The organism is Ruegeria sp. SCSIO 43209 (assembly GCF_019904295.1).
Classification (GTDB): Bacteria; Pseudomonadota; Alphaproteobacteria; order Rhodobacterales; family Rhodobacteraceae; genus Ruegeria.
Genome location: NZ_CP065359.1, coordinates 1639730 through 1754518 on the forward strand (window position 1 = coordinate 1639730; position 114789 = coordinate 1754518).

Below are 114789 nucleotides of genomic sequence, written 5' to 3' on the forward strand. Positions count from 1 at the left end.
CCGAGGAAGAAGATCATTCTGACCCTTCGGTGTTCCCCCTGGCCATACCCCTGATCGCGGGCCCTGGATCGATCGCAACAATCATTCTTTTGGCCGGACAAAACCCGGGCGTCCCTGGGATCGCAGCGGCCTGCGCTGTTATGCTTGCCGTCATGTTGGTTGTATTTGTGTTCTTTCTGGCCGGAGGCATGATCGCCCGTATTCTAGGTAAGACCGGGCTGAACGTGCTGACACGGCTGCTGGGTATGCTGCTGGCTGCACTGTCGGTTCAGTTCATTCTTGATGGCCTCAAAGCCTTTGGTTTCGCCGCATGAAACACCATATTGGTATGAGACAACTGATTTCGGGTGATTGAATGGACGGCTACGATATTGGGCGATTGACCTATCTGGTTTTGCTGGGTGCTGCCCTGTTGATGTGGTTTATCACTCAGAACCGTCAGTCGTTGGGAAAAACCATGCAGCAGGTCGCGGCATGGGTGTTTATCTTTATCGGTGTCATTGCCGTTGTCGGATTGTGGGATGACATCCGTTCAACCGTCAGCCCGACCCCGCAACTGACCGTAACTGATCAGCGGATTGAAGTGCCCCGCTCTTATGATGGACACTACTATTTACCAATGCTGGTGAATGGCACAGCGGTGACCTTTCTGGTCGATACCGGGGCCAGCAATATCGTCATCAGCCCGAAAGATGCCGAACGAATTGGAATCGATACGGATCAATTGAACTATCTCGGCCGCGCCTCGACGGCCAATGGCATTGTGCGTACAGCGCCGGTTCGGCTGGACAGCCTGTCTTTGGGCCCCATCACCGATCGCGATATCCCGGCCTCGGTCAATGAAGGCGATCTGGGTCAATCCTTGCTAGGGATGGCGTATCTGCACCGCTTTTCGAACATCCAGTTCGCAGATGGGCGTCTAATCCTGTCGCGTTGACCGCATTCCCCAATTGAGAACAAAATGAGAACATGCTAATTTGATCAGCATGTCCACCAATCTTCTTGGCCGCAAGCCCGCGCGCACCCCACCCGGGGTGGCCCTGCACCCACAGATCAGTCTGCAACTGGCCCGTGTACACGAAGCCTGCGGCCCTGCCCGGCGTAGCTTTGCTCTGTGGGTGGCGGGGCAGACTCAAGGGCCAGTGATGTGGATTGCCCCGGCTTGGGAGGTGGCGCAGCTGCATCCCGAGGGCATGCTGCCTTTTGCCGATCCGTCCCGGTTTCTGCTGATCCACCCTGACAAACCTGAAGACCTGTTGTGGTGCATGGAAGAAGCCTTGCGCAGCGGTGCCGCCCCGTTGGTCATTGGCGATTTGCCCGGCCCGCCGGGTCTGACCCCGGTCCGGCGAATGCATCTGGCTGCCGAACAGGGCGGCATATCGGGACAGGCTCCGCTGGGGCTATTGCTGACGCCTGACGATGGTGGCGCACAGGGGATTGAGACGCGCTGGCATATGGTGCCCACCTATCGGCACGAGGCCTGCAGTTGGTGTCTGACCCGCCGCCGCGCCCGCGCCCTGCCCCCGGCCAGTTGGCACGTGACGCGGGCTGCTCCTCATTCCGGACTGCAGTTAAAGCAGATCAAATCCGAAGACGCCCCGATGATCACATAACTTGTGACTGGCCAAAACCGGACTTGCCCCCTAGCGTGCCGGCATGACACACCCGATCCATGACAGCCGATATTCGTGGCTTCGCCTGCTGATCACCCTGGCCATCGCAACCGTGGTCAATGTGGGCATGTGGGCTGTGATCGTCGTCATGCCCGCCATCGAGGCCGAGTTTGGCGCGGACCGAGCCGCAGCGTCGATGCCCTATACGCTCGCCATGATCGGCTTTGCCTTCGGCAACATGTGGCTGGGCAAGCTGGTGGACCGACTGGGCGTGACAATGGCGTTGATCGGCGCCGCTGTGCTGAGCGCGGTAAGCTATCTGCTGGCAACCCTTGCGCCGAATATCGCGCTGCTGTCGGTTGCGCATCTTCTGCTGGGGCTCGGTACGTCAATCGGATTTGGACCACTGATCGCCGATATCTCGCATTGGTTCATGCGCAGGCGAGGGATTGCTGTGGCACTGGTGGCCAGTGGCAACTACCTGTCTGGCGCGATATGGCCCACGCTGCTGTCGGGCATTCTGCAGCGCGACGGGTGGCAGCAGGTTTATCTGAGTCTCGCCGTCATCACCCTGGTCGCCGTCATTCCTCTGTCCCTGCTTTTGCGCAGACAGGTCCCCGTCGAGGCGCACGGCACGGCAGCAGCGGCAGCACAGGTCAAAGCACAAAGCGTCGGCTTTTCACCCCGCGCCCTGCAGTACATCCTTGGGCTGGCTGGCATCGGCTGCTGCGTGGCCATGTCGATGCCCCAGGTCCATATTGTCTCCTATTGTGTGGGCTTGGGCTATGGCCCAGCCGTTGGGGCCGAGATGCTGTCTCTGATGCTGTTGGGCGGCGTGGTTAGCCGCATCATCTCGGGGCTTGTCGCGGACCGGTTGGGAGGGCTTTCAACACTGCTGATTGGCTCGGTCCTGCAATGTATCGCTCTGTTCCTGTTTCTCCCTTATGATGGGATGGTTTCGCTTTATGTCGTCAGCATGCTATTCGGGCTGGCCCAGGGTGGTATCGTCCCCAGCTACGCGCTGATTGTACGTGAATATATGCCCCCGCAAGAGGCCGGTGCGCGCGTGGGTTTTGTTATGATGATGACTATCCTCGGCATGGCTCTGGGTGGTTGGATGTCGGGCTGGATCTATGACGTTACTGGCAGTTATCAGCTTGCTTTCATCAATGGCATCCTTTGGAACGGGCTGAACATCGCAATCGTGCTGATGCTCATGAAACGCTCGCGCCCGCGCGGTCGCACGGCGATGGCATGAGGAACCTTACCCGACGCAGCCTGATTGCAAGCCTTTGCGCGTTACCAATGGCACGGGCAGCGATGGCCGCCCTCACCCCATATGCGCTGGCAGCATCGCGCAGTTCCGTTGGCTTCACCTATGATTTGTCCGGCGCGCTTCAGACGGGCACGATGCCAGTACAGTCGGCCCAAATTCTTATTGATACCAATCGCTTGCAAAACAGCCGGGTCGATGTCGTGCTGGACGTGGCCCGGGCACGGACGAACCTACCATTTGCCCGAGGTCCGATGTTGGGAAAGAGTGTGTTGAACGCTGCCCAATACCCCACCATCCGTTTCATCACGACCAAGATTCAGTTGGGACCCACTGGCCGTATCTCGGAAGGTGCAACCGTGACCGGCGATCTGACAGTGCGCGGTATCACGCGTCCGGTGACTTTGAGCGCCAACCTGTATCGGAGACCGGGAAGCGCGGTGGATGATTTGGACACCCTGTCCATCCGGCTAGAGGGGGCGATCAATCGAAATGAGTTTGGCGCGTCTGGATATCCTGATCTTGTACAACCCACGATCGGCCTGGACATCCACGCCGAAATCATCCGGCAGGATTAACCACAAAAAGGCAAAAAACGACGTCAGGGCGTCGATTAGGCGCGCGCATTTCGTGGCGACAAGGTCAAGTTGCACCTATCATGCGTACGATCATTTCATTTGCCGCCCTCTTTCTTTCGGTCATTCTGCTGCAGCTCTCAACGGGTGGTGTTGGTCCGTTGGATGCAATCTCGGGGCTGACGCTTGATTTTTCGACCGAACAGATCGGACTGCTGGGGTCATCGCACTTTATTGGGTTCTTTGTTGGTTGCTGGTGGGCTCCGCGGCTTATGGGCAGCGTCGGGCACTCGCGCGCATTTGCGGTCTGCACCGCTTTGGGCGCGATGGGGTTGCTGGGGCATACGCTGACTGAAAACCCTTATGTCTGGGCCGCGCTGCGTATCGCGTCGGGCACCTGTGTCGCCGGTTGTTACACCGTGATCGAGGCTTGGCTGAACGCCAAGGTCACCAACGAAACCCGTGGCCGCGCGATGGGCACCTACCGTATCGCCGATATGGGGGCCTCGCTTTGTGCACAGCTTATCATTGCTGTTCTGCCACCCGCCTCTTACGTTTCATACAACCTGCTTGCGATCCTATGCTGTGCATCGATCTTGCCGCTGGCCCTAACTCGCGCCAGCCAACCCAAGACACCGGACACCCCGCGCCTGCGCCCCAAGCTGGCCTGGCACAGCTCACCACTGGCTGTGGCGGGCGTTATCGTGGCTGCGCTCAGTTCGGCATCATTGCGCATGGTCGGCCCGGTATACGGTCAGGAGGTCGGATTGGGCGTAGATCAGATTGCCTTCTTTCTGGCCTCTTTCGTTCTGGGCGGCGCACTGGCCCAGTACCCCTTGGGTTGGCTCGCAGACAAGTATGATCGACGCTGGGTGCTGATCTGGCTATCCGTGGCAGCGGTGCTAAGCTGCGGTGTCACGATGTTGGCTAGCGGAACTGGAACGGTCGGCGTTATGCTGGCCGCCGGGTTCTTTGGCCTGACCACGTTTCCGATTTTCTCGGTTTCCTCGGCCCATGCGAATGATTTTGCCACGACCGAACAACGCGTTGAATTGGCAGCGGCCTTGATGTTCTGGTACGCGCTGGGGGCGATTGCATCGCCCTACATCTCATCCACGTTGATCCAGCAATTCGGCCCTGGAGCCCTGTTTGCTTTTGTTGCATTGGGTCATGTGTTTCTTATTGTCTTTGGCCTCGCCCGTATGCGTTCGCGCCCGACGCCCGAGAAACGGACGAATTATGTCTATGCACCGCGCACATCCTTTACCATCGGCAGGCTGCTCAAGGGTTCTCGCGAAAAGCAATGAAAAAGGGCTGGGAAATCCCGGCCCTTCTGTTTTACTGCTGGACCGCTGGCCCGTGGTCCTCGACCGCGTCGACCATCTCATCTGGGTCCCCGGTGCTCTCAAGGGCACCGTTCACGACACCACCGACACCGTTCTCCATGGACAAGCCAAGCTCTTCGCCCAGTTTCTTGAGCGCTGGCATCTGCACGGCCATTCCCATGATCGAATCCAACGCCTGATTGACAACCGGCTTTTCACCGCTTGAAACACCACCACCATTGGCAGCTCCGATCCCACCAACCTGATGGATTTTGATCGAGTCGATTTTTTCGGCCGGTTTGACCATTTCCGAGATGATCGAGGGCATGGTTTCAATGCGGGTCAAGTCGACCTTCATCCGGATCTGCTCAGGTGACAGGGCATTGTCGGCCTCTACGATCGCACGCTTACCTTCCGCCTCGGCCAGCATGTCGTTCTTCTTGGCCTCGGCGCGAATGTTCAGCGCGTCTGCTTCGGCCTGCGCTTCCTCGCGGCGGGCTTCGGCGCGGTCTGCGGCGGCCTCTTTCTCGGCCTGCGCTGACAAACGGATCGCGGTGGCCTGGCGTTCGGCCTCACGGGTGGCTTCAATCAGAACAATCTGCTTCTGACGCTCGGCCTCGGCCACTTCGCGCGCCGTAGCCACGGCTTCGGTTGCTTTGGTCGCCTCGGCTCGAGCCAGATCGGCGGATGCGCGCGCGCGGCTTTCCTCTTCGGATTTCTGCGCGATGATGATCTGGCGTTCCTGTTCCGCGACTTCGATCTCACGCTCTTTGGCGATCTCGGCATCGCGGATCTTGCGCTCGCGCTCAATCTCGGCGGAACGAATGGCCTCTTCACGGGCAATCCGGGCGCGTTCGGTTTCGCGTACCGAGTCTTCAGTTCGCGCAGCGATCTCCGCCTCTTGCGCCACACGAAGAGTTTCCACCTTCTGCGCCTGCTCGATGCGCGCCTGCTGTTCGTCCTGTTCGATCAGCAACTTCTGACGCTCCGCTTCCATCGCCGCACGACGCACCTCAACCTCGGCCTCGGCGTCGATCTGCGCGCGTTCTTTCTTGGATATGGCAATCACCTCGGCCAGCTTGCGCATACCCACGGCGTTAAAGGCGTTGTTTTCGTCGAGCGCTTCAAACGGCGTCTGGTCGAGCGCAGTCAGTGAGACCGATTCTAGCGACAAACCGTTCTTCAGCAAGTCTTCGGACACCGCATTCTGCACTTCCTGCACAAAGTCGGCGCGGTTTTCATGAAGACCATCCATGGTCATCTGAGCGGCCACGGCACGCAGACCGTCGATCAGCTTGCCTTCGATCATCTCACGCAGTTGCTCGACGTCAAAGGTGCGATCACCCAGCGTTTGCGCGGCGCGTGCGATGCCCTCTTCAGTCGCCATCACCGAGACGTAGAATTCGACACCCACGTCGACACGCATCCGGTCTTTGGTGATGAGCGCGGCCTCACCGCTGCGCTGCACCTCAAGGCGCAGAGTCTTCATGTTGACCGGGCTGACTTCGTGCAGCAACGGTACGATGATGACGCCGCCATCCATAATGACCTTTTTGCCACCCGCGCCGGTTTTCACCAGGCTGATCTCGCGCGTGGCGCGTCGATAAAGGCGGCCAAGTACAAGGCCTATGAACAAGAGTACGGCTAAAATAGTCACAACTGTAACGGCCAGGAATGATAGTTCCATGCAATATCCTCCGGATTGGGGTTAAGATTTTTTGGTTAAACTGACATGCGAACCAGAACGAACCGGTCGCGCCGTCGATCACGCAGAACAAGGACTTCTGTTCCCTGCTCCAGCGCATCTTTGTCCTGCAACGGCTCTGCGCGAAGGTAGTGCGTGTTGCCAAAGCGATCCATAACGCGGACTTCGGCTGGACGGCCTCGCGATGCGACACCCTGAGTGATCACGCCACGGCGGCGGGCCAGCATCCGTTCCGACATCGCTTCGGTTTCGGTTTTGGGCAGGAGGCGAGCGATGACACCACCAAAGCCACGTGCGAACCATAGGCCGAATACTCCGGCCGGAATCGCGGCCAACCATGCAGGTAAGTCAAAGCCCAGCAGATCACGCAGCGCCAGTTGCAGGCCTATGCCACTCAGGCCGAAACCAGCCAGCAGCACAACGAGCCAGATCATGAATGGCATCTTGCCAATGCCCAACCAGCCAAACGGGCCGACGGGCGTAGCCGCAGGCACATCGGTTTCAATTTCGGCCAGTTCCAAGTCACTCAGATCGATGTCGGCGTCGATATCCAGATCAAAGTCGACGACGTCCAGATCGGGCGCGTCGACCATGTCCAGATCAACCTCGCCCTCGCCTGCCAGAAGACTTCCCCCGAAAACCAATGCGATCAGTTCAAGGCCCAGAAGACCGAACAGAAGCGCAAGCGCCAAGGTAAAGGGCACAAATGCGCCCTCTAGTAAAAAGTCAAACATCAGCAGATTGCCCTCGTTATTGTATACTTTTGTATACATTTTAAATGGGAAGTCTTTGCTACAATTTCAAGAGGTTGTGATTCTGTGTTTCAACCTGAGGTTATTTACATCCAAATGTCAGGTACAATCTGCAACCATGACATTAAGCTCAATTTCTTTCGCCCGTGCGAAACGTATCACCTGTTCACACCTGCTGGAGTAATTCTCTAATCGGTGGGCTTTGGCGGTGGTGCCGGGATCATTTCATCCAGGATTGATCCCGCCTCATATCCCAGCAGGTCAACCCGCATCCGTTCCGGGTCTCCGAACACCCATGCACCAACATGCCTCTGCATTCGAACGTATCCGGCGTATCCAGCCAACGCGTCGTTCCCATGAGCGTTCTCAGCGAACAGAACCTGCCCGGCAGCAACCTTTTCCGGCATCACGCGCTGTAGGTACAGTAGCACGACATTGACGTCTTTGACGCTGGAGCCGCCGTGATGCACGACATACATCTTGGTCCACTCCTCTTCGCTTATGGCTGCGCGTGCGTCGGACACGGCGGAATGAAGTGCGTTCAACTCCGCACGTGCAGATTTCTCCATATTCTCTGCCCAGATGGGCCGCATGTCGTTGATCACCTGCGAAACCGCTTCACGTGTGATCTGATCCTTGTCGAGTGCACCTTGAGCAAATGCCCGGGCTGTTTCGAGCATTTTGCGCTGGCTCGCCAAGTCGCCCTCGGTCATGCCCAGTCCGCCCAATGTCGCAAGAAATACATCTATCTCATTGATGATAATTGAAAACTCCGCCTTCCAGCGCTCATCATCGGTATTTTCATCAGGCCATGGAGTCACCGCCCCGATCAATCCCAACACAACATGCGACGTGGACTTCAGATGCTGATAGGTTGGCGCATCCCTTGGATAGCTTGCCTCTCCGTCTTCGGTCATGACCGTGACATCACGTGCGATAATCATGACGGGCCGGGTTTCAGCCGTCAGCGCATCCTGGCCACGGTGAAAGATCGAGAGCATAGCGTGATCAAAAGCATGCACCGGATCATCTGTGGCGCTCTGATCGGCGATGGCGCTGGCGGTAAATACAATAGCTGCAACGGCGGCACAACAGCCCATCCATAAACTCTGCATAATGAAATTCCCCCTAAGCTGGGTTCTCCTGATCATCATACACCATTGGTACGCACGGGGCGAAATCGCTGACGAACGCGACACAAACTCCCGGGAATGCACGAAGTCGCGTAGTAATACCCGTTAAATTCAAGCGGGTATGAATGCGGGCTTTTGCTTACTGGCCACATAAGGTAGACGGGCGCGCAGACAGATACGTGGAAGCGCATTATGGCCCGAATTCTCATCACCTCGGCGATCCCTTACATCAACGGGATCAAACATCTCGGCAACCTGATCGGCTCGCAATTGCCTGCCGATCTGTACGCTCGCTATCAGCGCGGCCGGGGCAATGAGGTCATGTTCCTGTGTGCAACCGACGAGCACGGCACCCCGGCCGAGCTGGCCGCCGCCAAAGCGGGCAAACCTGTGGCTGAATATTGCGCTGACATGTACGCAGTACAGGCCGATATCGCCAAGCGCTTTGGCCTGAGCTTTGATCACTTTGGCCGCTCGTCCAGCGATCAGAACCGTAAACTGACCCAGCATTTCGCTGGCAAACTGGATGAGGCCGGGTTGATCCGGGAAGTCAGCGAAAAGCAGGTTTATTCCAACGCCGATGGCCGTTTTCTGCCCGACCGCTATATTGAAGGCACCTGCCCCAATTGCGGCTATGATCGCGCACGTGGCGACCAGTGCGAGAACTGCACCAAACAACTGGACCCGACCGACCTGATTGAGCCTCGCAGCGCGATCAGCGGCTCGACCGATCTTGAGGTGCGTGAGACCAAGCATCTGTATTTGCGTCAATCCGCAATGAAAGATCAGTTGGACGCGTGGATCGACAGCAAGACAGACTGGCCGATCCTGACAACCTCGATCGCCAAGAAATGGTTGCATGATGGCGACGGCCTGCAGGATCGCGGCATTACCCGCGATCTGGATTGGGGTGTACCAGTCAAGAAAGGTGATCAAGATTGGCCCGGCATGGAAGGCAAAGTCTTCTATGTCTGGTTCGATGCCCCCATTGAGTACATCGCCTGCGCCAAGGAATGGGCCGACGCCAATGGTGAGTCTGATGCCGATTGGGAACGTTGGTGGCGCACCGACAAAGGCGCAGAAGATGTGCGTTACGTTCAGTTCATGGGCAAGGACAATGTGCCCTTCCACACCCTGTCTTTCCCGGCCACCATTCTGGGATCGGGCGAGCCCTGGAAGATGGTCGACCATCTGAAATCATTCAACTACCTGAACTATGACGGTGGCCAATTCTCGACCTCGCAGGGCCGTGGAGTGTTCATGGATCAGGCGCTGGACATTCTGCCCGCCGACTACTGGCGCTGGTGGCTGTTGAGCCATGCGCCAGAAAGCAGCGACAGCGAGTTCACATGGGAGAACTTCCAGCAGTCGGTGAACAAAGATCTTGCGGATGTTCTGGGTAACTTTGTCAGCCGGATCACTAAGTTCTGTCGCTCGAAATTCGGTGAAGCAGCGCCCGAAGGTGGTGCGTATGGCGAACGTGAACAGACCCTGATTGCTGAGCTTACTAGACGAGTACGTGCCTACGAAGGCCACATGGAAGCGATGGAAGTGCGCAAATCCGCGCAAGAGCTGCGAGCGATCTGGGTCGCGGGCAACGAGTATCTGCAGGCTGCCGCACCATGGTCTACCATTAAGGAAGATCCTACGCAGGCTGCGGCGCAGGTGCGGCTGGGGCTGAACCTGATCCGCCTCTATGCAGTTCTGAGCGCGCCGTTCATTCCCGATGCGTCTGCAAAAATGCTTAGTGCGATGAACACACTCGATACCAGCTGGCCCGAAGATATCGATGCCGCGCTGCGCGCCCTGCCCGCTGGCCATGAATTTTCGGTTCCCGACGTGCTGTTTGCCAAAATCACGGACGAACAGCGCGAAGACTGGCAGAATCGGTTTGCGGGAACGCGTGAATAACAACAAAATTCGATTTATGAATGCCGCAGCGGAGCCCTGAAGCCTCTCCGCTGCTGGTTTTTGGCAGAGAAAATTCGCCCGCCCCAATTGTCATCGGGCAGATAAACGCCTGCGGATGCAGGCTAAGTCTGCAGATTGGAAAGAAATTTCGGGTCGATTCTTGCCAACGCACTACCTCAACACGCTTGAGAAACTGCGTCAAACCCGCCATCCTGCCTATAAAATCAATCGACTCATCCGGGGGTTTCTGTTGCCCGGTTGTGCAATCTTTACTTTGAACGAGGCGCCAACATGTCCCTTGCATTTAAGAAGCCAGCACTCCGCCCACGCGGCTATTTCAGGGCACTCGGCGTTTCTGCCGCTTTGTTTGCATGTTCCAGCCTGCCCCAGATAGCGGTCGCGCAGGATCAGGGCGATGCCCCTGCGCCCAAGGTGTCGATCGCCGCAGCTTATACCGAAGAGATCACCGATCAGGCCACCTTCATTGGACGGGCCGAGGCAATCGACAAAGTCGATATTATCGCGCGCGTCAGTGGTTTCCTGGACAGCCAGAACGTCGACGATGGCTCTCCGGTGAATGAGGATGACCTGCTGTTCACGATCGAACCGGATCTTTACGAAGCCACGCTTGAGGCACGTAAAGCCGATCTGGATCGGGCGCAGGCAAACCTTGAACTGGCCAAAGTCGATCTCGCCCGCAAGGAAGAGCTGTACAAGCGCGACGCTACACCGGAATCAGAACGTGACATTGCCCGAGCCAATGAACTGGTCGCCGAGGCCGAGGTCAAAGCCGCCAATGCAGCGATCCAACAGGCCGAGCTTGATCTGAGCTACACACAGATCCACGCCCCGTTTTCGGGCCGCATCGGCCGCGTGGAAACCAGTGTCGGTGATGTTGTGGGCCCCAACAATCCGCCGCTTGTCACCCTGGTCAGCGAAGCCCCCATCTATGTGAATTTTTCGTTGAATGAGAAGCAGTTCACGTCGGTTCTTGAACAATTTGGCGAAGACCCGGCCACGCTAGCTGAAAGCAGCCAAAGCCCGAATGTTCATGTGACTCTGCCGAACGGTACTGAGCTGGATGAAACCGGCGAAATCATTTTTGTCGACAACCGCATTGATCCGCTGACCGGCGCCATTACGATCACGGCTCAATTCGACAATGCCAAGCGTCTGCTCGTTGATGGTGCCTTCGTGAACGTTCAGATCGAAGCGCTTGAGCCGACGCTGCAGGTATTGATCCCTCAAGCAGCGCTGCAGCGTGATCAGCGCGGCGAATTCGTTCTGGTCGTCAATGACAAGCAGATGGTTGAACAACGCTATATCACAACCGGAGATACCGTGGATTCGGCGATTATCGTCACAGATGGCCTGCGCGAAGGCGAAAGCGTCATCGTCGAAGGCCTGCAACGCGTGCGCCCCGGCGTCGCCGTTGATGCAGTCGTTGCGTCCGAGCAGCCGGAGAATAACTGATGTTCTCAGCCCTGTTTATCAGCCGGCCCAAGCTGGCGCTTGTCATTTCGCTGGTCCTGACCATTTTGGGCGGGATCGGTTATCTGGTTCTGCCGGTTGCGCAGTTTCCCGATATCACGCCGCCGGTGGTCAGCGTAACGGCCACCTATACAGGTGCAAATGCCGAAACCGTGGAAAACACCGTGGCCGCCCCGATCGAGGCGCAGGTCAACGGTGTGGACGACATGATCTACATGACGTCGACCTCATCGGATAACGGCTCGTATTCGTTGAACGTTACGTTCGAGGTGGGCACCGACCCCGATATCGCCTCGGTCAACGTACAGAACCGTGTGGCACAGGCGATGGCATCGCTGCCGTCCGAAGTGACTTCATCCGGTGTTGTCACGCAAAAAGCGTCAACCAACATGTTGTTGCTGGTCACGCTGACCTCGCCCAATGGCACATATGACAGTGTGTTCCTGTCGAACTATGCCTCAATCAACTTGAAAGACGCTCTGGCGCGGGTTCAGGGCGTGGGTAAAGCGGATGTTCTGACCAATCTGGAATACGCCATGCGGATCTGGATGGATCCGGACAAGATGGCCGCGCTGTCAATCACTCCGGGTGATGTGATCAATGCCATCCGCGAACAGAATATCGAGGTCTCTGCGGGCTCAATCGGGTCGCCTCCTGTGCCTGAAGGACAAACCTTTCAGTACACGATCAAGACCAAAGGCCGCCTGACCTCGGCCGATGAATTCGGAGATATTGTAATCCGTACAGGCGAAGCCGGTGCGATTGTGCGCGTCAAAGACATTGCGCGCGTCGAGTTAGGGGCGCAGTTCTATTCCGCCTCGGGCTATTTCGAAAGCGTTCCTGCGACCGTTATCGGCATCTATCAGGCCCCCGGCGCAAATGCCCTTGCGGTGTCCGAACGTGTTGAGGCCGAACTTGAGCGCCTGTCACGGTCCTTTCCCACAGATGTCGAATACGATGTTCCATTCAATACGACGGATTTCGTGGAACAGTCGCTCAATGACGTGGTCTCGACCCTCATCCTGACATTCATATTGGTGATCACAGTTGTGTTCATCTTCCTTGGCAGCTGGCGGGCGACGATCATTCCTGCAGTGGCAATTCCGGTCTCATTGATCGGGACATTTGCATTCTTGCTGGCCTTTGGCATGTCGCTGAACACAATCTCTCTGTTCGCGCTCGTGCTGGCCATCGGGATCGTTGTGGATGACGCCATCGTTGTGGTGGAAAACGTCGAGCGTATCATCGCCGACGAAGGCCTATCCCCCGCCGAAGCGACCCGCAAAGCCATGGGCCAGATCACCGGCCCCGTGATCGCAACCACGTTGGTACTGCTGGCCGTGTTCGTGCCGGTGACGTTCATGCCCGGCATATCCGGGCGATTGTATTCGCAGTTTGCCGTCACGATCTCGACCGCTGTTGTGATCTCGTCGATCAACGCTCTGACGCTTTCACCGGCCCTTTGCGGGTTGGTGCTGCGGGCGCGTTCAGGACCGCCCAAGGGGCTGTTGGCCGTGTTCGAGGGATTTATCGGCGGCATGCGCAGCGGCTATGTCGCCATTGTGCGGAAGCTACTGATCCTGCCGGTCATTTCGCTTGGGATCATCGCGGCCTTCGCGGCAGGCACCGGGACCATTATGGGCAACACGTCCAAAGGGTTCATTCCGCTGGAAGACAACGGATATCTGTTCGTCGATATCCAGCTTCCCGATGCGGCGACGCTTGAACGGACCGAGGCGGTTTCTGCGCGGATCGATGAACAGATTCAACAGATCTCCGGCGTATCCAGTACCGTTCTGGTCAATGGGTTCTCGCTGTTGAACGGGACCACTACCAATGGCGCAGCCATCTTTGTCAACCTGACCAACTGGGAAGAGCGGCAGGAACCCGAGCTCAGCGCGGATGCGATCCTGAACCAGGTTCTGGCAATTGCATATGGTGAATCTGCGGCGTCAATTGTTGCGTTCAACCCGCCACCCATTCAGGGCCTTGGTATGTCTGCAGGGGTTGAAATGGAAGTGCAGCAGACCGGTGGCGGCTCGCCGCAGGATCTGGCCTCGGCCGTTGGGTCGTATGTCTATGCCGCAAACCAGCGTCCTGAGATCGCGCAGGCCTACACCACTTTCCGCGCGAACGTGCCGCAATTGTTTGTCGATCTGGATCGGGAAAAGGCCAAAACCCTGCAAGTCTCGGTGGCCGAGATTTTCCAGACCATGCAGGCGCAGCTTGGCTCGTATTACGTGAATGACTTCAACCTGTTTGGTCGTGTCTATCGCGTAATGATCCAGGCCGAAGGGTCATACCGGAATAAGGTCGATGATATCTCAGAGCTTTATGTACGTTCCACCAAAGGTGAGATGGTACCGCTTGGCACGCTGATCGATATCGAGAACGTGCTGGGTCCTGTCCTGCTGAAGCGGCATAACCTGTTCCGCTCGGCCACTGTGACAGCGGTTCCGGCACCGGGGCTCTCCACCGGGGACGCCATCAATGTCATGACCGAGGAGTCGGCGACCGCCCTGCCCCCCGGCTATGCCTATGAATGGACCGGAACGGCGCAGCAGCAGCTGGCCTCGGGCGGCCTGGTCGTGGTGATCCTTGGGTTGGCGATCCTGTTTGGGTACCTGTTCCTTGTCGGCCAATATGAAAGTTGGACGATGCCCGTTTCGATCCTAATGTCGGTGACCGTGGCCTTGTTCGGTGCCGTCGCAGCGGTGGCAATCGTTGGCAGCGACATCAACCTCTACACGCAGATCGGGATGATCATGCTTGTCGGGCTTGCGTCAAAGAACGGGATTCTGATCGTCGAATTCGCGATGGAGCAAAGGGCCAAGGGGCTGTCAATCAAGGAGGCCGCGGCCGAAGCCGCATATCAGCGTTTCCGCGCTGTGATGATGACCGCCCTGTCCTTCCTTTTGGGCGTGGTTCCCCTGCTGGCCGCGAACGGGGCCGGAGCTGCCAGCCAGAAGGCCATCGGCGTTGCCGTGTTCGGCGGTATGCTGGCAGCCACTCTGTTCGGGGTCATTCTGGTTCCCGTCCTCTACGCTGTGATGCAGAGCCTGCGCGAGTGGGTCAAAGGCAGCAAGAACGACCCGGAACCGTCAGAAGAAGCCGCGTAAGACCCGCATTGAAATCGAAATACGCCCCGCACATCTGCGGGGCGTTTCTTTTTTTGCACGGATCAACCGATCCGCGCGCTAGTCAGTTAACAGTTTGGCCATCCAGTCGTCTATCCGGCCGATCTGCTCGAGGCTGAGCCTTAGACCCAGCTTATTGCGCCGCCACACGACATCCTGAGCGGTGCGCGCGTATTCCTTGTCCATCAGCCAAACCAGTTCGGCCTCGGTCAACGTCGCGCCGAAATCGTCACCCAGATCGCTCTGATCTTTTGCCGGACCCAGAAGGTCCCAGGTCTCGGTGCCATAGGCCCGGATCAATCGACGGGCCCAAAAATCGGTCAGGAACGGGTACTCCGCCATCAGTTTCCCGATCAAATCCTGCACGCCGTCGACCGGAAAATCCCCGCCGGGCAATGGGACGCCTGCGGTCCATGGTCCGCCAAGATCCGGGAAATGCTCTCCAATCTTCTCCAGCGCGCTTTCCGCGAGGCGTCTGTAGGTGGTGATTTTACCACCAAAGACATTCAACACCGGAGCCCCGCTCTCGGCGTCAACTTTCAGCGTGTAATCGCGGGTAGCCGCCGTGGCACTGCTTGCGCCGTCATCATATAGCGGACGGACGCCTGAATAGGTCCAGACAATATCTTCACGGGTAACGGGCTTCGCGAAGTAATTCGATGCGAAAGCGCACAGATACTCCTGCTCGGCCTCGGTACAAACCGGAGGCTCGGAGGGGTCAGAATGATCCTGATCCGTGGTTCCGATCAAGGTAAAATCCTGCTCGTACGGGATCGCAAAGATGATGCGCCCGTCTTCGCCCTGAAAGAAATAGCACTTGTCATGGTCAAACAGCTTGGGTGTCACGATATGGCTGCCACGCACCAGACGGACGCCTTCTCGGGAATTGACCCGGATCTTGGTCTGGATGATGTCACCTACCCAAGGTCCGCCCGCATTGATCAACATCTTCGCAAGGACGGTTTCGGTCTTGCCGCTATCCCGATCCCGGATCGTGACTTGCCACACTTGATCGATCCGCTCAGCCGAAAGAACCTCGGTCCTGACCATGATCTTGGCCCCGCGTGCCTCGGCATCGCGGGCGTTCAGGACCACCAGCCGCGAATCCTCGACCCAGCAGTCCGAGTATTCATAGGCGGTTTCAAATTTGTCTTGCAGCGGAGCCCCCTCGGGTGCCGCGCGCAGGTTCAGCGAACGTGTGCCCGGCAGGATTTTACGACCGCCCAGATTGTCGTACAGAAACAGGCCAAGCCGGATCAGCCAGGCCGGACGCCGCCCGCGCATCCAAGGCATCACAGTACTAAGCAACCGTGAGGTCGGTGTTTCAGAGTCAAAACGCATATCAGCGTGATAAGGCAGAACGAAACGCATGGGCCAGCTGATATGGGGCATCGCGCGCAGTAAGGTCTCGCGTTCGACCAGCGCTTCACGCACCAAACGAAATTCAAAAAATTCCAGGTACCGTAGCCCGCCATGAAACAGTTTGGTCGAGGCTGACGACGTCGCCGAGGCCAGATCGTTCATTTCAGCCAAGGTGACCGATAGGCCCCGACCTGCCGCATCACGTGCGATACCGCACCCATTTATACCCCCGCCGATCACAAAAAGATCGGTAACTTGGCTGCTGTCCGATGACATATCCAATTGATTCCCCAACGTGGCAGTTTCAAGCGCATTAGCAGCATGATGGTTCGTATCGTCAACTTTATTTTTCGATAATGTTCGTTTTAGCTGAAACAACGAATATTAATAAATGCAACTAACGAATTCCCTTGCTTAACCGCAAAATTAGAACAAAAACGAAAACTCCGGAACTCAGGACCGCCCATGTCACTATCATTTCGCCAATCGGACATTCTTTTAGTCGCCGAGCAAGAGGGCCGCGTTACTGTCGAAGGGCTGGCCGAGCGTTTTCACGTGACGGTCCAGACCATTCGCCGTGACCTGACTGAACTGTCAGAAGCTGGTAAGTTGGATCGGGTTCACGGGGGTGCCGTTCTGCGTTCTGGCGTGTCTAATATTGGATACGAAGACCGGCGCGCCCTGAACCATGAAGCCAAGACACGCATCGCTGAACGCTGCGCGGCCGACATCCCCGAGGGCAGCTCGATCTTTATGAACATAGGCACCTCGACTGAGGCCGTTGCCCGCCAATTGCTGAAACACAAAAACCTAATGGTCGTGACCAACAATATGAACGTTGCCAATATACTGGCCGATAACCCCGATTGCCAGATCGTCGTTGCAGGCGGTGTGCTGCGCAGATCAGATAGTGGGTTGGTCGGGAATCTTGCGGTCTCGACCATCCGCCAGTTCAAATTCGATCACGCGATTATCGGCTGTTCCGCATTGGATGCGGATGGGGATCTAATGGATTTCGATCTCCAAGAAGTACTGGTCAGTCAAACTATCATTGAACAAGCCCGGCAGATCAGCCTAGTTGCGGATGCTTCAAAGTTTCAGCGCACCGCGCCCGCACGCATCGCCTCATTATCCGATGTTGATATGGTTTATACTGATCTACCGCTGCCCGGCGACCTCCATCAGAAGTGCATAGACTGGAACACCAAAATTATTGAATGCTGATGCATCCTTCCGATCAGCCAGAAAGTGATTGATTAGCTGGACAACAGCGCCCGAGGATGGAACAGTTTCCAACAACAGGAGGCGCGAGCATGGGACTTTTGGGGCAGCCGCTGGGCTACTATGACTATCTGACATTTGTTGCACTTATCTTGCTGCTGGCAGCGGTGATGGCGTTGTTTCTATTCATAATGGGTCTGCCCGGACGTATCGCGATCAAACGCAATCACCCCCATGCCGAAGCGGTCAAGATCATGGGATGGATGGGATTTTTGGCGATTGTCCCTTGGGTGCATGCCTTTATCTGGGCGTTTCACGACGGCGTCACCGTCGACATGCGCCGCGGCCCTGATGAAGAACGCAAGGCCATAAGGGATGAAATCAAGCGTCTGGGAGGCACCGTCAAACCGGAATACCAGGACCCACTTGATACCGACGAAACAAAGCAAGCCTAAGGCCAAAGGAATTCAGCACTCATGTTCGTCGCCCTAGGCATCACGCTTTTCTACATTATTTTTGTCTGGTTCATCTTCTTCAAGGTGCAATGGCTGAAATTCAACATCATGTGGGGGATCGTCTCATTCTGGGTCGGCGCTCATCTGCTGCTGATCTTTTTGGTCGCGCTGCGCTTCTTTCAGCCCTTTTCCGTCGACAGCCACGTCGTGCGCTCCACCATCCAGATCGTCCCGCGTCTGACTCAGCCCACAATCCTGTCCGAGGTTTTGGTCGAGCCCAACACCTGGGTCACTAAGGGCGATCCGCTGTATAAGTTCGACGACACGGTGTTTTCGCTGGCCGTGGACAAGGCGAATGCACAGCTGGTGGCGGCGCAGCAAAACGCAAAGATCCTTGAACAGGACGTTATCGCGGCGGGAGAAGCAGTCGAACGCGCGAACGCGCAGCTGGCCTATGCGCTGACCGAACAAGCGCGATACGAGAACCTCGTTCCCGCCGGGGGCGCCCGCCAGGATGAACTAGACCGCTGGAACGAACAGGTCGCGGAAGATCAGGCGAAGATTAAGGAAGCTCAGGCCAATCTTGAAAAGGCCAACCTTGCGCTGGATTCACAGATCGACGGGGTGAATACTGGCATTCTTGAGGCTGAGGCACAGTTGGCCGAAGCCGAGTATTTTCTGGACAACACAACGATCTATGCCCCCGAAAATGGCATGATCGTTTCGCAACAAGCGCGCCCGGGTATGGTTGTGGGGGAAATTCGTCTGGGTGCCATTGCCAGCTTTGTAACCGAAGACAGCCCCTATATTCTGGCCACGTTCCGCCAGCAGAACCTGAAGTTCGTCGAAGTCGGCCAACCGGTTGAAGTCGCTCTGGACCTCTATCCTGGTGAGATTCTGACCGGAAAAGTCGAAGCCATCTGGTGGGCGACACGTCAGGGTCAATACCTGCCCTCAGGCCGCCTGCCCGGTTTTGAATTGCCGAAACTGCCCGGTCGGATCGCTGTTCAAATATCGGTCGAAGTGCCCGAGGGGCACACTTTTCCTGCCGGTGGTCATGCCGCCGTGGCAATTTACACCGGCATGGGCAAGAGCTTTGAGTTTCTGAGGCGCATCAATATCCGCCTCTATTCCTTCGCCAACTTCATCCGGCCACTGGATATCTGAGGATGCGTACGATGACACTCCGCCGGTTGTTGGGCACCGCCCTTTGCGCCGCCACCCTCACCGCCTGTACGCCGGTGGGGCCTGATTTCGTGCGTCCGAACTCTCCGGTCGTGAAGCAATGGATAGAGGTCAACAGCCCCAGCACGGGCCAGAGCGGCCTGACCTCACGCAGCGCTCCCGTTGTGCGCTGGTGGGAAACGTTCAATGATCCGACACTGAACAAACTGATCGCCGAAGCCTATGCGCAGAACCTGACCTTACAGGTCGCAGGCGCACGCGTGCTACAGGCCCGCGCGCAGCTTGGTATCGCATTTGGAGAGCTTTACCCGCAATCGCAGGCCGTGGGCGGTTCGCTCCAACGCCGACAGATCAGCGACAATCTTGGGCCGATTTCGGACATCCGGCGGATTATTCCCTTGGACACCGAATTCTCGACTTCGCAAGTTGGGTTTGATGCGCAATGGGAACTGGACGTATGGGGCCAGCAACGTCGCGGCGTACAGGCCGCGCGATCGAACCTGGCACTGCAGGTTGCTAATTATGACGACGCACTGGTCACGCTGACCGGGGACGTAGCGGCGCTTTATATCAACATCCGTTCGTTGCAAGAGGCTCTGCGCATCGCGCGGGAAAACATCACGATTCAGCAGGCATCGGCAGACCTCACTCAGCTGCGCTTTAACAACGGCGTTACAACCGAGTTGGATGTGCAGGAATCGACTGCCCTGCTCAACAACACCAAGGCACTCGTGCCCGAGTTGGAAAGCGATATCCAACAAGCCAAGAACGCACTGGCGGTTCTGTTAGGAAAAACGCCGTCTCAGATGGCGGGCTTGATCGGAAACTCGGGTCGCATTCCAACAGGGCGCAGCAACGTGGCCGTTGGTGTGCCCGCCGAATTGCTGCGGCGACGGCCTGACGTCCGCGCCGCCGAATTGGCGGCAGCCACCCAATCGGCGCAGGTGGGGATCGCGCTGGCTGATCTCTATCCACAATTCATCCTGTCCGGATCGATCGGATTGCAGGCCTCGGGTGGGCGCGATCTGTTCAGCACCAACAGCGCCACAGGATTGGCTAGCGCAGGCGTAGTCTGGAACGTCCTGAATTACGGCCGCATCAAGAACAATGTCCGCGCGCAGGATGCCGCCTATCAAGCGTTGATCGCCAACTATCAGAATACCGTTCTGACCGCGTATTCCGAGGTCGAAAGCGCGATGGTTGCTTACGCGCAGGCGCGCAAACAGGTCACCTTTTATCAGCGCAGCGTCGAAGCTTCGCGCAAGGCGGCTGAAATCGCGGTCGATCAGTACCGAGACGGCATCGCCAGCTATTCGCGTATCCTGAACACGCAGACCGCGCTATTACGATCGCAGGCGAACCTGATCGAGGCCCGGCAAGAGGTCTCTTCGAATCTGGTCGCGATCTACAAAGGTCTGGGTGGTGGTTGGCAGATTCGGCAGAATCAGGAATTCCTACCCGAGACGGTGCTGGCCGAGATGGCCTATCGCACCGATTGGGGTGATCTGTTGGAGAAAACGCCAACACGCGCCAGCTTGAACTAAGGCCTATTTCGTCAACCCGCGCAGGCCACCCGAGATCAGGATGTTAACTTCGTAGAGGATACGTGGCGCGGCCAACCCGCCGGGGCTGGCTAGATAGTTGGGGCTCCATTCCGGATCGAATTTCTGCTTGAAGGCGCGCAGGCCTTCGAAGTGGTAGAATTGTTCGCCATGTTCATAAACGAACCCACCGATCCGATTCCAAAGCGAGGCCAACTGCCGGTTTTCGATCCCTGAAAATGGCGCTGCGCCCAGTGAGAACCAGTGGAATCCCTGCTCGGACCCCCAGACCATCATCTCAGCAAACAGCGCATCCATGACAAAGCTTGGGCTGTCCGGTTCATAACGCATCAAATCCAGAGACAGTTCGGATTTGTTTCCGCCTTGAAACAGGTTCGCAAAGGCCATGATCTTGCCCGTCTCATCCCGCAGAACCGCATGGTCGAAATAAGAAAGGTAGGCATCATCAAAGCCGCCCAAGGCAAAACCCTTTTCCTCACCTGCCTTTTGCGCCAACCAATCGTCCGAGATCTGACGAAGTTCGGGCAACACCGGTGCAAGCTGTTCTTTGGGGATAATTTCGAACTTGTACCCCTCACGCTCAGCCCTGTTCTTCGCCTGCCGGAACCGTTTGCGCGATTTTCCGTCCAGCGAGAAATTCTGCAGCGGTACGCGGGCCACTTCTCCGATCTTCAGGATCGACAGGCCCAGGTCCAGGAATGTCGGCAGATATTTGGTCGATACACTGTAAAACGCACAAAGCTTGCCTTCGCGATCGGCCATTTCTCGCAATTGCCAGATCAGTTGCTGCCCCGCTTGCTCATCACCCACAGGCTCTCCTTTGGTGATCAGCGCATTGCCAGTATCGGCATAGGCAAGGAATGCGGTTTCGTCAGGCGAGATCAGGAATTGCTTATCACCCGTCAGTGAAATCTGAGATTCGGTGTCTTCGCTCTCCATCACGAGACGTTCGACAACTTCGGGGATTTCAGTCCTAACCGGCGCGGGGATTTCACGGCCGAACAGCGAGTTCACCGCCACGATGCCAACGATCACGGCCACCACGAGGCTGGACCGCAGGAATCGCGAGGCATCTCCACTCCAGGCAAAGTCCCACCACAGCGCGTTTTGATATTCGACATGGGAATAAGCGAACAATCCAATCCAGAAAATCACCGCCAGCAACGCGACGACGCTGACCAGCCAAGGGATATTTAGCCGAAAGATAGATGCACCGCTTACCCGGTAAAACGCACCCCGAAACATCGCCAAAAGGCCAATCGTGAACAGCAATGAAAGGGCTTCATGCGTATCAAGCCCTTTGGCGAGCGAGGCGAAGAAACCCGCCACCATCAAAAGCATGGCAACAACCCATGCCCGATAGAGCTTGCGGAATAGGCCACGTGAGACAAGTAGCAGTAGGACACCCACGGCGCTGCCTGCAAGATGAGATGCCTCGACAAATGACAAAGGCAAAACCTCTCGCAGTACGCCAAGGTTCTGCGTACTGGAAGGCAAAGCCCCTGAAACCAACAGGATAACTCCTGCCACAGCCGCGACGCCGGCAGCCACCATCGGGACAATGGGGCGAATTGCGCGATAGACCCAAGTGACCGCGCCCCCGATGCGATGGCGCTGTGTCAGCACCGACGCGACCGCGATCGACAGGCTGGCGATGGCAAACGGAAGGAACGTATAGACCAGTCGGTAGAGCAGAAGCGCAGCGATCACATCAGACCGGCCCGACGCCCCTAGACCAGCGATCAGAGTGGCTTCGAACACACCGATTCCACCCGGTGCATGGCTAAGGATACCCACCGCTATAGCGCCTATATAGACCGCGAAGAAATACGGGTAGCCAACCCCCAGATCGTCCGGCATGAGCACATACAGCGCCATTGAAGCGCCGAACAGATCGCCTACCGCCGCGACTGTCAGCAAACTTGCCAGCTTGCCGCCCGGCAGGTTGAACCCAAACCCACCATAGGCCAATCGCCGCCCTCCGCTTGAAAGCCAGACAAACAAGACCGCAAGCCCCGCCAACATGCTCAGACCGATCACAGTCTCCGTCGTTTCACTGATCGGCAGGACCTTGGAAATGCCATCCGGGTGTATTGTAAGCAACAGGCCCAAAAGCAGGATCAGTCCCATCCAGAACGCCACCCAAGAGGTCGCGATCACCCCGGCCACGCGGCCAAGATCAAGCCCCAGCGACGCATAGATACGGTATCGGATCGCGGTGCCGGTGATATAGGAGAATCCCAGGCAGTTCGATACCGCATAGCCGCTTGCACCGGCCATCCCCGCAACGGGCAGAGGCACTTTTCCATCGGCGACGCTCTGCACGGCAAGCACATCGTAGAACGAAAGCGACAGAAAACTGAAAGCCGTCCAGCACATCGCAAAAAACATGAATTTCCATGGTTTCGCTGCGATATCGCTTTGGATATCTGACCATTTAACATGCGCAGAGAGGTCATGCAGAACCGCAAGCGCGATTCCTGTAATCAGCAACGGAACCGCAATCTTGACCAGCGGCTTTTCCAACAGCCCCGTCACATACTCGGCCAGACGTACGGCGCGTGTCTCTTCCGTTGTCGGCTGTGTCGTCATTCCGTTCGCCCCTGCCCCGCGATCCTCAGATCAGTGTCAATTCAAAGCTTTGCACGAATTTTCCATCCGGCAAAGGGCCTAGGCCAACGCGTCACGAGCGTCCCTTGCGTGTCGAAAGCAACAGATTGGTCTCAGATCGTGTAACGCCCTCCATCCGACGGATCTGGAACAGGACTTCATCAAGCTCATCCAGTGTATCAGTTCCGATCTCTGCGATCAGATCCCAACTTCCATTAGTTGAGTGCACCGCCCGAACCTGACGCATCGCAGCGATCCGCGATCTGATCCGCTCGGTCCCGCGGCCTGCGATCTCAAGCATCATCAATCCACGAACAGGGCTTTCCGATACGCCCTGCCGTGTCACAACGGTAAAGCCGACGATTTCGCCAGACTGCTGAAGCCGCTTTAGTCGGCTGCGCACGGTTGTTCGGGTCACCCCGAGCAGTTCAGCCAGTTCCGACAACGATGCCCGAGCGTCCCTGTGCAGTGCGTTCAATAAGCGATTGTCCAGTTCGTCCATGCGTGATTACCAAATCGGAATTAGCCAATTCACTTTGACCAATTTGATCTCTTTTCTCAACTCATATCGTATCGATAGATAGACTTATGAGCAAAATGAACATCATTCTCGCCGGAGCGCCGATGGATGCCGGCAAACACCGCCAAGGCTGTCGGATGGGTCCAGATGCCTATCGGGTCGCGGGTCTCGCCCAAGCGCTGTCAGATCTCGGGCATTCTGTGTCGGACATCGGTGACACGCGACCAGATGCCGTCGACATTTCGGAAGACACCCATCTGTTCTCTTTACCGGAATGCGTGGGCTGGACACAGGCGCTAAGCCGCACGGCACAAGAGGCCGCGCTTGAAGGCCTTCCTATTTTCATGGGCGGTGATCACGCCCTGTCGATGGGCACGGTGGCAGGAATGGCGGCACATGCAGACCGTATCGGGCGCCCTCTTTTCGTGCTCTGGCTGGATGCACATAGCGATTTTCATACGCCCAGCAGCACGGCCAGCGGCAATTTGCATGGAACGCCGGTCGCTTATTTCACTGGCCAGTCAGGCTTTGACGCCTTTCCACCGCTGATATCGCCGATCCCAACGGATCGCGTCGGTATGATCGGTCTGCGCTCGGTCGATCCCGCCGAACGTGCGGCATTGGAAAAAGATCACGCGATGCTCGCCGATATGCGCAGCATCGACGAGCACGGTATCAAGACACCCCTACTGGCCTTCCTTGACAAAGTACGCGCAGCAAACGGCATCCTGCATGTCTCGCTGGATGTGGACTTCCTTGATCCCTCGATTGCGCCTGCGGTTGGAACCACTGTCCCAGGTGGCGCAACCGAGCGCGAGGCGCATCTGGTCATGGAATTGTTGCATGAAAGCGGTCTCGTTTGTTCGCTGGACCTCGTCGAGCTGAACCCGTTCCTGGATGAGCGCGGCCGAACCGCAAAACTGATGGTCGATCTTGCAGCCTCGCTGATGGGTCGTCGCATCTTCGATCGCCCAACCCGGAGCTTCTGATGATTTCTCTTCAATCTCCTTCAGCTGTCGTGATGGTGCGCCCGCACGCATTTGCGTCGAATCCTGAAACCCGCGACGACAATGCATTTCAAACACTGGCAAATCGATCTGCTGCAGCGACGTCTGCTGCCGCGCGGGATGAGCATGACAAAGCAGTAGAACAGCTTCGCGCTGCTGGTGTGACCGTTCATGTGTTTGACGACGAAGGCGAACGTGACACACCCGACAGCGTGTTCCCAAACAACTGGTTTTCGACCCATCCAGGCGGTCATGTCGCTGTTTATCCGATGTTCGTTCCATCGCGCAGACGCGAAAGACGCTCAGATGTAATTGAGTTACTGAAGCGGGAATATCGAGTGCAAGACGTCATCGACTATTCCGGCCTCGAACAGGACGACCTCGCGCTTGAGGGCACTGGCGCAATGGTTCTGGATCACGTGGGCCGTATTGCCTACACTGTTCGATCCAACCGCGCCGATCCGGTGTTGTTGGAGCGTTTCTGTACGCATTTCAACTATGAGCCGATTGCCTTTGATGCAAAGGACGCTGAAGGCCGTGATGTCTATCACACCAATGTCCTGATGGGGATCGGGACGCACTACGCGCTGATTTGTTTGGACATGATTTCCGACCCGGAACGCCGCGCAACAGTTCGGGCACGGCTGGAAGAATCTGGGCGGACTGTCATCGATCTGTCCCATGAGCAGATTGCAGATTTTGCAGGAAACGCGATTGAGCTTTGTGGCAATGATGGTCTTGTCCTGGCGTTGTCCAGCCGAGCGCTACAGGCTCTTACACCTGCTCAAGTCGCGATCATCCAAGCCAGTGCAACTCCACTGCCGCTCTCGGTTCCCACAATTGAAACAGCCGGTGGATCCGTACGTTGTATGATCGCTGGTATCCATCTTTCCCGCCGATAGGAGTCTTTGATGCAACCTTCTGATAAGGCCCTCGTGCCATTTGTATCCGTCGACAACATGATGCGTCTGGTCCATCACATCGGGGTCGAACAGATGATCACGCAGATTGCCGCGCAGATCGAATCCGATTTTAAACGCTGGGAGAGCTTTGACAAAACGCCCCGCATCCCGGCCCATTCACCACATGGGGTGATCGAACTGATGCCAACCTCGGATGGTGAGGCATACGGGTTCAAATACGTCAATGGGCATCCCAAGAACACGTCTGAGGGCCTGCAGACCGTGACCGCGTTTGGCCTGCTGGCTGATGTCTATACCGGTTACCCGACATTGTTGACCGAAATGACGATGTTGACTGCTTTGCGGACAGCGGCAACCTCTGCGCTGGTCGGCAAATACCTCGCGCCCAAATCCGCGACGACGATGGCGATGATTGGAAACGGCGCGCAATCCGAGTTCCAGTGCCTCGCCTTCAAAGCCATGTGCGGCATCGATACGGTCCGGCTCTACGACACAGACCCGAACGCGACGGCGAAATGTGCAGCCAATCTGCAGGGCAAAGGGCTGACGGTCGTGCCCTGCAAAACGCCGGAGGACGCAATCGAAGGCGCTCAGATCATAACGACCTGCACCGCTGACAAGAAATACGCCACCATCCTGACCGACAACATGGTCGGCCCCGGTGTGCACATCAACGCCATTGGCGGTGATTGCCCCGGCAAAACCGAACTGCACCGCGATATCCTTCTGCGCTCGAATATCTTTGTAGAATACCCCGAGCAAACGCGGATCGAAGGTGAAATTCAAGCTCTGGAGAATGATCACCCTGTCACCGAGATGTGGGAAGTTATGACCGGACAAGCCACAGGGCGCACCGATGATCGACAGATCACGTTGTTCGACAGTGTCGGCTTCGCGATCGAGGACTTCTCGGCACTACGTTACATCAAAAGCGCGATTGAAGGCACTGATTTCTATGAGGCATTGGATATGCTGGCAGACCCTGACGACCCGCGGGATCTGTTCGGGATGTTGATGCGGGCAGGATAAAGAACCCGCACTTCTAAAACTGTGCCCCGGCCTTTGGCCGGGGCTTTTTCTTATCCCGCAAGCGATGGCAGGTAGAGAACAATCCCTGGAAAGGCCACCAGCAGTGCGATGGTCAGAGCATCGGCAATGAAGAACGGCGTTACACCTTTGAAGACATCCTGAACACTAAGATCGGGCCTCACGCCTGCGACAACAAAACAGTTTAGACCAATAGGAGGTGTGATCAGGCAGAACTCGGCCATTTTGACCACCAAGATACCAAACCAGATCGCACACATCGGCCCGGACATACCAAAGGCGCTGTCTGCTGCGCTGACGGCCTCGCCTCCATTCAGGGCCATAACGGCGGGATACACAACCGGAAGTGTCAAAAGCAACATACCGATCGCATCCATGAACATGCCCAGCACTGCGTAGGCCAGCAGGATGCAAATGAGGATCAACATAGGCGACATTTCGAGCGAAGTGATCCAGTCGGAAAACGCCCCCGGCAGATCTGCGAAACCAAGAAAGCGCACGTAGATCAAAACACCCCAAATAATCGCGAAAATCATGGCGGTCAGTTTGGCGGTTTCAAGCAAGGCCGATTTGAATTCAGGCCAGCGCATGCCGTGGATCAGGGCAAAGCAGAACACGATGAAGGCCCCGATGGCCCCGCCCTCGGTCGGGGTGCCCCAAGCCTTGTCGCCGAAGGGGTTATAGACAAAGCAGATTATGATGAGGATCACCGCCACAATGGGCAGTGCGCCCGGAAGTGCAGCAAATCGTTGTTTCCAGGTAAACCCGGTGACCGGCGGTCCGACGGACTTGAAGATCACGGCGATACCGACGATCAGCAAGCCATAGATCACCGCCGAAAACGCACCGGGGATGAAGCCTGCGAGCAGCAGTTTTCCCACATCCTGCTCGACAATGATGGCGTAAATCACAAGGATCGCAGATGGGGGGATTAGCGAGGCCAAGGTCCCGCCAGCGGCAACCACACCGGCGGCGAAACGTTTATTATACCCGACGGCCAGCATTTCAGGGATGGCGATGCGCGCAAAGACGGCTGATGTGGCGACCGATGCACCTGATACGGCGGCGAAACCGGCGGTCGCAAAAATCGTTGAAACGGCCAACCCGCCAGGCACCCATGCCACCCAGCGTTTTGCCGCCTCAAACAAGGCGCGGGTCAGGCCAGCGTAGTAGGCTAGATAGCCGATCAGGATGAATGTTGGGATCAGGCTCAGCGTATGAGACGCCACCTTGGAATGTGGCACCTGGCCAGCCGTTTTGACGGCCACCGTCAGTGCCTTACCAAACCGCTCGGGATCATACCCAAACTTCGCCCAGAATATCCAAACAAGGCCAACCAACCCTGCCAGACCTGCAGCAAATGCCACCCGCATGCCAGTGACGACAAGAACCAACAGTCCGGCAGTGACCCAAAGGCCGATATCAATCGTGTCCATGGGTCAGTTACGTCCTTCGAATTGTTCGGCCTCGGCTGCAGCCTGTGCGGCGGCATCCTGTATCAGCGGTACGGCCACCGGTGCCTCGAGCCCCAGCATGAAGGCGCGTCCATAGCCCCAGACCTGCAAGATTAGCCGGGCGCACAGCACCGAAAAAGCAACGGGCGCCAGCAGCTTGGCTGGCCAAATAGGAATCCCGATATCAATCGAGCTGTCGCGACTCCACATCGGAGCGCCGAAGTCAAAGGACCGGTCAAAGTGTGACCAACTTCCCCAAACCAGCGCCAGCATCAGCAGCAGAATCAACAGAACCGAGATCAGCTCGAACAACCACAGCGCCCGCCCTTTCAAGCGCGAGATAACGATATCCATTCGGATATGCCCGCCATCGCGCTGCACAAACGAAATACCCAGAAACGCGATCAGGGGCATCGCCTGTTCAATCCAGTCAACATATCCGGGCAAAGGCGCGTTTAATGCGTTTCGGCCGCTGACTGACACAACAGCCAGCACCATCAGCCCGAAAACCGCGAATCCGCTGATCAGCGCCATAAAACGCTCTAGACGTAACAAACGGTGATCCAACCGGCTTAGAAGACTGCCATCCTCAAGCACCGTGGCATGTCCTGCCATCTCAGCATTCCTTTGATTGAAGGAGATGCCGGGTGCCTAATGACACCCGGCTGTGGCGATCAGTTACCGCCGCGCTGCTGTTGCAGTGTCGATTGCACAAGATCATAAAGATCCTGCGCAGGCAGACCCTGGGCGGTCATGTCTTCGATCCACTTCGCGCGAATCGGATCAGCGGCTTTGGCGCGAAACTCCTCAAGCACGGCATCGTCAATCTCGACCTTTTCAACGCCTTTCTCTGCCAGCACGCCATCCCACTTTTCAAGCAGTCCACCGTAGTTGGCCAGATAGTGATCGATAGCCTCATTAATCGAGCCGTCCAGCGCTTCGCGATGTTCGGCTGGCAGCGCTTCATAGGCGTCGATATTCACCACCACCGGACAGTTTACCGTTCCGGGATTCAGATTGGCCGTCCACCAGTCAGCTTCGTTGATTGTCCCGAACGACAGATGCGCATGCTGAGCGAAGGCCACGGTATCGACCACGCCAGATTCCATCGCATTGTAGGCTTCGGTCGCAGGCACGGACGTAGGTACGCCACCAACTGCTTCAAATGCTTGCCCCAAACCGCCAGTTGCGCGTACGCGCATACCGTCGAACTCGGCAAGCTCATCACGAGGGTTACCGGTACCAACAAGATTATATTGAGGCATCGGTGAAGTCATGATGATGCGCGCGTTCCACTGCGCCATCTCGTCCTTGACTGCTGGATGATCGTAGACTGCGTGGCTGACGGCCACCTCTTCATCCAATGTGTTTACGCCAAGGAAGGGCAGTTCCAAAACGGTGATCGCGCGGTTCTTATCGCGGTGATAGCCCGCACAGAACTGCGCCATCTCGAACGCGCCAATCTCGATTCCATCCAGGTTTTCCTTGGGCTTCGACAATCCGCCATAGCTAACATTGATGGTGAAATCGCCGCCGGTTTTTTCGTTCACCAGTTCAGCCAGTTTCTCAACATGCTCGGTAAATGCGCGGCGCTTACCCCAGACCGAGGCATTCCATTCGGTCGCGGCTGCTTCGGTGACAAACGCCACACTCAGGGCGGCAAAAGCCGCACCGCTCAACATCTTTTTCATAGTGGTATCTCCCTTAGTTGCGCCCCCTATCGGGATGCTTGTTTGTGAAGCTAGCGCCAAGTCTAGAAGCTGCCAACCCCTGCGAGGAGAAGTGGTGTTATCGCCACCAGACTTCGAGATTAAAGTGAAGCTATCGGCCAAAGCCCCAGACACATGCCAATGAGCACTTAGGTCATTACAGCTATCTTACTGATTTAACGTGTATATTACGCACAATTTCAAAATTATTTACAATGTTAGTGCCGAAAATGAAATTTCTTTACAAAGAAATCCAAGGATTATGGCAATTTATTTATTTCTTTTCTGATCCCCGTATTATTCAACTTGGGGAGGAACCGGATCGACATTGCCTAATCGGCTGGCAAAATCGGTCCCATGTAATCCAGTCCAGAGGGAGGAGCCTCAAAGATGACTACCGCTGCCCAGGCAGATGCCAAGACATATCCGCCATCCGCAGAAACTGTCGCCCGTGCGCATGTCGACGCCGACAAATACGCAGATATGTACGCTGCGTCGATCAACAACCCCGAAGCATTCTGGGATGAGCAAGGCAAGCGCGTTGACTGGATCAAGCCTTATACTCAGGTCAAAGACGTCAGCTATGATTTTGGTTCGGTTGGTATCAACTGGTATGCGGACGGCACGCTAAACGTCTCGGCCAACTGTCTTGACCGTCATTTGAATACGCGCGGCGATCAGACAGCGATCATCTGGGAACCGGATGATCCAAACGACGAAGCTCAGCACATTACCTACGCCGAATTGCACCGTCGCACCTGTCGCATGGCCAATATTCTCGAGTCGATGGGCGTGCGCAAAGGTGACCGCGTTGTGATTTATCTGCCGATGATCCCTGAAGCAGCCTATGCGATGCTGGCTTGTGCACGGATCGGAGCAATCCATTCGATTGTATTTGCTGGGTTTTCACCCGATGCGTTGGCAGCCCGAGTCAACGGATGTGATGCCAAGGTCGTCATCACCGCCGATGAGGCACCACGTGGTGGCCGAAAGACTCCGCTGAAGTCCAACGCAGACGCGGCCCTGCTGCACTGCAAAGACAGCGTGAAATGTCTGGTGGTCAAACGCACCGCTGGGCAGACCACTTGGATCGATGGCCGCGACTATGATTACAACGAAATGGCGCTTGAAGCGGATGACTATTGCGCACCCGCTGAGATGAATGCCGAAGATCCGCTGTTCATTCTCTATACTTCCGGTTCGACTGGTCAGCCCAAAGGTGTCGTCCATACGACCGGCGGTTATCTGGTCTATGCCGCGATGACGCATGAGATCACATTCGACTACCATGAAGGCGACGTCTACTGGTGCACCGCCGATGTCGGCTGGGTCACCGGTCACAGCTATATCGTCTACGGACCACTGGCCAACGGCGCGACCACACTGATGTTCGAAGGCGTGCCGACCTATCCGGATGCATCACGCTTCTGGCAGGTGTGCGAAAAGCACAAGGTGAACCAGTTCTACACCGCTCCGACGGCAATTCGCGCTCTGATGGGTCAGGGTACCGAGTTCGTCGAGAAATGCGACCTGAGCGATCTCCGGACGCTGGGCACAGTCGGCGAGCCGATCAACCCGGAAGCCTGGAACTGGTACAATGAAGTTGTTGGCAAAGGTAAATGCCCGATTGTTGACACCTGGTGGCAGACCGAAACCGGCGGTCACCTGATGACCCCCCTGCCCGGTGCGCACGCGATGAAGCCCGGCTCGGCGATGAAACCGTTCTTCGGCATCCAGCCGGTGGTTCTGGACCCGCAATCCGGTGTTGAGATCGAGGGAAATGGCGTTGAGGGTGTTCTGTGCATCAAAGACAGCTGGCCCGGTCAGATGCGCACCGTCTGGGGCGATCATGAGCGGTTCGAGAAGACCTATTTCTCGGACTATAAAGGCTACTACTTCACCGGCGATGGCTGCCGTCGCGATGAGGATGGCGATTACTGGATCACTGGCCGCGTCGATGATGTAATCAACGTCTCCGGCCACCGGATGGGCACGGCCGAGGTGGAAAGCGCGCTGGTCGCCCATGCCGCCGTCGCCGAGGCCGCTGTGGTTGGTTACCCCCATGAAATCAAAGGGCAAGGCATCTATTGCTATGTCACTTTGATGAATGACCGCGAGCCGTCGGATGAGCTGCTGAAAGAGCTGCGCACCTGGGTCCGGACCGAGATCGGCCCGATTGCCTCGCCTGATGTGATCCAGTGGGCCCCCGGCCTGCCCAAGACTCGCTCGGGCAAGATCATGCGCCGAATTCTGCGCAAGATTGCCGAGAACGACTTTGGTTCGCTTGGCGATACGTCGACCCTGGCCGATCCGTCAGTGGTCGAAGACCTGATCGAAAACCGGGCAAACAAGTGAGGATGTGATGGACGCTGCCACGACCATATCCCCCGCTGTTCTGATCCTTCTCGGCCCTCCGGGCGCCGGGAAGGGTACGCAGGCTCGTATGCTTGAAGAGAAGTTCGGGCTTGTACAACTCAGCACCGGTGATCTGCTGCGCGACGCGGTCGCCGCAGGTACCGAGGCTGGTAATGCTGCCAAAGCGGTCATGGAGGCGGGCGATCTTGTTAGCGACGGCATCGTCATCGCGATCCTTCGCGACCGCATGGCGGAACCGGACTGCGCCAAGGGCGTCATACTGGATGGTTTCCCCCGGACCACAGTCCAGGCCGAGGCGCTTGATGGTCTGCTCGCGTCTTCAGATCAGAAGATCAACGCGGCCATCAGCCTTGAAGTTGAAGACGCCGAGATGGTGACGCGGATTTCGGGTCGCTACACCTGCGCTGGATGCGGTGAGGGCTATCACGACACGTACAAGCAGCCCGTCGAAGACGGCAAATGCGACAAGTGCGGTCACACAGAATTCAAACGCCGCGCCGACGACAATGCCGAGACGGTCGCGTCGCGTCTGGCGGCCTATCACGCGCAGACCGCACCGCTGATTGACTACTATCAAGCCCAGGGCGTGCTGAAAGGCATCGATGCCATGGGCCAGATCGACGACATCGCGCAAGACCTTCAAGGGATTGTCGGCGAGGTCATGAAATAAGGGGAGGAGATAAGCCCTAGGGCTTTGATCCTAAATCAGAATACTTCAATGGACCCGCCTTGGCGGACCAGAGAAGTTATGCCTGACGTCACGGGGCGTTTGGCACAACCGAGAAGCGGCCCACCGCACTGGAGGAGTTGGGCAATGGGCCGCCAATGAGGGAAGCGAAGGAGGAACCCGCGATGGCGGATCATTCAACAAACTCCGCGCAGACTGCCGAAGCCGACAAGGGCTATTGGCAGGCCAACCTGCGCCTCATCTACATCAGCCTCGCGATTTGGGCGCTGGTGTCGTTTGGATTCGGCATTCTGCTGCGTCCGCTGCTGTCCGGCATCGCCGTTGGCGGTACAGATCTGGGCTTTTGGTTCGCTCAGCAAGGATCGATCCTGGTCTTTCTGGTGCTGATCTTCAACTACGCCTGGCGCATGAACAAGCTCGACGCTGAGCACGGCGTGGACGAGGAGTAATCGGCATGGATCAGTTTACCATCAACCTGCTGTTTGTGGGCGCGTCTTTTGCGCTTTACATCGGCATCGCGATCTGGGCCCGTGCGGGTTCCACATCGGAATTCTATGCCGCCGGTCGCGGCGTTCACCCGGTCACCAACGGTATGGCGACAGCGGCGGACTGGATGTCTGCGGCCTCGTTCATCTCGATGGCGGGCCTGATTGCCTTTACCGGCTACGACAACTCGACCTTCCTGATGGGTTGGACCGGTGGCTACGTGCTGCTGGCCCTGCTGCTTGCGCCCTACCTGCGTAAGTTCGGCAAGTTCACCGTGTCGGAATTCATCGGCGACCGTTTCTACAGCCAGACCGCACGTATCGTTGCGGTGATCTGTCTGATCGTTGCGTCGGTGACCTACGTGATCGGTCAGATGACCGGTGTTGGCGTGGCCTTTGGCCGCTTCCTCGAAGTGTCCAACACCACTGGTCTGCTGATCGGTGCGGGCGTTGTGTTTGCCTACGCAGTGTTTGGTGGGATGAAGGGCGTGACCTACACTCAGGTCGCTCAGTACTGCGTGCTGATCACCGCTTATACCATCCCGGCCATCTTTATCTCGCTGCAGCTGACCGGCACACCTGTTCCGGCGCTGGGTCTGTTTGGTGACACCGCCAGCGGTGAACCCCTGCTGACCAAGCTGGACGCCATCGTGACCGAGTTGGGCTTCAACGACTACACGGCCCACCACTCGAATACGCTTAACATGGTGCTGTTCACCCTGTCGCTGATGATCGGTACTGCGGGTCTGCCGCACGTCATCATGCGCTTCTTCACCGTTCCCAAAGTGTCTGACGCACGTTGGTCGGCGGGCTGGGCGCTGGTCTTCATCGCTCTGCTGTACCTGACGGCTCCTGCTGTTGGTGCAATGGCGCGCCTGAACATCACCGACATGATGTGGCCCAATGGTGGCATCGAAGGTGGTGCTGTTTCGGTCGAGGAAATCGACAATGATCCGCGTTACGACTGGATGGCCACTTGGCAGAAAACCGGTCTGCTGGATTGGGAAGACAAGAACGGCGACGGCAAGATCCAGTACTACAACGACAAATCCGAGGCGATGACTGCAATCGCCGAAGAAAAAGGCTGGGTCGGTAACGAGCTGACCAAGTTCAACCGCGACATCCTGGTTCTGGCCAATCCTGAGATTGCCAACTTGCCAGGTTGGGTGATTGGTCTGGTCGCTGCTGGTGGTCTTGCGGCTGCTCTGTCAACCGCTGCGGGCCTTTTGCTGGCGATCTCGTCGGCTGTGTCCCATGACCTTGTCAAAGGTGCAATCAACCCGTCGATCTCTGAAAAGGGTGAACTTCTGGCGGCACGGATTGCCATGGCTGTAGCCATCGTGGTTGCAACCTACCTGGGTCTCAACCCTCCGGGCTTTGCGGCACAAACCGTGGCCTTGGCCTTTGGTCTGGCAGCAGCCTCGATCTTCCCGGCGCTGATGATGGGGATCTTCTCGACCCGCATCAACAACACCGGCGCGGTTGCAGGTATGCTGGCTGGTCTGACCGTAACCCTGGTCTACATCTTCCTGCATAAGGGCTGGCTGTTCATTCCGGGCACCAACTCGTTCACCGATGCTGATCCGCTTCTGGGTCCGATCAAGTCGACCTCGTTCGGCGCCATCGGTGCGATGATCAACTTCGGCGTCGCCTACGTCGTTGCCGGTATGACCAAAGAGACTCCGCAGGAGATCAAAGATATGGTCGAAAGCATTCGCATTCCCCGTGGTGCGGGCGCAGCTCAGGATCACTGAGTGTGATGCGGTCGGCGGCTCTTGTCTTCGATCGCATCTTTCGACTTACTGTTCCCGCCCGGCACACCACCGGGCGGGATTTTTTATTCGGAACTCCGGAGAGCGTAAATGCCCCTGTCCCATGACGAAATCACCCGGTTTCTGAAGTCTGTACACCCCTATGACTCGTTGCCCCATGATGCTTTGGACGATCTGGCCAAGCAGATCGAAGTGCGCGAAGTCGATGCCGATGGCAGCATTTACCAGCTGGGCAACGCTCTGCCCGGCGTCTTTGTGATCTATGAAGGACAGGTAGAAATTACCGATGAAAACGGCGCTGTCGTTTCGCATCTGGGATTGCGCAATTCTTTTGGTGAGCGCGGATTGCTGAAGGACGGCAAAGCCGCCACACATGCGCGCGCGCACACGCCGTCAGTGTTGATCGTGTTGCCGCCAGACCTTGTGAAAAACCTGATCGAAGGTCACGATGTGGTGTCCAAGTTCTTTAACCGTTCACGCGGTGGGCGGAGCGGACCGCAAAGCCTGGCTACCAGTGCAATTGACGTGCTGATGGCTCGTGACCCTGCCACCTGCCCGCCCGATACTCCGGTTCAAAACGCCGCGCAGATCATGCGCGACCGCCATATCTCATCGCTTTGCGTGACCGAAGGGGACAGATTGTTGGGTATCGCAACCCTCCGCGATATTTCCGGCAAATACGTCGCCGAGGCGATGCCCGCTGACACCGCGGTTTCGGCGATCATGACCGCCGATCCAATCATTCTTGCCCCGACAGATATCGGCTCGGACGTATTACACGTGATGATGGAACGTGGCATCGGTCATATTCCAATTTCCGAGGCCGGTAAGCTGGTCGGAATCGTAACCCAAACCGATCTCACCCGCTATCAGGCGGTCAATTCTGCCGAGTTGGTAGGACGAATTGCCCGCGCCGACAGCCCGCAAGAGATGGCTCAAGTCACCGCTGAGATACCACAACTTCTGGTCCAACTCGTCGCGGGTGGCAACCGGCACGAGATCGTTACACGGCTGATCACCGACATCGCAGACACTGCGACGCGGCGGTTGCTGGCACTGGCTGAGGCTGAACTGGGTGCGCCGCCAGTGCCCTACTTGTGGCTTGCTTGCGGCTCGCAAGGACGGCAGGAACAGACCGGAGTTTCTGATCAGGACAATTGCCTGATGCTTGATGACAGTGTGGCAGACGGTGATATGGCCTACTTCGCTGCGCTGGCCAAATTCGTCTCAGACGGGCTGGATACCTGCGGTTATTTCTATTGCCCCGGTGACATGATGGCGACCAACCCTCGCTGGTGCCAGCCCGTGCGTGTCTGGCGCGAGTATTTCAATGGCTGGATTGCCAAACCCAACCCCGAGGCGCAAATGCTGGCCTCGGTGATGTTTGACCTGCGGCCCATCGGAGGGTCCTTCGATCTGTTCACCGACCTGCAGGCCGATACGCTGGCGGCAGCCAATGCGAATTCGATCTTTGTCGCGCATATGATTTCGAACTCACTGAAACACACCCCTCCTCTGGGCCTGCTGCGTGGGTTCGCCACCATACGTTCGGGTGAGCATCGCAATACGCTCGACCTCAAGCATAATGGCGTGGTGCCTGTCGTGGATCTGGCACGCATCTACAGCCTGCAGGGACAATTAACCGAAGCGAACACCCGCGCCCGTCTTAGCGCCGCCGAGGCTGCGGGTGTGCTCAGCGCGTCTGGCGCACGCGATTTACTGGACGCATATGACCTGATCGCTGAGACCCGATTGGAACATCAAGTGCGTCTGGTCAAATCCGGGGATGCACCAGACAATTACCTGCCACCCGCTGAATTGTCGGACTTTGAGCGAAGTCATCTCCGCGATGCCTTTGTCGTGGTAAAAACCATGCAATCAGCGGTTGGCCATGGCAAAGGAATGCTGGGTTAAGAAACTGGAAATGAACGGAGAAATCACATGTTTCTGGAACTGATCGGCACGATTTTTGCAGGCTTCGCCTTTGCGGGTGTCGTGATGGTGGTGAACAAGCTGACCGGGGGCCGCTTGCCCAAATGGGCCGCGCCGGTCGCGGCAGGTGCGGGGATGATCGGTATGACGATTACCAGCGAGTATTCTTGGTATGACCGTACGCGCGACCAACTGCCCGACAGCCTCACCATCGTGCAGGAGGTGGAAAGCCGCGCCTTTTATCGCCCTTGGACGTACGCCGTGCCCTTTGTCGACCGCTTTGCTGCGATCGACGCCACATCGGTACGCACCAATGCCAATTTGCCGGACGAGCGTCTGGTCGATCTTTACTTTTTTGGTCGCTGGGCACCGGTCTCGAAGATGCCGGTCGCTGTAAACTGCGCCGAAAACAGCCGCGCCAACCTGGCAGACGGGGCCGAATTCGCCGATGACGGACGTTTGCTGAACGCCAGCTGGATCAAGATCGACGCTGAAGATCCGGTGATCGAGGCAACCTGCGGGGTCTGACTATGTTGAACCATCTGAGCCTGCGCCTGAGGGTGTTCCTGTTCTTCCTATTACTTGCGGCAGGAGGGCTGATCATCAGCACCCTGGCTTTGTGGGTCGGTTATCAGAGGGCAAGTGATCCCGCTCTTATGGATGCGTTCATCTTCGCAGAGATACTGATCGCGTTTGGAATGTTGGCGCTAGTTGCCGGAGTCTGGCTTCTTTTTGATGATAACGTTGCAAAACCAATCGAGCGGCTCTCGGCCCAACTCCGGGCGCGCGCACACGCCGGGGTCAGCACGGATTTGGACCTTCAGGCGGCGCGTTATTTGGGCGATCTGGCCCCAGCCGCCGCTGGACTGGCCGAACAACTGGCTGCCAACGCCATGACCACGGCTGAGGCCGTGGCCGCGGAAACGGCCCATCTGGCCTCGGAAAAACAACGTCTAACGGCGCTGCTGACCGAGATTCCGGTTGCAATGCTTTTAGCCGGACCGAAGCATCAGATCGTTCTATATGACGCGCAGGCGGCTGAGGTTCTGGCACAGATCGCACATCCCCGGTTGAACGCGTCGCTGTTTGACTATCTCGAAGCGACGGGCCTGACGGATTCTTATGCGAAGCTGGTCAAGACCGGGAAAGACGTCCATTGCACGCTGACCAGTGTTGATGGGCGGCAATCCTATTCGGCCCGTATGAAACCATTGGGCGATGCCCCTGGTTACATGCTGGTTTTCGATGACAGTGCTGCGCAGATCGACCCCGACGCGGCCCGCCCGCTGGTTTACGATTTCGAACTTCTCGACACACCCGGCGATGACGCGTTTGAAGATAGACCTCTTTTGGACCTCTGCTTCGTGGTCTTTGACACCGAAACCACGGGCCTGCTCCCGCATAAGGATGAGATCGTACAGATCGGTGCGGTGCGCGTCGTAAAGGGTAAGATCGTCGAAGGCGAACGGCTGGATACCCTGGTCGATCCCGGCATCCCGATCCCCCCAGCTTCAACCAAAGTGCATAAGGTTAGCGACCGGATGGTTCAGGGTGCGCCTGATATTGCCGAGGCCGGTCGCAGCTTTCACCAATTTGCCCGGGATGCCGTCATTGTTGCCCATAACGCACCATTCGACATGGCTTTCCTGCGCCGCCATGCCGAGCGTATGGGGGTGGAATGGAGCCACCCCATTCTGGATACGGTCCTGCTGTCGGCGGTGCTGTTCGGGGCAAGCGAAACGCATACGCTGGACGCGGTCTGCGAACGGCTTGGCATAACAATTCCCGAAGCCCTGCGTCACACGGCTTTGGGTGATGCCGTCGCGACCGCCGAAGTGCTGGTTCGGATGCTACCGATGCTTACGGCCCGTAATTTGGTGACCTTTGGCGACGTCATCACCGAGACTCGCAAACACGGACGGTTGCTTGAAGACCTGAACTGACCAGAAATTCCTAAAATCACCGCAGCTTTCCGTGGACAATCCCGGCGTCGCGTGGCACCTGAGACAGGCCCATGTACGAGCGCGCGATGACGGAAAAAACTTTCATTCCCAGCCCCGAGCAAAGCCTTGCCTTTCGCGAGGCCCTGGGCTGTTTCGGCACCGGCGTCACCGTTGTGACCACAAATACCTCCGAGGGCCCCGCAGCAATAACGGTGAACTCATTTGCGTCTGTATCGCTGGACCCGCCGCTGGTCCTGTGGTGTCTCGATCGGGATTCGAACCGGTACGACGCGTTCCACAACTGCGAACATTACGCGATCCACGTTATGGCGCAGGACCAGCACGACCAAGCATTGCAATTCGCGCGAAACGGGTTCGATTTTTCCCATGCGGATTGGCAGGAGGATGACGCCGGACGCCCCCGACTTGCGGAATGCCTCGCCCGCTTCGATTGCCGCCTGTCGGCCCGTCATGAGGCAGGTGACCACCTGATCCTTGTTGGTCATGTTGAACAGGTCATGCATCGCCCAGGTCAGGGGCTGATCTTCAAGCGCGGACAATTCGGCGGCTTCGCCGATCTGATCTAATCGTCCAGCGAGCCGTGGACGGCCAATGCTTCAAGTTGCGTCTCTTGCGGGGTGATCACTCGGAATGCCTCGTGCACCCCTGCCCCCGTCAGCTCTCGGGCGACGGTCAGCAATGTATTCGGGGCATGATCTTCGCACAGCTCGGACATATGTGAGACTTCGGCCTGCGCCACTTCTAACGCGGCTTCAACCGAAGGCGCGCCGTAGAATTGCACGAAATGCTCGGCCAGATATTGCGTGATCTGGTCAATCTCGGCCTGCTCGACTTGTGTGACGGCAACAAATGTAACGCGCCCGAAGGTTTCAAGCCCCAGCCATCCATTGGCAAAGGCCTGACGCGCCTTACCTTCCAGATCAGCCTCACTCCAGTTCGAAAACTCGAATCCGCCCGAGATGCACCATTCACCGGTTCTTGCGGGTGAATGAAACACGTTCATATCGCTTTCATCAAAATGGATAGCACGGGCGAGTTTCATCTGGCGGTCTCCAATAATTCTGTCAGCGGGCGTATATGTGTGTCCGCGCCGTCGCGGATCAGCATACCGAAGCGCTCATCGGTGCCCAGAAAGACACCCCCTTCTCCAATAGGTTCTCCGACACCGCGCAGCAGCCCCATCCACTCTGCGTGAAGCGGCGCGTTACCGTCCTCGTTCCAGCGGTTCAACCAGGTCAACATGTGACGCGACCAGCTCTCGACCAACTGCGTCGCAGAAACCTCGGCGCATCCTTCATCATAGAGCGAGGTAACATCCGGTGTTTCCCCCGGTGCATCGCTGGTTTGAAGCAAGGCCAGTTCCCAACCAACGATCAGCCAATCGGGAACCTCATCCACCTCGGCAGACGAGGCTGAGACTTTTATTGTCCCACATTTTGCACCGTTTACACAGATCAGCCCATCCCAACCCAAGTGCACCGCGACCTCGGGCGGGGCCAGCGCGCCCAGCGCATTCTGGAACCCGACAGCACAAAGCGGCAGCATCGCCATAGCATCCCGCAACGGAACCTCGGGCGCGAATACTATCGCAACGCGCAGACGATCCGCCTGAATATTGTGGACCACAGTTCCCGCGTCACAGCCCAGTGCTGCCATCGCCTGCGCCCGCTCGAACGGGTCTTCGCCAGCCTTGGCAGGTTGCCCTTTGAGCAATGGGGGAAAGACTGGCTGGGTCACGCGTTGCCCTTGGCAATCATGTCGCGGGCGATCTTGCGGAAGGCTTCGGCTTGCGGGCTATCAGGTTTGCTGACAACGATGGGGGCACCCCCGTCGGCGGCAACTCGGATATCCAGATGCAGCGGAATTTCCCCTAGCAATGGCACGCCCAGCGCCTCGGCTTCTGAGGCAACACCGCCATGGCCAAAGACATGTTCTTCGTGTCCGCAATTCGAGCAAATATGCGTCGACATGTTTTCGATCATCCCAACAATGGGCGTCTTGAGCTGGTTGAACATATCGATCCCCTTGCGGGCGTCGATCAAAGCAACATCCTGTGGGGTTGAGACGACAATGGCTCCATCCACCTGAAACTTCTGGCTCAGCGTCAGTTGCACATCGCCGGTTCCGGGGGGCAGATCAACGATCAACACATCCAATGCGCCCCATTGCACCTGACTCATCATCTGCTGCAAGGCGCCCATCAGCATAGGGCCGCGCCAGACAACCGCCTGCCCTTCGTTGGTCATTAACCCCATCGACATCATGGTGACACCGTGATTGCGCAGCGGCAGGATCGTCTTGCCATCTGGGCTGGCCGGTCGCCCCGACACACCCAGCATCCGGGGTTGTGAAGGGCCATATACGTCTGCGTCCAACAGGCCTACGCGACGGCCTTCAGCAGCCAGCGCGCAGGCGAGGTTAGCCGACACGGTGGACTTGCCCACGCCACCCTTGCCCGACGCAACCGCGATGATCCGGTCCACACCGGGAACGGCCTGCGGTCCGGTTTGTGAGGGCTTGGGCTTGGGCTTCAAATCAGGCGGCGCCTTGTCCGAATGCGCGGTCAACATTGCCGAGACCTTGGAAACACCATCGACCATCTGCGCCGCCTGTTCGGCTGTGGCGCGTACGGGCTCCATCTTCTCGGCCTGTTTGGGATCGATCTCCAGCACAAACCGAACGGTATCACCTTCAACATTCAATGCACGCACGATACCCGCGCTCACAATATCCTGACCAGAAACCGGATCGGTAATCTTCTTTAAGTTCGCTAGAACTGCATCACGGATGCTCATGCCGTCTTCCCCTTGATCCGCCCCGCGCTGGGCGCCTTGCGTATCGACAGAATATAGTCGCCGCTCATTGCATGTGTCTCCGTCTCATTTTGTACATTTGACGCATCGGGTCAGCCGCCGTTAGGCTTAACCATGCGCTTTGTCCTGTTGTGCCTGAGCCTGACGCTCACCGCCACCCCCTCTTGGTCGCAAGAGGCATTGGGCCTTGCCGCCCCGGATGAGGTGACAAACTCAGGTCTTTTGCAACATATTCTTCCGCGCTTTTCTCTCAAGACCGGAATACGTGTTGTTGCGGATGAAAGCGGCGTCATGTCACTGGCCCCGAGTTCGCCCGGCGATCCGGTCTTTGCCCGTGACGGGGTGGTCTATCATCTACGAATCGACGACAGCGCCAAGCAGGTAAGGTTTCGTGAATGGCTACTTTCCGACATTGGCAGACGGACGGTTGAAAACTTCATCCCCGACGAGGGCACGCCCTTTAGCGCAAGTTTCGAAACTGCCACTGTTACCAAAGAGGTCGTGGTCGACGGAAACGCGCTGCTTGGCGAAGATCTGTCGATGACCCATTGTGGCCGGTGCCACGTAATTGGCCCAAAGAATCGGATGAACGGGCTGGGTTCGACCCCGTCTTTCGCAGTGCTGCGCGCAATGCCCGACTGGTCGGAACGGTTTCAGGCGTTCTTTGCCCTGAACCCACACCCAGCTTTCACGCAGATCGAGGGCATCACCGAACCTTTCCCGCCCGAGCGCCCCTCGCCGATCCATCCGGTCGAGATGAGCCTGGATGACCTCGAAGCAATTCTGGCTTTCGTGACCGCCATGCGCGCCGCCGATCTGGGCGCGCCACTGCAACTTCAGTGATCCTTGCGCTTTGAAAGGTAATCATCCGTTGTGACAACCCGTGGTCTGGGGGCGGATTGAAACGGATTGTCAGCGCTATGGAACTGGGCGTTCACCCGGCAATTGTCGCACATCTGGATCATCCGCGCCTGATCCGAGGTCGCGAACATCGGATGTGTGCCCGACAACTTTTCCATGATCCGCTCAACCGTTGATTTAACGCCAAACGCTGCGCCGCATTCGACGCATTCAAAGGGTTCCTCTTCATTCAGCACCTGTTGTGACAGCGCTTGGTCGCTCAGATCAAGCTGGGGCACTAGTGTGATCGCCTGTTCTGGGCAGATCGTTCGGCAAATCCCGCATTGCAGGCAGGCGTCCTGCTGGAAATTCAACTGCGGCTTCTCCGGGTTATCGATCAGCGCCCCCGATGGGCAAAGGGACACGCAACTCAGGCACAATGTACAGGTGTCGGTATTCACTGCAATCGCGCCATAAGGCGCGCCCTCGGGCAGGGCCAGCGGCACCTCGACCTCCGGGTTCAAAGCTTGCGCCGCCAGACGCGCTATTTGACGACGATTACCCAGTGGAAGCACCGGATCGGCCAATGGCTGCGGAACATTCTGCGCATAAAGCAGATCTGCCAGCGCATCCGGGTCGGTTTCATCGATCAGACTCAGCGCGTCGTACTCTGCGATTGCCCGAGCCAGCTCTAATTCACGATCAAGCGCGTCCCGTTCGGTCTTGGGGCTAATCAGGATATCGGCGCGCGCAAAGCCATGCGCCAGCGCTGCGAGCATCTCGGCATGTCCAAAGCCCGAAACCACATTCAGCTCCAGCGGAATGACATCCGCTGGCAGTCCCCGTCCAAACCGGGCCGCCATCCGGATCATCTGCGCCCCATGGGCGTCGTGCACCAGTAGTCGCGGTGCAACGCCGCCCGCGCGCCGGAAGGTCCGGGCCAGTATGTGCATCCGCGACAATACCGCCGAGACCGGAGGATCTTCATATGTGATGGCAGTCGACGGGCACAACGCCGAACACTCACCGCACCCAGCGCAAATCATCGGATCAATGGCTACATGATCGCTAGCTGGTGTGATCGCACCGGTCGGGCAGACGTCCAGACAGTTTGAACACCCCGTTTGTTCCGCTCGCGAATGGGCGCAAAGCGTCTCATCCAATCGGACATAGAGCGGTTTTTCAAAGGTCCCGACCAGTTGCACCGCTTCAAAAGCAAGACGCGCGACGGCCACCGCATCGCGGGGATCAGCGCGCAAGTACCCCTCGCGCTTTTCGGGGGCATTTACCAAAGGTGTTGCTCCGGTCAGATCAACGACAATGTCGCAACGCGACGTTGCACCGTCACGGGGTGTGCTCCAACCAAATTCTCCGCGTCCACCGGGTTCTAGTTGCTGCACCTGATCCAGATGCCAAACAAATCCGCCCAGCGCGCCGGTCAGTCTGCGTATTCGTGCGCGCGCTACGTCATAGTTGCGGCTTAGCGGTTCTGCATCGTCAACCACAATTACAGTCACTGCCAACACAGCGGACAGCTGTTCGGCCAACGGAAAGACAACCTCTCCGGGCCCCACAATACAGCAGGTACCTTCACTGATGACATCGAAACTTGGGGTCACTGGCTGCGGCAGTAATGCCTCAGCCGCGAGCGCAGCCATTTTGGGGGTTGCATCGGTCCCCTGTTCGGACCAGCCAGCTCGGTCGCGCAGATCGACAAATCCGGGGGCTTCAACACCCAGTTCCTCGGCAAGCTCGCTAAAAACTGCACTTTCCTGAGCGCAAGCAAACACCACCTGCTCATCGCCCGTCATCAACTCGGCGGCAGTTTGAATCTGGCGCGTACAAAGGGCGGTATGCACCTTCGAGCACTCCGTATCGCAGGCTGCAGAAATACCATCTGCGTTCAGGGACTGCGTCCCCTCGCAATCACACAATATGAGCTTGCTGGCCATTTCCCCTCCCGACGCTGCGTTCTGCCCCATCAGCAGCTTAGACCCAATCCGCGCCGAGGCAATGCGAAGCATCAGAGAAAATCCCGATATGTGCATTATTTTTCATCACAATTCGCCATCAAAACCTGAAGTTGGGAATAAACTCTAAGTGAATGTCTCATATTAGGCGAAACTAGACTTGGCAGGTCGCCAATTTATGTAACATAGTACATCAATGGAAGGCAGGGGAGAGCCTTCCGGGGAGGAGCCAGTGGCCAAGGCCGCAAGCCGGACTGAAATGACAATTGGCGTCGTCGTGCGCAGAACACCCGGGGTGACACGCTGGGCGCGTTGGAACTGGCGCGCGGTCGCTGTTTTGCCAGGTGCAGGGCCTGCCGACTGGCAAGAGTTGCGACGTGAAGGTGAGGCCATCGAATACCATGCAGCCACCCTGCCCCTCACGCTCTGGGCCGATGAAACCGAAGCCTACATGGTCAACCTGTCGGACGGTCAACCTTCGCTGTACCTGGTTTTGCGGGATGAGCTGAAAGGCGAAACACCCCTGAATGCCGTATTGATCACCGCCTCACCGTTCGAGGGGCAGGATTATGCGGATACCGGCGAAGAGATCGTTGAGAAGATTCCGATGACCGAAGGGTTGATTGCATGGCTCCGCGATTTCACCCTGCAGCATCATCAGGACGAGGTGTTCATAAAACGTAAACGGGACAAGAAACGCACCGATCTGGTGGAAGACGGCAAGGGCGATGCACGAATCCGGCAGGATTCAGATGTCTACCGGGCTCCGCGTCGGGTGCTGCAATGACCCAGGCCCGCGATTTCTGGTCCCGCCGCAAGGCCGCCGTTCAGGCCGAGACCGAAGCAGAAGCTCTGGCCGCAGAGGAACAGATCATCACAACGCGGCAAGCTGAGCTGGAGGAAAAAAGCGACGCTGAAATTCTGGCCGAGTTTGATCTGCCCGATCCCGATACACTGGAAGCCGGCGATGATGTCTCGGGCTTCATGGCCAAAGCTGTACCTGACCGTCTGCGCCGCCGCGCCTTGCGGCGCCTATGGCGGTTGAATCCTGTTCTGGCCAATGTCGACGGGCTGGTCGATTACGGCGAGGATTATACCGATGCGGCTTGCGTGATTGAGAACATCCAGACCGCGTATCAGGTTGGCAAAGGTATGTTGGCGCATGTCGAAGCGCTCGCTGCCGAGGCAGAAATGTCCGAAGCAGAAACGGAAGCTGACATGCCCGAGGCGATCGAGTCAGATGCAGAACCGATCAACGCCGTCGAACCTGAACCGGAAGCCCCACAGATGGCTGAAATGGAAGAGCCAGAGGAGATCGAACTCCCCCCTGCTCCACGCCGTATGAAATTCGAATTCGAAGGATAACTCTATGACCGCAGACAACGCGCAAACATTGGATATCTCGACTGAGGATCGTCTGCGTGCGGATTTCTATAATTTTCTTGGCCTGCTATTGGCCGGTCCACCCGATCAGTTGCTTCTGGATCAGATGGCCGGGCTAAGCGGTGATGACTCGGATCTAGGTCAGGCCATTCGGGCAATGGCACGGGTGGCCAAGGTGACCAAGCCTGCCGCCGCAGAGCGCGAATTCAACGCACTTTTCATCGGATTGGGCCGAGGCGAACTGCTGCCTTATGCCTCTTTCTACCTGACGGGCTTTCTGAACGAAAAACCCCTGGCGCAGCTGCGCAATGACATGGCCGCGCGAGGCATCACCCGGGCGCAGAATGTTTATGAACCCGAAGACAACATCGCCTCGCTAATGGAAATGATGGCGGGCATGATCGTCGGTCGGTTCGGCGCGCCCGCCACGCTGGAAGATCAAAAGGCGTTCTGGAGCAAACATATCGGGCCCTGGGCCGCGCATTTCTATTCGGATTTGGAAGGTGCCGAGAACTCGGTTCTCTACGCCTCGGTCGGCACGGCTGGTCGGGTGTTCATGGAGATCGAACGTGAAGCCTTTCGAATGACGGCGGCCTAGCCCGCCATTCGCCGGTGCCTTTAGGCACCAAACCGCAATTGGGACAGGAGGAGCCCATGAGCAAGACCAAGGAAGAAGGCGCAACCCGCCGCGACTTCCTGAAACTGGCCGGAACCGCAGCGCCCGCTGCTGTAGCCGCCGCCAGCCTGTCTGGGAAAGCCGAAGCAGCCGAACTGCCGACGGACGAAACCCGGATGCAGGACACCGCGCATACGCGCGCATACCTCGACAGCGCCCGGTTCTGACCCGGACGTAGTCATACCCGACAGACGGTTGCGATTGGCCCTGACGTCGGTTTCGCGAAGTACCAAGCCAGCCATGGGTTACATGGCCAGCAAGGGAGGAAAGAAATGCTTAGGAAAAAGACCAACGGGGTTGCGAGACGCCCCCAGCGGACAAGTATCCTGTCCCAGGTCGGCGAGAAAACCGTCGATCGCCGCGCATTCTTGCGTGGCTCGGGCCTGACGATCGGCGGCCTTGCCGCGATCAGCGCCACGGGTGGAACCGTGACGCCCGCCAGTGCCCAGACAGCGGCAAACACCGCCGTTGAGAATATCAAATCCGTATGCACTCACTGCTCGGTCGGCTGCACGGTCGTTGCCGAGGTACAGAACGGAGTCTGGATCGGGCAGGAACCCGGCTGGGATAGCCCATTCAATCTGGGTGCACACTGCGCCAAGGGGGCCTCGGTGCGCGAGCACGCCCATGGCGAGCGCCGCCTGAAATATCCGATGAAAAAGGAAGGTGGCGAGTGGAAGCGCATCAGCTGGGAAGAGGCGATCAACGAGATCGGCGATGGCATGATGAGCATCCGCGAAGAATCCGGGCCGGACAGCGTGTACTGGCTGGGGTCTGCGAAGCACAATAACGAACAGGCCTATCTGTTCCGCAAGTTCGCCGCCTATTGGGGCACGAACAACGTGGACCATCAGGCCCGTATCTGCCACTCGACCACTGTCGCGGGTGTTGCGAATACATGGGGCTACGGCGCCATGACCAATTCGTACAACGACATGCACAACAGCCGGGCCATCTTCATCATCGGTGGTAACCCGGCCGAGGCGCACCCCGTCTCGCTGCTGCATATCCTGCGTGCGAAAGAGCAGAACAATGCGCCTTTAATCGTCTGTGACCCGCGCTTTACGCGCACCGCGGCCCATGCGGATGAATATGTCCGCTTCCGCCCCGGTACCGACGTCGCTCTGATCTGGGGTATCCTGTGGCATATCTTCGACAACGGCTGGGAGGACAAAGAGTTCATCCGCACCCGTGTCTGGGGGATGGACCAAATCCGGGAAGAGGTTGCCAAGTGGAACCCGGATGAGGTTGAGCGCGTCACCGGTACGCCCGGCTCGCAGCTGCGCCGCGTCGCACGGACCATGGTGAACAACCGCCCCGGTACCGTTGTATGGTGCATGGGTGGTACGCAGCACACCAACGGCAACAACAACACTCGCGCCTACTGCGTGCTTCAGCTTGCGCTTGGCAACATGGGCACCTCAGGTGGTGGCACCAACATCTTCCGCGGCCATGACAACGTGCAAGGCGCGACAGACCTTGGTGTTCTGTCCCATACCCTGCCCGGCTACTATGGCTTGTCAAAAGGCGCATGGGGTCACTGGGCCCGTGTCTGGGGTGAAGAGCCCGAGTGGCTTGCAGGCCAGTTCGCCACGATCAAGGATAAGGAAGGCAAGGATAAACCGCTGCAGAATGAGCGCGGCATCCCGGTTTCCCGCTGGATCGACGGTGTTCTCGAAGACCCAGCTAACATGGATCAGGATAACAACGTCCGCGCCATGGTTCTGTGGGGCCACGCGCCCAACTCGCAGACCCGGATGACGGAAATGAAGACGGCGATGGAGAAGCTGGACATGCTGGTCGTGATCGACCCGTATCCCACCGTCTCGGCCGTGCTGCATGACCGCACCGATGGCGTCTATCTGCTGCCCGCCTGTACGCAGTTCGAAACCCGTGGCTCGGTCACGGCCTCGAACCGATCGCTGCAGTGGCGGGACCGCGTGGTCGAACCTCTGTTCGAAAGCCTGCCGGACGAGGTCATCATGGCCAAGTTCGCCAACAAGTTCGGCTGGGCGGATCGGTTCTTCCGCAATATCGAGATGGAAGATCCCGAAACCCCGAATGTTGAAAGCATCACGCGTGAGTTCAACAGCGGCCTTTGGACAATTGGCTATACCGGTCAGTCGCCGGAACGTCTGAAAAGCCATATGGCCAACCAGCACACGTTCGACAGAACCACGCTGCAAGCCATTGGTGGCCCCAACGACGGCGAGTATTACGGTCTGCCCTGGCCTTGCTGGGGAACGGCTGAGATGGGTCATACGGGGACACCAAACCTGTATGATATGTCCAAACCGGTGGCCGAAGGCGGCCTGACCTTCCGCGCCCGTTTCGGCGTGGAACGGGATGGTGACAACCTGCTGGCCGAAGGGGTCTATAGTGTTGGGTCGGAAATTCAGGATGGTTATCCGGAATTCACGATGCAGATGCTGATGGACCTTGGCTGGGACGGTGACCTGACGGCTGAGGAACGTGCGGCCATCGACGCCGTTGCGGGACCAGAGACCAACTGGAAAACCGACCTTAGCGGCGGTATCCAGCGGGTCGCGATTGCCCATGGCTGTGCGCCCTTCGGGAACGCAAAGGCACGCGCGGTCGTATGGACCTTCCCGGATCCGATCCCACTGCACCGCGAGCCACTCTATACAAACCGGCGCGATCTGGTGGAGGACTATCCAACCTACGATGACCGTCAGGCCTATCGTCTACCTACCCTTTATGCGTCGATCCAAAAGAACGACTTTTCAAAGGATTACCCGATAATCCTCACGTCTGGTCGTCTGGTCGAGTATGAGGGTGGCGGCGATGAGACGCGGTCGAACCCGTGGCTGGCTGAGCTCCAGCAAGACATGTTCGTCGAGATCAATCCGCGCGATGCCAACAACCTTGGTATTCGGGACGGATCACAGGTCTGGGTCGAAGGTCCTGAGGGCGGCAAGGTCAAGGTGATGGCGATGCTGACTAACAGAGTCGGCGCCGGTGTCGCCTTCATGCCCTTCCACTTTGGCGGCCATTTCCAGGGCGAAGACCAGCGGCACAAGTATCCTGCCGGTGCAGACCCCTATGTGCTGGGTGAAAGTACCAACACCGCCCAGACCTATGGCTATGATTCAGTGACCCAGATGCAAGAGACCAAAGCGACTCTCTGCAAAATCTGGTCAGCGTAAGGAGGACGATAATGGCTAGAGCAAAGTTTCTCTGCGACGCTGAACGCTGCATCGAGTGTAACGCCTGCGTAACCGCGTGTAAGAACGAGCACGAGGTGCCGTGGGGCATCAACCGCCGCAGGGTGGTGACGATCAATGACGGCAATCCGGGTGAACGCTCGATCTCGGTGGCCTGTATGCATTGTTCGGATGCGCCCTGCATGGCGGTGTGCCCGGTCGACTGCTTCTATCAGAACGAAGAAGGGGTCGTCCTGCACTCCAAGGACCTGTGCATTGGCTGCGGCTATTGCTTCTATGCGTGCCCCTTCGGCGCGCCGCAATACCCGCAGGCGGGCAACTTCGGATCGCGAGGCAAGATGGACAAATGTACCTTCTGTGCTGGCGGCCCCGAGGAAACGCACTCGACCGCAGAGTTCGCCAAATACGGTCGCAACCGGATCGCAGAGGGCAAATTGCCCATCTGCGCCGAGATGTGTTCTACCAAGGCCCTGCTCGCCGGCGATGGCGACGTAGTCTCGGCTATTTACCGCGAGCGTGTCGTCGCGCGCGGATTTGGTTCGGGCGCTTGGGGTTGGGGCACGGCCTACGATCAGAAAGACGGCTGAACCCGTCTACTAAAGCAAAACGGATGACCCGCAGATGTGGGTCATCCTGCATTGGATTTTTATTGAGGTTCCGATGTTGCGCTTATTCATCGCTTTCCTGCTTTCGCTAACGCTGACCCAAGTTGCGGGCGCTCAAACCAGTGAGGGGGCCGCCCCTGCGGATTCGACCGACCGGTCTACAACCGGCGGCGCGACCACGCTTGAGGACATTCTGGCCCGCCAGCGTGGCGAGAAGGTCGACAACAGCTACAGGTCTGAAAACACCGGTCAGGGCAATGTTGAAGGCCTGCTGGGACAGTTCGGCACCCATGGTGTTGCCTCTGACAGTGACGTCTACCGCGCGCTGCGTTACGGATCTGCGGACGTCACCGTTTCATCCCAGGGACCTGCGGACAGCGTGCTGATTCAAGACGGCGGCATGTGGTGGTTGAACTTCCGAACTGGCCCGTTGCGTGAATATGGAACCTACATTCTGGGCGGAATGCTTGCGATCATTGTGCTTTTCTTTCTGATCCGAGGAAAAATCCGCATCGACGGAGAAAAAACCGGCCGCACGGTCCTTCGTTTCAATAGTTTCGAACGTTTCGGTCACTGGCTCTTTGCCGGGTCGTTCCTTGTGCTCGGCATCACAGGCCTGCTGACCCTTTATGGCCGCGATTTCTTGATCCCGGTCTTTGGCAAAGAAGGGTTCGCCACTATCGCGCAAGGGTGCAAGTGGCTTCACAACAACCTCGCATGGGCCTTCATGTTGGGTCTGATAATCATCACCATAAACTGGATTGCCCATAACATCCCCAACAAGACCGACCTGAAATGGTTGGCCGCCGGAGGGGGCTTGTTCACCAAAGACAGCCATCCACCAGCCAAGAAATTCAATGCGGGTCAAAAGATAATCTTCTGGGCTTGCATTCTACTGGGTGTCTCTATCAGCCTGTCAGGCCTGTCGCTGCTATTCCCGTTCGAGCTGCCGATGTTCGCCAAAACCTTCTCAATCGCCAATTCGACAGGTATTCCGCAGGCGTTGGGTCTGAACCTGCCAGTGCAGATGTCACCGCAGGAAGAGATGCAATATGCCCAAGTTTGGCATGTCATGGTCGCCTACGTGTTCATCGCCATCATCATCGCCCATATCTACCTTGGCTCGGTGGGCATGGAGGGTGCGTTTGACGCCATGGGCACCGGTGAAGTCGAAGAACAATGGGCACGCGAGCACCACTCGCTGTGGCTGGAAGAGCTGCAAGAAAAAGAGGCCGGCAAGGCATCGGCCTCACCTGCAGAATAGATGCGCTGGCTCGCTCTTGCGCTTGTTTTGACCCCCCTGCCCGCCTGGTCCGAGTTTTTCACGCTCAAAGGCCATGGCGGGCCGATCATGGGGATCGCTTCGGCACCGGATGGGCGCATCGCAACGGCCAGTTTCGACAATTCGGTCGGTCTCTGGACCGGACAGACACCGGAATGGCTGGAGGGGCACGAAGCGGCAGTGAACTCGGTCGTTTTCAATGGCACTGCAATCTATTCTGCCGGGGATGACTTCACCCTCCGCCGCTGGCCCGGCGGGGATGTAGTCGGGCAGCACAAAGGCAAGATTATCGGCATTGCAGCGTCGAAAACTCATATCGCGACGGCCAGCTGGGATGGTACCATCGGCCTGTGGCCGGTGGACGGGTCCGAGCCGACCCTGCTTGGGCCAATCGGCAGCGGGGTGAATGCAGTTGTTTTTACGCCGGACGGAAAGCAGCTTTATTCGGCAGGTGTCGACGGAGCGTTGCGTATCTGGGATGTCGCCAGCGGTCAGGAAACAAATCGCCTGATCGAGCATGGTTTTGGCATCAATGAATTGGTCCTGAACGCACAAGACAACTGGATCGCCTACGGTACCGTCGATGGAGTGACACGCATCCTGAGCCTCACCACCGAAGAAGAACATGACTTTACGTTGGATCGGCGCCCGATCCTCGCCATGGCACTGAGCCCCGATCGCAAGCTGTTGGCTGTCGGCGATGGTGAAGGCTTTATAATGGTCATCGACACTTTCGAATGGCGCATTGCACAAGATTTCCGTGCCACCCTGCGCGGTCCGGTTTGGGCGCTCGCTTTTTCTGCAGATGGTCAAAATCTTCACGCAGGCGGCATTGATGAGGCAATGTACAGCTGGCCCGTTTCAGCGCTGGGCGATAGCGAACAGATGGCCGCTGCCGAACCCAGCTTTCTGAAAGACCCAAGCGAGATGGGCAACGGAGAACGGCAATTTGCACGCAAGTGTTCGATCTGTCACAGCCTGACGCCGGATGGAGGTCGACGTGCGGGCCCTACCTTGCACGACATCTTTGGGCGGAAGGCGGGCACATTGCCCGATTATTTGTACTCGGATACGCTGCAAGACTCTGATATTATTTGGAATGAAGAGACAATAAATGCTCTTTTCGACGAAGGCCCGGACCACTACATTCCGGGGTCAAAGATGCCAATGCAGCGGATCACGCAAGCACAGGACCGGTTAGATCTGGTCGCGTTTCTGCGCAGCGCCACCGCACCGCAGGATTGAGCCGGAGGAGAACATGAAAGCCTTTCTGACCGCCGTCGCCGCGATGGTCGTGATCACTGTCGCCGCTCCTTACACGCTGGATCAATTCGGTTTCAGCGCCGCCGACAAGACGTCCGGTTCGGCTGTACGCCTCGACTGAATGCCGCAATACCTGACCACCCGCGAATTGGCGGATCTGCTGCGCATTGGTGAGCGGAAGGCCTATGATCTGGCATCCTCGGGCGAAATCCCGTGTGTACGCGCCATGGGCAAGCTGTTGTTCCCAAAAGCCGAGATCATAGCGTGGCTCAACGCCTCACGCTCTGGCCCCGATGTCGTCGAACCACCCCTGCCGCCGATCGTGGCAGGTAGCCACGATCCCCTGTTGGACTGGGCTTTGCGGGAAAGCGGCTCTGGGCTTGCGACTTACTATGATGGGTCTTTCGACGGGCTGAATCGTCTTGCGGAGCGCAGCGCACAGGCGGCGGCCTTGCATATCCACGAACCAGAAGGCTTCAACACTCAGACCCTGCGCGACACGATGGGCGAAGCACCTGTGATCCTCTACCAGATTGCCAACCGGCAGCGCGGCCTGTTGCTGGCACCCGGCACTTCGGACATCTCGGGGTTTCAGGATCTGAAAGGCAGACGGATCATTCTGCGGCAAGACAGCGCCGCCAGCCAGCGTCTGTTCGATGCACTGCTCGACGCCCACGGACTGGGTCGTGATGATCTGAACACCCTGCCCGTTTGCGCCCGCACAGAAGAAGAGCTGGCCATCGCCCTGCGTGACGGCAAGGCAGAGGTTGGTTTTGGCCTCGGTGCACTGGCGCGCCCGTATGGGCTGAGTTTCATGCCCACCCATTCCGAGCGTCTGGACCTTGCAATCTGGCGCCGCGCCTTCTTCGAGGCCCCCATGCAGACGCTGACCCAGTTTTTGAAATCCGAGCGTTTTATCGAACGCGCTGATGAACTAGGCGGCTATGATCTCGCAAATCTGGGTCGGATCCACCACAACGGCGCCAGTGGCTGATCCGTCGTCCATTCCTTGTTGCGCCAACCCGAGGCGAACTTACTGTGCGTTTGGAAAAAACAACTGCTCACCATCCAGCGTGTAAGACGCAATCGCCGCCTGTCCATCAGGACCGGTCAGCCAGTCGATGAACCTCTGCCCGGCAGCGGCGCGGACGCCTGTGTGCTTTTCAGGGTTCACAAGGATTACACCATATTGGTTAAACAGGCGCGGATCGCCCTCGACCAAGACCTCCAGATTGCCCCGGTTTCTGAAGGATAACCAGGTTGCCCGGTCGGTCAGAGCATACGCGTCCATGCCGCTGGCCACGTTCAGCGTTGCCCCCATCCCCGATCCGGTCTCGCGATACCAAGTCCCCGACGCCGCCGTCGGGTCAACGCCTGTCGCCTCCCAATTGCGCATTTCGGCTTTGTGGGTCCCGCTGTCATCCCCGCGCGAGGCAAAGGGTACCTTCGTTTCGGCCACAGCTGTCAAAGCGGTTGTAATGTCGTTGCCCCCGGCAATTCCGGCCGGATCAGATTTTGGGCCAACCAATACAAAATCATTGTACATGACATCGAACCGTTCGACGCCCCAACCGTCTGCCACAAACTGCTCTTCGGCGGGCTTGGAATGAACCAGAAGAACATCGCCATCGCCGTTGATTGCGTTCCGGATCGCCTGACCGGTCCCGACGGCCACAACCCGTACATCGATACCTGTTTCAGCCTCAAACCCTGGCAGGATATAGTCCAGCAGACCCGAGTTCTGCGTCGAGGTCGTGGATTGCACGACGATAAAGGGTTCTTCCGCCAAACCTGCGCCTGTGGTCAGTCCAAGCGCGACAATTGATGCCCGAACGAAATCAGGGATCATTCGAAGTCTCCATCTCTGTTAATCAGGTTACCAGACCGCCAGCCAGATACCGGCGCGACTCGTTGCTTTTGGGGGCTTCCAGAACCTGCTGCGCCCTTCCGTGTTCCACCACACGCCCTGCCTGCATCATCACGATGTCAGATGCCAGGCGCCGCGCCTGCCCGATGTCATGCGTCACCATCACGATGCGCACACCCCGGGCCGAGGCACGCAGGACCATCCGCTCGATCATCTGCATGGCGCTTGGATCCAATGCACTGGTGGGTTCGTCCAGAAACAAGGTCCTGGGGTCTAAGGCCAACGCGCGCAGGATCGCCAACCTTTGCGCCTCGCCACCAGACAGCGAACGCGCGGATTGACGTGCCTTGCCATCCAGTCCACCTTCGGCCAGCAAAGCTTCGATACGATGCCTGCGCAAGGCACGGGGCATCGATTTCCGCTTTAGCACAAAGTCCAGATTGGCCGCGACCGAGCGGCGCAGCAGCACGGGGCTTTGAAACACCATCGCCTGCCGCGCTTTGTGGGCTGCATTCAACACAACACCGTCCTGACAGACACGCCCGCTGTCGGGTTGAATCAGACCATGCAGACAACGCAGCAACAGACTTTTGCCAGCGCCGTTTGGACCCAAGATCATGGTCGGACCCGGGCCCTCCAGACACAAATGCGGGACATCGAGCAGCACCTTGCCTTCGCGTGCAATGTGCAACCCGTGGACCTCCAACATGCCCGGCACCTCGGTTACGACATCACGCATGGCGCAGCCCTTCCCGCTCGGCCCGCAGGGTCAATGCGCTGACTATCGCGTTTACCGCCACGGCCAAACCGATCAGGATCACACCCAAGGCCAGCGCCAGCGCCAAGTTCCCCTTCGAAGTCTCAAGCGCAATCGTGGTCGTCATCACGCGCGTCACGTGATTGATATTGCCGCCGACGATGATCACTGCGCCTACCTCGGCGATTGCCCGGCCAAACCCGGCCAGTAATGCGGTGACCAGAGCCAGACGCGCGTCCCACAACAGCACCGGGATCGAAGCCAACCGCGATACGCCGAGCGAGCGGAGTTGTTCAGAATACTCCTCGGCCAGCATCTCGACCACCTGCCGGGTAAGTGCGGCCATGATCGGCGTCACCAGCACCACCTGCGCTATGATCATTGCGGTGGGGGTGTAGAGAAGTTCCAGCACCCCCAAAGGACCGGATCGGGACAACATCAGGTAGACCAGCAAACCGACGACGACTGGTGGGAACCCCATCAGAGCGTTCACAAGGATAATCAGCGCCCGCCGTCCCGGAAACCGCGCGACGGCCAAAGCTGCCCCAATAGGCATCCCGATGACCGCCGAAATCAGAACAGCAAAGATCGAAACACGCAGCGACAACAACACAATTGCCCACAGCTCTGCATCCCCTTCGAGGATCAGCGAGAGCGCCTGAGTGAATTCTGATGCAAATCCCTGCATATTCTACCAGTCATGCCGTATGCTGTGACAAAATGCTATGAATTACAGGGAAATACTAAAGGTTCTGGCCAGCAAGTACAGGCACAAATTCGACATTCAAAACTAAGAACGCGGCCCTGACGGGGCCGCGTTTGATTGGCACGTCTTTTGCTGTAGCTGGTTCAGTTCAGCGCAGCGTCGGTGATCTGATGTGTCCATGCCCCTTCAGGCTTTTTGGTGATAACCGGATCAGATCCGCCCGCCAGCAGGGTATCAACCGTGCGGTCGAAATCGGCTGGATCCAGCGCCCCGTTCGACCCTGCGGTCAGCTTGGCAATCTCGCCCATCATGCGCTTTTGATGCTCTTCTGTCTGGGCACCGGTTGCATCGTTTTCGAGAACGATCTCGGCGGCTTCATCCGGGTTCTCTTCGGCGTATTTCCAACCCTTCATCGAGGCGCGGACAAACCGTTCCATCTTGTCGGTGAAGGCCGCATCGCTCAAATTTTCTTCAAGCACATATAGACCATCCTCAAGCGTGGCGACGCCCTGATCTTCGTATTTGAAGGTTACCAGTTCTTCAGGCGTGACACCGGCATCAATGACCTGCCAATACTCATTGTAGGTCATGGTGCTGATGCAATCGGCCTGACGCTGCAGCAGCGGGTCGACGTTAAAGCCTTGTTTCAGCACTTCGACACCGCTGTCGCTTTTGCCATCGGTACCGATTCCCAGCTGACTCATCCAGCTCATGAACGGGAATTCGTTGCCGAAGAACCAGACTCCCAGCGTGCGATTTTTGAGATCTTCAGGCGAGGCAATCCCCGCATCTTTCCAGCAGGTCAGCATCATGCCCGAGCTCTTGAAAGGCTGCGCGATGTTCACCAGAGGCAGACCCTTTTCGCGCGCAGCAAGTGCAGCCGGCATCCATTCCACCGTAACGTCTGCTCCGCCACCTGCGATCACCTGTGTAGGCGCAATATCAGGACCGCCGGGCAGAATGGTGACGTCCAGCCCCTCTTCTTCGTAGAACCCTTTATCTTTTGCCACATAATAGCCCGCAAACTGCGCTTGCGTGACCCACTTCAATTGCAGTGTCACCTCATCCGCAGCAAGTGTCGCACTGGCTGCCAGGCTAAAGGCCGCAACCGCCCCACTGAGTAGCTTCTTCATCTTCATATCTCCTAGTTGCTTATGTTTGCCCCGTTTATGGGGTCTGTTTAATTATTCCTTTATCCTCGCTGCGACGGATGCCAGAAGGTCACCGCCTTTTCGATCATCGCCACTACGCCGTAGAAGGCCGTCCCCGCCAGCGCGGCCACTACAATCTCGGCCCACACCATATCCAGCGACAATTGCCCGACGCTGGTCGATATTCGAAAGCCCATGCCCAATGTGGGGGAGCCAAAGAACTCAGCCACGATAGCGCCGATCAGCGCCAGAGTGGTAGAAATCTTTAGCCCGTTGAAAATAAACGGCATCGCGGCGGGGAGGCGAAGTTTCAGGAAGCTCTGCCAATAGGTGGCGGCATAGGTCTCCATCAGATCGCGCTGCATCGTTGTGGCTTCGCGCAGCCCTGCCACCGTGTTCACCAGCATCGGGAAGAACACCATCACTACGACGACCGCCGCCTTGGAATGCCAGTCGAACCCGAACCACATCACTAGAATGGGTGCGGTGCCCACGATCGGCAGCGCTGCAACAAAGTTGCCGACGGGAAGAAGCCCGAGGCGCAGGAAATCCCATCTATCCACGGCAATTGCCATGAGAAAGGCCGAACCGCAGCCGATGATGTAGCCGCTGAGTGCTCCCTTGATGATCGTTTGAACAAAGTCAGCCCAAAGTGTCGGCAAACTGTCCCAGAAACGGTCCCAGATGACTGATGGTGCGGGCAGGATGACCAAGGGCACTTCTAGTCCACGCACCACCAGTTCCCAGATGCCAATCACGGTCAGACCGAAGATCAGGGGCGCAAGAAACCGCACCATCCGTGTGTCAGAATAGGGTCCGCTGGCCAGACGGCTGTTCAACCACCAGCCCAATAACCAGACAGCGATTGCACTAAGAATAGGTATCATTGTGCCATCCCCATTCGTTTCAGGACGGTCCGCTCGATCAGCCCCAGCAACCCGACGAGACAGGCGGCGAGAATGGCTGCAGCAAACAGCGCCGACCAGATCTGTACCGTCTGGCCATAGTAGCTACCGGCCAGCAGCCGTGCACCCAACCCGGCAACAGCCCCGGTCGGCAGTTCTCCAACAATGGCCCCGACCAGCGACGCAGCGACGCCAATTTTCAGCGATGTAAACAGATAGGGCATCGAGGCCGGCAGGCGCAGTTTCCAAAACCCCTGCGAACGGCTGGCATTGTAGGTTCGCAGCAAATCCAACTGCATAGCATCCGGGCTGCGCAGCCCTTTTACCATGCCTACGACGACGGGGAAGAAACTCAGATACGCCGAAATGATCGCCTTCGGAATGATCCCCTGAACCCCAACAGAATACAGAACAACGATGATCATCGGAGCCAGCGCAATGATAGGAATGGTCTGGCTAACGATCGCCCAGGGCATCACCGACAGATCCATCACCCGACTGTGCACGATCCCGACCGCCAGTAGGATGCCCAACCCGGTTCCGATAGCAAAACCCAGCATCGTGGCGCTCAGCGTGACCCAGCCATGATAAATCAGAGAGCGTTTCGAGGTGATTTTTTTCTCAATCGTGGTTTCCCACAACTCAATCCCAACTTGATGCGGTGCAGGCAGCCGCGGGCGGTCCTGCTCCCATGTGGCTGGGATTGCAAACGCGTTGTTCAAGGCCAGACCGATCTCACCCATGTCACGGCGATCCTTGGCTGAAGGTGGTTGGACTTCAGCACCCGCGCGCTCCTGTTCGGTCAGAACCCCTTTGATATTCATAGGAATACAGGCCGCGTACCAGACAACGACAATGGCGGCGATCACGGTGAGGACTGCAATGATCTGCTTCATGCGTGCCACTCCATCCGAATGACAGGCACCGTGTCAGGTGGCACCGGAGGCTCTCTTCCCGTCTCAACAAAGCCCTCGCGCCGATAAAACCGTTGCGCGTCGACATTTGGCACATGTGTGGTCAGCCAAAGATGGTCGCGCCCCTCCTTCGCCTTATCCAGCAATTGCTTGCCGATGCCCTGTCCAGTGCGCAAACAATACAGCGCACCAACCTTATGTTCGACCGGATCGACAGACATATAGCAATCAATCGGATCACCTGCGATCCAGATGTCCCTGTTCGGAAACGCCTCAAGGATCAGATCCGCCAGCTTTTCTTCTGGCAATTCCTCGGGTATCCAATCGGTCTGCGCGGCCCAGGTCGCGATGATGCGCGCGCAATCCCCCACATCTTCGCGGGATGCCCGTCTGATGCCTTTATCCGCCATCACACATCATCCCCATGACCCGCTCGCAATCCTTCTCGCACGCGGTGGGCGACTTCGATAAACTCGGGCGTGTCACGGATATCCAGAGGCCGCTCTTTCGGCAGAGGGCTATCGATCACATCCGTGATCCGGCCAGGCCGAGGGCTCATTACCACGATCTTGGTGCTGAGATACACCGCTTCGGGGATCGAATGTGTTACGAAACCGATGGTCTTCTCGGTGCGCGCCCATAATGCCAGAAGCTGTTCGTTCAGATGGTCGCGCACAATCTCATCCAGCGCACCGAACGGTTCGTCCATCAGCAGAATATCCGCATCAAATGCCAAGGCCCGCGCAATACTGGCCCGCTGTTGCATCCCGCCCGAGAGCTGCCAGGGGAACTTACCGCCAAATCCATCAAGATCAACAAGTTCCAGAACCTTTCTAACGCGTTCCTCCTGCTCGGCGGAGGAATAGCCCATGATCTCAAGCGGCAGCTTGATGTTCTTTGCAATGGTCCGCCACGGGTAGAGCCCGGCCGCCTGAAACACATACCCATAAGCGCGCTTTCGCCGTGCTTCGTCAGGCGTCATGCCATTCACGGTCAGGGTCCCGCCGGTCGGTGTTTCCAGCGCTGCGATACAGCGCAGGAACGTCGTCTTGCCGCAGCCCGAGGGGCCGATAAAACTAACGAACTCCCCCTTGCCAATCGACAAGTTCACATCTTTCAGCGCATGAATAGGCCCATCATTCGTCTGAAATGTAAGATCCAGCTGCCTTGCCTCAATAACGGGCTGAGTAGTATTTTCTGTATTCATTCCATTGCCTTGAAGAAGCTCAGACCCGAGTCGCCAGAAAGGCGACCCAAGGGGTTTATACTCCCGTTGCCGGTATACCTGTCCGCTCAACAGGCCGGGGCGCTGTCAACTCTTTCCAGGTGCTCAGCGCCTTGTTCACATGGGTATTGGCCTCACGTGCCACGAACTTACCGTGCCCTTCCTGAGTCTGAATCTCGCCATCATGTACAGCCACCGCACCGCGGGTCAGCGTGAACCGAGGCAGCCCTCGCACCTCTTTGCCCTCGAAGACGTTGTAGTCGATCGACGACTGCTGCGTATCAGCCGAGATCACCTTGGCCTTATCCGGATCCCAAACCACCAGATCAGCATCCGCTCCCACGAGAACCGCACCTTTTTTCGGATAACAATTCAATATCTTGGCGATGTTAGTTGAAGTAACAGCCACGAACTCATTCGGCGTCAATCGCCCGGTATTCACCCCATGCGTCCAAAGCATCGGCATCCGATCCTCCAGCCCTCCGGTCCCGTTCGGGATTTTGGTGAAATCACCCACGCCATATCGTTTCTGCTCGGTCGTAAAGGCGCAATGGTCCGTGGCCACGACGCTCAGAGTTCCCGATTGCAAACCGTTCCACAAGCTGTCCTGATGCTGTTTGTTCCGGAACGGAGGGCTCATGACTCGCCGTGCTGCATGCTCCCAATCGTGGTGGAAATACTCGCTTTCATCCAATGTCAGGTGTTGGATCAAAGGCTCGCCCCAAACCCGTTTGCCCTGCATCTTGGCGCGTCGAATAGCCTCGTGCGCCTCCTCACAGGAAGTATGCACCACATAGAGCGGTACGCCCGCCATATCCGCAATCATGATCGCGCGGTTGGTTGCCTCGCCTTCCACCTGTGGCGGGCGGGAATAGGCATGCGCCTCTGGCCCGGTATTGCCTTCTGCCAATAGCTTCGCGCTCAGTTCAGCAACCACATCGCCATTCTCGGCATGGACCATCGCGGTGCCACCCAACTCGGCCAGACGCTTGAACGAAGCAAATAGCTCATCGTCGTTCACCATCAGCGCGCCTTTATAGGCCATGAAATGCTTGAACGTGTTGATGCCGCGCGTCTCAATGACGGTTTTGATGTCATCAAACACCTGCTCGCCCCACCAGGTCACCGCCATATGGAACGAATAATCACAATTCGCGCGCGTAGACTTGTTGTCCCAACGCTTCAGGGCGTCCAACAGGCTTTCGCCCGGATTAGGCAACGCGAAATCCACAACCATCGTGGTCCCGCCTGCCAGCGCTGCGCGCGTGCCGCTTTCGAAATCATCGCTGGAATAGGTTCCCATAAACGGCATTTCCAGATGCGTGTGCGGGTCGATCCCTCCGGGCATGACATAACAGCCCGATGCATCAAGTTCCTTATCACCTCGCAGGTCCGGCCCAATCTCAGTAATCACACCACCTTCGACCTTTACATCCGCCTTATAGGTCAGATCAGCGGTCACAACGGTTCCGTTCTTGATTACAGTGCTCATGTTAAACTCCCTGATGCGGTCTACGCCGCTTGCTTCATCTGGCTAAAAATACCCCGGGGGAGCCGCCCAACGGGCGACGGGGGCAGAGCCCCCTATTCCACGATCCCAGCCGTCTCGACGACCGCATGCAGTAGAACATCCGCCCCGGCTGCAGCCCAATCCTTGCTGATCTCCTCAGCTTCATTATGGCTCAACCCATCAACGCATGGGCACATCACCATCGCGGTTGGCGCTACTCGATTGATCCAGCAGGCGTCATGCCCTGCCCCCGAGATGATGTCCGTATGCGAATACCCTAACCGCTCAGCCGCATCGCGCACAGCCGCCACACAACCCTCATCAAACTTCACCGGATCAAAACCGCCCACTTTCTCGAATTCGATCTGCAACCCCATCTCTTCGACGATATCTTCAGCTGCGACCCGCAGACGGTTCTCCATATCAGTGATCACGTCCAACTCGGGCGAGCGAAAATCGACCGTGAACGCTGCCTTTCCAGGGATCACATTGCGTGAGTTCGGATAGACATCGATATGCCCCGCCGCACCCACGGCATGAGGTGCATGCGACCATGCAATCTCGTCCACTTTCTCAAGAATACGCGCCATCGCCAGCCCGGCATTCTTGCGCATCGGCATCGGTGTAGACCCAGTATGCGCATCCTTGCCGGTCACGGTAACCTGGGTCCAGCTCAAACCCTGACCATGGGTTACAACGCCAATATCCTTACCTTCAGCTTCCAGAATCGGGCCCTGTTCAATGTGCAACTCAAAGAAAGCGTGCATCTTGCGCGCGCCAACCTCTTCATCGCCGCGCCAACCGATGCGGTTCAGTTCATCCCCGAACTTCTTTCCTTCGGCATCCTCACGTGCATAAGCCCAGTCCTGAGTGTGCATTCCGGCAAACACCCCCGAAGACAACATCGCCGGGGCATATCGCGTCCCTTCTTCGTTGGTCCAATTGGTGGCCACAATAGGGTGCTTGGTCTTGATGCCTAGGTCATTCAGCGTGCGAATGATCTCCAGCCCACCAAGCACGCCAAGAACGCCATCATACTTGCCACCAGTGGGCTGCGTATCCAAATGCGACCCTACATAAACCGGCAGAGCCTCGGGATCCGCTCCCTCTCGTCGGGCAAACATATTGCCCATCTGGTCCAGCCCCATCGAGCAACCGGCATCCTCGCACCATTTCTGAAACAGCGCGCGCCCTTCGGCGTCCTCGTCCGTTAGCGTCTGACGGTTGTTGCCACCCGCGACGCCTGGGCCGATCTTGGCCATCTCCATCAGGCTGTCCCATAACCTGTCGCCATTGATCCTGAGATTCTGCGCCGGAGCTGCCATCATGTTCTTCCCTGTTGCTTGCGATTTGGCTCGCTTTTGGTGTCTTGATTTGACCATCTGGTCAAACTCACGCTATCACGGGTTCGACATCAGTCAAGAAATTGCAGTGGCCTGCCGGAATTTTCGACATAATTGACGCCCAACTGGCCGAAAAAAGGACAACAGGTGAACATGCCCAAAGACCGCGCCCCAACCCGGATTCAGCAAAAGAACCGAGCAGCGATTCTCGAGGCGGCCTTGAATGTGTTCTCAGCCCACGGTTTTCGCGGCGCAACCGTCGACCAAATTGCAGCTGAGGCGGGGCTGAGCAAGCCCAACCTGCTCTATTATTTTCCATCGAAAGAAGCGATCCATACAGCCCTGTTGTCGGGTCTGCTTGAAGTCTGGCTCGCTCCCCTGCACGCGTTGAATGAGGATGGCGACCCGCTGGAAGAAATACTGTCTTATATCCAACGCAAGCTTGAGATGAGCCGCGACCTGCCGCGCGAGAGCCGCCTCTTTGCCAATGAGCTTGTTCAGGGCGCGCCGCGCATTCATGAAGCTTTGTCCAGCGATCTCAAAAAACTGGTCGATGAAAAAACCACGATTCTGACAAGCTGGATGGCTCAGGGCAAAATTGCACGAGTCCATCCCTATCATCTGATTTTCTCGATCTGGGCACTGACACAGCATTATGCGGATTTCGATGTTCAAGTCCGGGCAATTCTTGGGGAAGAAGACCCATTCGAAGGCGCGGTTCCGTTCGTGGAAACGCTCTATCGAAAACTGCTTACACCTTAAGAGACACTTAACCCTATTGAGAAAAGCTCGGAGCATGATGACGTATCGCTCAGATCCCGAGCCTTGGATCACCCAGCTTATCTCGTCCCGATCTGCTCGAACGGGAGCTGTTGTACGACGCTTAGTTGCTTGGGTCGAACGGGAGGTTGGTCACGCGGCTTTTCAGGCAGAAGTGAAACGGCGCGGATACCATTTGATCCGCACCGCCAATCAATATGTCATCATCTGCCACAACGGACCCATCGACATTCTGTTCTGAGTAAATTCGTCAAATTTTCTACGCCAAGATTTTTCGACGAAAAATCTCTGACTACTCCGCCGCTTTCGCCATGGGGTTGTTGGGGTGTGTCGTCCAATTGGCATATTCAGGATCAACGACCTTGCCTGTGCGCGGATCAACCGCTCCGGCGGCCATCGGCTCCATGGAAATACACCCCTCTACAGGGCACACATCCACGCAAAGATTGCAGGCCACGCATTCCTCGTCGATAACCTCGAACACCCGATCCGCCGACATCGAAATCGCCTGATGGCTGGTGTCTTCACAGGCTGCAAAACAGCGACCGCATTTGATGCACTGATCCTGATCGATCTTCGCTTTGGCGATGTAGTTGAGGTTCAGATATTGCCAATCCGTCACATTGGGCACTGCGCGTCCGATCACTTCGTCGATATTGGCATAGCCTTTCTCATCCATCCATTCCGACAGGCCAGCCGTCAATTCATCGATGATTTTGAACCCATAGGTCATCGCTGCAGTGCAGACCTGAACATTGCCGCAACCCAGCGAGATAAACTCTGCTGCATCGCGCCAAGTGGTGACGCCACCGATGCCTGAGATCGGTAGCCCATGCGTGGCTTTGGCCCGCGCAATCTCGGACACCATCGACAACGCGATTGGTTTCACCGCCGGTCCGCAGTAGCCACCATGGCTGCCTTTACCGTCAATCGAGGGTTCGGGGCTGAACGTGTCCAGATTGACACTGGTGATCGAGTTGATCGTATTGATCAGCGATACCGCATCCGCGCCCCCATTCTTCGCCGCCGCCGCAGGTTTGCGGATATCCGTAATGTTCGGCGTTAGCTTCACGATAACTGGGCGGTCGTAATACTGTTTGCACCAACGGGTCACCATTTCGATGTATTCCGGCACCTGCCCGACGGCAGACCCCATACCCCGTTCACTCATCCCGTGCGGACAGCCAAAATTCAGCTCGATCCCGTCCGCACCGGTTTCAGCCACACGCGGCAGAATGGCCTTCCAAGCAGCCTCCTCACAGGGCACCATGATCGAGGCGATCAGGGCGCGATCTGGATAATCCGCCTTTACGCGGGCCATTTCCTCAAGGTTCACCTCAAGCGGCCGATCTGTGATCAGTTCGATGTTGTTGAGCCCCAACAACCGGCGGTCCGCGCCATAAATCGCGCCATAGCGTGGGCCGTTCACATTCACGACCGGAGGCCCCTCGGCCCCCAAGGTCTTCCACACTACGCCGCCCCATCCGGCCTCGAAGGCGCGGCGAACATTGTACTCCTTATCCGTCGGTGGCGCGGAGGCCAGCCAATACGGGTTCGGGCTTGATATTCCAAGAAAGTTTGATGTTAAATCAGCCATTTATCCGGCCTCCCTGATGCAGTTCTGCATCTTTGTCTTTGAGTTTCACGCGCTCAGAGCAGCGTGGATATCCATCGCGGCATCGCGACCTTCGGCTACGGCGGTCACGGTCAGGTCTTCGCCACCTGCCGCACAGTCTCCGCCAGCCCACACACCGGTCATTGAAGTGCGTCCCGCCCCGGTCACGGCAATCTTATTGCCATCCAGCGTTAGGCCTTCCGGCGCACCGTCAAGCGTCTGACCGATGGCCTTAAGAACCTGATCGGCCGGCACACGGACAGTTTCACCTGTTCCGGTCAGTCGACCATCATGGCTCGCAGTATACTCCAATTCGATCTCTGCTGCGGCACCATTTCCGTGAATGGCCACCGGCTGAACATTGCAGAGAATCCGAACACCATGCGACGCCGCCAAATCCTGTTCGTACCGGCTGGCACCCATCGCGTCGCGACCTCGGCGATAGGCGATGGTGACGTGCTCAGCGCCTAGCAGTTTCGATTTCACTGCCGCATCTACGGCAGTCATACCACCGCCAATCACAACGACATTGCGACCCACAGGTAGATCAACCAGATCGCTGGCCTGTCGCACATCCGAGATAAAGTCGACCGCCGGGCGCACCCCGTCTTTATCGACCCCATCAGCCCGCAGTGCGTTCACGCCCGCAAGTCCTATTGACAGGAAAACAGCGTCATAGTTCTCCTGCAACCCTTCCAGAGAAATCGTCTCTCCCAGAATCGAACCGGTCTCGATCGCGATCCCGCCTATTTTAAGCAGCCAATCGACCTCGGCCTGTGCAAAATCATTGGTAGATTTATACGCCGCAATCCCGTATTCGTTCAGACCGCCTGGCTTGGGCTTGCCTTCGTGGATCACCACATCGTGCCCCAGCATCGCCAGACGATGCGCACAGGCCAGACCGGCGGGCCCTGCCCCAACTACGGCAATTGTCTTGCCGGTTGATGCGGCGCGCTCGAACGGATGCGCACCCGAGGCCATCACATCATCGGTTGCATAACGCTGCAGGCGTCCGATCTCGACCGGCTTGCCTTCGGCCGTCTCACGCACGCAAGCCTCTTCACACAAAGTTTCGGTCGGACAAACCCGGGCACACATGCCGCCCAGAATGTTCTGCTCCAGAATGGTCTGCCCTGCCGCCTGCGGTTGCCCGGCCTGAATCTGGCGAATGAACAACGGAATATCGATATTCGTAGGACAGGCCGTCACACATGGCGCGTCATAGCAGAAATAGCATCGATCGGCGGCCACAGCGGCCTCGTGCGGGGCCAGTGGCGGATGCAGATCGGTGAAATTCGAGGTCAGCTCATCGCTGGAAAGCCGCCCGGAGACGATCCCGGGTGCCATCTGGCCCTGTGCCATCACTCTACTCCCTGTAGATATGTTTGTTATGGACCCCAGCTTGCCACAATCTGATTTTTTATCAATTGGTAAAATTTGCCAAATGGTCAAAAAATGAAAAATCCGGGCGGAATGGCCCGGATTCAGTCAGAAATTGCCTATTTTGTTGGCAGCGGTGGCTCAGACCATCCCACCCAGGTGGCCGGATTTGATCCAAACACGGGCTCCGCCCTCTGCTGCTACAGCAGCAAAGCGTGATCCAGGCGGCAAGCGCAACCAGTCCCAAGTGCCAAATTCTTCGCCCGCCTCGGCAAAGCCACCTTCGATAACAAAGACCTCAAACCCCTTATCGGCGTCCAATTCAATATGTTCGCCCGCGCCCCAGGTTTGCACCTGGACATCCTCATGCACGTCCTTGAACAAATCGATATCTCCGCCCCCGTTGATCGAGCGCCGAACCTCGGTGCGGTCATCGGGGTCGAACTGATGCAATTTGACCAGAATAGTCGCGCCTTCGCTGGCCGAGGGTGTATGGGAGGACGTCGGGGGATTGCGTACATAGCTGCCGACAGGGAAATCTCCGGTTTCATCCTGGAACACTCCGTCCAGCACCAGATATTCCTCACCCCCGTCATGAGTATGCGACGAAAACGCGCTGCCGGGGGCAAAGCGCACGATGGTTGTGGCACGCGCCACTTCCTCGCCAATGCGGTCCAGCATCTTGCGTTCGACGCCAGCAGCCGGTGATGCGACCCATTCGGTCTTATCAAAGTGAACGGCGACCCGCTGTGTGAAATCTGCATTGACCCGCATATGCAATCCTCCTGCGTTGCTGTCACATTAGATGGGAGCACGAGCCGGATTTGCAAACCGGTCATGTTTGGGGTTTTGACGCCCTTCACAGCTTGTTGTACTTCCGGTTGTGGCAGCGGCCGATTACCGGCCCGATCAGAAAGCGCAACACGATGCAGGCAAGCCCGGCGACATTCAACATCCTCATCATCGGGCAAAACAACCGGCTGCAATACGAGGCGCTTTTGTTCGCCGCCTCGCTGCGCCACAGCTCACCAGGGTTCAAAGGTCGGCTGTTCGTGGGGGTGCCACAGCCTGGCCCTCTTTGGCCTCAGAACCCCAGCATTCAGGATGCCGAAGTTCTTGAAGCCCTGCAGCATCTGGGTGCCGAGATTCTGCCTTTTGAATCTCATGCTTTTGGCTCGAGCTATCCCAATGGCAACAAGATCGAAGCTTTGCTGGCGATGCCAGAGGGCGAGCCCTTTGCCTTTTTCGACTCCGACACTCTGATCACCGGCGAAATTTCCGACGTCCCGTTCGATTTCGAACAGCCCGGCGCCTCACTTCGGGTCGAGGGAACATGGCCCAAACCCACGCTCTACGGCCCAGGATATGAGGGTATCTGGCGCGCACTGTATGACCGGTTCGGGCTGGATTTCGAAAGCTCTCTCGATCCCAGCCAGCCCGAGGGCTATTGGCGGCGCTACCTGTATTTTAACGCCGGTTATTTCTTCTACAAATGCCCCCGCCAATTTGGTGAGCGGTTTATGGGCTATGCCCGCGCCATTCGCGACGAGGAAATCCCCGAACTGACCGGGCAAGTTCTGAACCCGTGGCTGGATCAGATCGCCTTGCCGCTGGTCATCCATTCCTTCGGTGGCGGACGGGATGCCCTGCCCGAGGGCCTGCTGGATGGGTCGGTTAGCTGCCACTATCGCCTGTTCCCGATGCTCTACGCCCGCGAAAGCGATCATGTGGTCGAGGTATTGGAAACCGTCGTGGCCCCGAACAAGATCAAAAAAGTGCTCAAAGGCTATGATCCACTGAAGAAGCTGGTGATACAGCGCAAGGGTGCGAAGATCCGGGCATTGTTCGACCGAAACAACCTGCCCGCACGCGAACAGGTCATTCGCAAAACGATCAAGTCCAAGGGGCTTTGGCTGCGGTGACGCGGACATTGTGCCGGGCGAGCCAATGTCCTAGAGATTCAGCAACACACATTCCAACAGGAGATTTCCTCGATGTCTGACGGACCCACCTACGGTTTTGACACGCTGCAAATTCACGCCGGGGCCCGCCCCGACCCTGCCACAGGCGCGCGCCAGACACCGATCTACCAGACCACGGCATATGTATTTCGCGACGCGGAACACGCCGCCGCGTTGTTCAACCTGCAGGAAGTGGGTTTTATCTATTCGCGACTGACCAACCCGACTGTTGCGGTGCTGCAGGAACGTGTGGCGACGCTTGAAGGCGGTGTCGGTGCGGTCTGCTGTTCCTCGGGACACGCAGCGCAGATCATGGCGCTGTTCCCGCTGATGGGGCCGGGCTGCAATGTTGTCGCCTCGACCCGCCTCTACGGTGGGACGGTGACGCAGTTTAGCCAGACGATCAAACGTTTCGGCTGGTCGGCCAAATTCGTTGATACCGATGATCTGGACGCCGTCAAGGACGCTATCGACGAAAACACCCGCGCGGTGTTCTGCGAATCCATCGCCAACCCGGGCGGTTATGTCACCGATATCCGTGCGCTGGCGGATGTGGCGGACGCAGCAGGCATTCCGCTGATCGTCGACAACACCTCGGCCACGCCCTACCTGTGCCGCCCGATTGAACACGGCGCGACTCTGGTCGTTCACTCGACCACCAAGTACCTGACCGGCAACGGCACCGTGACCGGCGGCTGCATCGTGGATTCGGGCAAGTTCGACTGGTCGGCGAATGACAAGTTCCCCTCGCTCAGCGAACCCGAATCCGCCTATCACGGCCTGAAATTCCACGAGACCTTCGGCCCGCTCGCCTTTACATTCCACGGCATCGCGATCGGTCTACGCGATCTGGGCATGACGATGAACCCTCAGGCGGCGCATTACACACTGATGGGGATAGAAACGCTATCGCTACGGATGGAGCGCCACGTCGAAAACGCGCAGAAAATAGCAGCGTGGCTCGAGGCAGACGACCGTGTGGATTACGTGACATATGCTGGCCTGCCATCCTCGCCTTATAGCGACAGGGTAAAAAAGCACTACCCGCGCGGCGCGGGCGCCCTGTTCACCTTTGCGGTCAAGGGCGGCTATGACGCCTGCGTAAAGCTGGTGAACGCGCTTGAGATCTTCAGCCACGTGGCCAACCTTGGCGACGCACGGTCGCTGATCATCCACTCGGCCTCGACCACACACCGTCAGTTGACGCCCGAGCAGCAGGAAGCTGCAGGCGCAGGCCCTGGAGTGGTGCGCGTGTCCATCGGGATCGAGGATGCAGACGATCTGATCGCTGATCTCGATCAGGCTCTGTCCAAAGCCAGCGCCTGATCCGATGACCGGGCACAACACAAATGAACTGGGTCAACCCATCGGTTTTTCGGTCACGGGCGAGTTCCCTCGCCCCACGCCACCTTACACACCGATGCAGGGCCGGTTCTGTTCCGTTGTGCCATTGGATGTAAACAGGCACGCGCCCGGCTTGTACCGGGCGTTTGCCAATGACATGGACGGCCGCAATTGGACTTACCTTCCCTACGGCCCGTTCGACTCTGAGGCGGATTTCACCGCATGGGCGCAGTCAAATTGCATGGATGCGGACCCGATGTTCCATACAGTGCTCGACGCGGATGAGGTACCCGTCGGGATGGCCTCGTACCTTCGAGTCGAACCAGCCGCGGGTGCGATCGAAGTGGGCCACATCCATTTCTCACCTCTGCTGCAGCGTAAACCGCAATCGACCGAAGTGATGTATCTGATGATGCGCCGGGTATTCGATGAGCTTGGTTATCGCCGCTATGAATGGAAATGCGACGCCCTGAACGCGCCATCAAAACGCGCAGCTGAACGTTTGGGTTTCACGTTCGAGGGCGTCTTCCGGCAGGCGACACATTACAAAGGACGCAACCGGGATACGGCGTGGTTTTCGATTATCGACAGCGAGTGGCCGCGCGTTCGCGCGGCATTCGAGAACTGGCTTGCGCCGGGGAATTTCGATGCATCGGGCCGGCAGCGCCAACCGCTGCAAGCCCGGGTTGGATCGTAGATTACTCCGCGATTTCGAACTCCATCGCGATATTGACCGAAACGGAAATCTCTCCGCCTGCGACCGGCACGCCACCGGCGTCCGACATCGCCATCTCGCGCATCTGAGCCATCGGGCGAACACCTCCGCCGTGGTCGTTGATCGATAGGACGGGACCCAGCGTAACCCCGGACGCCTGCGCCAGTTGCTGCGCCTTCTCGGTCGCATCTGCCACAGCTTTGGCCCGTGCTTCAGCCTCAAGCGGTTTGGGCTCTTGCACGCCAAAGCTCAGACCGCCGAAATCATTGGCACCATCTTTGATGACCGCATCCATGATCTGGCCCAGATTATCCAGATCCCGCACGCGTACCGAAACGCGGTTGGACGCGGTGAACCCAGTGATCTTGGGTGGCTCATTGCTGGAATTGCTGCGCCCCGACCAGACCGGAGAAAGCGAAAGATCGCGCGTCTGAACATCGCGCGCCTCCAATCCCATTTCGTCCAGTCGTTTGAGGATCTGCGTCACCGCGTCCGAGGTCGCCTGCATCGCTACCGATGCCTGCGCATCCTGATTGGTCACGCCCAGTGTTATCGTTGCCATATCGGGTGCAACCAGAGCCGTACCGGTCCCGCTGACCGAGATGCGACGTTCTTCCGCATGGGCGGGCAGAGTCGCGGTGGCAGCGGCCATGGCGGCCAAAAAAGCAAGTGTCTTCAAGATGATCCCTCCTTGATGCTTGCCCTCAAGATGGGTGGTCGGGCCCGTACACGGCAAGGGGGAAACGTGCCTTTTTCTTTCCCTCGGCGAGTTCCTGCTCTAATCTCGGCGGGCAGACATCTAAGCGTTTGCATAAAAGCCGACAATTATGGTTCATCGCGATTATGAAACCCGCCTTTGCGCTGTCATTTTCTGAAAACGGCATTTCCTTGCATCATCAGTCGGATGGAGACTGGTACTGCATTGGAACCGTTCCGTTAGATGCGTCGGATTTCGCGGACCAGATGCTGGCCCTTCGGGATCAGGGATTCGCGCTGGAAAATGACCTGAGTTGCAAGCTTGTTATTCCATCCGATCAGGTGCGCCTCTTGGTTGTCGACACCGATGGTTTGGACACCGATGCAGCGGCGAAAAAGGTCAAGGATACGTTGGCCGCAGCCACGCCCTATGAGCTATCAGAGCTGGCTTATGTCGCGGGCAACGCGGGGACTGAGACCCCGGTTGCCGCTGTGGCCCAGCAAACGCTGGACGAAGCCAGCGCATTTGCCACCGATCATGGCTTTATCCCCGAGGCATTCTGGGTCAGCGCAACCGGCAACGATGCTCTGGACGCGCCATTTCTGGAACTGCCGATCATTGTGGATGAGGACGCTGTGATTGCGGCCCCCAAACCCGTTGATACGCCGGACATACCGGTTCACGCCATCGCTGAAGATGCAGCCCCCCCTGCATTTGAGCCTGCTACCAAAGCACTGCCCTCGTCTGCCAAGACAGGAACGGATCTGAAACGCTTTGCAATTCCTGCGATCGCAGCGTCGGTTGTGGTTGGAATGTTGCTGGGTGTCTGGTCTTACAACAGCTCTGACCCCGAAATTGTCGAAGTGGCCGAACCGTTAGAGCCCGAGCTGCAGCCAGAGCCAGAAATTGCAACTGCAGAACCGCAGGCACAACCCGAACCTCAGGAAACCGAGATCGCAAGCCTCCCACAAGAACCTGAAGTGGCAGAGGAAGAACCGGTGCTCACCCCCACGGACGAGGCCATTCTCGAGGCACTGAAGATTGAACCGGAGCCGGTCGAAGACATCGCTGATCTGCCAGAGATCAGAACCGAGTTTCGTGAGTTTACCGGCACCGCCCCTGTTGAACCTTCAGATCTGGAGCCAGCGCCTGTGGCTGGCGTGGATAATCAATATCTCACATCGGTCGATCGCTCGGACCTGTCGACCGATTCCGTCGCACTACCCGAACTTGCCAGCCTCGACACAGATGCGTCTTTTGAGTCGATCTCTTTGCCAGGCCAAGCGGGGCAGCGGTTCAACCTGGATGAACGCGGACTTGTGACGCCAAGTGCCGAAGGCACGCTGAACCCGGCCGGTGTGATGGTTTATCTGGGTCGTCCCGCATCCGTGCCCCCCGAACCCCCAACCAGGTTCGAAACAGAACCCGTTGTCATAGAAGAGGTCGATGAGAGACTCGCAGCGTTTCGCCCACGGCCACGCCCGGAAAATCTGGTGGATCAATTCGAACGCCAGCAACTTGGCGGTCGATCCCGGCAAGAACTGGCCTCGGTCCGGCCCAAGCTGCGGCCCGAGTCTCTGCAAACCCCTCCGCAGGTCGATGAAACCCCGACTGCGCTGGCTGTTGTACGGGTACCCCGTCCAAAAATCAGGCCTGCCAGCATCACGGCGCGCGCGACACGGCAACCTAGTTCTGGGAGTGCAGCGCTGGCCTCGACCGCAAATGTGGCCAGTAATGCCGATGAAGTTGGTTCGTTCCAGCCCAGAACGGTCAATCCCAAAATCCCGTCTTCCGCTTCAGTTGCGAGACAAGCAACCATCGACAACGCGATTAACCTGCGCAAGTTGAACCTAATCGGCGTGTACGGCACCCCGGCAAACCGCCGTGCTTTGGTCCGCCTGCCCAGCGGACGCTATAAAAAGCTGAAGGTGGGCGATCGCATCGACGGAGGTAATGTCATCGCTATCGGCGACAGCGAGTTGCGCTATCAGAAGCGCGGCAAGAACATCACGCTCAAGATGCCGCGCGGGTAAAGAAAAAGCGCCATGTCGGTCAGACACGGCGCTCGGTTGATTTCATTGGTTCATGTTTAGGCTGCCGAGATTTCACCCGACTCGATCTGCTCACGTTCGATCGATTCAAACAGGGCCTTGAAATTGCCTTCACCAAACCCGTCATCCCCTTTACGCTGAATGAACTCAAAGAAGATCGGGCCAATAACTGTTTTCGAAAAGATCTGCAGCAGAATCTTGGTCTCACCGCCATCAACAACGCCTTCGCCGTCGATCAGAATGCCGTGCTTCATCATCCGATGCTTGGGCTCATCATGGCCGGACACACGGTCGTAAGACATGTCATAATAGGCCTCGTTCGGACCGGGCATGAACTTCAGACCCTTCTCGGCAATGGCATCGGTCGAGGCGTAGATGTCGTCGCTGCCCACCGCGATATGCTGGATGCCTTCGCCGTTGTACTTCTTCAGGTAGGAGACGATCTGTCCGGTCTCGCCACGATCTTCATTGATCGGAATACGGATGCGACCACAAGGTGAAGTCAACGCGCGACTGTAAAGCCCGGTGAACTTACCTTGAATGTCGAAAAAGCGGATTTCACGGAAGTTGAACAGGTCGCCGTAGAATTTGAACCACTTGTCCATGTTGCCCTTGAACACGTTGTGGGTCAGGTGATCGAGATAGTAGAACCCATCGCCGCGCGGTTTTGACTGCTCCAGCCATTCAAATTCCTCGTTGTAGGGCGAAGTGTCGTAATACTGATCGATGAAGTAGATCAGCGAACCACCAATGCCCTTGATCGCCGGAACGTTCATGGTCTTGTCTGCGCCATCATAAGGCTCAGCCCCTTTGGCGATCGCGTGCTCATAAGCCTTCTGAGCATCAACAACGCGCCAGCCCATGGCAGGGGCGCAGGGGCCGTGCTCGGCCACGAATTTGGCTGCAAAACTGTCAGGATCCGCGTTCAGGATGTAGGTTACATCACCCTGTTGCCAAAGCTCGACCTTGGGGGTGTCGCGGTGATAGCCGACATAGTCGAAGCCCATTCGCGCAAACAGGTCTCGCAGCTCTTGCGGCTCGGGGTGTGCGAATTCAACAAACTCAAACCCGTCGGTACCGGCTGGGTTTTCTTCGCTGATGACAGATTTCGGGGCGTTATGCGGGAAAGGACCCATGGCGCGTCTCCTCGGAAAACAGGAATTTCTTTGCTGATTCAAAAATACGCCTTAATGAGTGCTGTTTCTGCGCATTGTTTTCGTATAAACTAAGTTTAGATGCGTACTTTCCGCATATTGATTGCAAATCTTGAGGAAACGCCGCACGTGCTGGATCGGATTGATATCGGAATACTCGCAGCTTTGCAGCGCGACGCGCATCTGACGTCGCAGCAATTGGGTGATGTGCTGAATCTATCCGCCAGTCAGGCGGGCCGTCGCCGACAGCGCCTTGAGGCCGAGGGTTATATCACTGGGTACACCGCACGACTGGACCCGCTGAGGCTGGGGCTACAGGTTCAGGGGTTCATTCAGGTGCATCTGGGCACTCATGGCCCCGAACAATCCGCAGGCTTCGCCCGCATGGTCAACACCCGCCCCGAGATCACCAGCGCCTGGACGATGACAGGTGAGGCAGATTACCTGCTTCATGTCTATTGTGACGACTTATCCGCACTCAATACCTTGCTTCACGAAGTGATCCTGCCGCATCCTGCAGTTGCACGGGTGCAAAGCCAGATCGTAATGGACCAATTGAAACGCGACGCGCCGCTCCCGACCTGAGCGGATTTAAGAGGACAATAATGAACGAGTTCCTTTATCAGGCATCGATCTATCTGGCAGCTGCGGTGATCGCAGTGCCGCTTTCCGCCCGTCTGGGTCTGGGATCGGTGCTGGGTTATCTGGCCGCAGGCATCGCGATTGGTCCCATTTTAGGCCTTGTCGGGGCCGAGACGGAAAGCCTGCAGCATGTGGCCGAATTCGGCGTCGTGATGATGCTGTTCCTGATCGGGCTCGAGCTTGAGCCCCGTGCCTTGTGGGATATGCGGGACAAATTGTTAGGCTTGGGCGGGCTGCAGGTCGGCCTGTCGACCGCCGCAATCGCAGCTGTGGCGTTCTATGCGGGTCATCAGTGGTCGGTGGCGCTGGCGGTTGGATTAACCTTGTCACTTTCTTCCACTGCAATCGTGCTGCAGACCCTATCCGAAAAGGGCCTGATGCAAACCAACGGAGGTCGAGCGACCTTCTCGGTCCTGCTGACGCAGGACATTGCCGTAATCCCGATCCTAGCTTTCCTGCCGCTGCTTGCCCTGCCCGCAAGCATCCACATCGAAGATGACGGCTCCATCAGCCGTGGCGTAGGCATAGCCAAAGACGCGGATTATCACGCCAAACTCTCGCTGGTCGAAGGTCTGCCCGGCTGGGCCGTTACGCTTGTCACCATTGGCGCCGTCGCGTTTGTCGTATTGGCCGGCATCTACCTGACCCGCCCACTGTTCCGTTTCATCCACGCCACCCACCTGCGCGAGATGTATACGGCACTGGCGCTAATGATCGTGGTCGGCATCTCGTTCCTGATGACCCTTGTGGGCCTGTCGCCCGCTCTTGGCGCGTTTCTGGCCGGAGTGGTTCTGGCCAGTTCGGAGTTTCGACACGAAATGGAAAGCGACCTTGAGCCGTTCAAGGGGCTGTTGCTGGGCCTGTTCTTCATCACCGTGGGCGCTGGGATCGATATCGGGTATTTCTTCGCCGACCCGTTTGACCTGATCGGTTTGGCCTTGCTGGTCATACTGGCCAAGGGGATCATCCTGTTCATCGTCGGGCGCGCCTTCAAGCTGCGCGGGCGCGATCACTGGCTGTTCACGCTGGGTTTGGCCCAGGCCGGTGAATTCGGCTTTGTCTTGTTGGCGTTTTCTACGCAGCAGAACGTGATTCCGCCGGGTTTGTCGCAAAAACTGTTGATGATCATTGCGCTGACCATGTTGATCACACCGCTTCTGTTTATCGTCTACGACGTACTTTCGCGCTTTCTCGGCGAGAGCAATCCGCAGGTTGAACCCGATCAGATTGACGAAAAAGGCCCTGTCATCATCGCCGGGATCGGTCGCTTTGGGCAGATCGTCAACCGGCTGGTACAGGCAAGTGGGTTTAAAACAGTTGTTCTGGACCACGATATCGAAACGATCCAGCTGATGCGACGGTTCGGTGTCAAAGGCTTCCTTGGCGACCCCACTCGCCCCGAATTGCTGCGCGCTGCTGGAATCGAAAAGGCAGCGGTCCTTGTCGCGGCCATGGATGACTACAAACAGGTCACCCGTCTCGTCGGATATGCCCGCCGCCAGCGGCCCGATCTGCACATCATCGCCCGCGCCCGCGACCGCAACCACGTCTATGAACTCTATCAGGCCGGGGCCAACGACATTGTCCGCGAGATGTTCGACGGATCGCTACGCGCGGGCCGCTATGTTTTGGAGAATATCGGCCTCAGTGAATACGAGGCCGCACAGGCCGAGCAGACCTTCTATCACCACGACCGGGGATCGGTGCGCGAGCTTGCAGAACTGTGGATCCCCGGCATGCCGACAGCCGAAAACAAGAAATACATCGAGCGTGCGCGGCAACTGGAAAAAGATCTGGAAACCGCGCTGCTGGAACTGGCCGAGGAACACGCCAAGAAGTCGGCTTAACCGTCCGACACACCCGCTTCAGCAAATGTCGCCATGCCGGAATGACAAGCAACCGCGCTTTTCAGAATGTTGATCGCCAACGCTCCGCCCGAGCCTTCGCCCAGGCGCAGGCCGAGGCTCAGCAACGGCTCTTTGCCCAGCTTGTCCAGCATCGCGGCATGTGCGCCCTCGGCACTTTGGTGGCCCGCGATGGTGTGATCCAGTGCTGTTTCCGAAATCTGCGCCAGACAGGCTGCAGCTGCGGTGCAGATGAATCCATCCAGAATAACCGGTATCCGCAATACGCGCGCGGCGGCTATCGCACCAGCCATAGCCGCAATCTCGCGTCCGCCGAGACACCTTAGAATATGAAGTCCATCGCCCTGACCATGCAGAGCGACGCCTTCCGCAACAACCCGGGTTTTGTTCGCCAGACCTGCATCATCCACACCGGTCCCGCGGCCGGTCCAGTCGGCAGAATCCCCGCCAAACAGCGCGCAAGCGATGGCGGCAGCCGGCGTGGTATTTCCGATCCCCATCTCTCCAACAACCAGCAGATCGGCCTGCGGATCAACCGACTGCCATCCTGTGCGCAGTGCGCTTAGCAATTCCTCTTCGCTCATCGCGGGGGCTTGGGTAAAATCTGCGGTCGGACGGTCCAGCTCCAGCGCGTGCACGTCCATCTTCGCGCCCGCAGCCTTTGCCAACTGGTTGATCGCCGCGCCGCCATGTTCGAAATTCATGACCATCTGCACCGTCACTTCGGGCGGGAACGCCGAGACACCTTGAGCAGTTACGCCATGGTTGCCAGCAAACACGATGACCTGCGGCGCATCGATCCGAGGCCGCGCATCCCCGCGCCAACCTGCATACCAGATCGCCAGATCCTCAAGCCGCCCCAACGCGCCGGGCGGTTTGGTTAGTTGACCGTTGCGCTCTTCCGCGCCCTGCTTGGCAGCGGTGTCCGGACCGGGTGCGCCGGTCAGCGCATTGCGGAAACTGTTCAGGTCATTGAGTTCGGGCAGCATGGAAAGCCTCGTTGCATCAGAGTGGTTGTGTGTGTTTAACCAATGCTGGCAAAGCAACAAGACCCGGAAAGGCCTGGGAGTGACCAAAAACGACACCGCCCCGTTTTCCCTGTGGGATATCCCGCTGGCTCTGGTCCTTTTGACGCGCCTGCCCCTACCGCGCCTGCCCGATCAAGCGTTCACCCGCCAGTCGCGTGCGGCTTGGGCCTATCCCCTTGCCGGGCTTGTTGTGGGGGCGCTGGCTTGCGGCGTCGCCTGGATTGCAATCTGGGCGCAGCTGCCAACCCTTGCCACCGCCGCCCTGCTGGTCGCCACGTTGATCATCGCAACCGGAGCGATGCACGAAGACGGGCTAGCCGATACGGCCGACGGGCTTTGGGGCGGCTTCACGACCGAACGTCGACTGGAGATCATGAAGGACAGCCATATCGGTACTTACGGCGTACTGGCCCTGTTGCTGGGCCAACTGCTTCGAATTGCTGCTGTCATGGCAGTGATCGGTGCGGGTCTGTTGACGGGCATATTGGCCGCCTGCCTGTTCTCACGCGCCATGATGCCCGTGCTGATGCGCGCGCTACCCAACGCTCGCAAATCGGGGCTGAGCCATTCGGTTGGTGCGCCCCCCTTGTCTGCGGTGCTGGCCAGTATCGTGTTGGCTATCGTCCTGTCGCTATTGCTGCTGGGTGGATCAGCCATCACGCCGATGCTCTGCGCCCTACTTGCAGCGGCTTTTGTCGCTCGCATCGCCAAGACCAAGATCGGTGGCCAAACCGGTGATATTCTGGGGGCCACGCAGCAGGTCTCGGAAATCATCTTCCTCCTGGCGCTAACAGCCTCAATCTAAGACGCCCCACCGGTTTCAATGCGCAGCGTCGCGCCACAGTGTTTGCAATGCACAGCATCCGGATCGTGCCGGAACAGGCCGCAGCTTGGGCATTTGTAGCGCACTTTCTGCGGCATGAAGATCGCCTGCGCCAGACGGACAAACAACGCCACGCCAACAACCATGATGAAAACGGAAAACAGCTTTCCCGCTGGTGTGCCCAGCGTGATATCTCCGAACCCCGTTGTCGTCAGGGTCGCCATAGTGAAATAAAGCGCGTCGATATAGGGGGTCTGCGCATCTTCGGGGACGAAAAAGACCAGTACTGCAGTCGAGGTTGCAAAAACAAAGACCATCAGATTGATCGCCGCAATCACCGCGTCCTCGTGGGTTCGGAAGAAAGGACTATCTCGGCGCAAATCCCGCAGCAGATGATAGGAATGGATCAGCCGCAACGCGCGCAATATCCGAAGAAACGCGAGATTGCCGGTCAGGAACGGGTCAAGCAGCAGCGACACGATCACAACGATGTCTGCCATCGTGTAAATCTGGCGCAGCAGTTTCCAGCGGTCTTTGGAAATCCACATCCGCGCGCAGAAATCCATTAGGATGATCAGCCCGACACCCAAACTTGCCGCCGTCAGCCCAGGCCCATGCGGGATATTCGCCGTGGAGACAAAAAAGATGATCGAGGCGATATCGAACAGGATCAGCCCATAGCGAAACCAGACCGAGACCGGCTCGTGGCTGATGTAGAGAAACTTGACAGTTTGCTTCATCATGTCCCCGTATCTTCCTGCAGTTACAGAAAAATACCCGACACACACCACAAGACCAAGCGCCTAGTCACGAAAAAGGGCCGCCCCGGATATCGGGACGACCCTTAAATTTTCTCGAACGCGATCAGGCTGCGCGTGAGGTCAGAACCTCATCGACCTGTTTGGCAGCCGAAATCTCATCGGCGCCAGAAACCGCGGCCACTTCGCGTGTCAGACGTTCCAGGGCGGCTTCGTAAAGCTGACGCTCGGAATAACTCTGCTCGCGCTGGTCGTCGGTGCGGTGCAGGTCGCGGACCACTTCGGCGATCGAGATCAAGTCGCCCGAGTTGATCTTTTGCTCGTATTCCTGCGCCCGGCGCGACCACATGGCGCGTTTGACCTTGGCCTTGCCTTTAAGCGTCTTCATTGCCTGGCTGATAACATCCGGCGAGCTAAGCGACCGCAGACCGGATTCGGTGACCTTGTTGGTTGGTACCCGCAGGGTCATCTTGTCTTTTTCAAAAGAAATCACGAACAGCTCAAGCGAGAAGCCTGCAACTTCCTGCTCTTCGATTGATACGATCTGACCTACGCCATGAGCCGGGTAGACGACATAATCGTTCGGGCGGAACTCAAGCTTTTTCGATTTCGACATTCATATTCATCCTTCATTTCTGATCGGGATATGAGACGACAAAAGCACCACAGCCGAGGCCCTGCATGGCCCCGTCAGGCGGCTTATTTGTCGTAAATTCAGAACTCCAAAGCGAGCATACTTACGGAGCACATCCCAATCACAGTCATCATTCGGTCCCTAGTATATCACAAATTTGCGACACTCAAAAGACCGCGCCAAGGTAAATGGGAAATTCCCTTTCTACCTCAACTAATTAATGCACAGATTGATGCCAAATGAACGGTAACCGGCTGCCGAATCGGTCAACCGCCCTCGCCGGGGGCTTCCGAGAAATATTTCTCCATCTTGCCTTCTTCGCCGTCGCGTTCCTCGGCCTCGGGTAAGGGGTCTTTTTTGGTCACGATCACCGGCCACATTTCCGAGTATTTCCGGTTGAACTCGACCCACTGCTCCATCCCCGGCTCGGTGTCCGGGCGGATGGCGTCGGCGGGGCATTCGGGTTCGCAGACACCGCAGTCAATGCATTCGTCGGGGTGAATGACCAATGTGTTTTCACCTTCGTAGAAACAATCCACCGGACAAACCTCGACACAGTCGGTGTATTTGCAGCCAATGCAGTTTTCGGTGACAACGTAGGTCATGTTGGATTTCCCGTTTGCGCTTTGGCGACTAGCTAATCCAGTCTGACCGCCGCTTCAAGGTCAGATCACCCCTTTGGGATGCGAGAAAGATCAAGCGCGCGTCTTTCTTTCTTGGTTGGACGACCTTTTCCCTCAAACGCAGGATTCTTGGGCGATACGTCCTGCTTTTCGGTCATATCAAAGTACAAAGCTTGCGCCTCGGGGGCCGGGCCGCGACGCACGCCAAGCGCTTCGATACGTACAACCCGAACAATACGCCCCTGCGGAAAGGTCAGGACATCTCCGGGTGCCACCGCTTGCGCCGGTTTCAGCACCCGATTTCCGTTCAGACGCACATGGCCGCCGCTGACCTGTTTGGCGGCCAGGCTACGGGTCTTGAAGAACCGCGCCTGCCACAACCATTTGTCGATCCGCAGCTTGGCCTCGGCCATCGCGGATCAGTTGCCGTCCTTCAGACCCATCAACGCTGCCGCAAATGGGTTATCGGGATCGATTGCCTTTTCCTTTTTGGGTGGCCGTGACGAGAAGGTCTTGGCGCCCTGAGGCTTGCCCCCCTTCTTGCTATGCGGCTTGCCCTGAGGTTTACCACGCGGCTTGCCCTTGCCCTGCCCCTGCTCGCGACGCGGGCCACGGTTTTGCTGACGTTGGCGCCCCCAAGTGAAGGTGTAGAACACCTCAATTTCGGGCTCATACGATTTGGACTCTGCTGATTTCTCAGTGGCCGGAGCCTCGGTTGCCGCCTCGGTGCTTTCGGAGGCTTCGGCTGCCGTCTCGGCGGTTATACCGACGTCATCCGCTTCGGCATTTGCGGTCGGTGTCTCATCGACGACGGGTTGTTCCTCAGCTTCCGCCACAGGCTGCTCCGTGGGGACCGGTTTGGCCTTCTCACGTTCGCCGCGTTCGGCCTTGTAACCCAGTCCCTGCATCAGGTCTGCAAACTGTTCCAAGGTCATGCCGGTAATTGACAACATGTCGGGTTTGGCTTCGAACCCACCGCGGCTATCCTCGGACCGCAGCATGTCGGCCAACCGTTCCAGCATATCGATCCGGATCGAGCGTTCGCCCGCATCGCGGTAGCCGCACATGGTGTCATAGCCCTGCGGCGCGTCCTTGGCGACCGGAACGGTAACCAGACCCGGAGGTGGTGCTTCGGGGAACTCCTGCAAGCCACCGGACAATGCCCAAAGTACCAGACGCAGGCGCGTTGGCGCGGGTTTTAGCAGCAGCGGCATGAAGATGGTGAATTGACCGAACCGGATGCCATGTTTACGCAGTGCACCACGGGCATCCTGATCCAGATCCTTGACCTCTTGCGCGACCTGCGCGCGCGGCAGCACGCCCAACGACTCGACCATACGGAAGGCAAAGCCCTTCGCCAGGCCCGTCAATTCTTCATCCCGCGACAGGTTCAGCAGCGGCTCGAACAGGGCTGCCACTTTGCGGTCGATGAAATGCTGCAGGCGGCGCTGAACCTTCTGTTCCACGTCCGGCCCGGCGGCCTCATCGACAAAAACCTCGACCACAGGCTTGAGAGGCTCGGCACCGGCAACAAGTTTGCCCACGGCATACTCGCCCCACATCAGGCCACCCTGATCGGTGAAATCAATTTCGGTATCGGGCGCATTGTAGAAGCGATCGGCACGCAGATGGAATTGCGGCGCGAGTGCTTGCAGAGAGGCTGACTTCAAGGCTTTCGCTTCAGTCCCCTGCGCGCTTTTGTCCGGGGTAAACCGGAACCCTTCCAGACGACCGACGAATTCGCCTTCGACGGTCACTTCACCCTTGTCATTTACTTCGGCCAAAAGGGCCTCCTTCTGTTTGAGCCGGCGCAGCAACACTGACGTGCGCCGGTCCACAAATCGCTGAGTCAAACGGTCGTGAAGAGCGTCCGACAGCCTGTCTTCTACAGTGCGCGTTTCCTCGCGCCAATGGGATTCGTCACGCACCCAACCGTTTCGTTGCGCAACATATGTCCAAGTGCGAATATATGCCAACCTTTTGGACAATGCATCAATGTCGCCATGGGTTTGGTCGATACGGCGGATTTGCCGCGCCATGAAATCATCGGGGATACTTCCGCGCTCATGCAGATGGCCATAGATCACCTCAAGCAGGCTGGCATGTTCGGCATGGCTGATGCCGCGAAAATCGGGGATTCTGCACACATCCCATAGCAAACGGATCGACGGTCCATCGCTGGCACGGGCAACGACTTCGGTGACTTGGGACAGAGATTTCAGGACGTTCAGATCGTCAGCTGGCCGCGCTTTGATCAGGTGCTCATTGTCTGGGCTGACCTCAAGCGAGTCGATTAGTGCGTCGATTGAGCCGAACCGCAAAGCGGCATTCCGCCAATTCAACTTTTTCATAGGCGTGAACCGGCTGTCCATAATGGCTTGGGCTACGCCCTCATCCAGCGGCGGAGCCTCGCCCGTCACACCAAACGTGCCATCCGACATTCCGCGCCCGGCCCGTCCTGCGATCTGGGCCAACTCGTTGGGGGCCAGAGGCCGCATTCGGCGGCCATCAAACTTGGTCAGAGATGAGAACGCCACATGGTTCACATCCAGGTTCAACCCCATACCGATGGCATCCGTAGCCACCAGATAATCAACCTCACCGTTTTGATAGAGGTCAACCTGCGCATTCCGCGTGCGAGGGCTGAGCGCCCCCATGACGACCGCCGCCCCGCCCTTTTGGCGACGAAGCAGCTCGGCGATCGCATAGACGTTATCGACCGAGAATCCGACGATCGCACTGCGCGCAGGCATTCGGCTGATCTTTTTCGAACCGGAATAGACCAGCTGAGACATCCGTTCACGCCGGATGAACTGCGCTTCGGGCACAAGGGCCGCGATGGGGCCGCGCATGGTGTCAGAGCCGAGGAATAGCGTTTCATTGGTGCCGCGCGACCGCAACAGGCGATCAGTAAAGACATGGCCGCGTTCGGGATCCACGCAAAGCTGAATTTCGTCAATCGCCACAAAATCAGTGCCCATGCCTTCTGGCATCGCCTCAACTGTACAGACCCAGTATTGTGTGCGCGGCGGTACGATCCGTTCCTCGCCTGTCACCAGCGCCACAACAGACGGACCGCGAATAGCGACAATCTTGTCATAGACCTCGCGCGCGAGCAGCCGCAGCGGCAGACCGATGACACCGGTCCGGTACCCCAGCATACGTTCAATCGCGTAGTGAGTTTTACCTGTGTTCGTCGGGCCAAGTACGGCCACGATTCGGGATGACCCGCTCACCTTTGCCCCCTGCGCCCTGAGACTTACAGCGCCTTGCCTTCAACCTGAGGCTTCAGCCGATTCACGGCATTGGTTACTTCTTCATGATGGGGATGTATAGCCAGCGCACGTGAATAGGCCTCAAGTGCTTGTTCTGGCTTGCCCACGATCTCAAAGATGAGGCCAAGGCCGTAAATAGCGTCGTAGTTGTTCGGATTCAGGGTCAATGCCTGTTCAAGATCCGCCGCAGCCATGCCAAACCTGTCAATGCCGAAGAAAACCGAAGCGCGCACATGCCAACCCTCGGCAAACTCGGGTGCGTGATCGGTAAGCGCCGTCAAATGATCAAGCGCGGCCTCGATATCCCCGTCATCCAGCGCTTCGCGTCCGCGTTCCAACAGCAAATCCGCCGAAGCCGAACCTGATTGTGACCACAGCGCCTGCAATTGCCGATCCAATCCGATGGCCTGTTCGGGCGTCGATTGCGCCAGTTGCTGCAACAGTGACGCCTCGTCCCGCGAATCCGCCTGCTGCGCGATGCAACTGGTGGAAAACGTGACTATGACGGCAAGTGCCGCGACGGTACGTTTGAGATTGGTGATTGCAATACCCATAACAATGGTCAGTGTAGCGTAGCGACCGGGGATGTCCATTCACGGCGCATGAACAATATGAGGAAGACCATGAGCGATATTCTGGAAAAAGCCGCGGCGGCATTGAATGAGAAACTGTCGGGCGGCGATTTCGATGCGTCAGCCAAATTTGCCATTGCCGATCTGGGTTCTATCATTCTGGATGCAAGCGGTGCGCGGGTAAGCGACGAAGATGCTGATGTGACCCTCAGCGCCGATGCGGACACCTTTGAACAGATTCTCAGCGGCGACCTGAACCCAACCGGTGCGTTCATGTCCGGCAAGCTGAGCGTTGACGGAGACATGGGTATTGCCATGAAACTCGCCTCGGTGCTGGCCTGATGGAGTTTTCGCCGGCCCCCTTATTCGAAGACGTGGCCGGCGGCCCTGCCGATGGTGCGGCGCATTGGCTGATCACCGAAGATGGCAAACGTATCCGCGTGGCACATTGGCTGCCCGGAGGCGATACGCACGGCACGGTGATGCTGTTCCCCGGTCGCACGGAATACATCGAAAAATATGGTGATACCGCCAAGGAATTTGTGAACCGGGGCTTTGCAAGCCTCGCGGTCGATTGGCGCGGGCAAGGGCTTGCAGATCGCCTGCTGGATGATCCGCGGATCGGTCATATCGAACAATTCGCCGATTACCAGCACGACGTTCGCTCAATACTGAAACTGGCCGAACAACTCGAGTTGCCCAAGCCCTGGTACGTCATAGGCCATTCCATGGGCGGAGCTATCGGGCTTCGCGCCGTTCTGGAGGGGGCTGATTTTGCGGCCTGCGCCTTTACGGGCCCGATGTGGGGCATATTCTTTACACCAATCATGAAGCCGCTCAGCCAGCTAACCGCCTATTGGGGCCCACGGTTGGGTTTGGGCGAGAAAACACCGCCCACCACCACGCTGGAGAGCTATGTGGCCTCACAGCCCTTCGAAGGAAACGTGCTGACACGCGATCCGGCGATGTACCGAATGATGCAGGATCAGTTGGCCGCACACCCTGAACTTGCTTTGGGCGCACCGTCGACCATCTGGCTGCGCGAGGCGCTGGATGAATGCACCTGGCTCATGGAACAGACCGCGCCCGAGATCCCTGCCCTGACCTTCTTGGGCAGCCACGAACAGATCGTGGACCGCAAGGCCATTCGGGCACGTATGGCCAACTGGCCTAGCGGTACTCTGGTCGAGATTCCCAACGGCGAACACGAAGTTCTGATGGAGGCGCCCGAGGTGCGCGGGCCGGTCTTTGATCAACTTGCTGCACATTTCGCGGCAGCCGCGGCGAAAGCAAAACCCGAGCCCTGTCATTAAGGCCCAAGCCGACAGCTTGCTTGTGATCCGGACGTGCCGCGCCTAAATGTTTGCCAACGCAGTTTATTCGAGGTGTTCCATGCGCGACCTTCCCTTTCCCGTCCGTGATGCAAATGCAGGCGGCGGTGCCGATGATCTGGGCAATTTGCCGGAATGGGATCTGACGGACCTCTATGCCTCGGAAGATGCACCCGAACTGGCCCGCGATCTGGACTGGTTGGAGGGCGAATGTGCGTCCTTTGCCACTGATTATGAGGGTAAGCTGGCCGAATTGGACGCAGCTGGCCTACTGACCTGCGTGCTGCGCAACGAAAAGATCAACGCCATCGCCGGGCGGATCATGTCCTTTGCCGGATTGCGCTATTACCAACTGACCACCGACGCGGATCGCGCCAAGTTCCTGTCGGACATGCAGGAGAAGATCACTGTATTCACCACGCCGCTGGTGTTTTTCACGTTGGAACTGAACCGCATAGACGACGACGTGCTGGCCGCGCATTTCGCCGCCAATGCCGATCTGGCACGATACGAGCCCGTGTTCCGTCGCATCCGTGCAATGAAGCCCTATCAGCTGTCCGACGAACTTGAGAAATTTCTGCACGACCTCGGCGTTGTCGGTGACGCGTGGGAACGCCTGTTCGACGAAACAATCGCGGGTCTGACCTTCACCGTCGATGGTGAAGAGCTGAATATCGAAGGCACGCTGAACTTGCTGACCGAACAGGATCGCACCAAGCGTGAGGCCGCTGCGCGCGAGCTTGCGAGCGTTTTCCAGAGCAATATCAAAACCTTCGCGCGCGTTCATAACACGCAAGCCAAGGAGAAAGAGATCGTCGATCGCTGGCGCAACATGCCAACTGCCCAGACTGGTCGCCATCTGTCAAACGACGTTGAGCCCGAAGTGGTCGAAGCCCTACGCGAGGCCGTTGTGGCCGCCTACCCCAAGCTGAGCCATCGGTATTATGAGCTGAAGCGCAAGTGGCTTGGTCTGGACGTCATGCAGGTCTGGGACCGCAACGCGCCATTGCCGATGGAAGACACCCGGATCGTTGACTGGGCCGAGGCCGAGAAGACGGTGATGGACGCCTACAACGCGTTTGATCCTCGGATGGGTGAGATCGCAGCCCCCTTCTTCTCAAAAGGTTGGATCGACGCGGCGGTGAAGCCCGGCAAAGCGCCCGGCGCCTTTGCGCATCCCACCGTGACCGAGGTTCATCCCTACGTGATGCTCAACTATCTGGGCAAGCCGCGCGACGTGATGACCCTTGCGCATGAGCTCGGCCACGGCGTGCATCAGGTACTGGCCGCCGATCAGGGCGAGATGCTGTCATCGACCCCGTTGACCTTGGCTGAAACCGCCAGCGTGTTTGGCGAAATGCTCACCTTCCGCAAAATGCTTGATCAGGCCGAAACCCCGGAACAGCGCAAGGTGCTGCTGGCCGGTAAGGTCGAGGACATGATCAACACAGTCGTCCGCCAGATCGCGTTCTACGACTTCGAATGCAAGCTGCACGCCGCGCGCCGCGAAGGTGAGCTGACGCCTGACGACATCAACGCCCTTTGGATGAGCGTTCAGGCCGAAAGCCTTGGCCCGGCATTCGAATTCATGGACGGGTACGAGACCTTCTGGGCCTATATCCCGCACTTTGTCCACTCGCCCTTCTACGTCTACGCCTATGCCTTCGGCGATGGTCTCGTGAACGCGCTCTACTCGGTCTACGAAAGCGGTGCGGACGGGTTCGAGGACAAGTATTTCGAAATGCTGCGCGCCGGTGGCTCGAAGCACCATAAAGAGCTTCTGGCCCCGTTCGGACTGGACGCCAGCGATCCCGAGTTCTGGGACAAAGGTCTGTCGATGATCTCGGGCTTTATTGACGAATTGGAAGCGATGGAAAGCTAAAGCTACGGGGCAGCCTGCATGGGCTGCCTCATTTCTCTTTGGTTGATTTCATCGTCGTCACAAAAATGGCCGTCACGATCAATACCGCGCCGACAATCGCAAGCGGAGTTATCGTTGCGCCCAGAAACAGCGCCGAATTGACAAAGGTAAACACAACCGATGCGGCGAATAGCAGCGTCGCCGTCAAGGTCGACACGCGCGCGGCGGCTTCGTACCAAAGATAATAGGCAAGCGCGGTGGGCAAAACGCCCAGAAGGATCAAGAAGATCACATCGTTTGCGGTTGGTATCTGAAACGAAAAAGCCGCCAGTGGCACCAGCAAAATGCCCGAACACAAAAAGATGCCAAACAGGAAGTTCAACCTTTCGGCGGTGGTCTCCGATGACTGCATCGCGCGGCTGCTGGAAATCAGGAACACCGCCCAGCTGAGCCCCGCCCCAATTTCCATCAGATCGCCAAGCAGGGGCTCTCCCCCGCCTTGAAAATCCCGATAGACAGTCAGAAACACACCGAGGATCGCCAGCAGAGTCGCCAATACATCAGTCCGGCCAACGGCGGTATCCGCGAAGAAATACAGGAATATCAACACGAAAAACGGCGCGGTATTTTCCAGCACCATCGCATTTGCGGCACCTGTATGTTCCAGGCCTATGTGGAACAGGATATAGTTCACCACCGTCGACAACACCGCCAGCCGGAAGTTCCAATCCCTGTACTGGACCGAGACCCGCGCGCCCATCAACCGCAACATGCAATAAATCGCTAATGCAGCAATGAACAGGCGCGATACGGCAATCTGTAACCCGCCGAGATCACTGGTCAGGTACCGCACGATAACGCTGTGCGTGCCCCATAGAAACGCGGCGAGGAACCCAAGAACCAACCCGTTTTGCAGTAATGATCTCTGCGGCTGATCCTTCACCGGGCGCTCCTAGCGTTATTTCAGCTGACTGTCTTTCGAACCCCGCCGATTGATCCCGCCGCGGGTCTTGAAGCTGCTGTCACGCTCTTGCTGGCAGTCCAGGCACAGCTTTACGCCGGGCAAAGCAAGGCGGCGTTCTTCGGGGATCGGTTCTTCGCATTCGGCGCAATGGGTCAGGCTTTCGCCCAAAGGTCGCTTTTGCGCCTGCATCCGCGCCAGCTCATCCGAAATCGACGCTTCGATCTGTTCACTCACCGCGCCATCGCGCGCCCAGCCGCCCGCCATTTTACCCTCCTGATCCGGTCGGGACAGGATACGCGAGACACCACAGGGGTGGCAAGCTAGAGCGAAACGGCGGCGTCAAAGACCTGATCGATAACCTCTTGTGTGCCCCTCACGAATTCCAACGAACAGGGATATTCAACCCCTTCGCGAACCGATCGGCAGAACGCTTCGACCTGCAATTGATAGTGGTTGTCCGCAGGAAACCGGGGCACCAGAACCTCAAGGCCCGGTCGGTGCAGTTCAACCCGCGCCTCGCCGAACACACGGGCATTGAACGGAGCGGTTAGACGGATCATGCCACCTTCTCCGTGAAACACCATTTCCTGATGTGGATGCATGCGTGTCGAGACGTAGGCGGAATAGGTAAATTCGGGAAACTGCGCGCGTATTTCGGTGAAGACATCCACGTCATTTTCCCACCGGATCGCACCGCTGACCGAGACCGGCTCTTGCCCAGTCGCAAACCGAGCGCTGCCGATAACATACACCCCGATGTCACGCAGCCCGCCCCCACCGGTTTCCGCACGGTTGCGGATGTTGCCCGTGTCCGCCCGATTGTCATAGCTGAACGCCCCGGTGACATGGACCAGCCGGCCGATCGCTCCGTCCGCGATCAGTTTATGGGTCAGAAGCCACTGAGGGTGATGCACGATCATATATGCTTCGGCAGCCAGTAAACCCGTCTGGTCCCTCTTTGCGATCAGCGCGTCAAACTCATCGGCCCGCATGGTCATCGGCTTTTCGCACAGCACATGCTTGCCCGAATCCAGCGCCTTCAGGCTCCATTCGACGTGAAGATGGTTGGGCAGCGGGATGTACACCGCCTCAATCTCAGGATCGGCTAGCAATGCCTCATAGCTGTTGTAGACATTCAAATCAGGGCAATATCTAGCAAAGGGCTCGGCCTTGGCCGTATCCGAGGTCGCCAACCCCGCCAGCCGCGCGCCCTCTGCCGCATGGATGGCGGGCGCCATGTGTTGTCGTGCGAATCTGGCTGCACCCAGAACACCCCAATTGACCGGTTTATGCATGCGCGCCCCCTAAAAATTGATGTAACCCGCCCACGGCGAGCTCAATGTAATTCAGTTCCTGATCTGTCTATCAACCACCTGCCAATAAGTCAGTCCTATCTCTATCTATTTGAAAATCATACGCCTCAATAAATTTTTTGATGAGATTAAAAGACCCCGATAACCTTATACTTTATATCGATAATCTAAAATCGATCAGCGTCAAACCTGCCCTCGCAAATCAGTTTTGTTGATCCAGTCTGATACTGCCGCCGTAGCTCAAACATCGACTGAATCATGCTCGGATGGTGCTCTGGCAACATCCGGAGCAACGGCAAACAGGGTGGGAGGCTTACTGAAATGCCAGCAACACATACGATTACAGGAACAGTGCTAAAAAGCGGTGATCCCGGAACGTTTGACAGCGACAATCAGGATTTCGACATTCTCCGCGAAGCGGTGATTGCAGCCGGGCTGGCGGAAACGCTGGACAATCCTGAGGCAGAACTGACCGTCTTTGCCCCAAATGACGCCGCCTTTATTACTCTGGCACAAACACTTGGGTATAAAGGGGATGACGAGGCTGGAGCATTAGGCCACATCATCAAGGCGCTCACCCTGCTTGGCGGCGGAGACCCTATCCCTTTGCTAACCAACATTCTGAAGTATCACGTGGCCGATGGTGAGTTCGACAGCACCACAGTGGTCGGTCTAGGCGACGGGGCTGAAATCCAAACTCTGCTTGGGTCGTCAGTCGAACTGAACCTTGAAAGCGATCCTCCCAGCCTGGGCGATGCCGATCCGGGCATCGACGATCCCGGCTTGATCGCGTTCGACGTGGATGCGTCAAACGGTATCATTCACGTACTTGACGGCGTACTTCTACCCGTCTCGGTGTCGGGCATTCTGGGCAAAAAGAACACGGACTTTATCCTGGGTGACAGCAGCGATGAATTCATCTTTACCGGACGCGGCAAAGACTTTGTTCACGGTGATGGTGGCAATGACGTGATCAACACCGGCTCGGGCAATGATGTGGCGCTTGGCGGTGCCGGGAACGACATAATCTTCGGGGGGCGTGGAAAGGATATTCTGCGTGGCGATGAAGGCCATGACAAAATCTTCGGAGGTCGTGGGAAAGACATCATCGACGGCGGCGAAGGCAATGACAAACTCTTTGGTGGGCGCGGTAAGGATACGTTTGTATTCGATGAAGGCGACGGTCACGACTGGATTGTCGATTTCCGCGTCGGCAAGGACAAGATCGACCTGTCCGAATACGATGGCATCAACAGCTTTGAGGACATCGAAGACGATATCGACGGTAAGTTCTTCGGGACCAAGATCGAGTTGGACGACGGAGACAGCATCTATCTGTCAGGCGTCTGGGCAAGCCACCTGTCCGAGTCCGATTTCATTTTCGCATAACAAAAAAAATCAGCCCGCTCATATGGCGGGCTGATATCAGTCTGGGGTTAGTTTGAACCCATCATACCTTTTTCGCGCGCAAGCTCACGCATCTTCTTTTGAAGCTTCTCAAACGCGCGCACTTCGATCTGACGAATACGTTCACGGCTGACATTGTACTGCGTGCTCAGCTCTTCCAGCGTAACAGCCTGGTCCATCAGACGGCGCTGAGTCAGGATGTCTTTCTCGCGATCGTTCAGAACATCCAGCGCAGCAGCGAGCAATTCGCGCCGGGCTTCCAATTCATCGCGCGCCTCGTAGTCACCAGCCTGATCGGCATCTTCATCTTCCAGCCAATCCTGCCACTGCATGGTGCCTTCGCCTTCGGACCCCACGGTCGCGTTCAGCGACGCATCGCCACCGGACATCCGACGGTTCATGCTGATCACTTCTTCCTCGGTCACTCCGAGGTCTTCTGCAATCTTGGCCACGTTTTCAGGACGCAAATCACCCTCTTCCAGCGCGCCAATGCGTGCCTTTGCTTTACGCAGGTTGAAGAACAGCTTTTTCTGCGCCGATGTTGTACCCAGTTTCACCATCGACCACGACCGAAGGACGTATTCCTGGATCGAAGCGCGGATCCACCACATGGCATAGGTCGCCAGCCGGAAGCCTTTTTCGGGGTCAAATTTCTTGACCGCCTGCATCAAGCCCACATTGGCTTCGGAAATCACCTCTGCCTGCGGCAGGCCATAACCGCGATATCCCATGGCGATCTTGGCCGCCAAGCGCAGATGAGACGTGACCATTTTATGCGCGGCCTCGGTATCCTGTTCCTCGACCCAGCGCTTGGCCAGCATATATTCTTCCTCCGGCTCCAGCAGAGGAAACTTGCGAATCTCCTGCATATAGCGGTTCAGCCCACCCTCGGGTGTCGGCGCTGGAAGATTTGAGTAATTTGCCATTTATTTCTGCCCCTTGGACAAATGTTTAAGCCCTTAACATGGGATATGGGTACCAGACCCGATACATTCAAGAGGATCTGTTAACAGTCTGAGATTAACCCTATGTAAAGGAAAGCTGAAAAGGCCTTTTTCACAAGCCTTTGCAGTTTATTTCAGTGGTTTTCTGAGATTTTCCAGCAGGTCCGCCATATCCTGCGGCAGCGGGGCTTCAAAACGTAATGCCTGGCCCGAAACCGGGTGTTCGAAGCCTAACACTGCTGCGTGCAGAGCTTGGCGGGGGAAAGCCTGCACCGCCTCGGCGGTTTCGGGCGTGAATGCCCGCGCGGCCAGTTTGCGCTTTCCGCCGTAAACCGGGTCTCCGACAAGCCCGTGGCCGGCATGGGCCATATGGACACGGATTTGATGCGTTCGGCCCGTCTCAAGCCAGCATTCGATCAAGGACAGACCGCCGGGCGTTCCAAAAACTTCGACAATCCGCGCCCGTGTCACTGCGTGGCGGCCTCCGTGAAACAGCACAGCCTGCTTTTGTCGATCGGTCTTGTGCCGTGCCAGCTGTGTCGTCAGACGCATGATGTTGCCCGGCTCAAAGCTAACACCCTTGATCCCACGCAACCGAGGGTCATTGGCATCCGGCACACCATAGCAGATCGCGCGATAGTAGCGCTCGACGCTATGCGCCTCGAACTGGGCAGCCAGCCCGTGATGCGCCGCATCCGATTTCGCCACAACCAGCAACCCGCTGGTTTCCTTGTCGATCCGGTGCACGATGCCCGGGCGCTTGACGCCCCCAACACCCGAGAGATCATCCCCGCAATGATGCAGCAGCGCATTGACTAGCGTACCGTTCGGCGAGCCCGGCGCCGGATGCACGACCATCCCTGCTGGTTTGTTGATCACGATCAGATCGTCGTCCTCATAGACGACTTCAAGTGGGATATCCTCAGCGCCGATATGACTATCTTCGGCTTCGGCCACGGTGATCCCAATCTGCGCGCCTTCGGTTATCTTAGCTTTGGGGTCTTCTACGGCGACGCCATCAACGGTGACGGCACCCTCATTGATCAGTCGGGCCAGCCGGGTGCGCGACAGGTTCTCTTCCGCTGGCACATCCCGCGCAAGCGCCTTATCAAGGCGGGGCGGCGGAGCGGCCGCGATATGAAACTCTATCAGGCGGGTGCCCATGACTGTCCCTTCCGAACCTCAGGAACCGCAGGAAACACCGCAGCTTCGACTGCTGCGGCGCATGGTCATGCTGTTGACCGCGGTAATGATTGGCGGGGTTCTAGTGACATTCGCCTTGATTGTCATCCGCCTATCGGACCGAACTCCGACTCTGCCGGATCAGATAGACCTGCCGGATGGTGCAAAGGCCCAGGCCGTGACCATCGGCAACAACTGGTATGCGATCGTGACCGACGACAATCGCATTCTGATCTTCGACAAGACGACCGGAAAACTGCGGCAAGAGGTTACGCTGAACTAGTTTCACGCCTGACCCGAAAGTCTATTCAGTTGATTGGTGAACCGCTTGTGGGGCGGAAAAAGTTCGCGCGCTTTCTCAAGATAGGGACGCGCCTTGTTCTTGTTGCCGCGACGCATGTGAATCTGGCCCGCCATGCCCTGAATGACTACGGTGACTTCATCCAGATCGGCAGCTTTCAGAATGAACTTTTCACCCTGACCGGTCTTGCCCGTCCGCTCTAGCAAGCGCCCCATGGCAAACAGAAGAAACGGGCTTTCCGGGTCACAAGCTAGCGCCTCTGACATCGTTCGATGCGCAGCTACGGTATCGCCTTCTGCTTCGTAAAGTTCGGACAGCCGCTTTTGATACAAGGCACTTTCCGGCACACCAGCTACGATCTGGCGGGTTTTATCAATGGCTTGGGCCCCGGACAATTCCCCCAGATGTCTCTGTAGTATCACCCTCGCGCCCAACAATCGCGGGTCGTCTGCTGGTACGTCGTGAACCTCATCGAGTGAGGTAGAAAGCGCTTCCAATCTTTGTTGGTGATCAAAGATACGACTTGCGCGTTGATCCAGCGCCAACTCGGCCCAATCCAAGAGTATGAAATCGAAGTTGCAAGAACGCCTGACAACAACATTGCGCTGAACCAGATACAGGTTATTGAACGGTGGAAATCGGCGTTGCCGAACGACCTTCTGCAACGACCAATCCACAGGCGGCATTAGCCTAAGCGCAAGTTGGGCGCGGTAGAGCATTCTGGACCCCAGCACCACAACATCCGGCCGTAAGGGTTTGGACCAGAACGCTTTAGCAAAGTGCAGCGTCGCCGCACCGCGCTTGCCCTGCATGCCAAGAACAGCGCCGCGCAACGCGCACAAAACAGTATAGTCTTCGGGCCAGAGATGCGGGTTCTGCAATCCCTCTTTGGCATGTGCCTCGCTTTCCTGCCACTTCGACAGGTAAAAACAGTTCAGGGATTGCAGAAGTGGCATAAAGGCGTTGTCGGCCCCGGCGTCCAGAATAGGTTTCGCATTATCATACGCCTCTTCGCAGCGATCCTGCGCTGACAGATGTTGCACCGCCTTTGAATAGATATGCGCCGCCTCTGAGGGATTCAGAAAGGCCGATGGCCCCTTCGCAACCCGTTCGATGAACCGCGCATTGGCCGCCTGCATCTCATCCTTGGACAATACATCGCGGAACACTTTACGCTGCTGCCCCGAAATCCGGGCTGCAGCCATTGAAAAGCCAGATATGTGTGGCGCGATCACCTGATCCGCCCGTGACATCGCAAAAAGCTCCAGAAAGTCCCGCTGCGCCCGGGTCAGAGCCGACAGATCAGCGATATCCGACATCTGCATGAGCTCCGGAAACCGTTGCTTGAAACGGTCTATCACCTCTGGCTGATCCGAAAACATGATCGCCGTCTGGCCCTTGGATTTCTCCAGATGGGCCTCGTAAAACTCGTCAGGTTCGATCTTGGCGGGCCAGATCGAATGCTTCCATGGTAATCCGTTCAGGATTTCTCCGCGCCGAATGTGGTAAGCCGAACCCCCCTGCCCCGAGAGCTTGTGATCCGCACGATCCATGATCTGACGAACCTCATCCACAAATCCAACGCTATGTATGAAATCGCGATAGCGGGGACGGATGGTTTCGATATCTTCCCACGGGAAGGCAAATATCTCGCTCGCCTCTTCGACCAGAACCGAACGGCCAGACGCCAAATGGTCGATCAGCCGCTCGGGCGATGGATCGTGATGGAAGGCCCAAATTGGCAGAGCGGTCGCGCTTATCGTGTCGAACTCTGCCTGATCAAGGAAATGCGCATCCATCCAGTCTTTGGTGAATAACTCCTCAGTATGATCCAACTCCGGCGCATCGGCGCCTTGCGGGAACCAGTTCACCCGGTAGTCTGTCCCAAAGTCTTCGGCCAAACGGATACTGGTCAGGATCATCAGCAGGCGCGCGCCCAAACAATCCGTACGCTGACCAATGAAAACGCCACGCGTTTGGATCATTGCGCGATCCGGGTGGTCAATGCCCTGCCAATTATTCCAATTATCTGATACATACAGACATTCCCAAACCACGTTCGCCTAAGGTCTTACACAACCGCTACAGTTGAGGCGAGATGCGAAAAACGCGGTGTTTTGCAATTTGTTGCAATGCGAGGTTAAGCAACCGCCGGACGGGCCTGCGACAAGTCCGGAGAAATGCGAATGGCCTGCGAGATCAAGTTCAGGCACGCGATTGAGCGCTGGGAAATGATATCCGCCGGAATGCGTGTGGCCGCTGCCAAGGCGTCCGTCAGTGAAACGCCGACATCCGTTGTCAACACGCGCAGCGCGGTGGTCAGGTTCAGATCGGCCCCGGCCAGGGTTCCATCCGGTAAGGTCAGCCTGCTGTTTTCACGTTGGATGACACGCCCTTCCAGCTTGAATTCCTGCAGATCCGTTCCAGCAACGGCCATCGCGTCGCTCACCAGAAACAGATGCCCCGGCCCCTGTTTAGCTGCAAAGGCGGCGCGCATCGTCTGCGGGTGAACATGGATTGCATCCGCTATCAACCCGGCAGACATCGCACCGCTGGACAAGACTGCGCCAACCAGCCCCGGTTCGCGGTTGCCCAACTGACTCATCGCGTTAAACAAATGGGTGGCGCAGTGCGCGCCCGCCTGTGCGTAAGCCACGCAGGTCTGAAACTCGGCATCACTGTGCCCCAACGACACGATGACCCCCGCCTTGCTGAGCGTTTCGACCTGAGCAATCGTGACACTTTCAGGCGCAAGCGTAACCATCAATGCAGGCAACGCCCCTGCCGCTTCTATCAGCTGTGCAAGATCAGCGTCCTGCATCCGGCGGATCAGCCCGCCGTCATGCGCGCCCTTGCGTCGCACCGAGAGATGCGGCCCCTCAAGATGCAAGCCGACAATCCCCTGAACTCCGCGCTGAATGGCCTGAGAAGCAGCAGAAATGGCAGCCGTTGTCTTTTCGGGCGTGTCCGTGATCAGCGTCGGAAGGATCGACGTCGCGCCAAGCTTGCGATGAGCCGCCGCAATACGCTGTAATGTCTCGACCGATGGATCGTCGTTGAACATGACGCCTCCGCCGCCATTCACCTGCAAATCTACATAGCCGGGGCTTAAAATATCGCCCGACAGATCCTGAACCATCTCATCCGAAGGCAACTCGGCTTCGGGCAAAATACTGTCGAGCAGCCCGCCGACGAAACGGGCGGCGTGGCCGTCCTTCAGGGTTTTACCATCAAAGATAGGCCCGCCCGCGAAGGTGATCGTCGCATCGGTCATACCGTCTCCGTCACTTTCCGCAGGTGACGCGGTGCATCGGGATTGATGCCCAGGCGCTTGGCCACAGTTTCGACCATACCGTAGAACGAAGCGATTGAGGCTACCGGATCTGTCATCCAGTGCGTGGTGCGGACATGTGGTAGCCTCACGGCATCAGACACCTGATTGGTCGTTGCGAAGACTTTTGCGCCCTTAGCTGCGAGCGCATCGGCGACTTCGGCGATGTTGGCCTCAGCCGCGTCTCCGGACGAGAACGCAATCACCGGAAAGCCCTGATCCACGATCGAAACCGGGCCATGCAGAACTTCGGCCGAGGAATAGCTCTCCGCATGAATTTGGCAGGTTTCCTTGAATTTCAGCGCCGCCTCATTCGAAATTGCCCAGGACATCCCACGTCCCAAAGTGAACAGGGATTGGCCATCGACTGCCTCGACCACCGCACTCCAATCGCAGGTGATCGCCCGCGATAAATCTTCCGGCAATTTGTGAATTGCAGCCAGCAAGGTATCGTCGCCCTTGACCTCGGCCAGCAACCAAAGCCCGGCGACCAGAGAGGTGACGAAAGTCTTGGTGGCAGCCACGCTAAGCTCGGGGCCTGCAAGGATGGGCAGAGCCGAGGTGGCGTTCTGGGCCAGTGCAGACGTGGTATCGTTCGTGATCGCCACCGAATACGCGCCGCCTTCTGTCAGGGACTTCGTCAGCTGTACGATGTCGGGGCTTTGACCCGATTGGGATACCGAAATACACAGCGCCCCGGGGCATCGCATATCGACCCCGTAGATCGATTTCACGCTCGGCCCAACCGAGGCCATGGGCAGGCCCAGCAGCAGTTCTGAAGCGTATTTCAGATAGCTGCAGGCATGGTCCGACGAACCTCGCGCAACCGAAATCAGGAAGCCGGGATCGTGCGCGCGGATCGCGCTTGCGGTCTTTGTAATCGCCGTGGCACCATCAGTGAGAAGCCGATCAACGGCAAAAGGTATCTCATTGATTTCCTGCCGCATTTGAGTTGTTTCGCTGGACATGTGCCCTGCCTTTCAGGTTGACAGACGCAGCTCTGCCACGAAATCGTAGGCATCGCCGTGATAGATGGATCGGGTAAGTTCAGCAACGCGCCCGCTTTCTAGGTATGAGGTCCGCTGAATGCGCAGCCCTGCCGTACCTTCGGCAACGTCCAGCAAACCGGCCTCGGTCGCTTCGAGATTGATGGCTGAGATTTTCTGGATCGCGCGCACCGGACGATTGCCCGAGTGTTCGAGGAACGCATAGAGCGATCCGGTAACCTCGGTCGGGTTGGGTAGGATATCCAGCGGCAACGCCGCGCGTTCCAGCGCCATTGGCCGCCCACCAGCCGCGCGCAGTCGATGAATGCGCGCGACCTGATCGCTGGCCGACAGACCCAGCGCCAGCATCTCATCAGGCGACGGCAGGAATATACCGCGCTCCAACCAGGTTGAAGTCGTTTCAAAACCGCGCCTCTCCATGTCTTCGGTAAACGAGGTCAAATGCGACAGCGACTGCTCAACCCGCGCAACCGCTTGACGCACGAATGATCCCGAGCCTTGCCGCTGTTCAATCGCGCCTTTGCGCACAAGTTCCTGAATCGCCTTGCGGACCGTCACCCGCGACAGGTCCGTCAGCTCGGCAATCTCGCGCTCGGGCGGGAGTGAACTGTTCGGGGCCAGAATACCCTCTTCAATCCCCTGCTCCAGCCGCTGCCGCAGCTGTACGTATCGGGGACCGGCGGTCTGACCCAGCCAACCCTCGGGCCGCAAGAAGTCAGCAACGCTCATGTCGGGTCTCCTTTTGAAAGGCGTGGGCCAACGCGATGGCACCGGTCAACGGATCGCCCAGCGGTTCGGCCAACTCCTGTTGCATTGGCGCAGGCAGAAATTCCGCATATTGCGGGCCGATGCCGCCGGTCAGGCAGATCGAAAGGCCGGGCATCCAGCCCATCGCCAACATCTGATCCGACAGATACTGTGCACTATCCTCCATGATCGACAGCGCAAGCGCATCTCCTTGCTTTGCGTGTTGCGTGACAACAGGCGCCAGCGCTCCGAACTCGGTAGGCGACATCTTGGAGGCGGTCCTGACAATCCCAGCAGCGCCATCAAAACGCGACAACAGGCTGTCCGCCAATTCAGACGCAGGCTTCAGAGCGTCCACAAAGTCAAGCGTACAGGCCAAAGCCCGCCGCCCAACCCATTGCGCCGAGGCCTGATCCCCGAGAACAGGTCCCCAGCCCCCGGCAAATGACCTGCGATCCCCATTCTGGACCGCCAGAAAAGAACCCGTTCCGCAATGCGCTACGAAACCGTCTTTCGAACCCAACGCACCACGTAATGCGGCGGGCCTGTCATCTTCAATCAGAACATGGTCAAATGGCAGCTTTTCTGCCAGCCGATCAGCCAACGCGCGCCCCGTGATACCGGCCAGCCCCAAGTAGGCTGGCGCACGAGCGATTTGAGTTGCCTCTAGTCCGGCACGTCGGGCCAAAGCAGCAATTCCGTGCATCAACTCAGCGCAGGCTGCGTCAAAATCGGTTGATACATTTGCCGCACCAACCTCGACACACTGAACCGCAGAGCCGTCTGAAACAGCAAGACGGCAGCGTGTTCCACCGCCATCAGCGGCCAGCACAATGGTATCAGAAGGGCGACTCATGGAGATACCTTTATAATACCTATTTCAAATTTTGAAGACCAAATTACGCAATAATGCAGTAATAGTTGTCCAAATCTTGAAAATAGTGGGCGTAAAAATAAAATGGTAGACTAATGGTATCTAAAAGGTATGATATTCAAAATCTCGGGGGAGAATCACGTGACCAAGCCAGTTACCGAACAGCTACATCAAGACGCGATCGGACTTGACGCCCGACCGCTGACTGAAGTGGCCGAGCTGCTGGCCCGCTCGCAAGCCGACGCTGCCGCTGCCCCGCTTTCCTCGCTGCCCAACCTCTGCGCAGGCGCAAAAGCTATGGCGCAATCCATCCGATCGGGCGGGGTTTTGCGCTATTTGGCGGCAGGCTCTTCCGGCTTGATGGCCGCCTCGGATGCGCTGGAACTGGGGGGAACTTTTTCGATACCAGCCCGCCAGATTCGCATCCACATGGCAGGTGGATTGCCCTCAGGAGTTGAGATGCCGGGAGATGTCGAAGATGCCACCGACGGCCTTGCCCGAGACCTGACCGATCTTTCTGCCAAAGACACCTTGATCACCGTCTCGGCCAGCGGAACCACACCGTACACAACCGCAGCAGCGCGGATCGCGCGGGACAGAGGCGCCACAGTTATCGGCATTGCCAATAACGGGGGCACCGAACTGTTGCAGCTTTCTGACCATCCAATCCTGCTTTCGACACCACCTGAACTGATCTCGGGCTCTACCCGCATGGGCGCTGGTACAGCGCAGAAAATCGCACTGAACATGCTTTCGACGCTGATGGCGATGGAGCTGGGGCATATTCAGGACGGCATGATGATCAATTTGCGCGCTGACAATGACAAGCTACGCGCCCGAGCCAACGGGATCGTCTGTCAGTTGACCGGTGTTTCCTCCGCGCAGGCTACAAAGGCGTTGACTGCGGCAGAGGGCAACCTCAAATGCGCGGCCCTTTTGGCTGTAGGCGCAGGGTCCCTGGACGCGGCGCAAGCAATGCTAAGCAACACCGACGATCACCTCCGCCCTGCGCTAGAGCGGATGAAACAAAACCAAGAAACCATCAACCTGGGAGATATCAAATGACACGCAAAGTTCTGAGCCTTGCCTTGATGAGCACGGCGCTGGTCACAAGCGCCTATGCGCAAGAGGCCACTTTGACCATCGAAAGTTGGCGAAACGACGATCTTGCGTTGTGGCAGGAAAAGATCATTCCGGCCTTCGAGGCCGAGAATCCCGGCATCAAAGTAATATTCTCGCCTTCTGCACCGGCAGAATACAATGCTGTCTTGAACTCGAAGCTCGAGGCCGGATCGGCTGGCGATCTGATTACCTGCCGTCCGTTTGATGCCTCGCTTGCGCTATACGAGTCGGGGCACCTGACCGATCTGTCTGATCTTGAGGCCATGGGAAATTTCTCGGACGTGGCCAAATCTGCGTGGCAAACCGATGACGGTTCGGCCAGTTTCTGCGTCCCGATGGCGTCAGTGATTCACGGCTTCATCTACAACAAAGATGCGTTCAATGAGTTGGGCATCGAAGTTCCAACTACCGAAGCTGAGTTCTTTGCCGCCCTCGATAAGATCAAGGAAGACGGTACCTATATCCCGATGGCGATGGGCACCAATGACCAGTGGGAAGCCGCAACGATGGGCTACAACAACATCGGCCCAAACTACTGGAAGGGTGAAGAAGGCCGTCAGGCGCTGATCAAGGGTGAGCAGAAGCTGACCGACCCCCAGTGGGTCGCCCCGTATGCGACACTGGCCAAGTGGGCCGACTATCTCGGCGACGGGTATGAAGCGCAAACCTATCCCGACAGCCAGAACCTGTTCACGCTGGGTCGTGCAGCGGTCTATCCAGCAGGCAGCTGGGAAATCTCGGGCTTCAACACGCAGGCCGATTTCGAAATGGGCGCCTTTAAGCCACCGGTCCAGAACGCGGGCGATACCTGCTATATTTCGGACCACACCGATATCGGCATTGGTATGAACGCCGCGAGCGAGAACCAGGAAGCTGCGCGCACTTTCCTGGCTTGGGTCGCAAGCCCGGAATTCGCCAGCATCTTCGGTAACGCCCTACCTGGTTTCTTCCCGCTGTCCAGCACTCCGGTCGAGCTGGAAGACCCACTGGCCAAGGAAATCGTAGGTTGGCGGGATGAGTGCGAAAGCACAATCCGCTCGACCTACCAAATCCTGTCGCGCGGCACGCCGAACCTCGAAAACGAGACTTGGGGTGCATCCGTTGCAGCCATCAAGGGTGCCGAGACACCCGAGGCACTGGGTCAGCAACTGCAAGACGGTCTGGCCAGCTGGTACGCACCACATCAGTAACACCTAGGCCACTCACACCGGACGCGGCCACCGCGTCGCGTCCGGACCTTTCCCCCGGAGATTCCCATGCAGACCCGCCGCATACGCTGGCACATTGCCGTTTTCCTCGCCCCTGCGGTGCTGGTCTACACGGCAGTGATGATCTTCCCCTTGTTCAACACACTGCGCCTCGCACTGTTCTCCGAGGTTGATCAGACACGTATCTACGTGGGCTTGCAGAATTTCCGCACCCTGTTCTTCGATCCGATCTGGTCCGAGCAGTTCTGGAACGCTTTGGGCAACAACTTCTGGTTCTTCCTGATCCACATGCTGGTTCAGAACCCCATCGGTATCGCTTTGGCCGCGCTTTTGTCGCATCCACGCTTGCGGTTTGCCGCGCTCTATCGGTCCGCAATTTTCATTCCGACCATTCTGAGCTTTGTGATCGTCGGTTTCGCGTGGAAGCTGATATTGTCCCCGCTTTGGGGCATCGCACCTTCAATGCTGGACGCCATTGGTCTGAAGTCGCTGTTTGCACCATGGCTGGGCAAGGAAGAATACGCGCTGACAACACTGGCACTTGTCTCGGTCTGGCAATTCGTCGGCATCCCGATGATGTTGATCTACGCCGCCCTGCTGTCGATCCCCGAAGAGATCCTTGAAGCCGGAGAAATAGACGGCATCACCGGTGCTTCGGCGTTCTGGAAGATCAAGCTGCCGTTGATCATTCCCTCGATTGGCATCATCTCGATCCTGACATTCGTCGGCAATTTCAACGCGTTCGACCTGATCTATGTCTCGCAGGGCGCGCTGGCGGGGCCGGATTTCTCGACCGACATCCTTGGTACCTTCATGTACCGCACGTTCTTCGGCTTCCAACTGCAATTGGGCGACCCGCATATGGGCTCCGCCATCGCTGGCGCGATGTTCGCCATCATTCTCGTGGGTGTCTGCATCTACCTCTTCGGCATCCAGACCCGGATGCGCCGGTATCAACTGTGAGGATAGCCGGATGAACAAAGCACGCCATAACCCGCTGAACACGGCCGCCATGCATGGGGCGCTGATCCTCTACACGTTGATCGCCCTCTTCCCGGTCTTCGTGATCATCATCAACAGCTTCAAAACCCGACGCTCGATTTTCCGCGAGCCACTCGCCCTGCCCGATGCCGAAAGCTTCTCGCTGATCGGTTACCAGACGGTGATGAAACAAGGGGATTTCTTCCTTTATTTCCAAAACTCGCTGATCGTGACCGTGGTGTCGCTGGCCTTCGTTCTGCTGTTCGGCGCCATGGCCGCCTTTGCCCTGAGCGAATACAAATTCAAGGGCAACACTCTGATGGGCCTCTATCTGGCGCTTGGGATTATGATCCCGATCCGCATCGGCACCGTGGCGATACTTGAGATGATGGTGGCAACCGGTTTGGTGAACACCCTTTGGGCCCTGATCCTTGTCTATACCGCGCAAGGTCTGCCGCTGGCGGTGTTCATCCTGTCTGAATTCATGCGGCAGGTCTCGGATGATCTGAAGAACGCAGGCCGCGTCGACGGGCTGTCCGAATACACCATATTCTTCCGATTGGTCCTACCGCTGGTCCGCCCCGCCATGGCGACCGTGGCCGTGTTCAACATGATCCCCATCTGGAACGACCTCTGGTTCCCGCTGATCCTTGCCCCGGCCGAGGAAACCAAAACACTGACGCTGGGCAGCCAGGTCTTTATCGGCCAGTTCGTCACCGACTGGAACGCGGTTCTGTCGGCGCTCAGCATGGCGATCCTGCCGGTGCTGGTGCTCTATGTCATCTTCTCGCGCCAACTGATCCGCGGCATCACTTCAGGAGCTGTGAAATGACCAAAGTTCTGATCGCCGGCCTCGGCAATATGGGGCTGAGCCACGCTTTGGCCCACCACAACCACCTAGACGCGCAGATTGTTGGGTTGGTGAACCGATCCGGTCGCGTGGATCATCCAGATCTGTCGATCTATCCGGCCTATTCGGATTTTCACACCGCTCTGGCAGAGACCAAGCCCGATCTGGTGGTCGTGGCGACCTACTCCGACAGCCACGCCGATTTCGCCTGCGCGGCGATGGAGGCCGGGGCGCATGTATTTGTCGAAAAGCCGCTAGCGACCACTGTGGCAGATGCCAAACGAGTCGTCGCGAAAGCCATTGAAACCAAACGCAAACTGGTCATCGGCTACATCCTGCGCCATCACCCTTCATGGATGCGCCTTATTTCCGAGGCGCGCGACCTGGGCGGGCCCTACGTGTTCCGGCTGAATCTCAACCAACAAAGCAGCGGGGCCGAGTGGGAAACACACAAAGCTCTGATGCAGACCACCTCGCCCATCGTCGATTGCGGTGTGCATTATGTCGACGTGATGTGTCAGATCACTGACTCCGACCCCGTGCGAGTCCACGGCATGGGCCTGCGCCTAAGCGATGAGATCGCCGAAGACATGTACAACTACGGCCAGTTTCAGGTGGTCTTCGAGGATGGCTCGGTCGGCTGGTATGAGGCCGGTTGGGGCCCGATGATGTCCGAAACCGCGTTCTTCGTGAAAGACATCGTGTCGCCCAACGGCTCGGTCTCGATCACCGATGGCAACAAGGGCGCATCCGCCGATATCGACGGACACACCAAGGTTGGCGGCCTTCTGGTCCATCGCCCCGATGGCGACCAGACAATCGACATGCCCGATGAGCCCGGCCATCAGCAGCTCTGCGATGCCGAACAAGCCTATATGCTGCGCGCCATCGCCGAGGACATCGACCTGACCCGCCATATGAACGACGCCGTGCAATCGCTGGCCATCTGTCTAGCTGCCGATGAAAGCATCCGCACTGGCCAACCCATTTCGCTGAAAGAGGCACGCACATGACCGCCCTGACGCTGACAAACGTGAACAAGTCCTTCGGCACTGTCGAGGTACTGAAAGATATTAACATCGAAGTCGAAGACGGAGAATTTGTCGTCTTCGTCGGCCCCTCCGGCTGCGGCAAGTCCACCCTGCTACGCGTGATCGCGGGGCTGGAGGACGTGACTTCGGGCGAAGTGCGCATTGGCGGAGAGGTGATGAACCTTACGCCCCCCTCGAAACGCGGCATCGCGATGGTGTTCCAAAGCTATGCACTCTATCCCCACCTGAATGTGCGCAAGAACATGTCGCTGGCACTGAAACAGGAAGGCCAGAGCAAGCAGGTCATCGAAGAACGCGTCGCCAAGGCCAGCAAGATGCTGAACCTTGAGCCCTATATCGACCGTTACCCCTCGGAACTATCCGGCGGACAACGCCAACGCGTCGCTATCGGCCGCGCCATTGTGCGTGAACCCAAATTGTTTCTGTTTGACGAACCTTTATCCAATCTGGACGCCGCCCTGCGTATGAATACGCGACTGGAAATCGCCAACCTGCATCAGCAGCTCGATGCATCGATGATCTATGTAACCCATGACCAGACCGAGGCGATGACGCTCGCTGACAAGATCGTCGTCCTGCGCGACGGGCGCGTTGAACAGGTTGGCAGCCCGATGGAGCTATATAATAACCCCGCCAACCAGTTCGTCGCGGGTTTCCTTGGCGCTCCGTCGATGAATTTCTTCCCCGCCAGCGTAATCGGCGACAGCGCGGACACAACATTGGGCATCCGCCCAGAGGACTTGTACTTATCCGACGAAGGCCCCCTGACCGCGAACGTGACACATGTTGAGCATCTGGGCGGAGACACAAACGTGATCGCGATGATGCAAGACCACCAGATCACCGCGCGCCTGTTCGGCCAGCATCAGGTCAACGCTGGTGAATCCGTCCATTTCGGCTACGCCCAGGATCGAACCTATCGCTTCAACCAACAGGGCGCCCGTCTCACCTGACAATTTCGGGTAACGATTTCAGGATGTTGGTGCGGTCGAGAAGACTCGAACTTCCACGGGTGTTACCCCACAGCGACCTCAACGCTGCGCGTCTACCAATTCCGCCACGACCGCACTGCCAATGACTTGGTAGAGGGGCGTATAGACGCTGAGCCGCGCGATGTGAAGAGGCAAAAACACAGCCGATTGAAATCACGTGCTTTAGCCATATCTAACCGCGATACAATGCAATCTGGAGCAGCCATGCCCTCGCCCGATCCCCGCCCTACAGTGCAGATTGATGTCGTCTCGGATGTGGTCTGTCCGTGGTGTATTGTCGGCTTTCGTCAACTCGATGCCGCGCTGAAGCAAGAGAATGTGCTGGCCCGATTGCGCTGGCATCCGTTCGAACTGAACCCCAGCATGGGCCCCGAGGGGCAGAACCTGCGGGAGCATATTGCCGAGAAATATGGCTCGACGCCCGAACAAAGCCAGCAGGCGCGCGAGCGTTTGACTGCGTTGGGTACTGAACTTGGGTTCACTTTCAATTTCACTGATGACAGCAGAATCGTGAACACCTTTGCCGCGCATCAACTGCTTGACTGGGCGGAAACACAGGGGCGTCAGCATCCGCTGAAACTGACCCTGTTCGAAACCTATTTCACCAAGCAACAGGATGTCTCTGACGTCGAAGTGTTGATGGGCGCGGTCGAGACGGCCGGGCTCAACCCGGAGGCGGCGCGAACCGCACTTGAATCAGGTGCGCATGCCCAACCGGTGCGTGAAAAACAAGATTTCTGGACCAGCCGGGGTATCTCGGGCGTGCCTTCGATGGTGTTTGGAGGGAAATATCTGCTGACCGGCGCACAGGGCACGGACACTTATGCGCAGGTCCTGCAACGCTGCCTGGCCGAGGCCGCCTGACCCCTTCCCCCTGCCCCGCAGACGGTCTAAGGAACGAGCATGGAATGGAAGACTACCGACGGGCTGATCGACTACGACGAGGCCACTGCCTTCATGGAGGCGCGCGTTGCCGCGATTGCAGCGGGTGAGGCGGACGAATGCATTTGGCTGTTGGAACACCCGCCGCTTTATACCGCTGGGACTTCTGCCAAGCGAGAAGATCTGACCGATCCGGATCGCTTTCCGGTCTATGAAAGCAAGCGCGGTGGACAGTACACCTATCACGGCCCCGGTCAGCGCGTTGTTTACGTCATGCTTGATGTGGGCAAACGCGGTCATGATGTGCGCCGCTTTGTGCAGCAGCTTGAGGCATGGGTGATTGCGGCTCTGGCCGAGTTCAATGTCACCGGTGAGATCCGCGACGGCCGCGTGGGCGTCTGGGTGCAACGGCAAGACAAGCCGCTGACGATCACCGGCCAGCCAGCCGAGGACAAGATCGCGGCCATCGGCATTCGCCTGCGGAAATGGATCAGCTTTCACGGCATCTCAATCAATGTCGAACCGAACCTGTCCGATTTCACCGGTATCGTGCCCTGCGGTATTCAGGAACACGGGGTGACCTCACTGGTCGATCTTGGGTTGCCGGTGACCATGGATGACGTCGATGTTGCGCTAAAAAAGACCTTTGATGAGGTCTTCGCCACCGAGGGCGCCTAGTTAATAGGTGATTCCACGTATTCGGACAGATCTGGCCAGAATACGCAAAAGACAATGCTAGTATTTGGGGCACTCTGTTTCGAAAATCATTCAGAAAATTCCTTTGAATGGTCTCAATTCGCCTCAAATTCAGGGATTCTTCACATCCTCTCCTTACAAACGCCATCTGACCACATAGTATGTAATGACCGTTCATGAGTGAGTGGTGTGTTAACCGGTGATCTCAGGGCTGCCCTGCGAAATCCGTGAAAGTGTTTGGTTACGAGTCTGCCGTTCCGACCCCATATCGGAACGGCAATTCTCGTTTTAGGCCCCTAAATCTGTTGATGCCCAAATCGGGTTGATCCGACGCAAGCGTGCCCGCTGGCTTCGATTTCAAGCGTAACATGACCAAGCCCAAACTTGTTCTGCAGAACCTGCTTGACCATCACCCGGATATCCTCGGCACTATCTTGTGCGTCGGGTTTGATGACCAGATGCGCCGACAGCGCGGGCTCACGCTCCTGCATGCTCCACAGATGGATGTGGTGAACTCCTGCCACGCCCGATACGCCTTCAATGGCTGTGGCGACCTCTTCCGGATCCAATTCTGTTGGCGCGCCCAACATCAGAACGCGTATGGTTTCACCGATCTCGGATTTGACGTGCCAAAGGATGTAAAGTGAGATCATGATGGTGACCGCTGGGTCGACCCAAGTCCAGTTGAAGACAATTACAGCGGTACCTGCGACAATCACGGCGACGGACCCCAATGCATCGGCCACATTGTGCAGGAATGCCGCACGAATATTCATGCTGTCCTTGGACATGGAATAGGTCAGCATAGCGGTGACAAGGTCGACGACCAATGCGATCCCAGCGATCCAGACAACGATCCAGCCATTAACCGGCTCGGGCTCGACAAACCGCATTACGCCTTCGTACAGCAGATAGACCGACAGAACGATCAGTGTTGTGTAGTTAACCAGCGCCGCTACAACCTCGGCCCGGCCATACCCGAAACTCATACGCGCGTTTGCGGGTCGACGAGCGATCTTGCGGGCAAAGAATGCGATGACCAGCGCAATCGCATCTGACAGGTTGTGCAAGGCGTCCGCAATCAAGGCGAGCGAACCTGAAATAACCCCGCCCACAACCTGTGCCAGCGTCAAGAACATATTGACCGCGATGGCCCAGGCAACGCGCGCATCTCCGGCCTGCGGATCAACATGCGCGTGGCTGTGCCCTTTGTGGGAATGCTGATGAGCCATTTTAGTGAGTCCTATTTTCTGAATCACCATGCTACATAATTCCTCTAGTGACTAGAGGTTCAAGGGGGTGTTTTCGAAAATGAATGCAATCGGGGCTCCCTCATTTCGCACTGGATTCAAAGCACCTACGATCCGGTTCTGGACTTCTACCGCCGTTCGAACCTACTGCGGGTAATCGGCGCCGCTATGACGAAACCGCGCTGCGGCGGTTGCAATGCGTACGCCATGGCCAAGATCTGGCCACCCGTTGGCCCAATTAGAGGCTTTGCTCACACTCGAAAGTGCAAATGGAAAAACTTGAACCGGGCTAATGAAATCGCCGGACAGCAGCCTGATGTTTTACGAGTCCGGATCGCACGCATGAAATGAATGGAACAAGACTGATCCGTATTCCTCAGGTCTGCGACGGGCAGCGCGATTACGCAAGTGTCGTGCTCCATGCGTTTGGTGATCACGACGCCTGCGACAGCTCGCTTCGAAGGTGGATCAGGTCAGTGCCGCGCGGATCTTGTCGGCGTGTTGAGCAATCAGGTCAAAATCGCCCATTTTTCCGGGCGGGCGTATCGAGACGCCCTCGTGGCGCGGCAATACATGCACATGAAGGTGAAATACCTCTTGCCCGCCTGCGGCCTCATTGAATTGCTGAACGGTGACGCCATCAGCGTCAAACGCTTCTTTCACAGCGTGAGCCATCTTCTGTACCGTCGCCATCACCGCTGCCAGTTGCTCGGGCGTTGCATCCAGCATGTTGCGACAGGAGGTTTTGGGGATCACCAACAAGTGCCCGTCCGCCCGGGGCATGATATCCATCAGCGCGACGGTGTCGTCGTCTTCATACACACGGTTTGACGGGATTTCTCCGCGCAGGATCTTGGCAAAGACATTTTCGGGATCATAAGCGGTCATTACAGGCCTCCGGTGTTGGACTTACCCGTTGTTCTGAGGCGCCGCTTGATGCGGGTCAAGCGGGTTTCCCCGTCACCACTTGTAATCGCGGACTGAATCCCCAAATCCCTCGCATCCGAGGTCAGATTATCGCGCAGCACAGTCTGCCCGCGACAATTAATCTTGATCCAGATCAAACTCGACCATTGAAGGTCGCCCCTTCGCAATCTAAAACCAGCAGGAATCCCGCGCGTTGGAGAGGTCCGACTGCGCGGTACAGTTGCAACAGGAGGCACCTAATGGCAGACGCAGCCATTCATGGTCACGAGCATGAAGATCAGCGCGGCTTTTTCACCCGCTGGTTCATGTCGACCAACCACAAGGACATCGGGATTCTCTACCTGGTCTTTTCGGCCCTTGCCGGTCTGATCTCGGTTCTGATGACTGTCTATATGCGGCTCGAACTGATGCACCCCGGTGTTCAGTATATGTGCCTCGAAGGGTTCATGGCCGATCCATGTACCCCCAACGGTCACCTCTGGAACGTAATGATCACCTATCACGGTGTTCTGATGATGTTCTTCGTGGTCATCCCTGCCCTGTTCGGCGGTTTTGGCAACTATTTCATGCCGTTGCAGATCGGTGCGCCGGATATGGCGTTCCCGCGGATGAACAACCTGTCCTTCTGGCTGTATGTCGCTGGCACCTCGCTGGGCGTCGCCTCGCTGCTCAGCCCCGGTGGTAATGACCAGCTTGGTTCAGGTGTAGGCTGGGTTTTGTATCCACCGCTGTCGACGACCGAAGGCGGCATGTCCATGGACCTTGCGATCTTCGCCGTGCACGTATCGGGCGCCTCCTCGATCCTCGGCGCGATCAACATGATCACCACCTTCCTGAATATGCGTGCCCCGGGCATGACACTGTTCAAGGTGCCTCTGTTCAGCTGGTCGATCTTCGTCACTTCGTGGCTGATTCTGCTGTCGCTGCCGGTTCTGGCAGGCGCGATCACCATGCTGCTGATGGACCGCAACTTTGGCTTCACCTTCTTTGATCCGGCCGGTGGCGGCGATCCGATCCTGTATCAGCACATCCTTTGGTTCTTTGGCCACCCGGAAGTGTACATTGTGATCCTGCCCGGCTTTGGCATCATCAGCCACGTGATCGCGACCTTCGCGCGCAAACCAATCTTCGGCTACCTGCCGATGGTCTGGGCGATCATCGCGATCGGTGTGCTGGGCTTCGTCGTATGGGCGCACCACATGTACACCGTTGGCATGTCGCTGCGCCAGCAGGCCTACTTCATGCTGGCCACGATGGTCATCGCGGTTCCGACCGGCGTTAAGGTCTTCTCGTGGATCGCGACCATGTGGGGCGGCTCGATCGAGTTCAAAACCCCGATGCTGTTCGCCTTCGGCTTCCTGTTCCTGTTCACCGTTGGTGGTGTGACCGGCGTTGTGCTGTCGCAGGCCGGCGTGGACCGTGCCTATCACGACACCTACTACGTCGTTGCGCACTTCCACTACGTGATGAGCTTGGGTGCCGTCTTCGCGATCTTCGCTGGCGTGTACTTCTACTTCTCGAAGATGACGGGCCGTCAGTATTCCGAGTTCTGGGGCAAGGTTCACTTCTGGCTGTTCTTCATCGGCGCCAACCTGACCTTCTTCCCGCAGCACTTCCTGGGCCGTCAGGGCATGCCACGCCGCTATATCGACTACCCTGAAGCGTTTGCTCAGTGGAACTTCGTTTCGTCGATTGGTGCGTTCATCTCGTTCGCCTCGTTCCTGCTGTTCTTCGGCATCGTGATCTACGCCCTGCTGCGTGGTGCGAAAGAGACACGCCCGAACCCGTGGAACGAATACGCGGATACGTTGGAATGGACCCTGCCCACGCCGCCGCCTGAACACACGTTCGAGCAGCTGCCCAAGCAGGAAGACTGGGACAAGGGCCACGCGCACTAATCCCGCCATCCAAACCAAATTCAGCAAAGCCCCGCCCCGTGCGGGGCTTTGTGTTTTTTACGCCCCCAGTCCGCAACTTGCTGCACCCAACACGTAGACGCACCAAAGATCAGGCCGCTAGTATTTGCGAAAACAGCATAATCTAAGACGGGTGCGCGCCACATGATTCTCCATCACGGCATCACACTTCGGCAACTGGTCAAAGGCTCTGCCGGGTTCATTTGCATCGTCATGGCCTGGATACTCCCGCTTGAACTAGTGGATGAAGTTACTCCGCTTGAGTTGATCTCGAACTCCAGCCCACCGGTCACGATGCTGGGTTTGGCAGTGGCATTTTTTCTGGGTTTCAAGAACACCTCGGCCTATGGCCGCTGGGTCGAGGCCCGCAAGATCTGGGGGGACATCGTCAACGCCAGTCGCGATTGGGGCAACACGATCAGCAATCTGGTTCAGGCTGACGGCACGCCGCTTGCGCCCGAGATACGGCGTGAATTGCTGGAACGTCATATCGCTTGGCTCAACATGCTGGCATTTCAGCTGCGCCAGCCCGCAACGCATGGACCTGCCCGCCGCCCGTGGATGTTCGGGCACAAACCGGTCGTGGACAAAATCGCGCTGCATCAGGAACCCGAATGCTGGCGCGATACCCAACTGGCGGCTGATATGCCTCTGCTCGAAGGGAAATCCAACCGTGCCCCGTACCTGTTGTTTCTTCAGGGTAAGCGGCTTTCATCACTGGCGCAATCCGGCAAGATCGACCCCTATTGGCATGTGGCGCTGATGAACCGGCTAGCACGGTTTGCAGACGCGCAAGGCCAAAGCGAACGTATCAAGAATACCCCCTTCCCACGGCAGGTCGCCGAGGTCGGACGCATCTTCAGCTATATTTTTATCTTCATGTTACCGCTGGCGTTGAATGACCAACGCTCGATCACCGCTGGCATGGGCTACTCGGTAACAAAATCCGTTCTGCTTGACTGGGCAGTCTTTGCTCCGATCGGAGCGTTGGTTTGCTGGATTTTCTTCGTGACTGAACGGGTCAGCGCCTCGATGGAGGACCCGTTCGAAGGCGACGTAACCGATGTTCCGATCTCGTCCATCTGCCGCATGATCGAAATCGACCTGCGCCAGATGACTTCCTGTGGCACTGCCCCTCAGCCGACAGAACCCATCGATAAAGCGTTACTTTGACCATTTAAATTGGGCAAAGATCGAAAAAACCTCCGTTTTGCGGTATTCTGGTTGGCAAAGCCCCTTTTGACAGGAGCCTTGCTATGCCCGAGATCGACTTTTGGTATTCAATCGGCAGCACTTACAGTTTTCTGACCATCACGCGCCTGGATGGCTGGTGCGAAGAAAACGATGCGACGGTAACCTGGCGCCCCTTCAACGTGCGCACGGTGATGTCGGAACAGCAAAATATACCCTTCGCGGGCAAACCGGTGAAGTCGGCCTATATGTGGCGCGATATTGAGCGGCGCGCCGCGAAATATCACATCCACGCCAAACTTCCCGCCCCCTATCCAATTTCTGACCTGGCGCTGGCAAATCAGGTGGCTTTGCTGGGCATGCAGGACGGCTGGGGCGCCGGGTTCACGCAAAATCTTTATCGGATCTGGTTCGAGGACGGGATTGAGGCCGGTAGCGAAAGCGCCATTTCCGAAGCCCTGCTTCGGTGCCAACAAGATCCACGCCTGATGCTTGCCCGTGCCCGCAGCCCGGACGCTGTTGCAGCCTTGGAGGACGAGACAAACAAGGCCATCAAACTGGGGGTTTTCGGCGCACCCAGCTTTGTTGTCCGCGACGAAGTGTTCTGGGGTGATGACCGGCTTGACGATGCCCTGTCATGGGTCCGCGTCGGCCACGTTGTCTGACTGATTTTTGCTTCGACATTGCGCCGGTCTGAGCTAGGTTCTCGCCATGCCTTATCAATGGACAGAAAACTCGGACGCTGAACAGGAACTGCGGCTTTGGCCGCACAACTCCTTGCCACCACGTGGTGCAATGACCGTCATCTTGTCGGTGTTCCTGTTCGGACTGATCCCGCTGCTGGCGATGTTGGGTTCGATCGTCCTGTGGGGTCTGCTGCCGTTCCTACTGCTGACGGTTCTGGGCCTCTGGTTGGCAATCCAGACAAACTATCGCGCGCGCAGCGTGTTCGAGGTTCTGA

General features: G+C 57.5%; 108 protein-coding genes and 1 tRNA gene (2 of these 109 only partly in view). 61 read left to right on the forward strand and 48 right to left on the reverse strand.

Annotation, left to right across the window (positions count from 1 at the left end):
- The 6 genes from I5192_RS08255 to I5192_RS08280 all read left to right on the forward strand — a co-directional run.
- Nucleotides 1-314, forward strand: the 3' portion of a protein-coding gene (locus tag I5192_RS08255; protein WP_170465446.1) for a MarC family protein. 307 nt of this gene lie to the left of the window's left edge; the window shows 314 of its 621 coding nt (coding positions 308-621); the start codon falls outside the window, past its left edge; its stop codon occupies nt 312-314.
- A gap of 41 nt (nt 315-355) precedes the next feature.
- Complete coding sequence (locus tag I5192_RS08260) at nt 356-937, forward strand: TIGR02281 family clan AA aspartic protease (RefSeq protein ID WP_170465448.1); 582 nt, start codon at nt 356-358, stop codon at nt 935-937.
- A gap of 49 nt (nt 938-986) precedes the next feature.
- On the forward strand, nt 987-1613 hold the full coding sequence (locus tag I5192_RS08265) for an ImuA family protein (protein ID WP_223118162.1): 627 nt from the start codon (nt 987-989) through the stop codon (nt 1611-1613).
- A 43-nt stretch (nt 1614-1656) separates the two neighbouring features.
- The gene (locus tag I5192_RS08270; protein WP_170510795.1) at nt 1657-2871 is read left to right on the forward strand and encodes a CynX/NimT family MFS transporter; all 1215 of its coding nucleotides are present in this window, start codon (nt 1657-1659) and stop codon (nt 2869-2871) included.
- Entirely contained in the window at nt 2868-3464 is a 597-nt protein-coding gene (locus tag I5192_RS08275) for a YceI family protein (protein WP_170405236.1), read from the forward strand. The genes I5192_RS08270 and I5192_RS08275 overlap by 4 nt, the downstream gene beginning before the upstream one ends.
- An 80-nt stretch (nt 3465-3544) precedes the next feature.
- Nucleotides 3545-4768, forward strand: a complete 1224-nt coding sequence (locus I5192_RS08280) for an MFS transporter (RefSeq protein WP_170393328.1) — start codon at nt 3545-3547, stop codon at nt 4766-4768.
- 31 nt (nt 4769-4799) lie between these two features.
- Here I5192_RS08280 and I5192_RS08285 read toward each other — a convergent pair whose 3' ends face one another.
- The 3 genes from I5192_RS08285 to I5192_RS08295 form a co-directional block, all read right to left on the reverse strand.
- Nucleotides 4800-6473, reverse strand: a complete 1674-nt coding sequence (locus I5192_RS08285) for a flotillin family protein (protein ID WP_170393329.1) — start codon at nt 6471-6473, stop codon at nt 4800-4802.
- Nucleotides 6474-6508: 35 nt separating this feature from the next.
- Nucleotides 6509-7225 (reverse strand): OB-fold-containig protein, encoded by a 717-nt coding sequence (locus tag I5192_RS08290; RefSeq protein ID WP_223118163.1) that lies wholly within the window; start codon nt 7223-7225, stop codon nt 6509-6511.
- A gap of 206 nt (nt 7226-7431) precedes the next feature.
- Entirely contained in the window at nt 7432-8358 is a 927-nt protein-coding gene (locus I5192_RS08295; RefSeq protein WP_223118164.1) for a hypothetical protein, read from the reverse strand.
- 210 nt (nt 8359-8568) lie between these two features.
- On the opposite strand from I5192_RS08295, the gene metG reads away from it, so the two are divergent.
- From metG to I5192_RS08310, 3 genes are all read left to right on the forward strand, one after another.
- Nucleotides 8569-10287: a methionine--tRNA ligase gene (gene metG, locus I5192_RS08300; RefSeq protein WP_223118165.1), complete on the forward strand. Its 1719-nt coding sequence runs from the start codon at nt 8569-8571 to the stop codon at nt 10285-10287.
- Between the two features lie 291 nt (nt 10288-10578).
- Complete coding sequence (locus I5192_RS08305) at nt 10579-11760, forward strand: efflux RND transporter periplasmic adaptor subunit (RefSeq protein WP_170393332.1); 1182 nt, start codon at nt 10579-10581, stop codon at nt 11758-11760.
- Entirely contained in the window at nt 11760-14897 is a 3138-nt protein-coding gene (locus tag I5192_RS08310) for an efflux RND transporter permease subunit (RefSeq protein WP_170626018.1), read from the forward strand. Before I5192_RS08305 ends, I5192_RS08310 begins: the two co-directional genes overlap by 1 nt.
- A gap of 78 nt (nt 14898-14975) precedes the next feature.
- Here the strand turns inward: I5192_RS08310 and glpD are convergent, their stop codons facing one another.
- Nucleotides 14976-16553: a glycerol-3-phosphate dehydrogenase gene (gene glpD / locus I5192_RS08315; RefSeq protein WP_223118166.1), complete on the reverse strand. Its 1578-nt coding sequence runs from the start codon at nt 16551-16553 to the stop codon at nt 14976-14978.
- A 189-nt stretch (nt 16554-16742) separates the two neighbouring features.
- Here glpD and I5192_RS08320 point away from each other — a divergent pair, with 189 nt between their 5' ends.
- From I5192_RS08320 to I5192_RS08335, 4 genes are all read left to right on the forward strand, one after another.
- Nucleotides 16743-17501, forward strand: coding sequence for a DeoR/GlpR family DNA-binding transcription regulator (locus tag I5192_RS08320; protein ID WP_170510387.1), 759 nt, complete (start codon nt 16743-16745; stop codon nt 17499-17501).
- Nucleotides 17502-17590: 89 nt separating this feature from the next.
- Nucleotides 17591-17953 (forward strand): DUF3302 domain-containing protein, encoded by a 363-nt coding sequence (locus I5192_RS08325; RefSeq protein WP_170393336.1) that lies wholly within the window; start codon nt 17591-17593, stop codon nt 17951-17953.
- Nucleotides 17954-17974: 21 nt separating this feature from the next.
- Nucleotides 17975-19120 carry an HlyD family secretion protein gene (locus I5192_RS08330; protein WP_223118167.1) on the forward strand — a complete coding sequence of 382 codons (1146 nt, stop codon included), beginning with the start codon at nt 17975-17977 and terminating at the stop codon, nt 19118-19120.
- Between the two features lie 11 nt (nt 19121-19131).
- Nucleotides 19132-20682 carry an efflux transporter outer membrane subunit gene (locus I5192_RS08335; RefSeq protein WP_255612117.1) on the forward strand — a complete coding sequence of 517 codons (1551 nt, stop codon included), beginning with the start codon at nt 19132-19134 and terminating at the stop codon, nt 20680-20682.
- 3 nt (nt 20683-20685) lie between these two features.
- Here I5192_RS08335 and mprF read toward each other — a convergent pair whose 3' ends face one another.
- Both mprF and I5192_RS08345 read right to left on the reverse strand, forming a co-directional pair.
- Nucleotides 20686-23292 (reverse strand): bifunctional lysylphosphatidylglycerol flippase/synthetase MprF, encoded by a 2607-nt coding sequence (mprF, locus tag I5192_RS08340; protein ID WP_223118169.1) that lies wholly within the window; start codon nt 23290-23292, stop codon nt 20686-20688.
- A 91-nt stretch (nt 23293-23383) separates the two neighbouring features.
- Nucleotides 23384-23812 carry an Lrp/AsnC family transcriptional regulator gene (locus I5192_RS08345; protein ID WP_170393340.1) on the reverse strand — a complete coding sequence of 143 codons (429 nt, stop codon included), beginning with the start codon at nt 23810-23812 and terminating at the stop codon, nt 23384-23386.
- An 86-nt stretch (nt 23813-23898) separates the two neighbouring features.
- Here I5192_RS08345 and rocF point away from each other — a divergent pair, with 86 nt between their 5' ends.
- From rocF to I5192_RS08360, 3 genes are read left to right on the forward strand one after another with little or no spacing between them, the layout of a single operon-like run.
- Nucleotides 23899-24819, forward strand: coding sequence for an arginase (gene rocF / locus I5192_RS08350; protein WP_170510828.1), 921 nt, complete (start codon nt 23899-23901; stop codon nt 24817-24819).
- On the forward strand, nt 24819-25739 hold the full coding sequence (gene ctlX, locus I5192_RS08355) for a citrulline utilization hydrolase CtlX (protein ID WP_223118170.1): 921 nt from the start codon (nt 24819-24821) through the stop codon (nt 25737-25739). The genes rocF and ctlX overlap by 1 nt, the downstream gene beginning before the upstream one ends.
- Nucleotides 25740-25745: 6 nt before the next feature.
- The gene (locus tag I5192_RS08360) at nt 25746-26789 is read left to right on the forward strand and encodes an ornithine cyclodeaminase (RefSeq protein ID WP_304621968.1); all 1044 of its coding nucleotides are present in this window, start codon (nt 25746-25748) and stop codon (nt 26787-26789) included.
- A 50-nt stretch (nt 26790-26839) separates the two neighbouring features.
- Here the strand turns inward: I5192_RS08360 and I5192_RS08365 are convergent, their stop codons facing one another.
- The 3 genes from I5192_RS08365 to I5192_RS08375 are packed head-to-tail and all read right to left on the reverse strand — an operon-like array spanning nt 26840 to nt 29952.
- Nucleotides 26840-28243, reverse strand: a complete 1404-nt coding sequence (locus I5192_RS08365) for a TRAP transporter large permease (protein WP_170393344.1) — start codon at nt 28241-28243, stop codon at nt 26840-26842.
- A gap of 3 nt (nt 28244-28246) precedes the next feature.
- The gene (locus tag I5192_RS08370; protein WP_170393345.1) at nt 28247-28876 is read right to left on the reverse strand and encodes a TRAP transporter small permease subunit; all 630 of its coding nucleotides are present in this window, start codon (nt 28874-28876) and stop codon (nt 28247-28249) included.
- A gap of 59 nt (nt 28877-28935) precedes the next feature.
- Nucleotides 28936-29952 carry a C4-dicarboxylate TRAP transporter substrate-binding protein gene (locus I5192_RS08375; protein ID WP_223118172.1) on the reverse strand — a complete coding sequence of 339 codons (1017 nt, stop codon included), beginning with the start codon at nt 29950-29952 and terminating at the stop codon, nt 28936-28938.
- 408 nt (nt 29953-30360) lie between these two features.
- Here I5192_RS08375 and acs point away from each other — a divergent pair, with 408 nt between their 5' ends.
- The 8 genes from acs (at nt 30361) to I5192_RS08415 (ending at nt 39753) form a co-directional block, all read left to right on the forward strand.
- Nucleotides 30361-32325 carry an acetate--CoA ligase gene (gene acs, locus I5192_RS08380; protein WP_223118173.1) on the forward strand — a complete coding sequence of 655 codons (1965 nt, stop codon included), beginning with the start codon at nt 30361-30363 and terminating at the stop codon, nt 32323-32325.
- A gap of 7 nt (nt 32326-32332) precedes the next feature.
- Nucleotides 32333-33016 (forward strand): adenylate kinase, encoded by a 684-nt coding sequence (locus I5192_RS08385; protein WP_170393348.1) that lies wholly within the window; start codon nt 32333-32335, stop codon nt 33014-33016.
- Nucleotides 33017-33198: 182 nt separating this feature from the next.
- On the forward strand, nt 33199-33483 hold the full coding sequence (locus I5192_RS08390) for a DUF4212 domain-containing protein (RefSeq protein WP_010439512.1): 285 nt from the start codon (nt 33199-33201) through the stop codon (nt 33481-33483).
- 5 nt (nt 33484-33488) lie between these two features.
- A complete protein-coding gene (locus I5192_RS08395) occupies nt 33489-35273 on the forward strand; it encodes a sodium:solute symporter family protein (RefSeq protein WP_170393349.1) in 1785 nt (594 codons plus the stop codon).
- 108 nt (nt 35274-35381) lie between these two features.
- On the forward strand, nt 35382-37205 hold the full coding sequence (locus I5192_RS08400) for a DUF294 nucleotidyltransferase-like domain-containing protein (RefSeq protein ID WP_170405191.1): 1824 nt from the start codon (nt 35382-35384) through the stop codon (nt 37203-37205).
- Between the two features lie 27 nt (nt 37206-37232).
- The gene (locus tag I5192_RS08405; protein WP_170393351.1) at nt 37233-37751 is read left to right on the forward strand and encodes a hypothetical protein; all 519 of its coding nucleotides are present in this window, start codon (nt 37233-37235) and stop codon (nt 37749-37751) included.
- A 2-nt stretch (nt 37752-37753) separates the two neighbouring features.
- On the forward strand, nt 37754-39166 hold the full coding sequence (locus I5192_RS08410; RefSeq protein WP_170421193.1) for a 3'-5' exonuclease: 1413 nt from the start codon (nt 37754-37756) through the stop codon (nt 39164-39166).
- A gap of 86 nt (nt 39167-39252) precedes the next feature.
- Entirely contained in the window at nt 39253-39753 is a 501-nt protein-coding gene (locus I5192_RS08415; protein WP_170595890.1) for a flavin reductase family protein, read from the forward strand.
- On the opposite strand, the gene I5192_RS08420 is transcribed toward I5192_RS08415, so the two are convergent.
- The 3 genes from I5192_RS08420 to I5192_RS08430 are packed head-to-tail and all read right to left on the reverse strand — an operon-like array spanning nt 39750 to nt 41982.
- Nucleotides 39750-40229, reverse strand: coding sequence for a DUF6505 family protein (locus I5192_RS08420; protein ID WP_170393354.1), 480 nt, complete (start codon nt 40227-40229; stop codon nt 39750-39752). The genes I5192_RS08415 and I5192_RS08420 overlap by 4 nt on opposite strands.
- The gene (locus I5192_RS08425) at nt 40226-40924 is read right to left on the reverse strand and encodes a biotin/lipoate--protein ligase family protein (RefSeq protein WP_223118174.1); all 699 of its coding nucleotides are present in this window, start codon (nt 40922-40924) and stop codon (nt 40226-40228) included. Before I5192_RS08425 ends, I5192_RS08420 begins: the two co-directional genes overlap by 4 nt.
- Complete coding sequence (locus tag I5192_RS08430; protein ID WP_170405176.1) at nt 40921-41982, reverse strand: Mrp/NBP35 family ATP-binding protein; 1062 nt, start codon at nt 41980-41982, stop codon at nt 40921-40923. The genes I5192_RS08425 and I5192_RS08430 overlap by 4 nt, the downstream gene beginning before the upstream one ends.
- Nucleotides 41983-42114: 132 nt before the next feature.
- Between I5192_RS08430 and I5192_RS08435 the strand changes: the two genes are divergently transcribed.
- A complete protein-coding gene (locus tag I5192_RS08435; protein WP_223118175.1) occupies nt 42115-42843 on the forward strand; it encodes a cytochrome c in 729 nt (242 codons plus the stop codon).
- Here I5192_RS08435 and I5192_RS08440 read toward each other — a convergent pair.
- Nucleotides 42837-44792 carry a 4Fe-4S binding protein gene (locus I5192_RS08440; RefSeq protein ID WP_223118281.1) on the reverse strand — a complete coding sequence of 652 codons (1956 nt, stop codon included), beginning with the start codon at nt 44790-44792 and terminating at the stop codon, nt 42837-42839. The genes I5192_RS08435 and I5192_RS08440 overlap by 7 nt on opposite strands.
- Nucleotides 44793-45042: 250 nt before the next feature.
- Here I5192_RS08440 and I5192_RS08445 point away from each other — a divergent pair, with 250 nt between their 5' ends.
- The 10 genes from I5192_RS08445 (at nt 45043) to I5192_RS08485 (ending at nt 54198) form a co-directional block, all read left to right on the forward strand.
- A complete protein-coding gene (locus I5192_RS08445) occupies nt 45043-45597 on the forward strand; it encodes a DUF3305 domain-containing protein (protein ID WP_170510438.1) in 555 nt (184 codons plus the stop codon).
- The gene (locus I5192_RS08450; protein ID WP_223118176.1) at nt 45594-46175 is read left to right on the forward strand and encodes a DUF3306 domain-containing protein; all 582 of its coding nucleotides are present in this window, start codon (nt 45594-45596) and stop codon (nt 46173-46175) included. The genes I5192_RS08445 and I5192_RS08450 overlap by 4 nt, the downstream gene beginning before the upstream one ends.
- A 4-nt stretch (nt 46176-46179) precedes the next feature.
- The gene (locus I5192_RS08455; protein WP_223118177.1) at nt 46180-46791 is read left to right on the forward strand and encodes a molecular chaperone; all 612 of its coding nucleotides are present in this window, start codon (nt 46180-46182) and stop codon (nt 46789-46791) included.
- Nucleotides 46792-46847: 56 nt separating this feature from the next.
- Nucleotides 46848-47036 (forward strand): ubiquinol-cytochrome c reductase iron-sulfur subunit N-terminal domain-containing protein, encoded by a 189-nt coding sequence (locus I5192_RS08460; protein WP_170393361.1) that lies wholly within the window; start codon nt 46848-46850, stop codon nt 47034-47036.
- A gap of 105 nt (nt 47037-47141) precedes the next feature.
- Nucleotides 47142-50036, forward strand: coding sequence for a formate dehydrogenase subunit alpha (locus I5192_RS08465; RefSeq protein WP_170393362.1), 2895 nt, complete (start codon nt 47142-47144; stop codon nt 50034-50036).
- 11 nt (nt 50037-50047) lie between these two features.
- Nucleotides 50048-50641: a formate dehydrogenase FDH3 subunit beta gene (gene fdh3B, locus I5192_RS08470; RefSeq protein WP_037307340.1), complete on the forward strand. Its 594-nt coding sequence runs from the start codon at nt 50048-50050 to the stop codon at nt 50639-50641.
- Nucleotides 50642-50714: 73 nt separating this feature from the next.
- Nucleotides 50715-51923 (forward strand): formate dehydrogenase subunit gamma, encoded by a 1209-nt coding sequence (locus I5192_RS08475; RefSeq protein WP_223118178.1) that lies wholly within the window; start codon nt 50715-50717, stop codon nt 51921-51923.
- A complete protein-coding gene (locus tag I5192_RS08480; RefSeq protein ID WP_223118180.1) occupies nt 51924-53186 on the forward strand; it encodes a c-type cytochrome in 1263 nt (420 codons plus the stop codon).
- Between the two features lie 13 nt (nt 53187-53199).
- Nucleotides 53200-53325, forward strand: a complete 126-nt coding sequence (locus I5192_RS22480; RefSeq protein WP_255612119.1) for a hypothetical protein — start codon at nt 53200-53202, stop codon at nt 53323-53325.
- On the forward strand, nt 53326-54198 hold the full coding sequence (locus I5192_RS08485; protein WP_223118181.1) for a helix-turn-helix transcriptional regulator: 873 nt from the start codon (nt 53326-53328) through the stop codon (nt 54196-54198).
- Nucleotides 54199-54237: 39 nt separating this feature from the next.
- Here the strand turns inward: I5192_RS08485 and I5192_RS08490 are convergent, their stop codons facing one another.
- The 10 genes from I5192_RS08490 to I5192_RS08535 form a co-directional block, all read right to left on the reverse strand.
- Nucleotides 54238-55053, reverse strand: coding sequence for an extracellular solute-binding protein (locus I5192_RS08490; protein WP_223118182.1), 816 nt, complete (start codon nt 55051-55053; stop codon nt 54238-54240).
- A 22-nt stretch (nt 55054-55075) separates the two neighbouring features.
- Nucleotides 55076-55810: an ATP-binding cassette domain-containing protein gene (locus tag I5192_RS08495; protein WP_223118183.1), complete on the reverse strand. Its 735-nt coding sequence runs from the start codon at nt 55808-55810 to the stop codon at nt 55076-55078.
- Nucleotides 55803-56516 (reverse strand): ABC transporter permease, encoded by a 714-nt coding sequence (locus I5192_RS08500; RefSeq protein WP_223118184.1) that lies wholly within the window; start codon nt 56514-56516, stop codon nt 55803-55805. The genes I5192_RS08495 and I5192_RS08500 overlap by 8 nt, the downstream gene beginning before the upstream one ends.
- Nucleotides 56517-56677: 161 nt before the next feature.
- The gene (locus tag I5192_RS08505) at nt 56678-57667 is read right to left on the reverse strand and encodes an ABC transporter substrate-binding protein (protein ID WP_170393369.1); all 990 of its coding nucleotides are present in this window, start codon (nt 57665-57667) and stop codon (nt 56678-56680) included.
- Nucleotides 57668-57726: 59 nt separating this feature from the next.
- Complete coding sequence (locus tag I5192_RS08510) at nt 57727-58572, reverse strand: ABC transporter permease (RefSeq protein WP_223118185.1); 846 nt, start codon at nt 58570-58572, stop codon at nt 57727-57729.
- Nucleotides 58569-59486 carry an ABC transporter permease gene (locus tag I5192_RS08515; RefSeq protein WP_170405143.1) on the reverse strand — a complete coding sequence of 306 codons (918 nt, stop codon included), beginning with the start codon at nt 59484-59486 and terminating at the stop codon, nt 58569-58571. Before I5192_RS08515 ends, I5192_RS08510 begins: the two co-directional genes overlap by 4 nt.
- Nucleotides 59483-59914, reverse strand: a complete 432-nt coding sequence (locus tag I5192_RS08520) for a GNAT family N-acetyltransferase (protein WP_170393374.1) — start codon at nt 59912-59914, stop codon at nt 59483-59485. The genes I5192_RS08515 and I5192_RS08520 overlap by 4 nt, the downstream gene beginning before the upstream one ends.
- Entirely contained in the window at nt 59914-60711 is a 798-nt protein-coding gene (locus tag I5192_RS08525; protein ID WP_170421163.1) for an ABC transporter ATP-binding protein, read from the reverse strand. Before I5192_RS08525 ends, I5192_RS08520 begins: the two co-directional genes overlap by 1 nt.
- Before the next feature lie 55 nt (nt 60712-60766).
- Entirely contained in the window at nt 60767-62221 is a 1455-nt protein-coding gene (gene hydA, locus I5192_RS08530) for a dihydropyrimidinase (protein ID WP_170393377.1), read from the reverse strand.
- Nucleotides 62222-62313: 92 nt separating this feature from the next.
- A complete protein-coding gene (locus tag I5192_RS08535) occupies nt 62314-63564 on the reverse strand; it encodes a Zn-dependent hydrolase (protein ID WP_223118282.1) in 1251 nt (416 codons plus the stop codon).
- Nucleotides 63565-63735: 171 nt separating this feature from the next.
- Between I5192_RS08535 and I5192_RS08540 the strand changes: the two genes are divergently transcribed.
- Both I5192_RS08540 and I5192_RS08545 read left to right on the forward strand, forming a co-directional pair.
- Nucleotides 63736-64344 carry a TetR family transcriptional regulator C-terminal domain-containing protein gene (locus I5192_RS08540; protein WP_170393378.1) on the forward strand — a complete coding sequence of 203 codons (609 nt, stop codon included), beginning with the start codon at nt 63736-63738 and terminating at the stop codon, nt 64342-64344.
- A 37-nt stretch (nt 64345-64381) separates the two neighbouring features.
- Nucleotides 64382-64603, forward strand: a complete 222-nt coding sequence (locus tag I5192_RS08545) for an N-(5'-phosphoribosyl)anthranilate isomerase (protein ID WP_255612120.1) — start codon at nt 64382-64384, stop codon at nt 64601-64603.
- Nucleotides 64604-64654: 51 nt separating this feature from the next.
- Here the strand turns inward: I5192_RS08545 and preA are convergent, their stop codons facing one another.
- The 3 genes from preA to I5192_RS08560 all read right to left on the reverse strand — a co-directional run bounded on the left by preA (nt 64655) and on the right by I5192_RS08560 (nt 68131).
- Nucleotides 64655-65959 (reverse strand): NAD-dependent dihydropyrimidine dehydrogenase subunit PreA, encoded by a 1305-nt coding sequence (gene preA, locus I5192_RS08550; protein WP_170626034.1) that lies wholly within the window; start codon nt 65957-65959, stop codon nt 64655-64657.
- Between the two features lie 45 nt (nt 65960-66004).
- Nucleotides 66005-67339, reverse strand: a complete 1335-nt coding sequence (locus I5192_RS08555) for an NAD(P)-dependent oxidoreductase (RefSeq protein WP_223118187.1) — start codon at nt 67337-67339, stop codon at nt 66005-66007.
- A 159-nt stretch (nt 67340-67498) separates the two neighbouring features.
- Nucleotides 67499-68131, reverse strand: a complete 633-nt coding sequence (locus I5192_RS08560) for a cupin domain-containing protein (RefSeq protein WP_223118188.1) — start codon at nt 68129-68131, stop codon at nt 67499-67501.
- A gap of 152 nt (nt 68132-68283) precedes the next feature.
- On the opposite strand from I5192_RS08560, the gene I5192_RS08565 reads away from it, so the two are divergent.
- The 3 genes from I5192_RS08565 (at nt 68284) to I5192_RS08575 (ending at nt 71359) form a co-directional block, all read left to right on the forward strand.
- Entirely contained in the window at nt 68284-69279 is a 996-nt protein-coding gene (locus tag I5192_RS08565; RefSeq protein WP_223118189.1) for a hypothetical protein, read from the forward strand.
- Nucleotides 69280-69351: 72 nt separating this feature from the next.
- Nucleotides 69352-70644, forward strand: a complete 1293-nt coding sequence (locus tag I5192_RS08570) for an O-acetylhomoserine aminocarboxypropyltransferase/cysteine synthase family protein (RefSeq protein WP_223118190.1) — start codon at nt 69352-69354, stop codon at nt 70642-70644.
- Nucleotides 70645-70648: 4 nt separating this feature from the next.
- Nucleotides 70649-71359: a GNAT family N-acetyltransferase gene (locus I5192_RS08575; protein WP_223118191.1), complete on the forward strand. Its 711-nt coding sequence runs from the start codon at nt 70649-70651 to the stop codon at nt 71357-71359.
- Nucleotide 71360: 1 nt separating this feature from the next.
- Here the strand turns inward: I5192_RS08575 and I5192_RS08580 are convergent, their stop codons facing one another.
- Nucleotides 71361-72056 carry an SIMPL domain-containing protein gene (locus I5192_RS08580; protein WP_170421149.1) on the reverse strand — a complete coding sequence of 232 codons (696 nt, stop codon included), beginning with the start codon at nt 72054-72056 and terminating at the stop codon, nt 71361-71363.
- A gap of 164 nt (nt 72057-72220) precedes the next feature.
- On the opposite strand from I5192_RS08580, the gene I5192_RS08585 reads away from it, so the two are divergent.
- Nucleotides 72221-74107 (forward strand): hypothetical protein, encoded by a 1887-nt coding sequence (locus tag I5192_RS08585; RefSeq protein WP_223118192.1) that lies wholly within the window; start codon nt 72221-72223, stop codon nt 74105-74107.
- Nucleotides 74108-74163: 56 nt separating this feature from the next.
- On the opposite strand, the gene hppD is transcribed toward I5192_RS08585, so the two are convergent.
- Nucleotides 74164-75261 carry a 4-hydroxyphenylpyruvate dioxygenase gene (gene hppD, locus I5192_RS08590; RefSeq protein WP_170563182.1) on the reverse strand — a complete coding sequence of 366 codons (1098 nt, stop codon included), beginning with the start codon at nt 75259-75261 and terminating at the stop codon, nt 74164-74166.
- A gap of 99 nt (nt 75262-75360) precedes the next feature.
- Here hppD and I5192_RS08595 point away from each other — a divergent pair, with 99 nt between their 5' ends.
- Together I5192_RS08595 and I5192_RS08600 are read left to right on the forward strand one after the other, a co-directional pair.
- Nucleotides 75361-75864 (forward strand): Lrp/AsnC family transcriptional regulator, encoded by a 504-nt coding sequence (locus tag I5192_RS08595; protein ID WP_370644441.1) that lies wholly within the window; start codon nt 75361-75363, stop codon nt 75862-75864.
- Nucleotides 75865-75884: 20 nt separating this feature from the next.
- Nucleotides 75885-77768, forward strand: a complete 1884-nt coding sequence (locus I5192_RS08600) for a monovalent cation:proton antiporter-2 (CPA2) family protein (protein ID WP_170393396.1) — start codon at nt 75885-75887, stop codon at nt 77766-77768.
- Here the strand turns inward: I5192_RS08600 and cobT are convergent.
- Nucleotides 77765-78775 carry a nicotinate-nucleotide--dimethylbenzimidazole phosphoribosyltransferase gene (gene cobT / locus I5192_RS08605; RefSeq protein ID WP_170405098.1) on the reverse strand — a complete coding sequence of 337 codons (1011 nt, stop codon included), beginning with the start codon at nt 78773-78775 and terminating at the stop codon, nt 77765-77767. The genes I5192_RS08600 and cobT overlap by 4 nt on opposite strands.
- Before the next feature lie 79 nt (nt 78776-78854).
- Between cobT and cobS the strand changes: the two genes are divergently transcribed.
- On the forward strand, nt 78855-79619 hold the full coding sequence (gene cobS, locus I5192_RS08610) for an adenosylcobinamide-GDP ribazoletransferase (protein ID WP_255612121.1): 765 nt from the start codon (nt 78855-78857) through the stop codon (nt 79617-79619).
- Here cobS and I5192_RS08615 read toward each other — a convergent pair.
- The 6 genes from I5192_RS08615 to I5192_RS08640 form a co-directional block, all read right to left on the reverse strand.
- A complete protein-coding gene (locus tag I5192_RS08615; RefSeq protein ID WP_170406404.1) occupies nt 79616-80377 on the reverse strand; it encodes an ion channel in 762 nt (253 codons plus the stop codon). The two genes, cobS and I5192_RS08615, sit on opposite strands and share 4 nt — an antisense overlap.
- Nucleotides 80378-80501: 124 nt before the next feature.
- Nucleotides 80502-81011 (reverse strand): CarD family transcriptional regulator, encoded by a 510-nt coding sequence (locus tag I5192_RS08620; RefSeq protein WP_010439402.1) that lies wholly within the window; start codon nt 81009-81011, stop codon nt 80502-80504.
- Between the two features lie 284 nt (nt 81012-81295).
- A complete protein-coding gene (fdxA, locus tag I5192_RS08625) occupies nt 81296-81634 on the reverse strand; it encodes a ferredoxin FdxA (RefSeq protein WP_010439399.1) in 339 nt (112 codons plus the stop codon).
- A gap of 65 nt (nt 81635-81699) precedes the next feature.
- Nucleotides 81700-82065, reverse strand: coding sequence for an RNA-binding S4 domain-containing protein (locus tag I5192_RS08630; protein ID WP_170393403.1), 366 nt, complete (start codon nt 82063-82065; stop codon nt 81700-81702).
- A gap of 6 nt (nt 82066-82071) precedes the next feature.
- Complete coding sequence (locus tag I5192_RS08635; RefSeq protein ID WP_223118194.1) at nt 82072-84888, reverse strand: helicase-related protein; 2817 nt, start codon at nt 84886-84888, stop codon at nt 82072-82074.
- A 23-nt stretch (nt 84889-84911) separates the two neighbouring features.
- Complete coding sequence (locus tag I5192_RS08640; RefSeq protein WP_223118195.1) at nt 84912-85520, reverse strand: tetratricopeptide repeat protein; 609 nt, start codon at nt 85518-85520, stop codon at nt 84912-84914.
- 30 nt (nt 85521-85550) lie between these two features.
- Here I5192_RS08640 and I5192_RS08645 point away from each other — a divergent pair, with 30 nt between their 5' ends.
- The 3 genes from I5192_RS08645 (at nt 85551) to I5192_RS08655 (ending at nt 88712) form a co-directional block, all read left to right on the forward strand.
- Nucleotides 85551-85841, forward strand: coding sequence for an SCP2 sterol-binding domain-containing protein (locus I5192_RS08645; RefSeq protein ID WP_170393409.1), 291 nt, complete (start codon nt 85551-85553; stop codon nt 85839-85841).
- Nucleotides 85841-86812 (forward strand): alpha/beta fold hydrolase, encoded by a 972-nt coding sequence (locus tag I5192_RS08650; protein WP_223118196.1) that lies wholly within the window; start codon nt 85841-85843, stop codon nt 86810-86812. The genes I5192_RS08645 and I5192_RS08650 overlap by 1 nt, the downstream gene beginning before the upstream one ends.
- A 79-nt stretch (nt 86813-86891) precedes the next feature.
- Nucleotides 86892-88712, forward strand: a complete 1821-nt coding sequence (locus I5192_RS08655) for a M3 family oligoendopeptidase (RefSeq protein WP_223118197.1) — start codon at nt 86892-86894, stop codon at nt 88710-88712.
- Nucleotides 88713-88740: 28 nt separating this feature from the next.
- Here the strand turns inward: I5192_RS08655 and I5192_RS08660 are convergent, their stop codons facing one another.
- Genes I5192_RS08660 through I5192_RS08670 form a run of 3 tightly spaced genes read right to left on the reverse strand, consistent with a single transcriptional unit; the run spans nt 88741 to nt 90950 of the window.
- Complete coding sequence (locus I5192_RS08660; protein ID WP_223118198.1) at nt 88741-89634, reverse strand: DMT family transporter; 894 nt, start codon at nt 89632-89634, stop codon at nt 88741-88743.
- A 15-nt stretch (nt 89635-89649) separates the two neighbouring features.
- A complete protein-coding gene (locus I5192_RS08665) occupies nt 89650-89919 on the reverse strand; it encodes a DksA/TraR family C4-type zinc finger protein (protein WP_223118199.1) in 270 nt (89 codons plus the stop codon).
- 56 nt (nt 89920-89975) lie between these two features.
- Nucleotides 89976-90950, reverse strand: coding sequence for a Gfo/Idh/MocA family protein (locus I5192_RS08670; RefSeq protein WP_170735259.1), 975 nt, complete (start codon nt 90948-90950; stop codon nt 89976-89978).
- Between the two features lie 339 nt (nt 90951-91289).
- Between I5192_RS08670 and I5192_RS08675 the strand changes: the two genes are divergently transcribed.
- Nucleotides 91290-92357: a fasciclin domain-containing protein gene (locus tag I5192_RS08675; RefSeq protein ID WP_223118200.1), complete on the forward strand. Its 1068-nt coding sequence runs from the start codon at nt 91290-91292 to the stop codon at nt 92355-92357.
- Nucleotides 92358-92404: 47 nt separating this feature from the next.
- Here I5192_RS08675 and rpoH read toward each other — a convergent pair whose 3' ends face one another.
- The gene (gene rpoH, locus I5192_RS08680) at nt 92405-93301 is read right to left on the reverse strand and encodes an RNA polymerase sigma factor RpoH (RefSeq protein ID WP_223118201.1); all 897 of its coding nucleotides are present in this window, start codon (nt 93299-93301) and stop codon (nt 92405-92407) included.
- 147 nt (nt 93302-93448) lie between these two features.
- Nucleotides 93449-94483 (reverse strand): RluA family pseudouridine synthase, encoded by a 1035-nt coding sequence (locus tag I5192_RS08685; RefSeq protein ID WP_170801181.1) that lies wholly within the window; start codon nt 94481-94483, stop codon nt 93449-93451.
- Here I5192_RS08685 and I5192_RS08690 point away from each other — a divergent pair.
- Nucleotides 94482-94784, forward strand: a complete 303-nt coding sequence (locus tag I5192_RS08690; protein WP_170393427.1) for a DUF6476 family protein — start codon at nt 94482-94484, stop codon at nt 94782-94784. The two genes, I5192_RS08685 and I5192_RS08690, sit on opposite strands and share 2 nt — an antisense overlap.
- A 2-nt stretch (nt 94785-94786) precedes the next feature.
- On the opposite strand, the gene I5192_RS08695 is transcribed toward I5192_RS08690, so the two are convergent.
- The 5 genes from I5192_RS08695 to I5192_RS08715 form a co-directional block, all read right to left on the reverse strand.
- The gene (locus I5192_RS08695) at nt 94787-96787 is read right to left on the reverse strand and encodes a lipopolysaccharide assembly protein LapB (RefSeq protein WP_223118202.1); all 2001 of its coding nucleotides are present in this window, start codon (nt 96785-96787) and stop codon (nt 94787-94789) included.
- A 155-nt stretch (nt 96788-96942) separates the two neighbouring features.
- Nucleotides 96943-98076 (reverse strand): N-acetylglucosamine-6-phosphate deacetylase, encoded by a 1134-nt coding sequence (gene nagA / locus I5192_RS08700; protein ID WP_223118203.1) that lies wholly within the window; start codon nt 98074-98076, stop codon nt 96943-96945.
- Entirely contained in the window at nt 98073-99101 is a 1029-nt protein-coding gene (locus I5192_RS08705) for an SIS domain-containing protein (RefSeq protein WP_223118204.1), read from the reverse strand. The genes nagA and I5192_RS08705 overlap by 4 nt, the downstream gene beginning before the upstream one ends.
- A 12-nt stretch (nt 99102-99113) precedes the next feature.
- Nucleotides 99114-99869 (reverse strand): GntR family transcriptional regulator, encoded by a 756-nt coding sequence (locus I5192_RS08710; RefSeq protein WP_170393434.1) that lies wholly within the window; start codon nt 99867-99869, stop codon nt 99114-99116.
- Nucleotides 99856-100743, reverse strand: coding sequence for a BadF/BadG/BcrA/BcrD ATPase family protein (locus I5192_RS08715; protein ID WP_223118205.1), 888 nt, complete (start codon nt 100741-100743; stop codon nt 99856-99858). The genes I5192_RS08710 and I5192_RS08715 overlap by 14 nt, the downstream gene beginning before the upstream one ends.
- Before the next feature lie 159 nt (nt 100744-100902).
- Between I5192_RS08715 and I5192_RS08720 the strand changes: the two genes are divergently transcribed.
- The 6 genes from I5192_RS08720 to I5192_RS08745 all read left to right on the forward strand — a co-directional run bounded on the left by I5192_RS08720 (nt 100903) and on the right by I5192_RS08745 (nt 106927).
- Nucleotides 100903-101826 (forward strand): N-acetylmuramic acid 6-phosphate etherase, encoded by a 924-nt coding sequence (locus I5192_RS08720; RefSeq protein WP_223118206.1) that lies wholly within the window; start codon nt 100903-100905, stop codon nt 101824-101826.
- Nucleotides 101823-103073, forward strand: a complete 1251-nt coding sequence (locus tag I5192_RS08725) for an ABC transporter substrate-binding protein (protein WP_170393441.1) — start codon at nt 101823-101825, stop codon at nt 103071-103073. Before I5192_RS08720 ends, I5192_RS08725 begins: the two co-directional genes overlap by 4 nt.
- A 66-nt stretch (nt 103074-103139) precedes the next feature.
- A complete protein-coding gene (locus I5192_RS08730) occupies nt 103140-104054 on the forward strand; it encodes a carbohydrate ABC transporter permease (protein WP_170393443.1) in 915 nt (304 codons plus the stop codon).
- A 10-nt stretch (nt 104055-104064) separates the two neighbouring features.
- Nucleotides 104065-104904, forward strand: a complete 840-nt coding sequence (locus I5192_RS08735; RefSeq protein ID WP_170393445.1) for a carbohydrate ABC transporter permease — start codon at nt 104065-104067, stop codon at nt 104902-104904.
- Nucleotides 104901-105935: a Gfo/Idh/MocA family protein gene (locus I5192_RS08740; RefSeq protein WP_223118207.1), complete on the forward strand. Its 1035-nt coding sequence runs from the start codon at nt 104901-104903 to the stop codon at nt 105933-105935. The genes I5192_RS08735 and I5192_RS08740 overlap by 4 nt, the downstream gene beginning before the upstream one ends.
- On the forward strand, nt 105932-106927 hold the full coding sequence (locus I5192_RS08745) for an ABC transporter ATP-binding protein (protein WP_170662208.1): 996 nt from the start codon (nt 105932-105934) through the stop codon (nt 106925-106927). The genes I5192_RS08740 and I5192_RS08745 overlap by 4 nt, the downstream gene beginning before the upstream one ends.
- A 27-nt stretch (nt 106928-106954) precedes the next feature.
- Here I5192_RS08745 and I5192_RS08750 read toward each other — a convergent pair.
- A tRNA-Leu gene (locus I5192_RS08750) sits at nt 106955-107041 on the reverse strand.
- Between the two features lie 129 nt (nt 107042-107170).
- Here I5192_RS08750 and I5192_RS08755 point away from each other — a divergent pair.
- Together I5192_RS08755 and lipB are read left to right on the forward strand one after the other, a co-directional pair.
- Nucleotides 107171-107830 carry a DsbA family oxidoreductase gene (locus I5192_RS08755; protein WP_223118208.1) on the forward strand — a complete coding sequence of 220 codons (660 nt, stop codon included), beginning with the start codon at nt 107171-107173 and terminating at the stop codon, nt 107828-107830.
- A 39-nt stretch (nt 107831-107869) separates the two neighbouring features.
- Nucleotides 107870-108526 (forward strand): lipoyl(octanoyl) transferase LipB, encoded by a 657-nt coding sequence (gene lipB / locus I5192_RS08760; protein ID WP_223118209.1) that lies wholly within the window; start codon nt 107870-107872, stop codon nt 108524-108526.
- 314 nt (nt 108527-108840) lie between these two features.
- Here the strand turns inward: lipB and I5192_RS08765 are convergent, their stop codons facing one another.
- Together I5192_RS08765 and I5192_RS08770 are read right to left on the reverse strand one after the other, a co-directional pair.
- Nucleotides 108841-109776, reverse strand: a complete 936-nt coding sequence (locus tag I5192_RS08765; RefSeq protein ID WP_170405039.1) for a cation diffusion facilitator family transporter — start codon at nt 109774-109776, stop codon at nt 108841-108843.
- Between the two features lie 486 nt (nt 109777-110262).
- Entirely contained in the window at nt 110263-110682 is a 420-nt protein-coding gene (locus tag I5192_RS08770; RefSeq protein ID WP_170610159.1) for an HIT family protein, read from the reverse strand.
- 278 nt (nt 110683-110960) lie between these two features.
- On the opposite strand from I5192_RS08770, the gene ctaD reads away from it, so the two are divergent.
- From ctaD to I5192_RS08790, 4 genes are all read left to right on the forward strand, one after another.
- A complete protein-coding gene (gene ctaD, locus I5192_RS08775; protein ID WP_170393460.1) occupies nt 110961-112619 on the forward strand; it encodes a cytochrome c oxidase subunit I in 1659 nt (552 codons plus the stop codon).
- A gap of 162 nt (nt 112620-112781) precedes the next feature.
- Nucleotides 112782-113810 carry a bestrophin family protein gene (locus I5192_RS08780; protein WP_223118211.1) on the forward strand — a complete coding sequence of 343 codons (1029 nt, stop codon included), beginning with the start codon at nt 112782-112784 and terminating at the stop codon, nt 113808-113810.
- A gap of 83 nt (nt 113811-113893) precedes the next feature.
- Nucleotides 113894-114493 carry a 2-hydroxychromene-2-carboxylate isomerase gene (locus I5192_RS08785; RefSeq protein WP_170393465.1) on the forward strand — a complete coding sequence of 200 codons (600 nt, stop codon included), beginning with the start codon at nt 113894-113896 and terminating at the stop codon, nt 114491-114493.
- 46 nt (nt 114494-114539) lie between these two features.
- On the forward strand, nt 114540-114789 hold the 5' portion of the coding sequence (locus I5192_RS08790; RefSeq protein ID WP_170510555.1) for a DUF2244 domain-containing protein. The gene runs 236 nt beyond the window's last position; the window shows 250 of its 486 coding nt (coding positions 1-250); it begins with the start codon at nt 114540-114542; its stop codon lies beyond the right edge, outside the window.

Excerpts from the sequence above, each read along its gene's own strand:
- I5192_RS08595 (WP_370644441.1), top strand. The coding sequence starts at position 75,361 with ATGCGTACTTTCCGCATATTGATTGCAAATCTTGAGGAAACGCCGCAC.
- I5192_RS08410 (WP_170421193.1), top strand. The coding sequence starts at position 37,754 with ATGTTGAACCATCTGAGCCTGCGCCTGAGGGTGTTCCTGTTCTTCCTA.
- I5192_RS08345 (WP_170393340.1), bottom strand. The coding sequence starts at position 23,812 with ATGGACGAACTGGACAATCGCTTATTGAACGCACTGCACAGGGACGCT.
- I5192_RS08370 (WP_170393345.1), bottom strand. The coding sequence starts at position 28,876 with ATGGCAGGACATGCCACGGTGCTTGAGGATGGCAGTCTTCTAAGCCGG.
- I5192_RS08770 (WP_170610159.1), bottom strand. The coding sequence starts at position 110,682 with ATGACCGCTTATGATCCCGAAAATGTCTTTGCCAAGATCCTGCGCGGA.
- I5192_RS08615 (WP_170406404.1), bottom strand. The coding sequence starts at position 80,377 with ATGAAGCAAACTGTCAAGTTTCTCTACATCAGCCACGAGCCGGTCTCG.
- I5192_RS08565 (WP_223118189.1), top strand. The coding sequence starts at position 68,284 with ATGCAGGCAAGCCCGGCGACATTCAACATCCTCATCATCGGGCAAAAC.
- hydA (WP_170393377.1), bottom strand. The coding sequence starts at position 62,221 with ATGAGCACTGTAATCAAGAACGGAACCGTTGTGACCGCTGATCTGACC.
- I5192_RS08730 (WP_170393443.1), top strand. The coding sequence starts at position 103,140 with ATGCAGACCCGCCGCATACGCTGGCACATTGCCGTTTTCCTCGCCCCT.
- I5192_RS08785 (WP_170393465.1), top strand. The coding sequence starts at position 113,894 with ATGCCCGAGATCGACTTTTGGTATTCAATCGGCAGCACTTACAGTTTT.
- I5192_RS08455 (WP_223118177.1), top strand. The coding sequence starts at position 46,180 with ATGACCGCAGACAACGCGCAAACATTGGATATCTCGACTGAGGATCGT.
- I5192_RS08715 (WP_223118205.1), bottom strand. The coding sequence starts at position 100,743 with ATGAGTCGCCCTTCTGATACCATTGTGCTGGCCGCTGATGGCGGTGGA.
- I5192_RS08545 (WP_255612120.1), top strand. The coding sequence starts at position 64,382 with ATGACGTATCGCTCAGATCCCGAGCCTTGGATCACCCAGCTTATCTCG.
- I5192_RS08670 (WP_170735259.1), bottom strand. The coding sequence starts at position 90,950 with ATGCATAAACCGGTCAATTGGGGTGTTCTGGGTGCAGCCAGATTCGCA.
- mprF (WP_223118169.1), bottom strand. The coding sequence starts at position 23,292 with ATGACGACACAGCCGACAACGGAAGAGACACGCGCCGTACGTCTGGCC.
- I5192_RS08415 (WP_170595890.1), top strand. The coding sequence starts at position 39,253 with ATGACGGAAAAAACTTTCATTCCCAGCCCCGAGCAAAGCCTTGCCTTT.
- I5192_RS08435 (WP_223118175.1), top strand. The coding sequence starts at position 42,115 with ATGCGCTTTGTCCTGTTGTGCCTGAGCCTGACGCTCACCGCCACCCCC.
- I5192_RS08375 (WP_223118172.1), bottom strand. The coding sequence starts at position 29,952 with ATGAAAAAGATGTTGAGCGGTGCGGCTTTTGCCGCCCTGAGTGTGGCG.
- I5192_RS08570 (WP_223118190.1), top strand. The coding sequence starts at position 69,352 with ATGTCTGACGGACCCACCTACGGTTTTGACACGCTGCAAATTCACGCC.
- I5192_RS08640 (WP_223118195.1), bottom strand. The coding sequence starts at position 85,520 with ATGGACATCCCCGGTCGCTACGCTACACTGACCATTGTTATGGGTATT.
- glpD (WP_223118166.1), bottom strand. The coding sequence starts at position 16,553 with ATGTCATCGGACAGCAGCCAAGTTACCGATCTTTTTGTGATCGGCGGG.
- I5192_RS08440 (WP_223118281.1), bottom strand. The coding sequence starts at position 44,792 with ATGGCCAGCAAGCTCATATTGTGTGATTGCGAGGGGACGCAGTCCCTG.
- I5192_RS08755 (WP_223118208.1), top strand. The coding sequence starts at position 107,171 with ATGCCCTCGCCCGATCCCCGCCCTACAGTGCAGATTGATGTCGTCTCG.
- I5192_RS08475 (WP_223118178.1), top strand. The coding sequence starts at position 50,715 with ATGTTGCGCTTATTCATCGCTTTCCTGCTTTCGCTAACGCTGACCCAA.
- I5192_RS08525 (WP_170421163.1), bottom strand. The coding sequence starts at position 60,711 with ATGAATACAGAAAATACTACTCAGCCCGTTATTGAGGCAAGGCAGCTG.
- I5192_RS08310 (WP_170626018.1), top strand. The coding sequence starts at position 11,760 with ATGTTCTCAGCCCTGTTTATCAGCCGGCCCAAGCTGGCGCTTGTCATT.
- I5192_RS08685 (WP_170801181.1), bottom strand. The coding sequence starts at position 94,483 with ATGGGCACCCGCCTGATAGAGTTTCATATCGCGGCCGCTCCGCCGCCC.
- I5192_RS08490 (WP_223118182.1), bottom strand. The coding sequence starts at position 55,053 with ATGATCCCTGATTTCGTTCGGGCATCAATTGTCGCGCTTGGACTGACC.
- I5192_RS08645 (WP_170393409.1), top strand. The coding sequence starts at position 85,551 with ATGAGCGATATTCTGGAAAAAGCCGCGGCGGCATTGAATGAGAAACTG.
- I5192_RS08290 (WP_223118163.1), bottom strand. The coding sequence starts at position 7,225 with ATGTTTGACTTTTTACTAGAGGGCGCATTTGTGCCCTTTACCTTGGCG.
- cobT (WP_170405098.1), bottom strand. The coding sequence starts at position 78,775 with ATGCTGCCCGAACTCAATGACCTGAACAGTTTCCGCAATGCGCTGACC.
- I5192_RS08695 (WP_223118202.1), bottom strand. The coding sequence starts at position 96,787 with ATGATCCAAACGCGTGGCGTTTTCATTGGTCAGCGTACGGATTGTTTG.
- I5192_RS08450 (WP_223118176.1), top strand. The coding sequence starts at position 45,594 with ATGACCCAGGCCCGCGATTTCTGGTCCCGCCGCAAGGCCGCCGTTCAG.
- I5192_RS08460 (WP_170393361.1), top strand. The coding sequence starts at position 46,848 with ATGAGCAAGACCAAGGAAGAAGGCGCAACCCGCCGCGACTTCCTGAAA.
- I5192_RS08540 (WP_170393378.1), top strand. The coding sequence starts at position 63,736 with ATGCCCAAAGACCGCGCCCCAACCCGGATTCAGCAAAAGAACCGAGCA.
- I5192_RS08390 (WP_010439512.1), top strand. The coding sequence starts at position 33,199 with ATGGCGGATCATTCAACAAACTCCGCGCAGACTGCCGAAGCCGACAAG.
- metG (WP_223118165.1), top strand. The coding sequence starts at position 8,569 with ATGGCCCGAATTCTCATCACCTCGGCGATCCCTTACATCAACGGGATC.
- I5192_RS08320 (WP_170510387.1), top strand. The coding sequence starts at position 16,743 with ATGTCACTATCATTTCGCCAATCGGACATTCTTTTAGTCGCCGAGCAA.
- fdh3B (WP_037307340.1), top strand. The coding sequence starts at position 50,048 with ATGGCTAGAGCAAAGTTTCTCTGCGACGCTGAACGCTGCATCGAGTGT.
- I5192_RS08495 (WP_223118183.1), bottom strand. The coding sequence starts at position 55,810 with ATGCGTGATGTCGTAACCGAGGTGCCGGGCATGTTGGAGGTCCACGGG.
- I5192_RS08465 (WP_170393362.1), top strand. The coding sequence starts at position 47,142 with ATGCTTAGGAAAAAGACCAACGGGGTTGCGAGACGCCCCCAGCGGACA.
- I5192_RS08520 (WP_170393374.1), bottom strand. The coding sequence starts at position 59,914 with ATGGCGGATAAAGGCATCAGACGGGCATCCCGCGAAGATGTGGGGGAT.
- I5192_RS08275 (WP_170405236.1), top strand. The coding sequence starts at position 2,868 with ATGAGGAACCTTACCCGACGCAGCCTGATTGCAAGCCTTTGCGCGTTA.
- I5192_RS08305 (WP_170393332.1), top strand. The coding sequence starts at position 10,579 with ATGTCCCTTGCATTTAAGAAGCCAGCACTCCGCCCACGCGGCTATTTC.
- nagA (WP_223118203.1), bottom strand. The coding sequence starts at position 98,076 with ATGACCGATGCGACGATCACCTTCGCGGGCGGGCCTATCTTTGATGGT.
- I5192_RS08745 (WP_170662208.1), top strand. The coding sequence starts at position 105,932 with ATGACCGCCCTGACGCTGACAAACGTGAACAAGTCCTTCGGCACTGTC.
- I5192_RS08335 (WP_255612117.1), top strand. The coding sequence starts at position 19,132 with ATGACACTCCGCCGGTTGTTGGGCACCGCCCTTTGCGCCGCCACCCTC.
- I5192_RS08710 (WP_170393434.1), bottom strand. The coding sequence starts at position 99,869 with ATGAGCGTTGCTGACTTCTTGCGGCCCGAGGGTTGGCTGGGTCAGACC.
- I5192_RS08735 (WP_170393445.1), top strand. The coding sequence starts at position 104,065 with ATGAACAAAGCACGCCATAACCCGCTGAACACGGCCGCCATGCATGGG.
- I5192_RS08385 (WP_170393348.1), top strand. The coding sequence starts at position 32,333 with ATGGACGCTGCCACGACCATATCCCCCGCTGTTCTGATCCTTCTCGGC.
- preA (WP_170626034.1), bottom strand. The coding sequence starts at position 65,959 with ATGGCTGATTTAACATCAAACTTTCTTGGAATATCAAGCCCGAACCCG.
- acs (WP_223118173.1), top strand. The coding sequence starts at position 30,361 with ATGACTACCGCTGCCCAGGCAGATGCCAAGACATATCCGCCATCCGCA.
- I5192_RS08505 (WP_170393369.1), bottom strand. The coding sequence starts at position 57,667 with ATGAAGAAGCTACTCAGTGGGGCGGTTGCGGCCTTTAGCCTGGCAGCC.
- I5192_RS08510 (WP_223118185.1), bottom strand. The coding sequence starts at position 58,572 with ATGATACCTATTCTTAGTGCAATCGCTGTCTGGTTATTGGGCTGGTGG.
- I5192_RS08765 (WP_170405039.1), bottom strand. The coding sequence starts at position 109,776 with ATGGCTCATCAGCATTCCCACAAAGGGCACAGCCACGCGCATGTTGAT.
- I5192_RS08430 (WP_170405176.1), bottom strand. The coding sequence starts at position 41,982 with ATGAGCATCCGTGATGCAGTTCTAGCGAACTTAAAGAAGATTACCGAT.
- I5192_RS08690 (WP_170393427.1), top strand. The coding sequence starts at position 94,482 with ATGACTGTCCCTTCCGAACCTCAGGAACCGCAGGAAACACCGCAGCTT.
- I5192_RS08555 (WP_223118187.1), bottom strand. The coding sequence starts at position 67,339 with ATGGCACAGGGCCAGATGGCACCCGGGATCGTCTCCGGGCGGCTTTCC.
- rocF (WP_170510828.1), top strand. The coding sequence starts at position 23,899 with ATGAGCAAAATGAACATCATTCTCGCCGGAGCGCCGATGGATGCCGGC.
- I5192_RS08480 (WP_223118180.1), top strand. The coding sequence starts at position 51,924 with ATGCGCTGGCTCGCTCTTGCGCTTGTTTTGACCCCCCTGCCCGCCTGG.
- I5192_RS08575 (WP_223118191.1), top strand. The coding sequence starts at position 70,649 with ATGACCGGGCACAACACAAATGAACTGGGTCAACCCATCGGTTTTTCG.
- lipB (WP_223118209.1), top strand. The coding sequence starts at position 107,870 with ATGGAATGGAAGACTACCGACGGGCTGATCGACTACGACGAGGCCACT.
- I5192_RS08400 (WP_170405191.1), top strand. The coding sequence starts at position 35,382 with ATGCCCCTGTCCCATGACGAAATCACCCGGTTTCTGAAGTCTGTACAC.
- I5192_RS08780 (WP_223118211.1), top strand. The coding sequence starts at position 112,782 with ATGATTCTCCATCACGGCATCACACTTCGGCAACTGGTCAAAGGCTCT.
- I5192_RS08535 (WP_223118282.1), bottom strand. The coding sequence starts at position 63,564 with ATGGCAGCTCCGGCGCAGAATCTCAGGATCAATGGCGACAGGTTATGG.
- I5192_RS08620 (WP_010439402.1), bottom strand. The coding sequence starts at position 81,011 with ATGTCGAAATCGAAAAAGCTTGAGTTCCGCCCGAACGATTATGTCGTC.
- rpoH (WP_223118201.1), bottom strand. The coding sequence starts at position 93,301 with ATGGCAAATTACTCAAATCTTCCAGCGCCGACACCCGAGGGTGGGCTG.
- I5192_RS08655 (WP_223118197.1), top strand. The coding sequence starts at position 86,892 with ATGCGCGACCTTCCCTTTCCCGTCCGTGATGCAAATGCAGGCGGCGGT.
- I5192_RS08280 (WP_170393328.1), top strand. The coding sequence starts at position 3,545 with ATGCGTACGATCATTTCATTTGCCGCCCTCTTTCTTTCGGTCATTCTG.
- I5192_RS08740 (WP_223118207.1), top strand. The coding sequence starts at position 104,901 with ATGACCAAAGTTCTGATCGCCGGCCTCGGCAATATGGGGCTGAGCCAC.
- I5192_RS08650 (WP_223118196.1), top strand. The coding sequence starts at position 85,841 with ATGGAGTTTTCGCCGGCCCCCTTATTCGAAGACGTGGCCGGCGGCCCT.
- hppD (WP_170563182.1), bottom strand. The coding sequence starts at position 75,261 with ATGGGTCCTTTCCCGCATAACGCCCCGAAATCTGTCATCAGCGAAGAA.
- I5192_RS22480 (WP_255612119.1), top strand. The coding sequence starts at position 53,200 with ATGAAAGCCTTTCTGACCGCCGTCGCCGCGATGGTCGTGATCACTGTC.
- I5192_RS08265 (WP_223118162.1), top strand. The coding sequence starts at position 987 with ATGTCCACCAATCTTCTTGGCCGCAAGCCCGCGCGCACCCCACCCGGG.
- ctaD (WP_170393460.1), top strand. The coding sequence starts at position 110,961 with ATGGCAGACGCAGCCATTCATGGTCACGAGCATGAAGATCAGCGCGGC.
- I5192_RS08500 (WP_223118184.1), bottom strand. The coding sequence starts at position 56,516 with ATGCAGGGATTTGCATCAGAATTCACTCAGGCGCTCTCGCTGATCCTC.
- I5192_RS08405 (WP_170393351.1), top strand. The coding sequence starts at position 37,233 with ATGTTTCTGGAACTGATCGGCACGATTTTTGCAGGCTTCGCCTTTGCG.
- ctlX (WP_223118170.1), top strand. The coding sequence starts at position 24,819 with ATGATTTCTCTTCAATCTCCTTCAGCTGTCGTGATGGTGCGCCCGCAC.
- I5192_RS08260 (WP_170465448.1), top strand. The coding sequence starts at position 356 with ATGGACGGCTACGATATTGGGCGATTGACCTATCTGGTTTTGCTGGGT.
- I5192_RS08420 (WP_170393354.1), bottom strand. The coding sequence starts at position 40,229 with ATGAAACTCGCCCGTGCTATCCATTTTGATGAAAGCGATATGAACGTG.
- I5192_RS08560 (WP_223118188.1), bottom strand. The coding sequence starts at position 68,131 with ATGCGGGTCAATGCAGATTTCACACAGCGGGTCGCCGTTCACTTTGAT.
- fdxA (WP_010439399.1), bottom strand. The coding sequence starts at position 81,634 with ATGACCTACGTTGTCACCGAAAACTGCATTGGCTGCAAATACACCGAC.
- I5192_RS08630 (WP_170393403.1), bottom strand. The coding sequence starts at position 82,065 with ATGGCCGAGGCCAAGCTGCGGATCGACAAATGGTTGTGGCAGGCGCGG.
- I5192_RS08585 (WP_223118192.1), top strand. The coding sequence starts at position 72,221 with ATGAAACCCGCCTTTGCGCTGTCATTTTCTGAAAACGGCATTTCCTTG.
- I5192_RS08725 (WP_170393441.1), top strand. The coding sequence starts at position 101,823 with ATGACACGCAAAGTTCTGAGCCTTGCCTTGATGAGCACGGCGCTGGTC.
- I5192_RS08295 (WP_223118164.1), bottom strand. The coding sequence starts at position 8,358 with ATGCAGAGTTTATGGATGGGCTGTTGTGCCGCCGTTGCAGCTATTGTA.
- I5192_RS08325 (WP_170393336.1), top strand. The coding sequence starts at position 17,591 with ATGGGACTTTTGGGGCAGCCGCTGGGCTACTATGACTATCTGACATTT.
- I5192_RS08600 (WP_170393396.1), top strand. The coding sequence starts at position 75,885 with ATGAACGAGTTCCTTTATCAGGCATCGATCTATCTGGCAGCTGCGGTG.
- I5192_RS08665 (WP_223118199.1), bottom strand. The coding sequence starts at position 89,919 with ATGGCGGGCGGCTGGGCGCGCGATGGCGCGGTGAGTGAACAGATCGAA.
- I5192_RS08330 (WP_223118167.1), top strand. The coding sequence starts at position 17,975 with ATGTTCGTCGCCCTAGGCATCACGCTTTTCTACATTATTTTTGTCTGG.
- I5192_RS08705 (WP_223118204.1), bottom strand. The coding sequence starts at position 99,101 with ATGTCCAGCGAAACAACTCAAATGCGGCAGGAAATCAATGAGATACCT.
- I5192_RS08270 (WP_170510795.1), top strand. The coding sequence starts at position 1,657 with ATGACACACCCGATCCATGACAGCCGATATTCGTGGCTTCGCCTGCTG.
- I5192_RS08675 (WP_223118200.1), top strand. The coding sequence starts at position 91,290 with ATGCCAGCAACACATACGATTACAGGAACAGTGCTAAAAAGCGGTGAT.
- I5192_RS08285 (WP_170393329.1), bottom strand. The coding sequence starts at position 6,473 with ATGGAACTATCATTCCTGGCCGTTACAGTTGTGACTATTTTAGCCGTA.
- I5192_RS08485 (WP_223118181.1), top strand. The coding sequence starts at position 53,326 with ATGCCGCAATACCTGACCACCCGCGAATTGGCGGATCTGCTGCGCATT.
- I5192_RS08365 (WP_170393344.1), bottom strand. The coding sequence starts at position 28,243 with ATGGACACGATTGATATCGGCCTTTGGGTCACTGCCGGACTGTTGGTT.
- I5192_RS08395 (WP_170393349.1), top strand. The coding sequence starts at position 33,489 with ATGGATCAGTTTACCATCAACCTGCTGTTTGTGGGCGCGTCTTTTGCG.
- I5192_RS08515 (WP_170405143.1), bottom strand. The coding sequence starts at position 59,486 with ATGAAGCAGATCATTGCAGTCCTCACCGTGATCGCCGCCATTGTCGTT.